This window comes from Actinomycetospora succinea, assembly GCF_004363095.1.
GTDB lineage: Bacteria > Actinomycetota > Actinomycetes > Mycobacteriales > Pseudonocardiaceae > Actinomycetospora > Actinomycetospora succinea.
In genome coordinates this window covers 115,344-227,817 of sequence record NZ_SNYO01000007.1, presented here as the reverse complement: position 1 = coordinate 227,817, position 112,474 = coordinate 115,344, and the positions used below count along the sequence as shown (strand labels likewise).

Here is a 112,474-nt window from a genome sequence, read left to right as displayed (position 1 = left end):
GGCGACGTTCACGATGCTGACGTCGAGCAACGTCATGAACCCGGCGATCAGGCACACCGCGAGGGCGCGCCACCGCCGGGGATCGGGCTCGGGAGAACTCACACGGTCGAGTTTCCCCGAGGTCGGCCGCCGAATCGTGACACGAGACGAAGGGAACGAGCGTGGAGATCCTGTCGAGCCGCATCCTCGTGCGCCCCCGCGACTGGGAGACCTCACGGCGGTTCTACGCCGAGACGCTCGGGCTCGCGGTGGCCCGCGAGTTCCCGGGCGGCGTGGTGTTCTTCCTGGGCACCGGCTACATGGAGCTCTCGAAGGCCGGGGCGGTGGCGATCGGCGAGGACGCCCTGTGGCTGCAGGTGCGGTCGCTGCCGGACACGCTCACGGAGCTGCGGGGGCGCGGCGTGACCGTCACCCGCGAGCCACAGCGCGAACCGTGGGGCCTCGACGAGTGCTGGATCGCCGACCCCGACGGCCGCGCGATCGTCCTCGTCGAGATCCCCCCGGGGCACCCGATCCGCACGGACCTACGTGAGTGAACTTTGGTGCTATAGCACCAAAGTTCGCTCACATACCCAGGGCGCGGGCCAGCTCGCGGAGGTCGTCGCGGGGGTCGGCCATGGGGTTCCCGCGCAGGGCCTGGACGAGGACGTGGTCGGCGCCGGCGTCGAGGTGCGCGGTCACCGACGCGGCGACCGTGTCGATGTCGCCCATCCCGACCAGCGCCTTCTTGAGCCGGTCCGAGCCGCCGCGCGGCATGTCGGACTCCTCGAAGCCCTGGCGCAGCCACGAGTTCCGGTAGTTCGGCAGACCCGAGTAGATCTCGAGGTGGCTGTGCGCCCGGCTCATCGCGTCGTCGGGGTCGTCGCCGACCGCGACCGCCTGCTCGGACACGACCCACTTGTCGGGGCCAAGGGCCTCGCGCGTCACGCGGGTCTGCTCCGGGGTGACGAGGTAGGGGTGCACGCCGTCGGTCTCGGCGCCCGCGAGCTCGATCATCTTGGGGCCGAGCGCCGCGACCAGCCGGGCCGGGCGCCCGACGCCGGGCTCGACCTGCTCGGGGACGGCGGCCATGCGCTGCAGGTAGTCGCGCATCGTGGCCAGCGGCTTCTGGTAGGTGCCGCCGCGCCCGCGCTCGACCAGCGGGGCGTGGCTCACGCCGAGCCCGAGGACGAAGCGGCCCGGGTGCAGCGCGGTGAGCGTGCGCCCGCCGCTCTCGGCGGCGATGGGGTCGCGGGCGTGGATGTTGGCGATGCCGGTGCCGATGACGAGCCGGTCGGTGGCGGCGAGGAACGCGCCCGCCTGGGTCAGCGTCTCCTTGCCGTAGGCCTCGCCGTAGAACAGCGAGCCGTACCCCATCGCCTCGATGTCGCGGGCGGCCTGCTGCGCCTCCTGGATCGGCCAGCTGTCGCTGGTCCACCAGACGCCGATGCGGGACGGGAAGTCGATCCGAGCTGCCATGGCCGCGGACGCTAGCCCGACCCGGTGACGCCCGCCGGGTCGGGCGCGAGGCCGGACCGGCGCGCCGACACCGTCGCCTCGGCCATCCCGCGCAGCGCCGCCATCAGCGCGCCGCCGAGCGCGATCCCCACGACGACCCGCTCGACCGACCGCTCGCGGTCCTCGGTGTCGACGACCGCCGCCACCTCGTGCGCCGCGACACCGTCCATCGCCTCCGCGTAGACGTCGAGCAGCCCGGCGACCCGCTCGCCGCCGAGGCGCTCGAGGGCCGCGAGCACGTCCACGGCCGTCCGGTAGCCGGGGTTCCGCTCGCTCGCGACCCAGCCGCGGCGCTCGACGAGGTCCGCGACGGTCTGCTCGGCGCGCGTGGTGGCCTCGTCCTCGACCGGCTCGGTGCGGGCCATCACCGCCGCCTGCGCCGTGCCGAGCGCGTCGTGCAGGGACACCGCGGGGTCGTCCACGGCCGACAGCACGTCGCGGGTGCCCGCGATCGACAGGCCCCCGACGTCCACGAGCGCGCGGATGAGGCGCAGGCGCCGGGCGTGCGCCGCGTCGTAGCGCGCCTGGTTCGGGCTGGTCCGCTCGCCGGGCGGCAGGAGGCCCTCGCGCAGGTAGTACTTGATCGACGCGACGCTCACGCCCGTCTCGCGGCTCAGATCCCCGATCCGCATCGCTCTCCCCTCTGGACGTCCGACTCGGATAGTTCTACTCTCCAATTATGGACAGCGTCACTATCCGATCAACGGCCCGGGACTCGCGTTCCCTCGCCGTGTTCTGTGTCGCCATGGCCGCCCTCGCGGTCGTGTGCCTCGTCGGGCTCGTGCTCGACCCCCGCCTCCTCGGCGGCCAGCCCATCTGGGCCAAGCCGCTGAAGTTCTCGGTCAGCTTCGTCCTCTACTCCGCCACCCTGATCTGGATGATCTCCCTGGTGTCGGTCCCGCGGACGCGCCGCTGGGCCCGCCGCGCCGGCGTCGTCGTCGCGGCCGCCGGGACCATCGAGATGATCGCCATCGTCGGTCAAGTCGTCCGCGGCCGGGCGAGCCACTTCAACGTCGCGACGACGCTCGACACGGCCGTGTGGAGCGTCATGGGCACGACCATCGTGATCCTCTGGCTCGCCACGGCCGGAGTCGGCGTGATCCTGCTGCGCGAGCGCAGCCTCGCGGTCGACACCGCGTGGGCCGTGCGCCTCGGGCTGTTCGTGACCCTGCTGGGCATGGCCGTCGCGTTCCTCATGACGAGCCCGACCGGCGCCCAGGTCGCGGGGGCGCAGGCGACGGGAGCGATGCCTACCGTCGGCGCCCACGCCGTCGACGTCCCCGACGGCGGGCCCGGCCTGCCGCTGGTCGGGTGGAGCACCACGGGCGGCGACCTGCGCATCGCCCACTTCGTCGGGCTGCACGCGCTGCAGGGACTGCCCCTGCTGGTGATCGGCCTGACCCTGCTCGCCGCGCGCGTGGCGGTGCTGCGCGACGCGCGGGTGCGCGCCCGCCTGGTCGGCGTCGCCGGTGCGGCCTGGACCGGGCTGACGGTGCTGTTGACCGGCCAGGCCCTGCGCGGCCAGCCGCTGATCGCCCCCGACGGCCTCACCCTCGGCGCCGCGGCCGTCCTCGTCGCCGCGACGGGCGTCGCGACCCTGCTCGTCCTGCGCGGCGGCACCCGCCTCCGCGCCACCGCCGATCGCGTCCTGGAGCCCCGATGACCACGCTCACGCCCGCCCGCACCGGCAGCCCCGTCCTCGTCGCCGTCTACGCGGCGCTCTCGGTGATCGGTCTGATCGGGACCTGGTACTTCAACCTGGCGTTCTTCGCGGCCGGCGGCGGCGACTACGTCGGCGGCTGGTTCGCCAACGCCGCGAGCAGCTCGGCCGCCGTCGACATCATCGTCATGGCCGTCGCGGCCTGCATCGTGATGGTCGTCGAGGGCCGCCGGCTGGGCTTCCGCCCGGTCGTGACCGTGCTCCTCGTGGTGCTGAGCTTCGTGCTCGCGGTGGCGTTCACGTTCCCGCTGTTCCTGGCGCTGCGGGAGAGGCGCCTCCGGCGCACGTGAGTGATCTGGGTCGCCAGGACGACCCAGATCACTCACGTGGCGAAGCCATCACATGCCCAGGTGCCGCGCGATGAGGATCTTCTGGACCTCGCTGGTGCCCTCGCCGATCTCCAGGATCTTGGAGTCGCGGTAGTGCCGGGCCACCGGGTACTCGTTCATGAAGCCGTAGCCACCGAAGATCTGGGTGGCGTCGCGGGCGTTGTCCATCGCGGCGTTGGAGCTCACGAGCTTCGCGACCGCCGCCTCCTTCTTGAACGGCTGCCCGGCGGCCATCTTCTCCGCCGCGTCGTGCCAGGCCAGGCGGGCGCAGACGGTGCGCGCCTCCATCTCGGCGATCTTGAACTGGATGCCCTGGTAGCTCCCGATCGCGTGGCCGAACGCCTCGCGCTCGCGGGCGTAGCGCAGGGACTCGTCGACGCAGCCCTGGGCGGCGCCGGTCGAGAGCGCGGCGATGGCGACGCGGCCCTCGTCGAGGATCGAGAGGAACTGGGCGTAGCCGCGGCCCCGCGTCCCGACGAGGTTCTCGGCCGGGACCCGGACGTCGTCGAACGAGAGCTCGTGGGTGTCCGAGGCGTTCCAGCCGACCTTCGAGTAGCTGGGCGCGACGGTGAAGCCCGGGGTCCCGGAGGGGACGAGGATCGCCGAGATCTCCTTCTTGCCGTCGCTCTGCTTGTCCGTCACCGCCGTGACCGTCACCAGCGACGTGATGTCCGTGCCGGAGTTCGTGATGAACGCCTTCGTCCCGTTGATCACCCAGTGGTCGCCGTCGAGCTTCGCGGTGGTGCGCGTGGCGCCGGCGTCGGATCCGCCGCCGGCCTCGGTCAGCCCGAACCCGCCGAGGTGGCGGCCGGTGGCGAGGTCGGGCAGCCAGCGGCCCTTCTGCTCGTCGGAACCGAACCGCAGCAGCGGCATGATCCCCAGGGACACGCCCGCCTCGAGCGTGATCGCCACCGACTGGTCGACGCGCCCGAGCTCCTCGAGGGCGACGCACAGCGCGACGTAGTCGCCGCCCATGCCGTCGTACTCCTCGGGGACCGGCAGGCCGAACAGTCCCATCTCGCCCATCTGCGCGACGAGGTCGTACGGGAACTTCTCCTTGATGTAGTACTCGCCGATGACCGGCGCGACCTCCTTCTGCGCGAACTCCTCGACGGTGGCGCGCAGGGCCTCGTGCTCGTCCGACAGCTGCATGATCATTCTCCTGAGTCGGGCACGACGGTGACCAGGGGCGCGTCGAGGGCGACGGCGGCCCCGGCCTTCGCGGCCAGGTCCTTCACGACGCCGTCGACGGGTGCCGACACCACGTGCTCCATCTTCATGGCCTCGACGACGACGAGTCGCTGGCCTGCGGTGACGTGGTCGCCCTCGGCGACCTCCACGGCGGTGACCGTGCCGGGCATCGGCGCGGTGAGGGGGCCGTCCTGGCCGCCGCCGGCGGCCGTCCGGGCGGCGCGCAGACGCTCCTGCTCGCGCAGCGCCCACACGCCGCCCTCGCGGCCGAGCCAGCGGACGCCGTCGGCGGTCGCCACCCGGAACCTCCGCGTGGCGCCGTCGAGCGTCAGGACGACGTCGGCGCCGTCGCGGCGACCCGACGCCGGGCGCGGGGTCCCCTCGGCGCCGATGGTGACGACGGCGTCCTCCGGGGGCCCGGCCACGGCGACGTCCACCGGGTCGCCCGTCGCGCCGGCCGCGGGCACGACGCGCCAGCGCGCGGGGGCGGGGTCGGCGCCGAGGCGCCAGCCGCCGACACGGTCGAACGGGTCGTCGCCGGACGAGCGCTCGGCCAGGTCCAGCAGGCCCGCCAGCGCCGCCGCGGCGAGGACGTCGTCGGGGAGGTCCTCGGCGGGGACGGGCAGGCGCGCGATCAGCCCGGTGTCGAGCCGCCCGGCGCGCACGTCGTCGTCGGCGAGGAGCGTGCGCAGCCAGGCGAGGTTGGTGCGCACGCCGAGCACGGTGGTGCCCGCGAGCGCGGCGTCGAGGCGGTCGAGCGCGCTCGCCCGGTCGCGACCCCAGGTGATGATCTTCGCGAGCATCGGGTCGTAGCGGGACCCGACCTCGGTGCCCGCCGCGACCCCGGCGTCCACCCTGGCGCCGGTCGGCCAGACCAGGTCGAGGATGCGCCCGCCGGTGGGCAGGAAGCCGCGCGAGGGGTCCTCGGCGTAGAGGCGGACCTCGACGGCGTGGCCCTCGAGCGTCACGTCGCCCTGGTCGTAGCCCAGCTCCTCGCCCGCGGCGACGCGCAGCTGCTCGGCGACGAGGTCGAGCCGCCCGCTGCGCACGCGGACGACCTCCTCGGTCACCGGGTGCTCGACCTGCAGGCGGGTGTTCATCTCGAGGAAGAAGAACTCGCTCGCGTCGGCGTTCGTCACGAACTCGACGGTCCCGGCGCCGACGTAGCCGCAGGCGCGCGCGGCCTCGACCGCGGCCTGCCCCATGGCGTGGCGCTGGGTCGCGTCGAGCACCGCCGACGGCGCCTCCTCGACGACCTTCTGGTGCCGGCGCTGCAGCGAGCACTCGCGCTCGCCGAGGTGCACGACGGTGCCGTGGGCGTCGGCGAGCACCTGGATCTCGACGTGGCGGGGGTCGGTGACGTAGCGCTCGACGAGCAGCGTGTCGTCGCCGAAGCTCCCCCGCGCCTCGCGCCGCGCCGCGCCGATGGCCGCCTCGAGATCCTCGGAACGCTCGACCACGTGCATGCCCTTGCCGCCGCCCCCGGCGCTGGGCTTGAGCAGCACGGGGAAGCCGATGCGCCGGGCCTCCGCCGCCACCTGCTCGTCGGAGAGCCCCGATCCGTCGGACCCCGGCACCAGCGGGACGCCGGCCGGGCCCACGGTGGCCTTGGCGCGGATCTTGTCGCCCATCGCCTCGATGGCCGCGGGCGGCGGGCCGATCCACGTCAGCCCCGCGTCGGTGACCTGCCGGGCGAACGCGGCGTTCTCGGCGAGGAAGCCGTAGCCGGGGTGCACGGCCTGCGCGCCGACCGCGCGGCCGGCCTCGATGATCGCGGCGCCGTCGAGGTAGTCGGGCACGCGGACGGCGACGTCGGCGGCCGCCACGTGCGGGGCGCCGGCGTCGGGGTCGGTGTACACCGCGACGGCCCGCAGGCCCCGCGCGTGCAGGGTCCGGGTGATCCGCACGGCGATCTCGCCGCGGTTGGCGATCAGCACGCTCGAGAACACGGTGACCCTCACATCCGGAAGACGCCGAAGTGCGGCGCGTCGAGGGGGGCGTTGGCACAGGCGGAGAGCGCGAGGCCGAGGACGGTGCGGGTGTCGGCGGGATCGATGACGCCGTCGTCCCACAGGCGCGCGGTGGAGTAGTAGGGGTGGCCCTGGTGCTCGTACTGCTCGCGCACGCCCTCGGCGTCACTGGAACCGACCGTCCCGAGCACCGTCGCGGCCTGCTCGGCGCCCATGACGCTGATGCGCGCGTTCGGCCACATCCACAGGAAGCGCGGCGAGTAGGCCCGCCCGCTCATCGCGTAGTTGCCGGCGCCGTAGGAGCCGCCGATGACGACGGTCAGCTTCGGCACGCGCGTGGTGGCGACGGCGGTGACCATCTTGGCGCCGTCCTTGGCGATGCCGCCCGCCTCGTACTCGCGGCCGACCATGAACCCGGTGATGTTCTGCAGGAACACCAGCGGGATGCCGCGCTGGTCGCAGAGCTCGACGAAGTGCGCGCCCTTGAGCGCCGACTCGCGGAAGAGCACCCCGTTGTTGGCGACGATGCCGACGGGGTGTCCGTGCAGGCGCGCGAAGCCGGTGACGAGCGTCGTGCCGTAGTCGGGCTTGAACGGGGTGAAGGCGCTGCCGTCGACGAGGCGGGTGATCACCTCGTGCACGTCGTAGGCGGTGCGCCCGTCGACGGGGACGACGTCGTAGAGCTCGGTCTGGTCGTGCTCGGGCTCGACCGTCGGCCGGCGCTCCCACGGCGCGGCGGGGCGGGGCCCGAACGTGTCGACGATGTCGCGGACCATCGACAGGGCGTGGGCGTCGTCGTCGGCGAGGTGGTCGACAACCCCGGAGGTGCGTGCGTGCAGGACGCCGCCGCCCAGCTCCTCGGCGGTGACCTCCTCGCCCGTCGCCGCCTTCACCAGCGGCGGGCCGCCGAGGAAGATCGTGCCCTGGTCGCGCACGATGATCGCCTCGTCGCTCATCGCCGGGACGTACGCCCCGCCGGCGGTGCAGGAGCCCAGCACCGCGGCGATCTGCGGGATGCCGAGCCCCGACATCGTCGCCTGGTTGTAGAAGATGCGCCCGAAGTGCTCGCGGTCGGGGAAGACCTGGTCCTGCTCGGGGAGGAACGCGCCGCCGGAGTCGACGAGGTATATGCACGGCAGCTTGTTGTGCAGCGCCACCTCCTGGGCGCGCAGGTGCTTCTTCACCGTCATCGGGTAGTAGGTGCCGCCCTTGACGGTGGCGTCGTTGGCGACGACGACGCACTCGCGCCCGGCGATGCGCCCGATGCCGGTGATGATCCCGGCGCCCGGCGCGGCGTCGCCGTACATGCCGGTGGCGGCCAGCGGCGAGAGCTCGAGGAACGGGCTCGACGGGTCCAGCAGCGCGTCGACGCGGTCGCGCGGGAGCAGCTTGCCGCGCTCGACGTGGCGCTGGCGCGAGCGCTCCGGGCCGCCGAGCCGCGCGGTCGCGAGCCGCTCGCGCAGGTCGGCGACGAGCTCCCGGTGCCCGGTCGCTACATCGGTGGTGGGCGCGGCCACGCTCGACCTCCTTCGGTCACGTTAACGCTCATTCACGTTAGCGACCGTTCACGTCGCCTGGCAAGAGGCGCTAGTGTGCCGAGGGTGCCGGTCACCACGTCCCGCCGCGAGCAGATCCTCACCGAGGCCGCGCGCCTGTTCGCCCGGCACGGGTTCCACGGCGTGTCCATCGACGGGATCGGCGCGGCCGTCGGGGTCAGCGGGCCGGCGCTGTACCGGCACTTCCCGTCCAAGGAGGGGCTGCTCGCCGAGATGCTGGTCGGCATCAGCGAGCACCTGCTGGCCGGCGGGCAGGAGCGCGCGGCCGAGCACACCGACCCGGTCGACCTGCTCGACGCGCTGATCGCTTTCCACACCGACTTCGCGCTGCGCCAGCCCGAGCTGATCACCGTGCAGGACCGCGACCTCGCCAACCTCCCCGACGACGCGCGCCGCCGGGTGCGCGGCCTGCAGCGCGCCTACGTCGAGATCTGGGTCGGCGCGCTCGTCCGGGCCGGGCTCGCCGGCAGTGACGAGGCGGCCCGCGTGGCGGCGCACGCGGCGTTCGGGCTGATGAACTCGACCCCGCGCAGCACCACGCACACCGGCGCGGACGTCGCCGCCGGCATCCTCACCACGATGACCCGGGCGGCACTGCACGCGCACCCTGTCTGACCGGCGACAAGCCCCCGAGAAGTCGCACCGCGCTACGCCGTCCGCCGCTACGCTCCGCGCCTGTGAACCAGCCGCAGCAGCACGGCCAGCACCCGGGGCAGTTCCAGGGCCAGCGCTACCCGATCCTGCTCTCGACCATGAACGACCTCCCCGGCTACGAGGTCGTCCGCGTGTACGGCGAGGTCTTCGGTCTCACCGTCCGTAGCCGGAACATGTTCTCGACCATGGGCGCGGGCTTCAAGGCGATGGCCGGCGGCGAGCTCAAGGGCCTCTCGAAGCTGCTGTCGGACTCGCGGCACGAGGCGCTCGGGCGGCTCTCGGAGGAGGCGATGGCGTTCGGCGCCAACGCGGTCCTCGCGCTGCGCTTCGACTGCAACGAGATCGCCCAGACCGCGAGCGAGATCGCCGCGTACGGCACCGCCGTCTACGTCGTGCCGCACACCCAGCGCTAGCGGGTCGCGACCCCGAGCTGCTCCTCGACGTCGCGCAGCCGGTTGCGCCGCATCTCGGCCTCCTCGAGGCGGGCGCGGACCGCGCGCTGCCGGGAGAGCAGCTCGCGGACGTAGTCGGTCCGCCCCTCCTCGGTGGCGTGGTGGATCTGCTCGCTGAGCTTCGCGTCGAACCGCTCGAACCACTCGACGTGCTGGTCGGCCTCGCGCCGCTTGCGCACGGCCTCGTCGTACTGCGCCCGCGTCACGACCCCGACGGGCGGGCGCGGCGCGGACGCGCCGTAGCCGCCGATGCCGTGCCCGGGCGCGCCCGGCGGCGGGTCGTAGGGGCGCGGCGCACCGACGCCGGTGTAGGCGGGCGGTGCGGTGTCGTCCGCCTGCTGGTCACGGCCACGCCCGAAGAAGCGGCCCAGTCGTGAGGTCGCCATGGCGATCCCTCCTTACGCGCAGTGACACTCCTCACTGTGCACGGCGGGCGTCCGGGACGGAAGCGGACACCGGTCATCCGCGCTCGATCGGTACGGGGTCGATGCCCTCGTCGGCCGGGAGCGCGAACCCGAACATCTCGGCGTAGAACGCGAGCTCGGCGTCGAGGGCGCGGCGGATGTTCTCCGCCTTGCGGAAGCCGTGCTGCTCGCCGGCGAAGAGCAGGTAGGCGACGGGCACGCGCCGGGCACGCAGCGCGTCGACGATCATCTCCGACTGGTTCGGCGGGACGATCGCGTCCTCGTCGCCCTGCAGCACGATCAGCGGCGTCGCGAAGCGCTCGACGTGCGTGATCGGCGAGCGCTCGACGTAGACGTCGCGGGCCTGCGGGTACGGGCCGACGAGCCCGTCGAGGTAGCGCGACTCGAACTTGTGGGTGTCGGCCGCCAGCGCCTCGAGGTCGGCGACACCGAAGTGGTCGGCGCCCGCGGAGAACGGGGTGTCGTCGCGGGCGAGCGCGGCGAGCGTCGTGAACCCGCCCGCCGAGCCGCCCCGGATGGCCAGCCGCTCGGGATCGACGCGGCCGGCGTCGGCGAGCGCGCGGGCCGCGGCCAGGCAGTCGGCGACGTCGACGATCCCCCAGGCGCCCTGCAGCTGCTCGCGGTAGGCGCGGCCGTAGCCGGTGGAGCCGCCGTAGTCGACGTCGACCACCCCGAAGCCCCGGCTCGTCCAGTACTGCAAGCCCAGCGCGAGCACCGGGCTGGCCTGCCCCGTGGGGCCGCCGTGGATGACGACGAGCAGCGGCGGGCGCTCGCCGTCGGGCCCCTCTCCCGCCGGCGGGTAGTACAGCGCGTGCGCGTCACGGGCCCTTCCCTCCCCGTCGACCGAGGCGAACGTCATCGGCTCCGGGACCGAGATCGTCGCCGGGTCGAGACCGAGGTCGCGGGCCTCGCGCAGCGTGGTGACGGTGCCGTCGAGCGTCACGCGGTGCACCCCGGCCTCGGCGGTCGGCGAGCCCGCGACGCAGACGACGGCGTCCCCGTCCGCGCGCACCGACCGGATCGCGGTGAACGGGGTGTCGAGCTCCGTGACCGCGCCGTCGGCGGTGCGGACGGCGAGCGCATCGAAGCCCTGGGAGGAGCGGGCGAACACCACGGAGTCACCGACGGTGGCGTGACGCGCGCCGGCGAGCTGCCAGGCGGGCAGGCCGATCTCGGCGGCCATCACGACGAGCGGCTCGACGGAGCCGTCCCATCGGTAGAGGTTCCACCAGCCCGTGCGGTCGGACAGGAAGTGCAGGGAGCCGTCGGCCTGCCAGACCGGCTCGCCGACCGACTCACCGGGCCCGCCCGCGACGACGGTCTCGGTGCCGGTCGCGAGGTCCCGGACGGTGAGGACGGTGTCGTCCCACGGCATCGACGGGTGGTCCCACGACACCCAGGCCAGCCGGGACGCGTCCGGCGACAGGCGCGGGGCGGCGACGAAGTCCGGGCCGCTCACGAGCACCTCGGGCTCGCCCGGCGCCCGCGCGTCGAGGCGCACGATCTCGTTGACCACCTCGGTGGCCGGCGCGCCCTCGCGCGGGTGGTGCTCGCGGACGCAGACGAGCCAGCTGCCGTCCGGGGCGACGTCGCCGTCGGCGTACCGGTCGCCGCGCGGGGCGGCGGGCTCCGGGGTGAGCACGGTGACCTCGCCGTCGTCGAGACGACGCAGGCGCTGGTCGGCCCAGTCCACGTAGAAGACCACGCCCTGATGGACCCACCACGCGCCGCCGCCGTACTCGTGCACCGCGGTGCGGGCGTTGGCGCCGTCGCCCAGCAGGTCGGTGACCGTGCCCTCGGCGTCCCGGCGGACCAGCTGCGTGCGCCCGCCCTCCGCCGCGCGGCCCTCGCCCCAGACGACGCCGCCGACCCCGTCGGGCCGGACGTCGTCGAGGCGCACCGCGGCGGCGACGACGCGCTCGGACGTGATCGGGGTCGGCCAGGAGCCGTAGGGCAGCGGGGTCACGCCGCCACGGTAGGCGCCGTGATCGTCAGGACTCCGACCGAGACCGCAGCACGTTCTTCTGGATCTTCCCGGTCGAGGTCTTCGGGAGCTCGCCGAAGACGATGCGCTTCGGCGCCTTGAACCGGGCGAGGTGGGCGCGGACGTGCTCCACGAGCTCGTCGGGCTCGACGTCCTGCGAGACCGTCACGAACGCGATCGGGATCTCGCCCCACTGCTCGTCGGGCGCGCCGACGACCGCGGACTCGATCACCGCGGGGTGGCTGTCGAGGACCCGCTCGACCTCGACCGACGCGATGTTCTCGCCGCCGGAGATGATCACGTCTTTGCTCCTGTCGCGGATCTCCACGTAGCCGTCGGGGTGGATGACGCCGAGGTCGCCGGTGCGGAACCACCCGTCGGCGTCCACCTCCGCGGTCGCCTCCGGGTCGCGGTAGTAGCCGAGCATGACGTCGTTGCCGCGCAGCACGAGCTCGCCGAGCGTCTCGCCGTCCCACGGCACGTCGGAACCGTCCTCCTCCGACAGCACCCGCAGGCGCTGCGCGACGACGTTGCCGACGCCCTGGCGCGCCTTGAGCCGGGCCTGCTCGTCGGCGTCGAGGGCGTCCCACTCGGGGTGCCAGTCGTTGACCGCCGCCGGCCCGTAGGTCTCCGTGAGGCCGTACAGGTGCGTGATCGACATCCCGAGGTCGTCCATCCGCGCCAGCAGGGTCGGCGAGGGCGGGGCGCCGCCGGTCGCGACCGTCACCCGCTCCGGCGCCGGCCCCTCCGTGGCCGCCTCGGCGTGGGCGATCATCGTCAGCACCGTCGGCGCCGCGCAGTAGTGCGTGACCCCCTCGGTGCGGATGAGCCGCCAGATCTCCTCGGCGTCGATGGTGCGCAGGCAGACGTGCAGCCCGCCCGCCGCGGTGACGGCCCAGGGGAAGCACCAGCCGTCGCAGTGGAACATCGGCAGGGTCCACAGGTAGCGCGAGGCCGGCTGGAGGCGCATGTGGAACGCCATCGCGAGCGCCTGGAGGTTGGCGCCGCGGTGGTGGTACATCACGCCCTTCGGGCGCCCGGTGGTCCCCGAGGTGTAGTTGATGGCGAGCAGGCCGCGCTCGTCGGCGACGGGGACGACGCGCTCCGGGGAGTCGGCGACGAGGCCCTCGTAGCGCTCGCCCTCCTCGACGAGCTGGACACCGGTCCGCTCCGCCACGGCCCGCGCGTTCGCCACCAGCTCGCGGGTCGCGATCAGCAGCTTCGCCCCGGAGTGCTCGACGATGTGGACGATCTCGTCGACCGAGAGCCGGGTGTTGAGCGGCACGAGCACCGCGCCGGCGTAGGGCACGCCGTGGTGGCACTCGAGCATGACGTGGCTGTTGCTCGCGAGCGCCGCCACGCGGTCGCCGGGCTCGATGCCCAGCTCGTGCAGCGCCCCCGCGAGGCGCCGTGACCGCGCGCCGAACTCGGCGTAGGTGAACCGCGCGTCCCCGTCGACGACCGCGTCGCGGGTCGCGAAGACGTGGGCGGCGCGGTCCAGGAACGCCGTCGGCGTGAGCTCGGCGAAGCTGAAGGGAGCCGGGGTGACGGACATGCCCGGAGGTCTACCCGATGCCGCTACACCACGCCCAGGCTCGTCATCGCCTCCGCGACGCGCAGGAAGCCCGCGGCGTTCGCGCCGTTCTCGAGATCGGCGGGGTCGCCGTGGTAGCGGTCGGCGGCGTCGCGGACCCGGTCGAAGGCGTCGCTCATGATCGTCTGGAGACGCTCGTCGACGTCCTCGCCGCTCCAGCGCTCGCGCCCGGCGTTCTGCTGCATCTCCAGCGCGGACACGGCGACGCCGCCCGAGTTGGCCGCCTTGCCCGGCCCGAACACGACGCCGGCCTCGCGCAGGACCTCGCGCGCCTCCGGGGTGACCGGGCCGTTCGCGCCCTCGGCGACCGCCCAGCACCCGTTCTCGACGAGCGCGCGGGCCTCCTCCGGGCCGATCTCGTTCTGCGTCGCGCAGGGCAGCGCGACGTCGCAGTCCAGGGTGAACGCCGAGCCGTCCGAGGTCGTCGCGGTCGAGCGCTTCTCGGCGTAGTCGGCGACGGAGCCGCGCTGGCCCTTGATCTCGCGCAGGAGGTCGACGTCGATGCCGTCGGGCTCGGAGACCGACCCCTTCGAGTCGGAGCAGCCGACGACCGTGCCGCCCGAGGCGATCACCTTGTCCATCGCGAAGAGGGCGACGTTGCCGCTGCCGGAGACGACGACGCGGGCGCCGTCGAGGTCGCGGCCCTGCTCGGCGAGCATCCGCTGGGTGAAGTAGACGGTGCCGAACCCGGTGGCCTCGGGCCGCAGCGCCGAGCCGCCCAGCACCGCCGGCTTGCCGGTGAACGCGCCGGGCTCGTGGTAGCCGATGAGGCGCTGGTACTGGCCGTAGATCCAGCCGATCTCGCGGGACCCGACGCCCATGTCGCCGGCGGGCACGTCCACGGCCGCGCCGACGTGGCTGGCCAGCTCGGTGGCGAACGACTGGCAGAACCGCATGAGCTCGCCCGTCGAGAGCGTCTTCGGGTCGACGTCCGCGCCGCCCTTGCCGCCGCCGATGTCCTGGCCGGTCAGGGCGTTCTTGAACACCTGCTCGAAACCGAGGAACTTGATGACGTCGAGGTCGACCGTCGGCGCGAACCGCAGGCCGCCCTTGTACGGGCCGAGCGCCGAGTTGAACTGGACGCGGAAGCCGCGGTTGACCCGCACGGTCCCGGCGTCGTCGACCCACGGCACCCGGAAGACGATGACCCGCTCGGGCTCGCAGAGCCGCCCGACGACGTCGGTGTACTCGGGGTGCTCGACCAGCACCGGCCCGATGCTGCGCAGCGCCGCGCGGACGTCGGCGTGGAAGAACTCCTGGTGGGGGTCACGGCGCAGGACGTCGCGCCACACCTCCCGCAGTACCGCGTTCTCGGGCTCGTCGCTGCGTTCGCGCGCCATTCGCCGTCCTCTCCGAAACGTCGTTGTTCCGGTCGGACTGTTACCCGGGGCTGATCGGTCTCAGTCGGTACGTCCTTCGGCGGCCTGCTCCACCGAGCACCACCACGTCGTCCGGCCGCCGACCGTGCCGCGCTCCATCGGCGCCCCGCAGCGCGGGCACGTCTCGTCCTTCGCGCGGTGCGCGATGACCTCGCCGGTGTGCACCCCGCCGCGCTTGATGGCGTCGCGGGTGGCCTTGCGCAGGGTGGTGCGCAGGGCGTCGAGCTCCTTCGTGGACAGCTCACCCGCGGGGCGCGACGGCGAGAGCTTCGCCTCCCACAGCGTCTCGTCGGCGAGCAGGTTGCCGACGCCGGCGAGCACCGACTGGTCGAGCAGCTTCGCCTTGATCGCCACGATCCCCTTCCCGACGCGCGCCCGGAACTCGTCCCTCGTGATCTCGGCGGCGTCCGGGCCGAGCGCGTCGACGTCGGGCTCGAGGTGCACGCGCCCGAGACGGCGCTTGTCGAACAGGCGCAGCTCGCCGCCGTCGTCGAACGTCATGCGGAAGCGGTCCCACTCCGCCTTATTCTTGGGATGCTTGTCGGGCCGCTCGCCGGGCTTCTTCGGCATGCCGCCGACGTGCGGGTCGCCGCCGGCGTAGAGGCTGGAGTCCTCGTCGCCCGTCGGTCCGGTGACGAAGATGCGCCCGCCCATCCCGAGGTGGATGCCCAGGTGCGGGCCGGCGGCTCCGTCGGCGGTGACCGTGTCGCACCACATCGTCTTGCCGCGCCGGTGCGCTGCGGTGAGGCGCCCGCCCTTGAGGGCCCGGTCGATCTCGCCGGGGGCGTGCGGGCGGCACACGTACTCGTCGGTGTCGTCGACGCTCGCGATCACCCGGTCGAGCGCCTTCTCGACGACCTGGCGCGCGTTCTCGACCTCGGGCAGCTCGGGCACGCGATCCATTCTGCGTCGTGGCAGCGTGCGCGGCGTGCTGACTCCCGCCGCCATGCTCGCTGTCGCCCTCGAGGAGGCCCGGACCGGGGCCGCGGCGGGCGGTGTCCCGGTCGGCGCGGCGCTGTTCGGCGCCGACGGAGCGGTCCTCGGACGCGGCCACAACCGCCGCATCCAGGACGGCGACCCCGCCACCCACGGCGAGACCGCCGCGTTCCGCGCCGCCGGGCGCCGGCCCCACTATCGCGAAACGACGATGGTCACGACGCTCTCGCCGTGCTGGTTCTGCGCGGGGCTGATCCGCCAGTTCCGCATCCCGCGCCTGGTCGTCGGCGAGGCGGAGAACTTCGGCGGGCAGCACGCGTGGCTCGCGGACCTGGGCGTCGAGGTCGCGGTGCTCGACGACCCGGACTGCGCGGCGCTCATGCAGCGCTTCGCCGCCGACCACCCCGAGGCCTGGCTGGAAGACATCGGCGGACCCGAGTAGAAGATTTTCCGGGAGCGTGTCGAAAGCGGTGACCGCCGTTCGACCTGGGGGCAGAGAAACCCGCTGACACCCCGCCCCGGAGGTCACCATGTCCGTCATCACCGCCCCCGCCGCCATCGCCACCTCGTCCCGCGCGAAGACCCGCGGCCTCGCCGTCGTCGGGGCCGGCGCGGCGGCGCTCGCCGGCTGGAGCGTCGGCGCGCTGCTCGGCGCCGACTACTGGATCACCGACTCCTTGGGCACCGCCCGCGTCGACATCCCCGCCGCCGTCGGCACCACGATCATCACCGCGCTGCTCGCCTAGGCGCTGCTCGCCGTCCTCGAGCGGGTCGCCACCTGGGGCCGCACCGCGTGGACCTACCTCGCCGTCGGCGTCCTCGCCGTCTCGATGACCCCGATCGGCCTCGTCGAGGCGACCGCGTCGACGCGCATTGGCCTGATGATCGCCCACCTGGCCGTCGCCGCTGTCGTCATCCCCGCGTTCACCCGGGTGCGCTGACGCGCAGGTGAGCAGTGTGGACGGCGATAACCGTCCACACTGCTCACGAGCGCGGAGCGCACACCTCGGCGACGCAGCGGGCCACCGGGCCCTGCGGGTCGGCCGCAACGGCACCCAGGTCGTCGGGCACCCCGAGACCGCGCAGCAGCGTCCGGCAGAACTCGGCGGCGACGTCCTCGGGCGGCATCCGGCCCTGCGGGTCGAACCACGTCCACATCCAGTGCAGCGAGCCGAACATCTGCAGGCTGCGCAGCCGCGCGTCGCCCGGCACGAACACCCCGGCCTCCTCGCCCTCGCGCAGCGCCGCGACGACGAGGTCCCGGTACGCGTCGCGCTGGCCCCGCGCGGTCTCCATCCCCGGCTCGTCGGTGAGGCGCACGACCTCCCGCTGGAACGCGACGGTCGTGGCGGGCTCGAGCGTGGAGTAGCGGACCCCGGCGTGGACGAAGGCGGCGATCCGCTGCTCGGGCGCCGGGAGCCGGGCGAGGAACGCGTGGGCCTCGTCGAGGCGGCGGCCCATGTAGCGCTCCTGGACCTCGGCGAGCATCCGGTCCTTGGTGCCGAAGTGGTGGACGATCGTGCCCTTGCTCATCCCGAGCTCGGCGGCGACGTCGCCGAAGTTGGCGCGGTCGTAGCCGCGCTCGGCGACGTGGCGGGTGAACGTCGCGAGGATCTCGTCGCGCCGACCGCCGCGAGGACGGCCCGGGGCCACCACCGGCTCGGCCATGGCACCCCCTTGAAAACTGACCGCACGTACGGGCAGAGTAGCGCACGTCACGGCGTCGTGGGTCAGGACCGAGAGGAGCCGGCGATGGACGGTGGGATCGCCGACTGGATCGCGCGACGGGCGGAACGCCGCCCGCACGCGACGGCCGTGGTGGACGTCGCCACCGGCGCCCGCCACGACTACGCCGCCCTCGACCGGCGCGTGAGCGCGCGGGCCGCCGCCCTCGCGGGGCTCGGCGTCGGGGCCGGCACGCGCGTCGCCCTGCTCGGCGAGAACTCTGCCGCCTACCTCGAGTGGCTCTTCGGCGCGGCACGGATCGGCGCGGTGGCCGTGCCCGTCAACCACCGCCTCGCGCCGGCCGAGGTCGCGCACGTCCTGCGCGACTCGGGAGCGACGGTGCTCGTGGGTTCGGTGGCCTTCGAGGCCCTCGCGAAGGGCGCGCTGGACGAGCTGGACACACCGCCGGTGCTCGTCGCGCTCGGCGCAGAGCCGGGCGACGGGACCGTCGCGGCGCACCCGGCGGCGGGCGACGACCCCTGCGTGATCATGTACACCTCGGGCACCACGGGCGTCCCCAAGGGCGCGGTGCTCACGCACGACAACATGCTGTGGAACGCGATCAACATGGTCACCGCGGGTGCCGGCGTCAGCGGCACCGACGTGACGATCGCGGCGGCGCCGCTGTTCCACATCGGCGCGCTCGGGCTCTCCGCACTCCCCCTGCTCTACGCCGGCGGCACGGTCGTCGTCGTGCCGTCGTTCGACCCCGCGGCGTTCGCTGACCTGATGGCCGCCGAGGGCGTCACCACCCAGTTCCTCGTGCCCGCGATGTGGGCGGCGCTGACCCGGCTGCCCTCGCTGCCGCCGATGCCCGCGCTGCGCTGGGCGATCTCGGGCGGGGCGCCGTGCCCGGTCACGGTGATCGAGCACTTCACCGGCCTCGGCTGGACGTTCACCGAGGGCTTCGGGATGACCGAGCTCTCGCCCGCCGCGCTCTTCCTCGACGCCGCCGACGTGCTCACCCACGCCGGCTCGGTCGGGCGGCCGTTCCTGCACGTCGACGCGCGGCTGGTCTCCTCGACGGGCGAGGACGTGGCGGTCGGCGAGGTCGGGGAGCTGGTGCTGCGCGGGCCGACGGTCTTCGCGGGCTACTGGAACCGTCCGGAGGCCACCGCCGAGGTGATGCGCGACGGGTGGTTCCACTCCGGCGACCTGGGCGTCCGCGACGCCGAGGGCTTCGTGACGCTCGTCGACCGCAAGAAGGACATGATCATCACGGGCGGCGAGAACGTCTACCCCGTCGAGGTCGAACAGGTCCTGCACCGCCACCCCGCGATCGCCGACGTCGCCGTCGTCGGGATCGGCGACGCGCAGTGGGGCGAGACGGTGCTGGCGGTGGTCGTGGCCTCGGATGACATCGACCCCGACGAGGTGATCGCCTTCGCCCGCGAGCGGATCGCGCACTTCAAGGCCCCGCGACGCGTCGAGGTCGTCGGGGAGCTGCCGCGCAACGCGACCGGGAAGCTGCTCAAGCGGGTCCTGCGCGAGCAGTTCGCCGGGCAGGCCGAGGCGGTCCGCCGGTGACGGGCGCGCCTGTTCCGAGCGAAGGGCACCTTCGCTCGGATAGATCGAGCGAAGGTGCCCTTCGCTCGGCATCCGGCAGCGCGCACGACGCGTGGTCGACGCCGGAGCGGCGGGCGCTGCGCGAGCTGGTCGCCGACTTCACCGCGCGCGAGATCGTCCCGAATCTCGCGCAGTGGGAGGACGACGGCGCCCTGCCGCGCGCGCTGCACGAGCGGGCCGGGGCGCTCGGCCTGCTCGAGCTCGGCTTCCCCGAGGCCGCGGGCGGGGTCGGCGAGCACCTCGACGCCTGCCTCGTCGCCGAGCAGCTGATCCTCTCCGGCGGGTCGAGCGGGGTCTGCGCGGGCCTGTTCACCCACGGCATCGGGGTCCCGCACATCGCGAACGCCGGCGACCCCGACCAGATCGCGCGCTTCGTCAAGCCCGCCCTCGCCGGGCAGATGATCACCTCGCTCGGCATCACCGAGCCGGAGGCCGGCTCCGACGTCGCGGCGCTGACGACCCGCGCCCGCCGGGACGGCGACGCCTTCGTCGTCGACGGCGCGAAGACGTTCATCACCTCGGGGACGCGGGCGGACATCGTCACCACGGCCGTGCGCACGGGCGGCGAGGGACACCGCGGCATCTCGCTGCTGGTGATCGAGACCGACCGGCCCGGGGTGTCGCGCTCGCGGCTGCGCAAGATGGGCTGGCACTGCAGCGACACCGCGGAGCTGCGCTTCGACGGGGTGCGGGTGCCGGCTGCGAACCTCGTCGGCGCCGAGGGCACGGGCTTCCGCCAGATCATGGTCAACTTCGCGGCCGAGCGGCTCTCGATGGCCGTCCAGGCGTACGCGACCGCGCAGCGCTGCGTCGACCTGACGATCGACTGGGCCCGCGCGCGCCGGACGTTCGGCGCGCCGCTCGCGCAGCGCCAGGTGGTGCGCCACCAGATCGCGGAGATGGCGCGCGAGGCGACGGTCGCGCGGACCTACGTGCGGGACGTCCTCGCCCGCTGGCAGGCCGGCGAGGACGTCGTCACCGAGCTCGCCATGGCCAAGAACACCGCGGTCGCGGCGTGCGACGCCGTCGTCGACCGCGCGGTCCAGCTGCACGGAGGGATGGGCTACATGCACGGCGTGGAGGTCGAGCGCCACTACCGCGACGCGCGGATCCTCGGGATCGGCGGCGGCGCCAACGACATCATGAACGAGGTCGTGGCGGGCCGGCTGGGGCTCGACGGATGAGCCCGTCGGTCGACGAGCTGCTGGCGGACCTCGACGCCGAGCGGGCGGCGGTGATGTCTCTCGTCCGCGAGCTGCCGCGGGCGTCGTGGACGCTGCCGACCCGCGCCGAGCCCTGGACGGTCCGCGACCAGATCGCCCACCTCGGCTGGTTCGACGGCGCGTTCGCGCGAGCGATCTCGACGCCGGCGGCGTTCGAGGCCGAGCGTGACGCGATCACCGACGTCGCGACCTACGTCGACCGGACCCTCGCCGACGTCCCGGAGGTCGGGCCCGCCGCGCTCGCGTACTGGCAGGACGCGGCGCGGGCGTTCGACGACGCCGCGCGCGCCTGCGACCCCTCGGCGCGTCTGCCCTGGTACGGGCCGTCGATGTCGGTGCGCTCGGCGATCACCAGCCGGATCATGGAGACCTGGGCGCACGGCAGCGACGTGGCCGACGCCCTCGGGTCCCGGCTCGCCCCGACCGACCGGCTGCGCCACGTCGCCGACCTCGCGGTCCGCGCGCGGGCGCAGGGCTACCGGGTCCGCTCGCTGGACGTGCCCGAGGTGCCCGTGTGCGTCGAGCTCACCGGCCCGTCGGGCGAGGTGTGGCGATGGGGCGAGCCCCACGTGAGCGATGTGGGTCGCCAGGACGACCCGGATCACTCACGTGGCGAAGCCATCACCGGCGACGTCGAGGAGTTCTGCCTGGTGCTGATCCGGCGGGTGCACGTCGACGACACCTCCCTCCACGTCACCGGCGACGCCGCGCGCGAGTGGATGACCATCGGCCAGGCGTTCGCGGGGACGCCGGGGAAGGACCCGGTGCGGGCATGAGCCTTGTTCCCGACATCAGTCCCGCCGCTGTCCTGGCGTCGCGGCTCGACCCGTCGTCCCCGGAGTACGCCGCCGACCGCGCCGCGATGCTCGACGCCCTCGCCGGCGTCGACGAGGTCGCCGCGACGGTGCTCGCCGCCGGCGGCGCGAAGTACGTCGACCGGCACCACGACCGCGGCCGCCTGACCGCCCGCGAGCGCGTCGACCTGCTGCTCGACCCCGACGCGGCGTTCCTCGAGATCGGCGCGCTGGCCGGGGCGCACGAGCCGGACCTGACGACGCCGGGCGCGGGCCTGGTGGTGGGGATCGGCGCGGTCAGCGGCGTCGAGTGCATGGTGATCGCGAACGAGCCGACGGTGAAGGGCGGCTCGATCACCCCGATCGGCGTCACCAAGCAGCTGCGCGCCCTGGAGATCGCCGAGCGCAACCGGCTCCCGGTCGTCGCGCTCGTCGAGTCCGGGGGTGCCGACCTCCCGCGCCAGGCCGACCTGTTCGTGCCCGGCGGGCGGACGTTCCGCGAGATGACGCGGCTCTCGGCGGCGGGGATCCCGACGATCGCCGTGGTCTTCGGTTCGTCGACCGCGGGCGGCGCGTACATGCCCGGCATGAGCGAGTACACGGTCTTCGTGCGCGGGCAGGCGACCGTCTACCTGGGCGGGCCGCCGCTGGTGAAGATGGCGATCAACGAGGACGTCGACGACGAGACCCTCGGCGGCGCGGAGATGCACGCGCGCGAGTCGGGCCTCGCCGACCACCTCGCCGCCGACGAGCGCGACGCCCTGCGGATCGGGCGGCGGATCGTCGCCGACCTGGGGTGGCGGAAGGCGGGGCCGGGGCCGTCCTTGCCGGCGGACCCACCGCTCCGCCCGGCCGAGGAGCTGCTGGCCTGCGCGGCGTCCGACGCGAAGCGGAGCGTCGAGGTGCGCGACGTGCTGGCCCGCGTGCTCGACGGCTCGCGGTTCGACGAGCACAAGCCGCTCTACGGCACGACGCTCGTGTGCGGCTGGGGCTCGATCGGCGGCTTCCCGGTCGGCGTGCTCGCGAACAACGGGATCTTGTTCTCGGAGGAGTCGCAGAAGGGCGCGCAGTTCGTCCAGCTCGCCAACGCCCGGTCGATCCCGCTGCTGTTCGTCCAGAACATCACGGGGTTCATGGTCGGTTCCGCCTACGAGCGCGGTGGGATCATCAAGGACGGCGCGAAGCTGATCAACGCGGTGTCGAACTCCGAGGTCCCGCACCTGACCCTCATGGTCGGCGCGTCCTACGGCGCCGGGAACTACGGCATGTCCGGGCGCGCCTACGACCCGCGCTTCGTCTTCACCTGGCCCAACCACCGCATCGCGGTCATGGGCGGCACCCAGCTCGCCGGCGTCATGTCGATGGTGCAGCGCCGCTCGGCGGAACGGGCGGGCCGGGAGTACGACGAGGCGACCGACCGCGTGACGCGCAAGGCGATCGAGGACGGCGTCGAGGCGCAGTCCAACGCCGTCTACGCGTCGGGGCGGATGTGGGACGACGGCGTCATCGACCCCCGCGACACCCGCACGGTCCTCGGCCTCGCCCTCTCCGCCGTCCACTCGGCCCCGATCGCCGGCGCGACCCGCTTCGCGCCGTTCCGGATGTGAGGCACGGGTGTCCCAGCCTGGCGGCAGGCGGCACGGAGCGCAGCGGAGCTGCCGCGCCGGAGGCATCAACACTGCTGACGTTCAACGTCAGGAAATCCCCCATCTCGAGGTGAGCCGGTGATCAGCACGCTGCTCGTGGCCAACCGCGGGGAGATCGCGCGGCGGGTGATCCGCGGCGCGCGGACCCTCGGCATCCGCACGGTCGCGATCTACTCCGCACCCGACGCCGACGCCCCGCACGTCGCCGAGGCCGACCGGGCCGTCGCGCTGCGCGGGTCGACGAGCGCCGAGACCTACCTCGACGCCGAGCAGGTCCTCGCCGCGGCGCGGGCCACCGGCGCCGACGCCGTGCACCCCGGCTACGGCTTCCTCTCGGAGAACGCCGCGTTCGCGCGCCGGGTCGCCGACGCCGGCCTGACGTGGGTCGGCCCGGACCCCGCGTCGATCGAGGCGATGGGTGTCAAGCACACCGCCAAGGCCCTGGCCCGCGAGGCCGGCGTCCCGACGCTGCCGGACGCGCTGCTCGAGACGGACGACGCCGCCGATTGGGCCCGCGCGGCCGAGGGCGTCGGCTTCCCCCTGCTCGTCAAGGCCAGCGCGGGTGGCGGCGGCAGCGGGATGCGCGAGGTCCGGTCGCCCGACGCGCTCGCCGACGCCGTCCGCTCCGCCCGCGCCGAGGCCGCCCGCAGCTTCGGCGACGACACCGTCTTCCTCGAACGCCTCCTCGACGCGCCGCGCCACATCGAGATCCAGGTCCTCGGCGACGCGCACGGGCACGTCGTGCACCTCGGCGAGCGCGAGTGCTCGATCCAGCGGCGGCACCAGAAGGTCGTCGAGGAGGCGCCGTCGCCGGCGGTGTCGCCGGAGCTGCGCGAGCGCATGGGAGCCACGGCCGTCGCGCTGGCCGAGAAGCTCGGCTACGTCGGCGCCGGGACGGTGGAGTTCCTGCTCGAGGATGCGGATTTCCTGACGTGTGACGTCAGCAGTGTCGACGCCTCCGTCGCGGCAGCTCCGCTGCGCTCCGTGCCGCCCGCCGCCACGCTGACACAGGCGAGCTTCTACTTCCTCGAGATGAACACCCGGCTGCAGGTCGAGCACCCCGTCACCGAGGAGGTCTACGGCGTCGACCTCGTCGCGCTCCAGCTGGCGATCGCCGACGGTGAGGAGGTGCCGTTCACCCAGGCCGGCGTCGTCCCACGCGGGCACGCGATCGAGGTGCGCCTCTACGCCGAGGACCCCAGCGCCGGCGACCGCCCCAGCCCCGGGACGCTGCACCGCTACCGCCACGACACCACGCTGCGCTGGGAGGACGCGCTCGGCGCCTCGGGCGAGATCAGCGCGTTCTACGACCCCATGATCGCCAAGGTCATCGCCCACGCCCCGACCCGCGCGGCGGCCGCCCGGCGGCTCTCCGCGGGCCTGGCGCAGGCCGAGATCCATGGCCCCGCCACCAACCGCGACCTGCTCGTCGCCGTCCTGCGCGACGCCGACTTCCTCGCCGGCGAGACCCGCACCGACTTCCTCGAGCAGCACGCCGCGCTGCGCACCCCCGAGCCCGCCACCCCGCGCGTCGTGCACCTCGCGGCGGCCGTCGCCTGCACGAGCGCGGCGCGGCGAGCCAACGACCCCCTGAAGGACCTCGCCCCGCCCGGCTGGCGCCTCCTCCGGGGCACGCCGAGGCCGGCGATCGCCTGGGAGGGCCCGGACGGCGAGGTCGTCCCGACCAACGACGGGATCACCCTCCGCGACCCCACCCCCGACGGTGTGCGCGTCACCCTCGACGGCGTCGAGTACCGCTGCCGCGTCGCCCACCACGACGGCACCGCCCACGTCGACGACGGCGAGGGCCACAGCGCCTGGCGCGAGGTCCCGCGCCTGCCCGCCCCCGACGCCGCGGCGGGCGGGGCGGGGCCGGTCAGCGAGGTCCCGGGCACCGTGGTCGAGGTCCTCGTGGCCGAGGGCGAGCACGTCGTCGCCGGGCAGAAGCTCGTCGTGCTCGAGGCGATGAAGATGGAGCACCCGGCCCTCGCCGCCGCCGACGGCGTCGTGGAGACCGTGCACGTCGCGGTCGGCCAGTACGTCGAGGCGCACGCCACGCTCGTCACCCTGGGGACGCCCGGATGATCGCCATCGCCAACGTGTCCGGCTTCTACGGCGACCGGCTCTCCGCCGCGCGCGAGATCGTCGACGCGCACCTCGAGGGCCGCGTCCACGTCGACGTCCTCACCGGCGACTGGCTCGCCGAGCTGACGATGGGCCTGCTCGCGAAGCAGCGCGAGCGCGGCAAGGGCGGCTGGGCGTCGACGTTCGTGCGCCAGATGCAGGACGTGCTCGCCGACTGCCTCGACGCCGGCATCCTCGTCGTCGCCAACGCCGGCGGGCTCGACCCCGCCGACTGCGCGGCCGAGATCGCCGCGATCGACGACCGCGCCCGCGTCGCCTGGGTCGGCGGGGACGACGTCACCGACGCCGTGGTCGCGCTGCCGCCGGAGCAGACCGCGCACCTCGAGACCGGCGAGCCGATCCCGGAGAAGCCGCTGGTCGCCAACGCCTACCTCGGGTGCCGCGGGATCGTGTCGGCGCTCGAGGCCGGCGCGAACGTCGTCGTCACGGGGCGGGTCACCGACGCCGCGGTGGTCGTCGGGCCCGCGGCGTGGCGTCACGGGTGGGGTCCCGACGACGTCGACGCCCTCGCCGGCGCCGTCGTCGCCGGGCACGTCATCGAGTGCGGCGCCCAGGCCACCGGCGGCAACTTCTCCTTCGCCGGCGAGCTGACCGGCACCGAGCACGTCGGCCTGCCGGTCGCCGAGATCGCGGCCGACGGCTCCGCGGTGATCACCAAGGCGGCGGGGACGGGCGGGGCGGTCACCGTGGAGACGGTCACCGCGCAGCTGCTCTACGAGGTCGACGGGCCCCGCTACCTCACGCCCGACGTCGTCGCGCGCCTCGACACCGTGACGCTGACCCAGGACGCCCCGGACCGCGTCCGGATCACCGGGACCCGCGGCGAGGCGCCGACCGACACCGTCAAGGTCGGCGCGATCGTGCCCGCCGGCTGGCACAACGAGATGACCTTCGTGCTCACCGGCCTCGACGTCGAGGCCAAGGCGGAGCACGCGCTCGCCGCGCTGTGGGCCGGCGTCCCGGGCGGGCGCGACGCCTTCGACCGCGTCGAGACCCGGGTGCTGAGAGCCGATGCTCCCGATCCCCAGCGCATGATTGACGCCGTCTCCCTGCTCACCGTGGCCGTCGCGGGCCGCAAGGACGCCTGCGCGCGGCTCTCCCGCGCGGCCGTCGAGACGGCGCTGAGCGGCTACGCCGGCTTCTTCGCCACCACCCCGCCGGGCCCGGGCAGCGCCGCGAGCGTGTTCTGGCCGATCCTGCTGCCCGCCGCCGACCTGCCCCAGCTCGTCGGCCTCGCCGACCGGACGTGGACGGTGCCGCCGCCCGCTGCCGACCGGAGCAGCGCCGACGACCGTCCGCGCGCCGCCCCGGGAAACGAACGGCGAGCTCGTTGCGTCGGAAGCAGCGAGAGCGCCGTTCGTTCGCAACCCCTGGGCCGCCTCGCCGGCGCGCGCTCCGGGGACAAGGGCGGCAACGCGACGCTGGGGCTCTGGGCGCGCGACGACGCCGCCCACGCGTGGCTCGCCGGCTGGTGGGACGACGAGCACGTCGCGTGGCTGCTCGGCGAGGACGCGGCGGGCTGCGGGCGACGGCTCTGGGCGCTCCCGAACCTGCGCGCCGTCGGCGTCACCGTGGTCGGATTCCTGGGACGCGGGGTGGCCGACAACCTCGCGCTCGACCCGCAGGCCAAGGGGCTCGGCGAGTTCGTCCGGGCCCGACACGTGGACATCCCCGAGGAGCTGCTGCGATGAAGGTCGACGCCACCGTGGTCACCGGTGGGCTCAGCGCGTTCGCCGACGACGCGGTCACCGCCGAGAAGGCGGGCTACGACGCCGTCTGGGCGTCCGAGACCCAGCACGACCCGGCCGTGATGATCACGCTCGCGGCCACCCGCACCGAGCGCATCACCCTCGGCACCGCGATCACCGTCGCGTTCGCCCGCACGCCGATGACGACGGCGATGACCGCCAACGACCTGCACGAGGTCACCGGCGGGCGCTACATCCTCGGGCTCGGCACGCAGATCAAGCCGCACGTCACCAAGCGCTTCTCGATGCCCTGGTCGCGGCCCGCCGACCGGATGCACGAGTACATCCGGGCCGTCCGCGCCATCTGGGACGCCTGGGCGACCGGCGAGCGCCTCGACTTCCGCGGCGAGTTCTACACGCACACGCTGATGACGCCGTTCTTCTCGCCCGCCCCGAACCCGTACGGCACCCCGCCGATCCACCTCGCCGGCGTCGGCCCGCGGATGACGGCGGTGGCGGGCGAGGTCGCCGACGGGTTCATGGCCCACGCCTTCTCCACCGAGCGCTACCTGCACGAGGTCACGCTGCCGTCGCTGCGCGAGGGCTTCGAGCGGGGCGGCAAGGACGGCACGGGGTTCGAGTTCTCGGCGACCGCGCTCATCGCCACGGGCAACACCGAGGAGGAGTTCGCCGCGTCGATCAAGGACGTGCGCCGGCAGGTCGCGTTCTACGGGTCGACGCCCGCCTACCACCCGGTGCTCGAGCTGCACGGCTGGGGCGATCTCGCCCGCGAGCTCAACACGCTCTCCAAGAGTGGCGAGTGGGACGCGATGGGCGAGGCCGTCGACGACGAGGTCCTGCACACCATCGCGATCGTCGCCGAGCCCGACCAGGTCGGCCCGGCGCTCGAGGCCCGCTTCGGCGGCATCGCCCAGCGCATCCCGCTCTACGCGCCGTCCGGATCGCAGACCGACCGCTGGGGCCCGGCCCTGGCGCACCTGCAGGGAGTGAAGTAAGTGGTCGCGTTCACCGAGGAGCACCAGGCGTTCCGCAAGACCGTGCGGACGTTCGTCGAGCGGGAGATCGACCCGTACGTCGACCAGTGGGAGCGCGACGAGCGGATGCCCACCCACGAGCTGTTCGGCAAGCTCGGCGAGCTGGGCTTCCTGGGGCTCGAGTACGACCCCGCGTACGGGGGCGGCGGCGCCGACCACCTGTTCTCGGTGGTGCTCGCCGAGGAGATCGGTCGCGCCGACGCCGCCGGGGTCGGCATGGCGATCGCCGTGCAGACCGACATGGCGACGCCGTCGCTGGCCCGCTTCGGCTCAGAGGAGCTCAAGCAGCAGTACCTGGCCCCGGCGATCCGCGGCGAGCACGTCACCGCGATCGCGGTCAGTGAGCCCGACGCCGGCTCCGACGTCGCCGGGCTGCGCACCCGGGCCGTCCGCGACGGCGACCACTGGGTGATCCACGGCTCGAAGCTCTACATCACCAACGGGGTGCAGGCGGACTGGCTGTGCCTCCTCGCGCGCACGTCGGACGAGGGCGGCGCCCGCGGGATGTCGCAGATCGTCGTGCCGACGGACACCCCCGGAGTGTCGGTGTCGCGGACGCTCGACAAGCTCGGCAACCGCTGCTCGGACACCGCCGAGCTGTCGTTCGACGGCGCGAAGGTGCCGGTCGCGAACACCATCGGGCGCGAGGGCCGCGGCTTCCAGCAGCAGATGGCGCAGTTCCAGAACGAGCGGATGGTGGCCTGCTACGGACGCGTCGGCGCCTGCGAGCGTGCCCTCGACCGCACCGCCGCCTACCTGCGCACCCGCCACGCCTTCGGCGGCCCGCTGATCACCAACCAGTACCTGAGCTACCAGCTCGCCGAGCTCTACGCCCGCGTCGACATGTGCCGGCACTACAACTACGCGTGCGCCGAGGCGTACATGCGCGGCGAGGACACGTCGCGGTTCGCGACGATCGCCAAGCTCGCGATCGGGCGGCTCTGCGAGGACGTCGCCCGCACCTGCCTGCAGTACCACGGCGGTCTCGGCTACATCGAGGAGACGTGGACCGCGCGGTTCCTGCGCGACATGCGGATCACCTCGATCGGCGGCGGCGCCGACGAGGTGATGCTCCAGGTGATCGCCAAGATGCACGGCATGTAGGGCCGTTCGGCGTATGTGAGCGATTTTCCGTGCCATAGCCCGGAAAATCGCTCACATGGGAGTCGAGGTACGGCCGCTGCCGCCGGAGCAGGCGGTCACGCTGATGACCGAGCCGGAGGCGTTCACCGAGCGCTTCGGGCTCACGCTCGTCGAGGGCTACCTCGCCTTCCCCGACGCGCTCGAGCCCACCGTCACCGCGCTCGAGGGCGGGGTCGACCCGGCGTGGTTCGCGCACCTCATCGTCGAGGGCACCGACGTCGTCGGGCTCGGCGGGTTCACCGGCCCGCCGACCGACGGCGAGGTCGAGATCGGCTACTCGGTCGCCCCGTCGCGCCAGGGCTGCGGGGTGGCGACGGCGGCGGTCGGGCTGTGGCTGGAGCGCGCCACGCGGGGCGGGGTCCGGCGGGTCCGCGCGCACACCCGCCCCGAGGAGAACGCCTCGGGGAGCGTGCTGCGCCGCCACGGGTTCGTCCGCGACGGCGAGGTCACCGACCCGGACGAGGGCACCGTGTGGCGCTGGGTCCGCGACCTGGGTTGATCTACGGTGACGCCGTGCCCACGCCGACGTCCCCGCCGACCTCCGTCCACCGCTCCTTCCAGCTCTGGATCGCCGCGGTCGTCGTCGGCGTGCTCGGCAGCGTGTTCTCGCTCGCGACGTCGGCGACCGTGCCCAACGGCTACCTCGCCGCCGGCGGCATCGTCGGCGTCATCATCGGCCTGCTCTTCCTCGCCGCGCTGGTCTACCTCGCGCTGCGCATGCGCCAGGGCGAGAACTGGGCGCGGATGGCGCTCGCGATCCTCGGCGGGATCTCGGCGGTGTTCACCGTCGTCGGCGTGCTGCTCACGGCCGGCCTGGGCGTGAGCCCCGGCGGCATCTCGACGATCGTCAGCCTGCTCCAGGCCGCGCTGATCATCGCGGCGATCATCTTCGCGTTCCAGGCGCCCGCGAACGCGTACTTCCGCTGAGGCCCGTCAGGCGTGGTCCACCGTCGACGCGCCCGCGCAGTGGGCGCAGCAGTAGAAGCGCCCGTCGACCTGGTGGCCGTGACCGACGATCATCACGCCGCAGTGCTCGCACCGCGGGGCCATCGCGTGCATCGCGCACTCGAAGCTGTCGAAGGTGTGGGTCGCACCCTGCGCGCGGATCTCGAACGCCATCTCGTAGTCGTTCCCGCAGGTCTCGCAGACGGCCATGTGGTGCCTCCCTCGTCGGATGCGGATCGCGGGAGGCCTTCCCACCCATGCACCACCGGCAATCCCTCACGACCGGCGCGGTTGCGGTAGAACGGCGGAGTGGCAGGAGAAGACCGTCCCTGGGGTTTCCGCACGCGCGCCGTGCACGCCGGCGCCGTGCCCGACGCCGCCACCGGGGCCCGCGCCGTGCCGATCTACCAGTCGACGAGCTTCGTCTTCGAGGACACCGCCGACGCCGCGAACCTCTTCGCGCTCCAGAAGTACGGCAACATCTACAGCCGGATCGCGAACCCGACCGTCGCGGCCGTCGAGGAGCGCCTCGCGAGCCTCGAGGGCGCGCTGGGCGCCGTCGCCACCGCGTCGGGCCAGGCCGCCGAGTTCCTGACCTTCGCGACGCTGGCCGGCGCCGGCGACCACATCGTCGCGTCGTCGGCCCTCTACGGCGGCACGGTGACCCAGCTCGACGTCACCCTGCGCCGCTTCGGGGTCGACACCACGTTCGTGTCCGGCGACGACCCCGCCGACTTCCGCGCCGCGATCACCGACCGCACGCGGTTCGTGTTCGCCGAGATCGTCGCGAACCCGTCGGGGGCGGTCACCGACGTCGCCGCGCTCGCCGAGGTCGCCCACGAGCGCGGCCTGCCGCTGATCATCGACGCGACGATGGCCACGCCCTACCTGTGCCGCCCCATGGAGCACGGCGCCGACATCGTCATCCACTCGGCGACCAAGTTCCTCGGCGGCCACGGCACCACCATCGGCGGCGTGATCCTCGAGTCGGGCCGCTTCGACTGGGGCAACGGCAACTTCCCGCAGATGACCGAGCCCATCCCGTCGTACGGCGGGCTCACGTGGTGGGGGAACTTCCAGGAGTACGGCTTCCTCACCAAGATCCGCTCCGAGCAGCTCCGCGACATCGGCGCGACCCTGAGCGCCCACTCGGCGTTCCTGCTCCTGCAGGGCATCGAGACGCTCCCCCAGCGCATGGACGACCACGTCGCCAACGCGCAGCGCGTCGCGGAGTGGCTCGAGGCCGACGAGCGGGTCGCGTGGGTGAGCTACGCCGGGCTGCCCGGCCACCCCCACCACGAGCGGGCGCAGCGCTACCTCCCGAAGGGCCCCGGGGCGGTGTTCAGTTTCGGGGTGCGGGGCGCGACCGACGACGAGGACGCCGCGCGCGCCGCGGGCCGCCGCTTCATCGAGGCGGTCCAGCTGTGCAGCCACCTCGCCAACATCGGCGACGCCCGGACGCTCGTGCTGCACCCAGCCTCGACCACCCACCAGCAGCTCACCGCCGACCAGCTGCGCGAGGGCGGCGTGCGCCCCGACCTCATCCGCATCAGCGTCGGCATCGAGGACCCCGAGGACATCCTCTGGGATCTGGATCAGGCCCTCACCGCAGCGACCAAGGAAGTGGCGACGTGACCTGGACCCCGCCGTCGGCGCAGGAGCGCCAGGCGATCCTGCGCAAGACGAAGACCGTCGCGATGGTCGGCGCCTCGCCCAACCCCGCGCGGGCGTCGAACTTCGTCGCGACCTACCTGCTCTCCACCGACCTCGAGCTGTACTTCGTCAACCCGAACGCGAGCGAGATCCTCGGGCACCCGGTGTACCCGTCGCTCGACGCGCTGCCGGTGACCCCCGACCTCGTCGACGTCTTCCGCCGCCCCGAGGACCTGCCCGAGGTGCTCGACGCGACGATCGCCAGCGGGGCGTCGACGTTCTGGCTCCAGTTCGGCCTCTACGACGAGGCCCTCGCCGAGCGCGCGGAGGCGGCCGGGCTCACCGTCGTCATGGACCGCTGCCTCAAGGTCGAGCACGCCCGCTTCCACGGCGGGCTGCACCTGGCGGGCTTCGACACCGGAGTGATCAGCTCGCGCCGCCGCTAGGTGCGACGCCGCCGCACCTCGGTGGCCAGCACCGCGGCCTGCACCCGCCGCTCCAGGCCGAGCTTGGCCAGCAGCCGGGTGATGTGGTTCTTGACGGTCTTCTCGGCGAGGAAGAGCCGCTCGCCGATCTGCCGGTTGGTGAGCCCCTCGCCGATGAGCTCGAGCACCGCGTGCTCCTGCGGGGTCAGCTCGGCGGTGGGGTCCGGCGCCTCGGCCGGGGTGCGGAGCTTGGCCATGAGCACGGCCGCCGCACGGTGGTCGAGCAGCGAGCGCCCCGACCCGACGTCGCGGACCGCCGCGGCGATGTCGCTGCCCCGCACGTCCTTGATGACGTAGCCCGCCGCGCCGGCGAGCACCGCGTCGAGGATCGCCTGCTCGTCGGTGAACGACGTGAGCATGAGGCACGCCAGCTCCGGCTGGCGCGAGCGCAGCTCGCGGCAGAGCTCGACCCCGTTGCCGTCGGGCAGGCGCACGTCGAGCACCGCGACGTCGGGGCGGACGGCCTCGACGCGCGCGACGGCCTCGGCGACCGTGCCCGCCTCCCCGACGACCTCGAGGTCGGGCTCGTCGGAGAGCAGGCCCGCCACGCCCCGGCGGACCACCTCGTGGTCGTCGACGAGGAAGACACGGATCACGGGGTCGAGCCTAGGCGCCGACCCCGGGCAGGAACCCCAGGAGCGGGACCACGACCGCCGTGACCACCGCCATGGCGACGGTGTTGCCGATGAACGGGTGGAAGTCGGCCGGGAGGCGCCGCGAGACGGGCCGGGCGACGAGCGGGCAGAGCAGCGCGCCGACGACGGCCCCGACGACGCCCGCGACGAGGCTCCCGTCGTAGGTGATCACCGCGGCGGGCGCGACCGAGACCAGCGAGACGTAGGTCGGCGCCCAGCCGCCGTCGCGGTAGAGCCGCCGCCACACGACCACGCCCACGGCCGAGGTCAGGGCCTGCGCGAACAGGATCGCCGGGATCACCCCGCCGCCGTAGGCGGGCAGGGTCGGGTCGACGAGCACGGCGACGACGACCCCGACGAGGACACCGACGCTCGCCAGCTCGTTGGCGTAGAACTGCGTCTCGGTGAAGTCGGTGAGGACGCGACGGGCGGTCCAGATCGCGTCGGAGAGCACCGTCGGCGCGCGGAGCGGCGCGGGTTCGGTGGCGGGGGCCGGTGACTCCACCGGTGCGGGCACCGGGCCCGGCATCCACGGCAGCACCCGGCAGACCAGGAACGACACGGCCGTCCCGATCGACATCGCGGCCGTGTTCGCGACGACGTACGGCAGCCCGAGCGGGTCGGTGACCGTGGCGATGAGCAGCATCGCCACCGGGGTCGTCGTGACCGCGCCGAGCACGGCACCGGTGAGCAGCACCCGCCAGCCCGCGCCCTGGACGAGGACGAGGGCGGCCGCCACGCACACGAACGGCACGAACGTCGGCTGCCAGCCCTCGCCGAGCCGCCACCCGAAAGCGAGGTTGGACAGGACCAGGCTCAGCGTCGCCGCGCCGAACACCCACGGCCACCGGCCGGTGCCGTACGCGATCGCGCGCCCGGCCCAGCGGGCGCCGCGGCGCCCGGCCCACCACGCGAGCGCTGCGCCGAGCAGCAGCCCCACCGACGCGACGGGCGCCTTGTAGAACTGGGGCTCGGTCATGTCGCCGAGCGTCCACGTCGCGCGGGCGAGCGGGTCGCCGGGCAGCTCGGCGGTCCACCGCGTGTAGGAGTCCCCGACCGCGCCCCGGGTCGCGGCCCACAGCCCCAGGGCGAGCGCTCCGGCCACGATCACCGACGCCGCCGCGCCGAGCAGCGTGCCGGGCAGCGTCAGCTCGGGCCGGGAGCGGCGCCCGGTGTCCGACGGCGCGCTCATCGCGGGAGCGGGGTGCCGCCGGTGTAGCCGAGCAGCGGGTCGTAGAGGTCGACGCGGCGGTCGCGGGGCAGGTCGTTCAGCGAGTTCCACACCGGCGCCGAGCGGGACTCGGCGAGGTCGAGGTCCGCGTAGAGGATCGTCGGCTTCTCGGCGTCGGCGATGCCCCCGATCGGCCAGCCGTTCACGCCGGTGATCAGCGAGCAGCCGAGGAACTTCCCGCCGCGCTCCTCGCCGACCCGGTCGGCGGCGACGATCGGGACGTTGTTGACGTGGGACGCCCCCATCGTCAGGTAGCTCGCCATGCAGTTGCCGGCGTCGTCGAAGAGCGGCGGCGGGGTCCAGACCCAGTTGTTGACACTGCAGATCACGTCGGCGCCCTGGGTGGTCAGGATGCGCGCCACCTCGGGGAACCAGATGTCCCAGCAGACGAGCAGCCCGATGCGCCCGATGCGGGTGTCGAACACCGGGAAGTCCGAGCCCGGCGTGAAGATCAGCTTCTCGCGGTTCCAGAGGTGGTCTTGCGGTAGCGGCCGATGAACCCGTCGGGACCGATGAGGACCGCGGTGTCGTGGAGCGCCACGGGACCGTCGGCCTCGGCGAGGCCCGCGACGAGGTAGACGTCGTGGTCGCGCGCGGCGTCGATCCACGCCCGGCACGTCGGGCCGTCCGGCACGGGCTCGGCGTGGGCGTAGGCCTCGTCGCGGGTCTCGAAGGCGTACCCGGTGCTCGCGAGCTCGGGCAGGACGATCAACCGGGCACCCTCGGCCGCGGCCTCCGCGATGCGCGCGAGGGTCTCGGCGAGGTTCGCGTCCTTGTTCTCGAGGCCCACCCGCGGGTCGGTCTGCACGGCGGCGGCGCGCACCGGGCTCACGGGAGGCGGGGTCGGTGTCGTCATGGGTGACTCCAAACGTTTGGCCCAAACGTTTGCGCAACGTAGCGTGGCTCACCGACAGCAGGCAAGGGACGAGGAGGGCGCCGCGGTGACGCTGCCGCACCTGGACGGGTCGGGACGGCCGACGCTGCGGACGATCGCCGCGCTCGCGGGGGTCCACGTGTCGACCGCGTCGCGAGCCCTCTCGAAGTCCGAGGCCGCCGGCGCGCGGGCCGGGTCGCGGACGACGGTGGCGCGCATCCACGAGATCGCCGACGAGATCGGGTTCGAACGCAACCCGTACGCCGCCGGCCTGCGCACGCGCCGCAGCCAGCTGGTCGGCGTCCTCGTCCCCCGGCTCACCGACGTCGTCCTCGCCACGATCTACGAGGGCATCGACGAGCGCGCCCGCGAGCTGACCTACCAGGCGTTCGTGGTGAACGGCCGCGACCGCCCCGACGAGCGCCGGGCCGCGCTGGAGATGCTGCTCGCGCGCCGGGTCGACGGCGTCGTCATCGGGGACGCCCGGCGCGACGGCGACGACCTCCTCGACACCCTCGCCGCGCGCGACGTCCCGTTCGTGCTGACCAACCGCCGCTCCGGCGAGCACCCCTCGGTGACCTGCGACGACCACGCCGGCGGCGTCCTCGCCGCCGAGCACCTCCTCGCGCTCGGGCACACCGACGTCGCCGTGGTCGCGGGCGAGCCCTACGCCAGCACCGGCCACGAGCGCACCGCCGGGTTCGCCGCGACCTACGCGGCCGCCGGGCACCCGCTCCCCGCGCACCGGATCGTGCCCTCCGCCTTCGACGTCGGCGGCGGGCACCGGGCCACGGCATCCCTGCTCGCCGGGGACCCGCCGAGCGCCGTGTTCGTCGTCAACGACTTCGCCGCCATCGGGGCGATGGGCGCGGTCACCGCGGCGGGGCTGCGGGTCGGCGCGGACGTCGCCGTCGTCGGCTACAACGACATCCCGGTCGCGGCCGAGCTGCCCGTCGCCCTCACCTCGGTCTCGTCACCGATGCGCCGGATGGGCGCGCGGGCCGCGGAGCTGCTCATCGACCGGATCGAGGGCCGGCCCGTCGCCGCCGAGCTCCTGGCGCCGACGCTGCACGTGCGCGCGAGTACCGCCGACCGCTAGGCAGGGACCAGGGTCCCGCCCAGCGGGGACCTCGGGGACCTGCCCCCGATCCCTGCGCGCGCCGAGTCTGGACGCCGTCATCACCACCACGAGGCGAGCGAGGCGACGGTGTCGGCACTGGATGCGGCGCGATGGCAGTTCGGGATCACGACGGTCTACCACTTCTTCTTCGTGCCGCTGACGATCGGCCTGTCGCTGCTCGTGGCGATCATGCAGACCGTGTGGCACCGCACCGGCTCCGAGCACTGGCTGCGGGCGACGAAGTTCTTCGGGAAGCTCTTCCTGATCAACTTCGCGATGGGCGTCGTCACCGGGCTCGTCCAGGAGTTCCAGTTCGGCATGAACTGGAGCGACTACAGCCGCTTCGTCGGTGACGTCTTCGGCGCGCCGCTGGCGATCGAGGGCCTCGTCGCGTTCTTCCTCGAGTCGACGTTCCTCGGCCTCTGGATCTTCGGGTGGGACCGGCTGTCGCGCCGCGTGCACCTGACCTGCATCTGGCTCGCCGCGATCGGCACCGTGCTCTCCGCGTACTTCATCCTCGCCGCGAACTCGTGGATGCAGCACCCGACCGGCTTCCGGTTCAACCCCGAGACCGGGCGCGCCGAGCTGAACGACTTCACCGCGGTGCTCACGCAGAACACGGCCATCGTCACCTTCGCCCACACGATCTCGGCCTGCCTGCTCACCGGGGGCGCCGCGGTGCTGGGCATCAGCGTCTGGTTCCTCGCCCGCCGCTCCGAGACGTCGATCTTCCGGCCGACGCTGAAGCTCGGCGCCTGGGCCGTGATCGTGGCGACGGTCGCCGTGATGATCAGCGGGGACACGCAGGCCAAGGTCATGACCCAGCAGCAGCCGATGAAGATCGCCGCCGCGGAGGCGCTCTACACGACGAGCTCGCCGGCGCCCTTCTCGCTGTTCACGATCGGCACGCTGAACGGCCAGGAGCCGATCTACAGCCTGGACGTGCCCGGCCTGCTGAGCTTCCTCGCCACCGGCTCGTTCGACGGCACGGTCCAGGGCGTCAACGAGCTGCAGGCGCAGGAGAGCGCGCAGTTCGGGCCGGGGAACTACCGGCCCTACATCCCGGTGACGTACTGGGCGTTCCGGTTCATGATCGGGTTCGGGATCCTCGCGTTCCTGGTCGCCGTGGCCTCGTTGTGGTTCACGCGGGGCGAGCGGGTGCCGAACAAGTGGCTCGCGCGGATCGCCCTGCTCTCGATGGCGTTCCCGCTGCTCGGGAACTCCTTCGGCTGGATCTTCACGGAGATGGGCCGCCAGCCCTGGGTCGTCTACGGGCAGCTGAAGACCGAGAACGGGGTCTCGCCGTCCGTCGGTCTCGGCACCGTGCTCACCTCGTTGATCGTCTTCACGCTGCTCTACGGCGGCCTCGCGGTGATCGAGGGCTGGCTGCTGGTGCGCACGGTCAAGGCCGGCCCGGCGCCGGCGCCACCTCCGGAAGCCGTGGGTCCTCGTGACGAGGACGCCGACCGGCCCTTCGCCGTCGCGTACTGAGAGGAGCACCGCCATGGCACTCACCGACGTCTGGTTCCTGCTCATCGCGATCCTGTGGACGGGCTACTTCGTCCTCGAGGGGTTCGACTTCGGCGTGGGCGCGCTGCTGCGCATCCTCGGCCGCGACGACACCGACCGCCGTGTCATGATCAACACGATCGGCCCGGTCTGGGACGGCAACGAGGTCTGGCTGATCGTCGCCGGCGGCGCCACGTTCGCGGCGTTCCCCGAGTGGTACGCGACGCTGTTCTCCGGGTTCTACCTGGCGCTGCTGCTCATCCTCGTCGCGCTGATCGGCCGCGGCGTCGCGTTCGAGTACCGCGGCAAGGTCGACACCGCGCAGTGGCGCGCCCGGTGGGACTGGGTGATCGTCGTCTGCTCGGTCGTGCCGGCGCTGCTGTGGGGCGTGGCGTTCGGCAACATCGTCGGCGGGGTCCCGCTCGACGCCGACCACGAGTTCGTCGGCGGCCTCGTCACGCTGCTGACCCCGTACGCGCTGCTCGGCGGCGTGACCACCCTGCTGCTGTTCGTCCTGCACGGCGCGGTCTTCCTGTCGCTGAAGACCGACGGCGACATCCGGGCGCGGGCGCGCGGGCTGGCCGTGCGGATCGGGGCCGGCGCGGTGCCGGTCGCGGCGGCGTTCCTGCTCTGGACCTGGCTCGACCACGGCGCCGACCTCGTCACGGCGGTGCTCGCGCTGGTCGCGGCGGCCGCGCTGGTGGGCGGCATCCTCGCCACCCGCGCCGGGCGCGAGGGCTGGGGCTTCACGCTGACCGCCGGGACGATCGTCGCGGCGACCGCGTTCCTGTTCACCGCGCTCTACCCGGACGTCATGCCCTCGACGATCGACCCCGCGTTCAGCCTGACGACGACCAACGCGGCGTCCACGCCCTACACGCTGACGATCATGACCTGGGTCGCCGCGATCATGACCCCGATCGTCCTCTGCTACCAGGCCTGGACCTACTGGGTGTTCCGCCGGCGGATCTCCCGCACCCACATCCCCGCGGCGCCCGTCCCGGCCGAGGAGCACGCGTGAAGCCCCTCGACCCGCGCCTGCTGCGCCACGTCGCGCCGGTGCGCCGGCACGTGGTGCTCTGCGCCGGCGTCGGGATCGCCACGGCGGGCCTGGTCGTCGTGCAGGCCGACCTCGTCGCGACGGCGGTGACGCGCGGGTTCCTGGGCGGCGAGACCCTGGCCGCGCTCGGCGGGGTGCTCGCGGCGCTGCTCGCCGTGGTCGCCGGGCGGGCGCTGCTCGCCGGCGCCGGGGAGGTCGCGGGCGCGCGGGCCGCGGCGTCGGTCGTCGCCGGCCTGCGCGGGCGGCTCGTCGCGAAGGCCCTCGAGCTCGGGCCCGACGACCCGCGCCTGCCCGCCCCGAGCCGGCTGGCGACGCTCGCGACCCAGGGCGTCGACGGCCTCGACGGCTACGTGCGCCGGTACCTGCCGACCCTGCTCGTCGCCGCGGTCGTCCCGCTGGCGGTCGGGGCGCGCATCCTCGGCGCCGACTGGTTGTCCGCGGTGATCATCACCGCCACGGTCCCGCTGATCCCGATCTTCATGATCCTCATCGGGACGTACACACAGCACGCCGTCGCGCGCCGGTGGCGCACGCTCGCCGTGCTCGGGCACCACTTCCTCGACCTCGTCGCCGGCCTCGACGTCCTCGTCGCCTTCGGCCGCGCGCGGCGCCAGACCGGGCGGATGCGCGAGATCGCCGAGCGCCACCGCACGGCGACCATGGCGACGCTGCGGGTGGCGTTCCTGTCGGCGCTCGCGCTCGAGCTGCTGGCGACGCTGTCGGTCGCGCTGGTCGCGGTCGCCGTCGGCCTGCGGCTGGTGCACGGGGACCTCGACCTGCACACCGCACTGCTCGTGATCATCCTGGCGCCCGAGGTGTACCTGCCACTGCGCGCGGTCGGCGCCCGCTTCCACGACAGCCTCGACGGGCTGACGGCCGCGCAGGAGGCGTTCGCGGTCCTCGAGCTCGCACCCCTCGCGGCCGGCGAGCGCCGGCCCGCCCCCGACCCGCGCCGCGTCCCGCTGCGCGTCCGGGAGGTCGGGGTCGCCGGGCGCGGCGGCGATCCCGTCCTCGCCGGGTTCTCGCTGACGGTCGCGCCGGGCGAGGTGGTGGGGATCGCCGGGCCGAGCGGGGCCGGCAAGACCACCCTGCTCGACCTGCTGCGCGGTGCCCGCCGGCCGGAGGAGGGTTCCGTCGAGGTCGGCGGCGTCGACCTCGCCGCGATCGACCCGGCGTCGTGGCGCGAGCGCGTGGCCTGGGTGCCGCAGCGTCCCGTGCTGCTCGCGGGGACGGTGGCGTCCAATCTGCGGCTGGGGGCGCCTTCCGCCGCCGACGAGGCCGTGGCGGCCGCGGCGAGTGCCGCAGCCCTCGACGTCCCGCTCGACACGCCGGTCGGCGACGGCGGCGCGGGCCTGTCCACCGGGCAGCGCCGCCGCGTGGCCCTCGCCCGCGCGCTGCTCGCCGACCGCCCGCTCCTGCTGCTCGACGAGCCGACCGAGGGCGTCGACGCCGACACCGAGCGCGCGGTCCTCGACGCCCTGCCCGGTGTGCTGGCCGGGCGCAGCGCCGTGGTCGTGAGCCACCGCGCGGCGGTGCTGGAGCTCTGCGACCGCGTGGTGACGGTGCCGTACCGGGCGTCGAGCGCGCCGGCGGTCGAGCCCGGTGCCCGGACGGGCGACGTCCGTCGCTCGCCCGTCCCGACGCCCACGGTCGCCGACCTCGCCACGCCCGCGCCGTCGGTCGGCACCGCCCGCTGGCTCGCCCGCCTGCTGCGCCCGCGCGCCGGCCGCTGGGCCCTCGCGGTGCTGCTCGGGGCGGCGGCGATCGCGTCCGGGGTCGCGCTGACCGGGACGTCGGCCTGGCTGATCTCCACCGCCGCGCTGCACCCGCCGGTGCTGACGCTGATGGTCGCGATCGTCGCGGTGCGCGCGTTCGGGCTGGCCCGCGGCGTCCTGCGCTACGCCGAGCAGCTCGTCGCCCACGACGCGGCGCTGCGCCTCGGCGTCGACCTGCGCGTGCGGCTGTGGACCGCGCTGGTCCGCCTCGGCCCGGCCGCCACGGCCCGGCGCCGGCGCGGCGACCTGCTCGCGCGGCTCGTCGGCGACGTCGACGCGGCCGAGGACGTCGTGGTGCGCGTCGCGCTGCCCGCGACCCGCGCGGCGCTGGTGGGCGTCGCCGCCGTCGTGGCGCTCGCGCTCGTGCTGCCCGCCGCCGGGATCGCGCTGGCCGTGGGGCTGCTCGTCGCCGGCGTCGTCGCACCGGCGCTCGCGCTGTGGGCCGTCCGCCGGGCCGCGGCGCGCACCGCCGGACTCCGCGGCGAGGTCCTCGCGACGACGACCGAGACCCTCGAGGCCGCCGGCGAGATCCTCGCCTTCGGGGCGGGCGAGGACCGGCGCCGCGCGCTCGCCGCCGTCGACGACCGGCTGACCGCGGTGTCCCGGCGCGCCGCGTTCTCGGCCGGCCTGGGCTCCGGGCTCGGGGTGCTCGCGCTGGGCGCCACGGCCGTGGCCACGACGGCGCTGGGGCTGGTCGCCCTGGCGGACGGCCGGCTCGCCGGCACCGCGCTCGCGGTCCTCGCGCTCGTGCCGCTGGCGTGCTCGGACGTCGTCGCCGGCCTGCCCGAGGCCGCGACCCGCCTGGCCACCGCCGGGCCCGCGATGCGCCGCCTGGTCGAGCTGGAGACGGCGCCGGCCCCGGTGGTGGAGCCGTCCGTGCCCGCGGCGCTGGGGGCCGGCGATCACCTCGGCGCCGACGACCTCGCCGTCCGCTGGCCGGGTGCGACCAGCGACGTCTTGCACGGCGTCGACCTCGACCTCGCGCCGGGCGGGGCGCTCGTCGTCGCCGGGCCGTCCGGGGCCGGCAAGAGCACGCTGCTGGCGGCACTCGCCCGGACCCTGCCCGCGCGGGCGGGGCGGGCGAGCGTCGACGGGGTGGACGTCGCGCGCTGCGACGGCGACGACGTGCGCTCCCGGCAGGCGTGGTGCGGGCCGGCGAGCCACCTGTTCGACTCCACGCTGCGCGAGAACCTGCTGCTCGCGCGGCCCGACGCGAGCGACGACGACCTGGTCGCCGTGCTGGGGAAGGCGCGCCTCGGCGTCTGGTTCGCCGAGCTGCCCGAGGGGCTCGACACCCCGCTCGGTGAGCATGGCGGCGCCGTGTCCGGCGGGGAGCGCCAGCGGCTCGGGGTCGCCCGGGTGCTGCTCGCCGACCGGCCGGTGCTCGTGCTCGACGAGCCGGCCGCGCACCTGGACCCGGACACCGCCGACGCGCTGTGCGCCGACCTCCTCGCCGCGGGCGCCGGCCGCACGGTGCTCGTGGTCAGCCACCGCCCCGACGAGTTCCCGGGGCTCCCGGTGCTGCGGCTCGGGGCTCGCGAGCGGGCGGTCACATGATCACCGCGCTGACCCCGCAGGCCGTGCACGACGTGCTCGCGGCCGGGTCGCGGGCGCCGTCGGGGCACAACACCCAGCCCTGGGTGCTGCGCGCCGACGGGCCCGACGGGTTCGAGGTGCGCGGCGACCCGGCCCGCGCGCTGCCCGTCGCCGACCCCGACCACCGCGCGCTGCGCCTCGCGTGCGGGGCCGCGCTGGCCGGGATGCGCCTGGCCGTGCGGGCCCAGGAGCGGCGCACGCACGTGCGGCTGCTGCCCGACCCCGACGACCCCTGGTCGTTCGCCCGGCTCCGGGTCGGCAGCCCGCTGCCGTGCAGTCCCGCCGAGCGGGCGCTCGCCGCCGCGATCGGGCACCGCCACACCCACCGGCGCGCGTTCGGGGAGGGCGCGGTCCGGCCCGCGCTGCGCGCCGAGCTCCGGCGCGCGGCCGAGGCGGAGCGCAGCTGGCTGTACTGGATCGAGACGCCCGCGGAGCGCGACACCGTCGCCGGCCTCGTCGCCGACGCCGTACGGATCGAGGACGCCGACCCGGCCTGGCGCGCCGAGCGGGAGGCCTGGACCGGGCGGGGCGCGGACGTCCTCGACGGCGTCCCCGCCGCGGTCGCCGGCCCGCGGCCCCCACGCGACGACCCCTGGCGCGTCCGCGACCTCAGCGGCGGCGCCGGGACCCCCGACCGGCCCGATCGCCACGCGATGATCGGCGTGCTGGCCACCGCCCACGACCTGCCGCTGGCGCACCTGCAGGCCGGGCAGGCGCTGCAGCGGGTCCTGCTCACCGCGACCGTGCACGGGCTCGGCGCGTCGTTCGTCGCGCCGCCGGTGGAGGTCGCGTCGACCCGCGAGGCGCTCCGGACGCTGCTCGGCGGCGCCCTGTGGCCCCAGGCGGTCCTGCGCCTGGGCCCGAAAGCCGGCGACGACCTCCCGAGCCCGCGACTCATGTGAGCACTTTCCGGCTCTATAGGGCCGGAAAGTGCTCACGTAGGCCGGTCAGGACGGGAGGGGAACGCGCCAGACGAGGCGGGTGCCGGGGCCGGGGTCGCGGGGGGCGACGGTGAGGTCGCCGCCGTGCGAGCGGGCGCGCCGCTCCAGGTTCAGCAGCCCCGACAGCGCCGCCGCCTCCGGCATCCCGCGCCCGTCGTCGCTGACGTCGACCACCAGGTCGTCGCCCACCGACACCGTCACCACGACCCCGCCCGCGCCGGCGTGGCGCACCGCGTTGCTGACGCCCTCGCGCACCACGGCCTCGACGTGGTCGGCGAGGTCGTCGGGCACGACGTCGACCGGGCCCGCGACGCGCACGGTCGGCGCCACGGTGCCGTGGGCGGTCAGCTCGGTCACCGCGGCCCGGATGCGCCCGCCGAGCCCGGGGCGACCCGCGGGGTCGGCGTGCAGGTCGAAGATGCTGGTGCGGATCTCGCGCACGACCTGGTCGAGCTGGTCGACGGCGTCGGCGATCCGCTCGGCGACGTCGGTCCGCGCGGCGCGGCGCTGGGCGCTCTGCAGGCCCAGGCCGACCGCGAACAGGCGCTGGATGACGTGGTCGTGCAGGTCGGCGGCGATGCGGTCGCGGTCGGCGAGGACGTCGAGCTCGCGCTCGGCGCGCCGGCTCGCGGCCAGGGCGAGCGCCAGGGCGGCCTGGTCGGCGAAGGCGGCGACGACGGGGAGCTGCTCGGCGTCGAACTCGGCGGCCCCCGGACGGCGCCCGGCGACCAGGACGCCGGACACGTCGTCCCCCGCGCGGAGCGGCACGACCAGCGACGGGCCCAGGGCGGCGTCCGGGAACGCCAGCGCCGTCTCGCGCCGCGGCGCGCGGGAGGCCGCGACCACCCCGAGCGGGGTGTCGGCGGTGGCGAGGCGCAGGCCGGGCGGGAACGTGTCCTCGCGGCCCACCGAGGCCGTCACCGTCATGGTCGCGTCGTCGACGGGCTCGACGATCAGCGCGCACTCGGCGTCGGTCAGCTCGGCGGCGCGCTGGGCGACGAGCGCGAGCGCCTCGGCCGCGTCGGTGCCGCGCAGCAGCTCGGTGGTGATCTCCCCGGTGGCCTCGAGCCACCGTTCCCGGCGCTGCGCCTCGTGCATCAGGGTCGCGGTGCGGCCGTAGAGCCGGGCGTTGTCGACGGCGACGCCGGCCGCCGTGGCCAGCGCGGTCACGACGGCCTCGTCGTCCTCGGTGAACGTGCCGCCGCGCTTCTCGGTGAGGTAGAGGTTGCCGAACACCTCGCCGCGCACCCGGACCGGGACGCCGAGGAACGAGCCCATCGGCGGGTGGTGCGCCGGGAAGCCGACGGAGGCGGGGTGCGCCGCGAGGTCGTCGAGGCGCAGCGGGCGGGGGTCCTCGATCAGGCGGCCCAGCAGGCCCTCGCCGTGGGGCAGGCGGCCGATCCGCTCGCGGGCCGCGTCGTCGATGCCGACGTGGACGAACCGCGCGAGCGAGCGGCGGTCGGCGGCGAGCACCCCGAGCGCGCCGTAGCGGGCGTCGACGAGGTCCAGCGCCGCCTCCACCACCCGGCGCAGCGTCGCGTCGAGATCGAGGCCCGAGGCGACGGCGAGCACCGCGTCGAGCAGGCCCTCGGTGCGGTCGCGCGTGCGCCCGAGTGCCTCGACGCGGGTGGACACCTCGTCGAGCAGCTCGCGCAGCGCGAGCCGTGACGGGTCGGTGCGCGCGGCCGCCTCGGCCGTCGGGTCCCACGCGCCGGTCATGCCGCCATCGTGACGCAGCGGCGTCAGGAGGACGCGGCCGGCGCGGTCTCGCGGACGACGAGCACGGGGCACGGCGCGTGCACGACGACCCCGAGGCCGACCGAGCCGATCAGCCGCGACGCGAGCGCACCCCGGCCACGGTGGCCCACCACGAGCAGCTCGGCGTCCCGGGCGACGCGGCACAGCACGTCGGCCGGCGACCCGGCCCCGACCACGAGCTTCACCACCGGCACGTCGACACCGTCGGCCGCGGCGGCGGCGACCGCGTCGTCGATGGTCTGCTGCAGCGCCGCGCGGACCTCGCGGTCGATCTCGGCGACGTCGGGGGCGAGCGCGCCCAGCTCCACCGCCCAGAGGTCCGGCGGGGTCGTCGCGGTCACCGCGGTGACGCCGACCCCGCGCGCGGCCGCCTCGCGCAGGGCGCGGTCGAGCGCCACCCGCGCGTGCGCCGAACCGTCCACTCCGACGACGACGGCTCCCGCACCGGCGGCGGCGTCGTTGACCAGGCTCATCCGAGTCCCTCTCCTCCGGCGGCACTCCCGGCCGCTCGGGTCCCAGCCTCCGCGCGCGGGAGGCCGGGCAGGAGGGACCTGCGGGTCAGGGCGTGCGGGACGAGGGTCCCCGGAAGGTCCTCAGCGGGCGGACGGGGTGAACGACCAGGCCGCGACGACGACGGCGCCGATCGTCAGGACCATGGCGCCGGGCACGTGGATCGCGAGGGTCGCCCCGCTGCCGAAGTACGCCTGGACGAAGCTCAGCACGAAGACCACGGCGGCGACGACCGCCGGCCAGAGCGGCGCGCCGGCCCGCCACACGAGGGCGGCGACGATCATCGTCAGCCCCGAGACGACGTGCAGGACGATCGCGCCGGTGGCGTGCAGGGACTCGGCGCCCTCGGCCTCGCCCGGGCCGACGATCGAGCCCGCCGTGACGAACTGCCAGGCCAGGACGACGACGGTCAGCACCGCGAGCACGCGCAGCGCCGTGACGGTGGACGCGGCGGTCGCTCGGCCGGTCGCGGTGTGGGTCATGCGGGCCCTCCGTGGTGGTGGTGGAGCCATGGTCATACCCGCCACCGGGGCGATCGGCTCACCACGCGGTGAGGCGCTCCGTCACACCGTCGAGGCGCGTGAGGGCCTGGCCGAGCGCGCCCAGCTCCGCGCGGCCCTCCCGCAGGACCTGGAGCGCGACCTCGGGCGGCAGCCCGGGGAACGGCGTGTGCCGGGTGCCGATCGCCGTGCCCACGCCCTCGACGGCCGCCACCAGCGGGCGCCGCAGGGCCTCGGCGGTGTCGCCCGCGTGCAGCGTCGGGGACACCGCGCCGACGAGGTCGGTGACCCCGGCCGCCTCGGCGATGGCGGCGATCTCGCGCGCGATCAGGGCGGCCGCCTCGGCGTCGGCCTGCGGAGGATCGGGCGCGTGGTGCCGCCCCGCCCGGACCGTCACGTCCTCCCGCGGGGTGCGCCGCACCGTCTCGGTCGCACCGTCGGGCACCACGGGAGCCGCGAACCCGGCGGGCGTCAGCGGCGGGGTCGGGCCCGCCGGGGGACGCCGTCCCGGGTCCTGCGGCCGCGGAGGGAGGCGGACGTGCTGGGTGGCGCTCACCGAGCCCGGGACCGTCGACAGCGCCCCGAGCACGACGACGGCCTTCGGGTCGTCGCGCATCCCGGGCACGTGACCGAGCAGGTCGGCGAGCAGCGCGCTGATCCGCGGCGTCCGGCTGGTGCTGCCGGTGAGGAAGACGTCGACGAGCCCGTCGGGCGTGGTGCCGGCGCGCGCGACGGTGTCCTGCAGCTCGGCGACGCTGCGCGCGAGGAGCGGCTCGACCGCCTTCTCGTACTCGCGGCGCGTCACGCGGATCTCGTCGTCGTAGCCCGCCACCCAGAGGTTGACCGCGGGCAGGCGGGACAGCGCCTCCTTGGCCTGGGTGATGTCGCGGCGCAACAGGGTGCGGTGGCGCTCGGCGACGCGGCCCTCGGCCTCCCACAGCGCGTTCCAGGTGTCGGGGTCGAGCGCCTCGGCGTGCTCGGCGAGGATCTCCATGAAGGCGGCGTCGAGGTCCTCGCCGCCGAGGGCGGCGTCGCCGCCGGGTGAGCCGGCGAGCTCGAACCCGTCGCGGCGGCGCCGCAGGACGGCGGTGTCGAAGGTGCCGCCGCCGAAGTCGTAGACGCCGATCATGCCGCCGTCGGGCACGGCGTCGCCGGTGCGCACGTAGTGGTGGGCGGCGGCGACCGGCTCCGCGACGAGGTCGGGCTCGCCCAGCCCGGCGCGCTCGGCGGCCTCGGTGAGCCGGCGCAGCTCGGCGCCGCCGGCCTGCCAGCGGGCGGGGTGCGTCAGGACGACGCGCGACGGGCGTCCCGAGAGCCGCCGCGTGGCCTCGCCGGCGACCCGGGCGAGCACCGCGGCGACGAGGTCGACGGTCGTCACCGTGCGCGTGCCCAGCAGGACCTGCTCCGAGGCCACGAGGGCGCGCTTCGGGACGCGCTCGGTGCGGTCCGGGGCCATCGCCGCCTCGTTGACCGCGTCGCGGCCGGTGAGGATCGTGCCGTCGTCGTCGACGCAGACGAGCGAGGGCACGTACTTCGACCCGTCGATCTCCAGGACCTCGGCGCGCCCGTGGGCGAGCGTGGCGGTCGTCGTGAACGAGGTGCCGAAGTCGATCGCGAGGTCCCAGCCGGTCACACGACGCCGCCGTCCCAGTCGTGCCCGTCGTGGCCCGCGTCGTGGATCCCGTCGTCGTGCCCGCCCGGGTCGTCGTGGGCCTGGTCGTGCGCGGGGTCCTCGCCCCAGCCCGCGTCGTCGGCCGGGTCGAGGGCCGGGTCGTCGACGCCGCCGTCCGTACCGGGCTCATCGGCGTCCTCGGCCGGGTCCTCGCCGGTGACGACGGCGAGCATGTGCTCCCAGACGCTGTCGGGCAGGCCCGAGTCGTCGACGGCGAGCGCCGAGGTCAGCAGGTCCTGGTCGCCGGGCGAGAGCACGGTGTCGGGATCGGTGTCGGGGTACCGGGACATGTCGAGCCAGGGTCCCCCGGCCTCCTCGGGCGCGGTCACGACGACTCCTCTCGGTGCGGTCGATGGGTGGTGGGCAGCCTGGCGGCCAGCTTCTCGGCGGCCTCCCGCAGCTCGTTGCGCTTCTTCAGCCCGGCGTCGACCTCGACCTTGCGGCGCTGCAGGGACGACTTCTCGGCGGCGAGGTTCTTCTCGTGCTCGGCGAGGCTCGCGGTGAGGCGGTCCTTCTCCTCGGTGAGCGCCGTGGTGATCTGGCGGCCCAGCACCTCGCGGGCACCGGCGACGGCCTGCGAGACCACCGGCGGGATCTCGTTGTTCAGCCGGGTGGCGACCTCCCCGAGGTAGCGGCGGGCGTCCTCGCGGCTGCGGGCACCCCGCTCCTTGCTCCAGCGCCGCCACGAGAAGAACCCGACGGCGCCGATGCCGGCGAGGATGCCGATCGGCGGGGCGACCACCATCGCCACGAGGTGCCCGAGCCCCATGCCGAGGCCCGCGGCCATGATCCCCTGCTCGGCGAAGCTCGTGCTGCCCTGGCCGCGCGCGGCCTCGGGGAGCTGCGCGAGGCGCTCCGGGGCGTCCGGGACGACCCCGGCGAGGTCGACCTCGACGCCCTCGAGGTCGGCCAGCAGCGCCTCGCCGAGCGCGGTGAGCTCGCGGCGCAGCAGCGTGTCGAGCTCGATCCACAGCGCCTGGGCGCGGGGCGGCAGGTCGGTGGCGACGGCGTCGAAGACCTTGCCGGAGCCGGTGGCGATCTGGTCGCCGACCTCCTTGCGCAGGTCCTCGAGACGGCGGGCGAGCTCGGTGCGCATGCGCTGCTCGAGGCGGGCGGAGCGCTCGCCGAGCGTCTGGCGCCACGTCGCGTTCTGGCTCTGCAGCGCGGTGAGCGCGTCCTTCTCGCGCTTCACCGAGGCCGCGAACTCCGGGCTCAGCGACAGCGACAGCGCGCGACGCACCTGCAGGGCGGACAGGCGCTTGGCCAGCGCGGACGTCTGGTGGAGCAGGTTCGACAGCCGCAACCCGTCGGCGTCCTCGGCGAGGCCGGCGAGGTGCTCGGACAGCGGCCCGATCCCGCTCGCGGCGCGCTCCTCGGCGGCCTCCTCGGGCTCGCCGTCGGCCTCCGCGGCAACCGCGTCGGCGGCCGCGCGGCTCGACACCCCGAACCAGGGCGCCGCGGCGTAGCGCGGGGCGTGCCGGGCGATCAGCTCGACGTTGCGCGCCCGCACCTCCTCCCACGCGGGGAACAGGTCGATCTTGGTGAGTACGAAGGCGACGGTGGTGATGCGCTCGGTGGCCTTCTCGAGGAACGCCAGCTCCGAGGCGGTGATCTCGCTCGACCCGTCGAGGACGAACACCAGGGCGTCGGCGCGGTCGAGCGTCGCGAGCGTCAGCGCGGCGTGGCCGGCGACGAGACCGCCGACGCCGGGGGTGTCGATCAGCTCGAGGCCGCCGGCGAGCAGCGGCGCGGGCACGCGGACCTGGACCTGGCTGACGTCCTCGTGCTCGGGGGCGCGGGCCCCGGGGTCGAGCGCGGCGTACTCGGCGAGCGCGTCGAGCGGCACCTCGCGACCGGCCGCCCCGCCGCCCTCGACGACGGTCACGCCGTCCGGGCCGTGGGAGACGATCACGTGCACGCAGGTGGCGACGTCGGCGTCGACGGGCAGCAGGCCCGGACGCCCGATCAGCGCGTTGATCAGCGAGCTCTTCCCGCGCTTCTTCTCCCCGACGACCACCACGGCCGCGGTGCTGCGGGCCACGCGGGCGACGTCGCCGTCGAGGGCCTCCGCGGCGCCCTTCTCGTCGTCCTCGACCGCGGCCGCGCGCACCTGCGACACCAGCGCCAGGACCTCGTCGGTCAGCGGGTGGGTGCTCATCGGTCCTCCTCGGTCGCCGTCTCCAGGGCGTACACCACGACCTCGGGGCGGCGCAGGACGTGCCCGTGGTCGAGGTAGCCGGTGCGTTCGGTGCTCGCGACCGTGCGGTCGCGGGCGGGGTCGGTGGTCGGCTCGCAGTCGACGGCGTCGTGGTGGGCGCCGTCGAAGGGCAGGCCGTCCGGCTCGACCGGGACCACCCCGACGTCGGCGAGGCCGCGGTGCAGCCGGGCCCGGAGTCCGGGCCCGGTGGTGCGCAGCCGGTCGGCGAGGTCGATGCAGAGCTCGACCAGCGCCGCCCGCTCGGCGGTCGGGGCGATCATCGAGATCAGAAGCCGGCGGGGTCGTGGCTGGTGGTGTCGGCCTGCCCGTCGCGGTCGGTGTCGACCGCCGCGGTGTCGAAGTCGCCGTCCCCGTCGGTGTCGGTGACCATCGTGTCGTAGTAGCCGTCGCCGTCGGTGTCGACGATCCCGGTCTCGAACGAACCGTTGTGGTCGGTGTCGGCCACCGAGGTGTCGAGGACGCCGTCCCCGTCGGTGTCGGTGGTGACCAGGTCGACGTTGCCGGCGCCGTCGGTCTCGTAGGTGCCGATCATGGTGCCGGACGCGTCGTACACGCCGCCGTCGGCGCTGAAGTACATGTCACCGGCGGTGTCGGTCGTGCCGCTCATCGCGCGCTCCCCACGGGCGGGGCCCGCCGCCGTCGGCGGGCCGTTCGCGACTGTGACGACGCGGGAGGGCACGGATGTTCCGGCGGATCCCCGATTTCTTTCAGCCGAGCGCGGCGCGGGCGGCCGCCGCGAGCGTGCCGACGGTCGCGGTGCGCTCGGCGGGGGTCTTCGCCAGCGCCCCGGCGATCACGGCGTCGAACGCGGCCGGCACGCCGGGGCGCGCCTCGGACGGCCGCGGGATCGGGCTCTCGAGGTGCCCGCGCATCCGCTCGGGGAGGCTGCGGCCCGGGTAGGGCCGGGCGCCGGTGAGGCAGGTGTAGAGCACGCAGCCGAGCGCGTAGACGTCCTCGCGGTGGTCGGTCGCGCCGCCGCGGAAGCGCTCGGGCGCGGTGTGGTCGAGCGAGAGCCCGTTGCGGGAGACGAGCCCGAAGTCGCCGACGCGCACCTCGGTAGCGGACGGGTCGGCGAAGAGCAGGTTGGCCGGCTTGACGTTGCGGTGCGCGAGCCCGCGGGCGTGCGCGGCGGCCAGGCCGCGCGCCGCCTGCTCGACGACGGCCACCGCGCGCGCCGGGTCGAGGACCTCGTCGCGGTGCAGCACGGTGCCGAGGTCCGGGCCCGCGAGCAGGGGCGTCGCGACGAACAGGCGCCCGCCGGTCTCGCCGAAGTCGAGCACCGGCAGGACGTGGGGCTCGCGCAGCGTGCGGGCGACGCCGCACGAGCGGTCGAAGCGGGCGCGGTACTCGCGGTCGGCGGTGTCGGGGGCGAGCAGCTTGAGGGCGACGACCCGGTCGTGGGCGGTGTCGTGGGCGCGCACGACCTCGCCCGAGCGCCCGCGGTGGACGACGTCCTGCACCACGTAGGGCCCGAGGACGGCCCTCGGCGGGCCGGCGCGGGGCGGCACCCCCACCGCGGCCTCCCCTCTCGTGATGGTCATCAGCCCGTCATCGGCTCGGTGTCCGAGCCTGCCAGCTCGGGGACGTCGGCGCCGAGGCGTTGAACAAGATGTGCTCGCAGAGCTCGCGCGCGGTGCGGACGTGGCGCTGCAGCACCCGCGACGGGCGGGCCTCGAGCCGGCGCCACGCCGGGATCTGCGCGGTCGCCGCGGCGGCGACGGCCGCGGCGTCCGCGCCGGCGTCCAGACCCAGCCGGCGGGCGTCGTCGACGCCGGTCGCGAGGTCGCGCAGGCGCGCCACGTCGTCGTCGCCGAGGCGCATCCGCCCGTTCTCGAGGTCGACGAGCGCGGCGGCGAGCTCCACCTGGCGCAGCGCGGGCTCGAGGCGCAGCCGGTCGAGCTCGGACTGCAGCGCGAGCAGGGCGCGCCGGTCGACCTCGTCGGCGGCGTCCCAGCCGAGGTGCTCCAGCGCGGCGATGCCGGCGCTCGCGCGCAGCCGGTCCGCGCCGGCGACGAACACCGTCTCGATGCGCTCCAGCACGGCCTCGACCCCGGAGCGCAGCGCGAAGCCCTCGAGCAGCGCGGGCGTCGAGCGCCGGCCCTCGTCGAGCAGTTCGAGCCCGACGCGGATGCCGTGCAGCCCGAGCAGGTCGAGCAGCCGCTCGCGCTCGTCCGCCGCGAGCGGGCACTCCTCCCAGGCGCGGAAGCGCTGCACGGTGCGCAGCTTGCGCAGCACCGCGGAGCGGTCGGCCTCGGCGAGCGTGCGCAGCGCGCGGGCGTCGGTCTCGGAGAAGTCGGGGCCCCGCGCGGTCTCGGCGAGCAGCCCGGCCACGGGGACGACGTCGGAGAGCACCGCGCGCAGCTCCCCGGCGTAGCGGTCGGCGACGCGGCGGGCGGTCGGCCAGGGGTCGTCCTCGCCGGAGAGGGTGTCGATGCGCGACAGGACCCCGAGCATGTTCGCGGCGCCGAGGCGCAGCCCGCCGGCCCAGCCGCGGACGGCGTCGATGGCCTCGACGTCGCGCTCGCCGGGGTGGGGCATGAGGTAGACGACGGCGTCGGCGTCGCCGAGGGCCGCGAGCGAGTCGGGGTCGAGCTTGGAGAGCGAGTCCATGCCCGGGGTGTCGATCAGCGTGTACCGGGTGAGCGCGTCGTTGGGCGTCTCGACGGTGAGGTGGGAGATGTCCTCGCCGGGCTCGCCGATCGTGGCGCCGATGCCGTCGCCGAGGGGCACGAGGCGGTCGGTGCCGTCGCGGTGGTGCACGCGGACGCGGGCCTGGTGGCCGTGGCGGAACCAGGTGACCAGCCGCGTGGTCTCGGTGGCACCGGTGGCCGCGAGCCGTTCCTGGAGCAGGGCGTTGGCCAGCGTCGACTTGCCGGCGTTCATCCGGCCGCCGACCGCGACGCGGATGCGGGGCTCGGACAGGCGGGTCACCAGCGCGTCGAGGCGCTCGCGCAGCTCGGGGGTGCGCAGGCGGTCGCGGGTCGTCGCGACGAGGGCGACGAGTCGGGAGGTGACGGGGCCTACCGGCGAGCTCATACCGTCTGCGGGGCGGAGAGCAGCTCGACCAGCGCCTGGCGCCCGCGGGAGAGCTGGGACTTGACGGTCTGGACGGGGATGTCGCGCAGCTCGGCGATCTCGGTGTACGACAGATCGCAGATCTCCCGCAGCACCACGACCGCCCGGTACTGCGGGGGCAGCTGGGCCAGGGCGCGGTCGACGTCCATCTTCGCGACGACGCCGCCGTCGGCGCCGCGCACGGGCGTCGGCTCCGGGACGGCCTCGGCGGGCTCGGGGGTGCGCTTGCGGCGCCGGACCTCGTCGATCGCGGCGTTGGTGGCCACGCGGTAGAGCCAGGTGCCGACCGCCGAGCGGCCGTCGAACTCACCGAGGCGCTTCCAGGCGATGATCATCGTCTCCTGGAGGGCCTCCTGGGCGTCCTGGTCGTGCGTGGTGATCCGCCGGCAGACCGCGTAGAGGCGGGGACGGTGGCGGGTCATGAGCTCCGCGAACGCGGCCTGGTCACCGCCGGCGGCGAGCACCGCCAGCTCGGTGTCCCCTCGTGCGTCCGCCGTCACGACCCCTCCCCTCGTCCGCCCGAAGTGTCACCCCGGGTGACCAGGGAGCCTGACTGCGGGTCCAGACGTTACGTTCCGTCGACGATGATGGCGACTGCTGTCGCTCGAACAGCCTAATTCTGGTTTCGCTGCGTGACCAGACTGGTCGGGAACAGCCCAGGTCGCGCGTGCGCTGACAATGGTGAACGGGAAGTCCGTGGACCCGGTAGTGAGCATGGTCCTGTCCCGTGTCCCGTCGTCCCGGGACACCACGTCCTGCGAGGAGGAACCCGCACGGTGCCCGCTGCCACCCACGCGACGTCCGTCGTCGACGGGGACATCGACGCGCGCGTGGACGCGCTCGGCCCCGCGGACGCGGGACGCCTGCGCCGCCGCATCGCCGGCGCGCGGCGCATCGACGACGCCGACAAGCGCGCCGGCACGCTCGACAGGATCGCGGGCGACGTCACCGCGGCCGAGGAGCGCCTGGCGCGTCGCCGCGCGTCGGTGCCGGCCGTCTCCTACCCCGAGGCGCTGCCGATCACCGAGCGCGTCGGCGACATCCGTGCGGCGCTCGAGTCCCACCAGGTGGTCGTCGTCGCGGGGGAGACCGGCTCGGGCAAGACCACGCAGCTGCCGAAGATCGCGCTCGAGCTGGGCCGCGGCGTCCTCGGCACGATCGGGCACACGCAGCCCCGCCGCATCGCCGCGCGCACGGTCGCCGAGCGCGTCGCCGAGGAGCTGGGCACCACCGGCACCGACACCGTCGGCTACCAGGTGCGGTTCACGAGCCGGGCGAGCGAGGACACGCTGGTCAAGTTGATGACCGACGGCATCCTGCTCGCCGAGATCCAGCAGGACCGGCTCCTGCGCCGCTACGACACCCTCATCATCGACGAGGCGCACGAGCGCAGCCTCAACATCGACTTCCTGCTCGGCTACCTCGCCCAGCTCCTGCCGCGCCGCCCCGACCTCAAGGTGGTCATCACCTCGGCGACGATCGACCCGGAGCGCTTCAGCCGGCACTTCGGCGACGCGCCGATCATCGAGGTCAGCGGCCGCACCTATCCCGTCGAGGTCCGCTACCGGCCGCTCGTGGACGAGGAAGGCGACCAGCGCGACCAGGTCGAGGGCATCCTCGACGCCGTCGACGAGCTGCGCCGCGAGGGTCCGGACGGCGACGTCCTGGTGTTCCTCTCCGGCGAACGGGAGATCCGCGACGCCGCGGACGCGCTCAACGAGCACGCCGAGGACCTCGACGTCCTGCCCCTCTACGCGCGCCTGTCCGCGGCCGAGCAGCACCGGGTCTTCGAACCGTCGCAAGGTGGGCGACGCCGCGTCGTGCTCGCGACCAACGTCGCCGAGACCTCGCTGACCGTGCCGGGCATCCGCTACGTCGTCGACCCCGGGCTCGCGCGCATCTCCCGCTACTCGCGGCGCACCAAGGTCCAGCGGCTGCCGATCGAGCCGATCTCGCAGGCGTCGGCCACCCAGCGCGCCGGGCGCTGCGGGCGCGTCGCCGACGGCATCTGCATCCGGCTCTACGCCGAGGACGACTTCGACGCGCGCCCCGAGTTCACCGACCCCGAGATCCAGCGCACCAACCTCGCCTCGGTGATCCTGCAGATGGCGGGCGCCAAGCTCGGGCCGGTCGAGGAGTTCCCGTTCGTCGACCCGCCCGACCGGCTCGCGGTCCGCGACGGCGTCCGCCTGCTCACCGAGCTCGGCGCGCTGGTGGGCGGCGACGCCACGCGGCTCTCCGACACCGGTCGGCAGCTCGCGCGCCTGCCCGTCGACCCCCGCATCGCGCGCATGGTGCTCGCCGCCGACGAGCTGGGCTGCCTGCACGAGGTCACCGTCATCGCCGCCGGGCTCTCCGCGCAGGACCCGCGCGAGCGTCCGGCGGAGAAGACGGCCGAGGCGGACGCGGCGCACGCGCGGTTCACGGACCCGCGCTCGGACTTCCTGTCCTGGGTGCACCTGTGGGAGCACATCCGCGCGGGCCGGCGTGAACTGAGCTCGAACCAGTTCCGCAAGCGCTGCCAGGCCGAGTTCCTCAACCACCTGCGCATCCGCGAGTGGCAGGACCTGGCCGCGCAGCTGCGCCAGCTCGGCGACGAGCTCGGGCTGACCCGCAACGAGCCGGCGCAGGAGATGACCAAGGAGCTGGGCCGGCGCATCCACCAGGCGATGCTCACCGGCCTGCTCTCGCAGATCGGGCTGGCGCAGGAGCCGCCGAAGGACCCGAAGACCGGGAAGCCGAGGAAGCGCGCGCTCGTCGAGTACGAGGGCTCGCGCGGCGCCCGGTTCGCGATCTGGCCCGGGTCCACGCTGGCCAAGCGCCCGCCGACGATGGTGATGGCCGCCGAGCTCGTGGAGACCTCACGACTCTGGGCCCGGACCGTCGCGGGCGTCGACCCGGCGTGGGTCGAGGAGGCCGCGGGCGAGCTCGTCACCCGCACCCACTCCGAGCCGCGCTGGTCGAAGCGCCGCGGCACGGCCGTGGCCACCGAGCGGGTGTCGCTGTTCGGGGTGCCGCTCGCGATGGACCGCACCGTCGACTACGGCAAGATCGACCGCGAGGTGGCGCGCGACCTCTTCGTCCGCCACGCCCTGGTGCTGAACGAGTGGAACACCCGCCACGCGTTCGTCACCCGCAACCGCGAACGGCTCGAGCAGGTCGCCGAGATGGAGCGCCGGGCGCGCCGCGAGCTCGTCGTCGACGAGGACACGATCCTCGCCTTCTACGACGCGCGCGTGCCCGCCGACGTCGTCTCGGTGCGTCACTTCGACCGCTGGTGGCAGAAGGCCTCGCGGCGCGACCCGCACCTGCTCGACCTCGACCCCGAGGCGCTGCTCGCCGGTGAGGCCCCGACCGCCGAGCAGTACCCCGACTCGTGGACCTCGGGCGGCCTGACGCTCCCGCTGTCGTACGCCTTCGAGCCGGGCGCCGAGAGCGACGGCGTGACGGTCAGCGTGCCGCTGGCGGTGCTCGGGCAGGTGCGCGCCGAGGACCTCGCGTGGCAGGTGCCCGGGCTGCGCGAGGAGATGCTCACCGCGCTCGTGCGCTCGCTGCCCAAGAACCTGCGCCGCTCGCTGGTGCCCGCACCGGACTCCGCGCGAGCCCTGCTGGCGCGCCTCGCGCACGACGGGCGGCCGAAGGCCGACGAACCGCTGCTCCCCGCCCTGTCCGACGCGGTCCGGCGGCTCTCGGGGCTGTCCGTACCGACCGAGGCGTGGAACGTCGCCGGCCTCCCCTCGCACCTCCGGCTGACGTTCCGGGTGACCGACGACGACGGCGGAACCGTCGCGGAGGGCCCGGACCTCGGGGCGCTGCGCCGCCGGCACGCCGCGGCGACGCGGGCGGCCGTGGCCGCGGTCGCCGACGGGGCGGAACGGCGCGGGCTGACGTCGTTCGCCGAGGTGGGCGAGCTGCCCCGCACCCGCGAGCAGCGGCGCTCCGGCGGCACGGTGACCGCGCACCTGGCGCTCGTCGACACGGGCCACGCCGTCGACATCCGCGTGTTCGACTCGGCGTTCGAGGCCCGCGACGCCATGCGCGCGGGCACCCGGCGCCTGCTGCGGCTCGCGATCGCCTCCCCGGCGCGCTCGCTGGTGCGCTCGCTCGACAACCGCGCGGTGCTGCGCCTGCGCGGGGCGATGACCGCCGGCGGGTACTCCGACGTCGCCGCGCTCGCCGAGGACTGCGTGGACGCCGCGATCGACGCCCTCGTCGCCACGGGCGGTGGCCCGGCGTGGGACCCGGCGGCGTTCGAGAAGCTGCGCGCCCACGTGGCCGCGCGCCTGCCCGCCGCGGCGGCCGAGGTGCTCTCGCGCGCCGAGACCGTGCTGGGCGAGGCGGGGCAGGTGGAGCTGGCGGTCAGCGAGCTCGCGCGGCGACCCGGCGGCCTGCTCACCGACGCGCTCGACGACGTCCGCGGGCAGCTGCGGGTCCTGGTCGGCGACCGCTTCGTCGCCCGCACCCCGGTGGCGCGCCTGCCCGACGTCGCCCGCTACCTGCGGGCGGTGCGCAAGCGCCTCGAGAAGCTGCCGACCGGGCCGGTGCGCGACGCCGAGGCGACCGCGGCCGCGCACCGCGTCGAGGCGGAGTACCGCGCCCAGCGCACCCGCGCGGCCGCCGAGCCGCGCAGCTTCGACCGCGACGGCTACGACGCGGTGGCGTGGATGCTCCAGGAGCTGCGCGTGAGCCTCTACGCCCAGGAGATCGGCACCCCGGGCCCCGTCTCCGAGCAGCGGATCACGAAGGCGCTGGCGAAGCTCATGTGAGCGGTTTCTGCCCCTATAGGGACGGAAACCGCTCACATACGGCTCGGTGGGTCGCCCTGGTGCATGGCCCAGGCGATGAGGGCCACGGGGACGACGAGGAGCACGGCCGTCGCGACGGCGGCGAGGACGAAGACGCCCGGCACGACGAGCAGGGTCACGCCCACCACCGCGAGGACGCCGACCAGGAGCCACGCGAGCCCGGCCCGTCGTGGACGTCGCCCTGGCAGGTCCCGCAGCCGGCGGGCGAACGCCGGGTCGACGACCTCCTCGCGCGCCGCGAGCGCAGCCAGCAGCTCCTGTTCCCGGCGGGTGAGCGGGCGTTCCATGGCAGACCTCGAGGGTGCGCGCCGGCGTCGTCGCCGGACCCCGATGAGCATGCCGTGGATCCGCGGGCGGCGCACCCACCGCGGTGGTACAGAAGAGGCGGGAGAGAGGATGCGCCCCGTGGTGAGCGATGCCGAGGAGGCGCTGGTCCAGGAGCAGCTCGAGCAGCTGCACGACCACCACGCCGACGAGCACGAGGAAGACATCGTCTCGATCGCGCTCCCGGCCGCCGAGGGCGAGGAGGACGTCTTCGGGCTCGCCGGGACGTCGGTCGACGGGACCCAGTGGACGGTCGGCGACTGCGAGTTCCGCTTCCCGCTGCAGTCGATCTCCAAGGTCGTCACCTATGCCCTCGCGCTCGAGGACAACGGCCGCGAGACGACGCTGCGCCACGTCGGCGTCGAGCCCTCCGGCGACCCGTTCCACTCGATCACCTTCGACGACGAGCACCAGCGCCCGCACAACCCGATGGTCAACGCGGGCGCGCTCGTCGCCGCCTACCTGGTGCACGGCGACACCGCGGACGAGAAGGTCGCGCGGATCCTGGAGCGGATGCGGGCGTTCTGCGGCGTGGGCGACCTCGAGGTCGACCAGGAGCTGCTCGCCGACCAGCTCGCGTCGGCCGACCGCAACCTCGCGATCAGCTACCTCATGCGCTCGCTGGGCATGCTCACCGGCGACATCGAGGAGAACCTGCGCGTCTACCTGTCGATGTGCTCGGTCCGCGTCACCACCTGCGAGCTCTCGACCCTCGGCGCGACCCTCGCCAACGGCGGCCTGAACCCGCTGACCGGGCAGCGGGCCCTCAGCGCGGCGCACGTCCGCGACGTCGTCAGCGTGATGATGACCTGCGGCATGTACGACGCGGTCGGCGAGTGGGCCACCGACGTCGGCATCCCGGCGAAGAGCGGGGTCTCGGGCGGCATCGTCGCGGTGATGCCGGGCCGCCTCGGGCTGGCGACGTTCTCGCCCGGGCTCGACGAGCACGGCAACTCGGTGCGCGGGCAGGCGGTGTTCCGCGAGCTCTCGCTGCGCTACGGGCTGCACATGTTCGCCTCGCCCGACCAGACCCGCTTCGGGCGGCTGTACCGGACCGGAGGACCGCGGCTGACGCGGGCGTCGCCCGCCGTCTGATCACGGGCAGAATGTCGGACGTGGTCGCCGTGGGAGAACAGGAACTCGTCCGCAAGCAGCTCGACGAGCTCCACGCCAGGTTCGGGAGCTTCGGTGAGGACCAGGTCGTCAGCTACTACCCGGAGGACGCGCCGGACGACCAGCGCCACTTCTTCGGGCTCGCCGGCACCAACATCGACGGCACGCAGTGGCAGGCCGGCGACTGCTCGGTGCCCTTCCCGCTGCACTCGGTCTCCAAGGTCTTCACCTACGGCCTGGCCCTCGAGGACAACGGCGCCGAAGCGACCCTCGCCCGCGTCGGCGTCGAGCCCTCGGGCGACCCGTTCAACTCGATCACCTTCGACGAGGTCCACCACCGGCCCTACAACCCGATGATCAACGCGGGCGCGCTGGTCGCGGCGAACCTCGTGGCCGGCCGGGACGTCGACGAGAAGGTCGACCGGATCCTCGAGCGCTACCGCGCCTACTCCGGCAACCCGAACCTCGCCGTCGACCAGCGCATCCTGCGCCAGCAGCTGCGCAGCAACGACCGCAACCTCGGGCTCTGCTACGTCATGCGCTCGCTCGGGATGATCACCGGGGACATCGACGAGGTCGTCGAGACCTACCTCTCGGCCTGTTCCATCACGGTGACCGCGGCCGACCTCAGCGTCATGGGCGCCACGCTCGCCAACGGTGGCCGGAACCCGCTCACCGGCGAGCGCGCGGTCGCCCGGGAGTACGTCCGCGACATCGTCAGCGTGATGATGACCTGCGGCATGTACGACGCCGCGGGCCAGTGGGCCAACGAGGTCGGCATCCCCGCCAAGAGCGGGGTCTCCGGCGACATCGTCTGCGTGCTGCCCCGCTACTTCGGTTTCGGCGTCTACTCGCCGGGCCTCGACGTGCACGGCAACTCGGTGCGCGGCGTCGCCCTGTGCCGCGAGCTCTCCGAGACGTTCGGTCTGCACGTGTTCGCCGACCCCGCCGACTCGCGCTTCGGGCGGGTCGCGCAGCCGACGCTGCCCGGAGACGGCGGGGGATGATGGCGGACGTGCCAGACGTCCGGGCGTCCGACGCCGAACGCGAGATCGTGGTGGAGCGTCTCCAGCGCGCGATGGGCAACGGCCGGCTGACCGTTGCGGAGTTCGACGAACGGGTGGCGGCGGCCTACGCCGCCACCACCCGCGGTCAGCTCGCCGAGCTCACGAAGGACCTGCCCGGCCATCTCTGGTGACGGCCTCCGCCGCGTCGTCCGCGTCGTCCCCCTCGTCCGCGAGCGGGTCCCCCACCGCCGTCTCGGCCGCGGCGTCGATCGCCCGGCGGATGGCCTCCGGCGCCGCCGCGCCCTGCGCGAGCGAGGCGTTCTCGAAGAACCGCAGCAGCTCCACCGGCATCGGCATGACCAGCGTGGAGTTCTTGTCCGCGGCCACCTCGGTGACGGTCTGGAGCAGGCGCAGCTGCAGCGCGCCGGGTGTCGCGCTCATGCGCTGCGAGGCCTGGGTGAGCTTCTCGGACGCCTCGAGCTCGGCCTGCGCGGCGATGACGCGGGCGCGGCGGTCGCGCTCGGCCTCGGCCTGCCGCGACATCGAGCGGCGCATGCCCTCGGGGAGCGCGATGTCCTTGATCTCGACGCGGTCGATGCTCACGCCCCAGTCCTCGGTGGGCGCGTCGATGACCGCCTTGAGCTCGCTGTTGATCGCGTCCCGGTCCGAGAGCAGCGTGTCCAGATCGGCCCGCCCGATCACCGAGCGCATCGAGGTCTGGGCGACCTGCGAGGTGGCCCGCAGGTAGTCGTCGACGTTGATCACCGCGCGGACGGGGTCGGCGACGCGGAAGTACACGACCGCGTCCACGCCGATGGTGACGTTGTCCCGGGTGATCGCGTTCTGGGACGGCACGTCGAGCACCGTCGTCTGCACCGGCACCTTCCGCATGCGGTCGACGAACGGGACGATCACCCGCAGTCCGGGCTCGCGCACGGCCGGCAGCAGCCGGCCGAAGCGCAGCACGACACCGCGTTGGTACTGCTGCACGGCCTGCACGGCCGCACCACCGGTGATCAGCGCCAGCAGCACGACCACGACGGCGACGATCAGGAGCGCATCCATGCGCGCCTCCTCCCGACGGGTCCCTCCCAGCCTCCTCCTCGGAGCTGATCATCGGCTGGCGGTGCGCTGAGCGGCGCCTGAGCACTACCGCTTCGGCATGATCACCCACAGCGCGAGGTAGATCACGAACTGCGGCCCGGGCAGCAGGCAGGACAGCACGAACAGCAGCCGCACCACGCCGGCGGACATGCCGAAGCGCTCGGCGAGCCCGGCGCACACCCCGGCGATGACCTTGTTGTACTGAGGTCTGGTCAAGGTGGCCATGACGTCTCCGTTCCCTCGGTGGTGGTCTGTCCCCTCCGACTCTCCGTCAACGTGCACCTCGCGACATGGGTGCCCGACCCCGGACTTTTCCAGGGCCGGATCCAGGGCTCCGTGACGCCGCTCACCGAGGTCTGTCGACCGCTCGTCGTGGATCCGCGGTTTCGAGCACGAGAAGCGGGTGGTACGTCCGGCGGGGTCCACACCGGGCTGAGTACTTCTGATGGGTCGAGGAGGACCAACGTGGCGGAGAACGCTCGCACGGGAGTGGCGATCGTCGGGCTCGGTGGGGCAGTGGCCACCACCGCGGTCGCCGGCGTCGAGATGATGAAGCTGGGCGCCGCGGGCACCGAGGGCCTCCCGCTCGCCGACGCCGAGGGCCTGGTGCCCTACACCTCGCTGGTGTTCGCCGGCTGGGACGTGGAGGGCGACGACCTGGCCAAGGCCGCGCAGGTCCACCGCGTGCTCGACGACCGGCAGATCGAGGCCGCGGGCCCGGCGCTGACCGGCATCGCGCCGTGGCCGGCCGTCGCCGACCCCGAGTACTGCCGCAACGCCCGCGGCACCAACCTGGTCGCCGTCGCGGGCCTGCGCGACCGCGTGGCGCACATCGCCGCGGACCTGCGCCGCTTCCGCGAGGAGCAGGGGCTCGACGACCTCGTCGTCGTCAACCTCGCGTCCACCGAGCGCTGGCCGGACCTGACCCTGCCCGCGCTGGCGACCGCCGACGGCTTCGAGAAGGCCCTCGACGTCGACGACGCCGCGATCACCCCGGGCATGCTCTACGCCTACGCCGCGATCACCGAGGGCAGCCCGTACGTCAACTTCACGCCGAGCGCGGCCGCCGACGTCCCCGCCCTGCTCGAGCTCGCCGAGCAGCGCGGGGTGCCCGTCGCCGGCAAGGACGGCAAGACCGGCCAGACGATGATGAAGACGGTGCTCGCGCCGGCGTTCCGCTCGCGCGCCCTGACCGTCGACGGCTGGTACTCGACGAACATCCTCGGCAACCGCGACGGCGAGATCCTCGACGACCCCGACTCGCTGTCCAGCAAGGTCGCGACGAAGGGCTCGGTGCTCGACGACATCCTCGGCTACGAGGTCGGCGACCACGTCGTGCGCATCGACTACTACCGCCCGCGCGGTGACGAGAAGGAGGCCTGGGACAACATCGACCTGGTCGGCTTCCTCGGCCAGCGGATGCAGATCAAGGTCGACTTCATGGCCCGCGACTCCGTGCTCGCGGCGCCGCTGGTGCTCGAGCTCGTGCGGCTCGTCGTCGAGGCCCAGCGCCGCGGCGAGGGTGGCGCGCAGGAGCAGCTCGGCTACTTCTTCAAGGCGCCGACCACCCGCGACGGCTCGCGTCCCGAGCACGCCCTGTACCGCCAGGAGCAGGTGCTGCGCGAGTGGATCGCCGCGGGCGCCGCGTGACGACGGCCCTGGTGGCGCCCTCCGCCCGGTACGCCGCGGTCCCCGGACTGTTCCGCGAGGTCGGCGACCTCAAGCGCGTCCGCACCGCGGACGCCGAGGGGTCGATGGCGTCGCGCGCGTTCGCCCGGGCGTGGTCGGCGCTCGTCGGCGGCGCCGACCCGACGGCCGTGGCGGACCGGGAGACCGCGGCGGCCGTGGCGGGCGCCCGCCTCGCCGGGATCGACGCCGCCGTCCTCGCCGAGGCCGGTCTCGACGGGGACGCCGCGGGAGTGGTCCTGCGGCGCGCGGTGGACGAGGTCGCCGCCGGGGTCGTGCACCCCGCCACGCTGGACCGGCTGCGCGCGGCGCCACCGCCGGCGGGCGCCGCCGTGGCGCTCCCGGCGTTCATCGACGCGCTGCGCCGCCAGCCCCGGGCCGGGGCGACGGCGCCGGGCCGGGCGCGCCTGATCGCCGAACCGCCGGAGGACCACGGCGAGCACTGCTGGGCGGTGGCCGTGTACGGCGCCCTGCTCGCCGAGGACCACGGCGCCGACCGCGGCGACGCCTTCCTGCTCGGGCTCGCCCACCACCTGCACAACGCCGTGCTGCCCGACGCCGGGTTCGCCGGCGAGACCCTGCTCGGCGAGCACCTCGACGCCGTGGTCGACCGGCTCACCGCGCGGGCGCTCGGCGAGCTGCCCGGCGAGCTCGCCGACCGCGTCCGTCCCCTGCTCGCCGCCCGCGCCGACGCCGAGACCCCGCTCGGCGCGACGTTCCACGCCGCCGACGTCCTCGACCGCGTGCTGCAGGTGCACCACCACGCGCGGGCGGCGTCGTTCACGGTCCGCGAGGCGCTCGACGACCTCGAGCTCGTGCACGCCTCGCCGGTCCAGGAGCACCAGAACGCGGTGCTCGCGGCGGCGGGGCTGCTGCCGTGAGCGTCTCGACCGCGTCGGCGCTGGTCAGCCCCGTGACCGGCGCCGCGCTGCACGCCGACGCGCCGCACAGCCTCACCGACGGGGCGACGCGGTGGCCGGTGCTCGACGGCGTCCCGTACCTGCGCGCCGGGCGCGAGGAGGTCCGCGGCCGCGCGCTCGCCGCCCTCGACGACGGCCGCCCGGACGACGCCGCGGCCGTGCTGCTGGCCGACAACGACGACTGGTGGGACCAGCCCCCGCCGCCCGCCGAGCAGCTCCGGGCGACCCGGCACGCCACCTCGCTGCGCGAGGCCGTCACGGGCCTCGGGCTCGGGCGGGTCGGCGACTACTTCCTGCACCGCGACCACGACCCCTCGGGGCTCGCCGTCCTCGCCCTGACCGCGGCGCACCCGCCGGCCGGGCGTCCCGTGCTCGACCTCGCCTGTGGCGCCGGGCACCTCCTGCGCCGCCTCGCGCAGCACGGCGAGCGGGACCTGACCGGCGTCGACGTCGTCTTCGCCAAGCTCTGGCTCGCCCGCCGCTTCGTGGTGCCCGCGCACGTCGACCTCGTCTGCGCCGACCTCGCGCACCCCTGGCCGGTGCCGCCCGCCGAGGGCGCGTACGTCGCCGCGCACGACGTCCTCTACTTCCTCGACGACCCGGCGGCGGTGCTCGCGACGGCCGCCGGGCACGCCGGACCCGGCGGGGCCGTGGTCGCCGCGCACTGCCACAACGTCGGCCAGCCCGGGCACCCGCGCCCGCCCGAGTCCTGGGCCGCGCTCCTGCCCGAGGCGTCCTGCTACGGCGAGGAAGAGCTGACCGCGGCGACGCTCGAGCGACGCCTCCCGCGGCCGGCGCCGGCCGAGGACCTCGCCGACACCGAGGCCGTCGCGCTGGCCCGCGACCTCACCGGCTTCGCGGGTGAGCCCGCACTGCTGGACCCGGCGACCGACGCCGACCTGCGCCCGAACCCCCTCTACGCCGACGGCGTGCGCCGGTGGCCGAACGACGTCTGGGCCGCCGAGTACGGCCCGCGCGCCGCGACCTACCTGCCCGAGCGATGGCCCGACCCGCTGCCCGACGATGCCGTGGCGCGCCGGCTGCTGGTCGATCTGCCGGAGAGTTGGTGACGGGCTGGGGCGTGGTCGGCGCCGGGTGGGTGGCCCGCGACCACGTGCTCCCCGCCGTCGCCGCCGACCCCGCCGCGCACCTCGTCGGCGTGCACGACCGGGACCCGGCGGCGCTCGACGGGCTCGCGCCGGTCTACGCCGACCTCGACGACCTGCTCGCCGCCCCGGGCCTCGACGCCGTCTACGTCGCCACCCCGAACCACGCGCACGCGCCGGTCGTGGAGCGGGTCGCGGCCGCCGGCCTCCCGGTGCTGTGCGAGAAGCCGCTCGCCCACGACGTGCCGACGGCGAAGGAGATGGTCGCCGCGACCGAGGGCCTGCTCGCCGGCACCGCGTTCGACCAGCGCTTCCACCCCGCGCACGAGGTGATCGCGCAGCGGGTCGCGGCCGGCGACCTGGGCGTCGTCACCACCGTGCGGATCGTCTACGGCTGCTGGCTGCCGCCGGACTGGCGCACGCCGGTGGGCGGCCGGGACAACTGGCGGGTGGACCCCGCGCGGGCGGGCGGCGGCGCGATGATCGACCTCGCCCCGCACGGCCTCGACCTCACCGGGTGCGTGCTCGGCGAGGACGTCGTCGACCTCGTCGCGCTGACCGCGACGCGGGTCCACGCCTACGCGCCGGGCGTCGACGACACCGCGGTCCTCGCCGGCCGCACCGCGAGCGGCACGCTGCTGTCACACCATGTCAGCTTCTCCACCGCCGACCCGCTGCCGCGCCGGCGGCTCGAGGTCGTCGGCACCCGGGCCCAGCTCGTCGCCGAGGACACCCTCGGCCAGGACCCCGGCGGCACGCTCACCCGCATCGACGCGACGACCGGCGCCGCCGCACCCGTCGCGTTCGACACCGGGACCGGCCCGTTCACGCGGCAGCTGGCGGCGTTCGGCGCCGCCGTCCGCGGCGAGGCGCCGTGGCCGTACCCGCTGCACCGCGACCTCGCGCTGCACACCCTGCTGATGGAGGCGGCATGCCCCTGAGCCCCTGGACCTGCACCAACTGCGGCCACTGGCAGCGCTGGTTCGACGTCCCGCCGCAGTGCCCGGTCTGCGTCGACGTCCGCAACGCCCTGCCCGAGGACGGCTGGGAGTTCCACGCGTTCGACGACCTCGCCGCCGGCCGCGAGGCGCGGTGGGAGGAGGTCACGCCGGGCGTCACCGCCTTCTGGTGCGAGCCGCAGGTCGGGCTCGGCACCTGCGGCTGGGTGATCGAGACCGACAACGGCCTCGTCGGCTTCGAGGGCGCCGGCTTCTACCCCGACGCGGCGATCGCCGAGCTGCGCCGCCGCGGCGGGCTCGTCGCGCTCGGCGCCAGCCACGTCCACGGCTACGGCGCGCTCTTCCAGCTCCAGGACGAGCTCGCCCCGCCGGTGCTCGGCATCGGCGTGCGGGACCTGGAGTGGACCAAGGCGTTCCGCGTGACCTGGCCCCTCGACGACCGCCACGCGTTCGCGCCCGGCCTCGTCGCCCACCGCACCGGCGGGCACTTCGACGGCCACAACGTCCTGCACGACGAGCGCCGGGGCATCCTCTTCTGCGGCGACATGCTCAAGCCGAGCTTCGACGCCGACGGCGCCACGGTCGGGCTGTCGGCCCACAAGGCCTACCACGCGCAGATCCCGCTCTCCCATCAGGAGATCCGCGACGCCTACGCCGTCATCGAGGCGCTCGACTTCGAGGCGGTCGCGACGCCGTTCGAGTACGCGCCGCACATCTCGACCAAGACGGTCCTCGCGCTCTACGACCGGCTGCTGTCCGCGCAGCCGGTGGCCGGGCCGATCCCGCTGGAGGAGCTCGGGTGACGGCCTCCCTGGACGACGTGACCGCGGGCCTCGACGCCGCGCTGCCACCCGGCGACGTCGGCGACACCGAGCTCTCCGCCGCCGACCGAACGGGGGTCGCCGTGGTCTCCGCCGACCACGCCGACCCCGCGGGCGAGTGGCCGCGCAGCGGCGCCTTCGGCTACGGCCTGTCGACCGAGCGCGCCCGGGTGGCGGCGCACGCCGAGCTCGCCGAGGAGATGCTGCTGTCGCGGCGGCTGCGCGAGCTCGCGCCGGTGCGCGACTCCTACACCGCGCTGCGAGCGGTGCGCGGCGGCGACCGCGTCGTCGACCCGGTCTCCCTCGTCCTGCCCGCGGGCACCGCGTACGACCCGGACCGGCCCCGCTGGTGGCTGCCGACGACGCGGTGGCGCACCGGCGAGGAGGTGCTCGTCCCCGCGGAGTTCGCCGCGGCCTACCCGGTCGACCTCGACTGGCAGCCCGCCGACGAGCGGCTCGTCACCGTGATCACCAACGGCTGCGGCGCCGGGGACACCGTCGAGCGGGCCGTCGGTCACGCGCTCGGCGAGCTGCTCCAGCGCGACGGGAACGCCACGGCCTTCCGCGCGCTCGACCGCGGGATCGTCATCGACACCGGGGGCGTGACCGACCCGGACACCCGGCGCCTGCTCGACCACCTCGCCGCCGTCGGCATCACCGTGGTCCCGAAGCTCGCCTCGACGGCCTTCGGGGTGACCGACCTGCACGTCGTCGGCCACGACACCGACCCCGCCGACGCGCCGCACCCGATCTCGGTGACCGCCTGCGGGGAGGCCGCGCACCCCGACCGCGAGGTCGCCCTGCAGAAGGCGCTGCTCGAGTTCTGCTCCGCGCGCGTGCGCAAGCTGGTCGCGCACGCCGACCTGGACACCGTGCGCCCGCTGTTCGACGCCCGGTACTGGGAGCGCGAGCTGGCCCACCCGGTGCCGCCGCAGGAGCGGCGGGCGTTCGAGGCGATGGCGGACTGGACCGCGTGCGGGCCCGCCGCCCTGCGCGACCTGCTGGCGCCCACGGTCCTCGCGCAGCGGGAGACGGTGGCGTTCACCGACCTCCCGCACACCCCCGGGCTCGACGAGCCCCGCGCGCTGCTCGACGACCTCCTCGCGCGCCTCGACGGCTTCGACGTGCTGACCGTGGTCGCCGACGCGGGGTCGGCGGTGACCGCGAAGGTCATCGTGCCGGGGCTCGAGGTCGAGACGATGTCCTACGGGCGGATCGGGGCCCGGGGCGTCGAACGTCTGCTCGACACCGGTCTCGCGGGGCTGGGCGACCCGCCCCACGCGGGCGCGCAGCCTGTGGCCCTGACGTCCGAGGGGCGCGCCCGGCTGGGCGGTCCGGCCTGGCTGGACCGCGCCGCGGTCGACCGCACGGTGGGCGAGCTCTACCCCCTCTACCGCGAGCCGACGCGCCACGCGCTGGCCCGCGCGGGGGCCGGGGAGCCCGTCGACCTGCGATGATGCATCTATCCGGGCGGTCCCGGCGGTCCGAAGATCGCCTCCGGACGCCCGGTCGTCGCGCCGTCTCACACTGAGACAGGCGTCACCTCGGGATGGTCCTACCGTCGGGGACGTGGACGACGACGTGGTGCCCGCAGGCGGTGGTTCGCGGTCGCTGAAGACCGCGGCGACGGTCCTGCGCGCGCTGCGCCTGCTCGGGGACCACCCGGACGGCCTGTCCGCCAGCGACCTCGCCGAGGAGCTCGGCAAGAGCGCCGCGACCGCCCGCTACATGATCAACACCTTGTGCGAGGCCGGCTACGCCGAGCGCGAGGGCTCCGGGCGCTGCCGCCTGTCCGACGCGCCGCCGTGGGGCCACTGGGGCACGGTCCCCGCCGCGAGCCCCGTGCCCGGCGACCCGGACCCCGGCGCCGTGCTGGCCGAGGCCACCACCGAGCTCTACCGCCGTACCCGCCAGCGCTCGTACCTCGTGCGCCGCACGGGCACCGTGGTCGCGACCGTCACCGACTCGCGCGGTCACCAGGGCCTCGCGAAGCACCCGGGGCTCGGCACCCACGTGCCGCCGATCCACGCGCACGCCCTCGCCATGACGAAGGTCCTGCTCGCGACCTCGGCGGAGTACCGCGAGGCGGTCGACGAGGAGGGCGACGCGCTCACCGCCCTGACCCCGGCGACGGTCACCGACCTCAGCACGCTGCAGGCCGAGCTCGAGGACGTCCGCCGCGACGGCGTCGCCCTGGACCGCGAGGAGTTCGCGGGCGGCTTCGCCTCGATCGCCGCCCCGGTCGTCTCGCCGTCCGGCGCCGCCACGGTCGCCCTGGGCCTCTCCTGCTCGGCGCGCCGGCTGGCGCTCGACGAGGACGAGCTCGTCGAGGCCGTCCGCGCGGTGGCCGCGCGGGCGAGCGCGCAGTGGGCCGGGGAGATCGGCGCGCGTCAGGTCGGCATGCCGCCCGCGCGCCCGAACGAGACGGTGGAGCGCGACGCCCCGCTGGACCGCGAGTTCGGGTTCACCGGCCCACGTCGGTGATGCCGAAGGCCCGCAGGCGCCGGTAGAGCGTCGCGCGGCCGATCCCCAGCGCGCTCGCCGCCTGCGAGCGGTTGCCGTTCGCCTCGACCAGCGCGGACACGATGAGGTCGCGCTCGGCGGTCTCCAGCGGCGTGAGACGCCGGCGGGTGCCGCTGACCGCGAACTCGGCGGGCAGGTCGGCCGCCTCGACGTCGCCGGCGGGCCGCGCGGCGAGCGCGCGGCGCAGCACCCCGGCGAGCTGGGTGACGTTGCCGGGCCAGCGGGCCCCGGTGAGCAGGGCCGCGGTCTCGGGCGTGCACCGCGCGCGCCGCGACGGCGCGAGCCGCGCGATGAGGGCCGCGGCGATGAGCGGGATGTCGTCGGGCCGGCGGCGCAGGGGCTCGACCAGCACGGACGTGGCGAACCCGGCGAGCATCCCGCCGAGCGGCCCATCGTCGGGCGGCCGCTCCGCGGTGAGCAGGCCGACCACCCACCACGACGACGGGACCTCGGCGAGCAGGGAGGTCAGCGCGCCCACCCCGGCCGCGTCGAGGGCCTCGGTGTGCCGCACGACCACGGTGACCGCGCCCGCACCGGACGTGGACGCCTCCGCGGCGTAGCCGGCGAGCGTCACGGCCGCCTCCGGGTCGGACCCGTCGACGGCGACCCAGCGCGCCCCGGGCCGGACCTCGGAGTGGGCGGCGCGGACGGCGGCTGCCTTGCCGGTGCCCGGCTCGCCGAGCACCACGGTGCTCCGGGCCGCGCCGGCGGCGGCACGCAGCGCCCCCGCGACGGTGCGCCACGGCCGCGAGTCGCCGGCGAGCCCGGGCAGCGGGCGCTCCACGGACGAGGGAGACGGCGGGAACCAGGCCGACGAGGACCCGGCGGGCGAGGGCGGGGCGGGCAGCTCGGCGGTGCGGGGGGAGGTCCGGCTCGCGTCGTCGCCGCCCGCGAGCCGCAGACTGCTGCGGCTGGGCACGACCTCCACGACCACGCCCACCGGCCGCTCGGCCGGCACCGGGGTGATCATCAGACGGGCGGGGCCGTCGGTGAGCAGCACACGGTCCTGGTGGGGACGCCCGCCGACGCCCAGCTCCATCGCCCGCACCGTGACCCGCTCCTGGTCGAGCGCGGAGAGGCCGCGGGCCGCGCGGTTGACCATCACGAGCTCGTCGGTGAGCGCGAGGACCGGCCCGCGCGTGCGCGCGCATGTCGCGCGGAACGCGGCCATGACCCGGCGGATGCCGACGCCGCCGCGCTCGCGCAGGACGTCCTCGATGTCGGTGGCGGCCTGCTGGGCGAGGAAGCGCATGAGGTCGTTGGCCTCGGAGCGCAGGCAGGTGACGTCGAGGATGCCGGCCAGCGCGCCGTCCGGGCCCCGCACCGGGGCGCCCGCGCACGCGAACGCCTGCAGGCGCTCGCTGAAGTGCTCGGCCCCGACGACCAGCGCCGGGATCGCCCCCTCGAGCGAGGTGCCCACCCCGTTGGTGCCGGCGAACTCCTCGGCGTAGCTGAACCCGGGCGCGAGCGAGATGGCGTCCAGGCGGCGCTGCAGCTCGCCCTCGCCGACCCGCCGCTCGAGCACCCGGCCGTCGGCGTCGGTGAGCACCACGGCCACGGACATGCCCGAGAGCCGCTCGGCGAGGTCGTCGAGCACCGGGCGGGCGCAGTTGGACAGGCTGCCGTCGAAGTCGAGGTCGGGCTCGTAGGGCAGGTCGAGCTGGCTCGCGTCGACCCCGGCGTTCCGCGAACGCTCCCAGGAGTCGACGATCTCGGGACGGACGATGCCGGAGGCGCTCACGCTGCCCCGGTCCACGAAGAACTCTCGCGCGCGACCGAGGGCGCTCTGGGCGCGTCCGTCCATGGGCCACCTCGCCATCGGCCACCACGGTCGACGTGATGGCTAACACGGCATCCTACGGGCCGGACGCGCCCCGCAGGACCCCTTCGCTGTCTCGGATCGAGACGGCCGCGTACCGCGACGCCGCAGGTCAGGACGGTCTCAGCCGGGGTCGGCCCCCGACGGGCGGCCCTCGCCGGCGTCCGGCGGGCGGGCGAAGTCCTGCGGGGTGGCCTGCTCGAGGAACGCCCGCATCTCCTCGACCTGCTCGGCGGCCTGGCGCGCGGGCTCCTGCCGGTCGCCCCCCAGCTCGCTGTAGGACTGGCCGACCGCGTCGACCACGGAGTCGGCGACCTCGAGGGGCAGGGCCTCCCGCACGGTCACCGCGAGCACGTCGCTCGGGCGCCCGGGCAGGCGCGTGCCGTCGTCGAGCACCAGCTCCGCGCGGAAGCGGTCGTCGACGAGGTCGACGATCTCGCCGCGCTCCAGGCGCCGGCCGAGGCGCACGGCGAGCTCGCCGATGAGGTCCTGGGTGAGGCGGTCGTCGTCGTCCGGCGCCGCGGCCCGCGGACCCCGGTCGATGATCTCGGCCTGGGGCCCGCGCACCGACACGACCACGCACCGGTCGGCGTTCTCCTCCACGAGCAGCGCGAGCGGCTCGCGGGTCATCCTGTGCACCACGAGCCGCGCGAAGCGCATCGCGACCACGGCTACTCCCGGGAGTCGGTGGAGTCGACCGGGTCGAACGCCGCCCGCAGCGCCGCGAGGTCCTCCCGCACGCGCTCGGCGTCCTGCCCCTCCCCCCACGAGGGGTCGCCCGGGGTGATGCCCAGCGAGCTCAGCAGCTCGGCCGCCGCGGCCGAGGGGTCGCCGTTCTCCCCCAGGACCGGGTGCAGGCCCTGGTCGGCGAGGTGCTCGAAGACGAGGTTGACGACGGTCCAGGGGTTGTACTTCTCGATCACTCGTCGCCCTCCGGGGTGTCGGTGAGCTCGACCTCGTCCAGCGTCTCGAGCTCGGTCGGGCTCAGGGCGCGGGCGCCCTCGAGGACCGTCCCCTGGTGCTCGGCGATGCGCTGGTCCACGCGCTGGCTGAGCTGGTAGGCGATCGCGCCGGTCTGGTGCACCGAGATCGTGTCCGGCAGGGCCTGGCGCGTGGACGTGATCGCCACGCCCTGGGGCACGCCGTCGGCGACGGCCACGCCGACCTCGAAGGTCTCGCGGGGGTTCTTCGCGGGGTCGGCGTAGTGCTTCTTGAGCTGGCGCAGCATCTTGTGCCAGCCGAGCACCTCGCCCTCGAGCTCGAGGGAGGTGACGTCGTCCTCGGTGAGGTTCATGCCGCGCTCGCCGGGAGCGAAGCAGCGCGAGTACGACAGCAGGGCCGTGGTCCACAGCGACTCGACGACCACCGGGTCGGGCTCGGGGACGCTCAGCTGCGTGACGAGGCGCTCGCAGGACAGCAGCACCGTCTGCAGGTCGTCGAAGATCGCGGCGAGGTCGGCGAGCGCCACCGCGGCCGGCGATCCGATGCGCCGGACGGTGCGCGGGGTCTCGCTGGGGGCGCTCATGCGACGAGCTCCTTCCTGGTGTGCTGTCGGGGGATGGCGTCCACCGCGGGTCGGTCGTCGGGGGCCTCGTCGAGGACCGCGTCGAGGACACTGTCGAGCAGCGCGACGAGGACGATGTCGCGCTCGGGCGAGCCCGGCGGCCCGGCCACGGCGACGAGGCCGTGGAGCGCGGCGACGAGCTCGTCGAGGGCGGCGAGCCCGCAGCTCACGAGGGCCCAGCGCGGCAGCCGGCGGGCGAGCGGACCCGGCAGGGCCGTGCCCCACAGGCGCCGCGAGCGCCGGGCCCGCGCGAGCCGCCGGGTCGCGCCGCGGTCGTACGGGCGGGTGACGAGCGTGGCCTCGGCCGTCAGGGCCACGAGCCGCCAGGTCAGCGCCGGGTCGTCGCTGTCGGCACGGGCGAGCGCCTCGGCCCGCCCGAGCAGCGCGGCCCGCCCCTCCGGCGAGCACCGGTCGTTGACCTGGGTGGCCAGCGCCGCGACGGCGGGGTGGGTGCACCGGGGCCACGCCCGGAAGGGCTCCCCCGCCAGTACCGAGACGTGCTCCATGAGACAACGGCCGGCCCCGGGGTCGTCGTGGTTGCCGGGATCGAGCCGGACCGGCTCGCCGTCCGGAAGACGCGGCATGGCGGGAGCACTCCTCTCGAGGGGACCGGGCCTGCTCTAGAGCCCGTAGCGGACCGCGAGCTGGCCCTTGCAGATGCTGGTGTTCGCGTCGACGCCGACCTGGTACGACCGCGCCTTGCGCAGGTGCAGCGGCAGGGCCTCGAGCCCGACCGTGCGCCCCACCGGGTCGACGACCAGGGGCGCGTCGTCGTCGGCGGGGATCCCGAGCTCGCGCCGGCGTGCCCGCAGGCGACGCAGGTCGTCCGAGTCCGGGGCGTCCGCGAGGGTCATCCCGGCGACCTGCTCCGGCGTCGCACCGGCCCGCATCATCGGGCGGACGACGAGGTCGGTGCCGGCCATCATCGCCCGCTCGGTGAACGATCGCCGCAGGTCGTGCAGCTCCTCGACGGCCTCGCCGACCTCGGTGCCGGCCATCGAGCTGACGAAGCCGGCCCGCGCCGCGACGCCCGCGTTGATGGCGTCGGAGGCGAAGTGGTCGATGAGGGTGACGTCGACGTCCGACAGTCCCTCCACCTGCGACAGGGCGTCCCAGGCGTCGGCGACCATGAGGAACGCGAAGTTGGGCGCGCAGAAGTAGGTGGGCAGGCGCAGGCGCACGTGCGCGACCCCGTCCTCCGTGACCGAGCACTCGGCCACGAAGTCCAGGCTGACGACGTCGGCGTCGAGCTCCGGGTCGCGCACGGTGCGCAGCGCCTCCCACGCCCCCGCCACCAGGGCGGCGGGGGCGTCGGAGGTCACGGTCATGCCTGGGCCACCTCGCGCTCGTCGACGAGCTGGGCGCCCTCACCCTCGACGATCCGGCAGTCGGCCGGCACGTCGATGTCGTACAGCTTCGCCGCGTTCAGGCCGAGGATCTTCTTCTTGCCGTTGGTGTCCAGTCGCGGGTAGTCCGCGAACTGGTCGTCGTCGGGCATCGTCCAGTCGACGAGGCCCTCGATCTGCCACTTCGGCGTCCAGATGTTGTAGTCCGAGCCGAAGGTCATCTTGTCCTCGCCGACCCAGAACAGCAGCTCGCCCATGACCTTCGCGAAGAACTTGGGACGGGCGTGCATGAGGCCGCCGATGACCACCGAGAGCCCGGCGTACACGTTGGGCTCCTGCGTCGCCATGAAGCAGAAGTCCTCGATGCGCGGCAGGCCCACGTGCTCGACGATGAAGTTCAGACCCTGGAAGTCCGTCGCCGCGTGGTCGACGTCCGAGACGTCGAACGCGTCCTTGTCCAGGGGCCAGATCGTCGGGCCCTTGTGGACGTGGATGTTCTTGACGCCCAGTTCCTCGGCCCGCTGCAGGAAGCGGTACGCCTCCGGGTCGGTCAGCTTGTAGCCGCGGGAGTCACCGTTCCACTCCGCGGTGTAGAGCTTCGCGCCCTTGGCGTTGTACTTCCGGACGTTCTCCTCGAACTCGCGCATGCCGGCGTCGCCGTCGCGCGGGTCGAAGCGGGTGTTGACGATGAACTTGTCCGGGTACTTCTCGGCGAGGTACCCGTTCTGCTCCGTCGTGTTGAAGCCGTTCGAGTACCACTCCTTGAGGTACGTCGACTGGAAGATCGCGACGTCGACGTGCCCCTCCTCGAACTCCTCGCGCATCAGCTGCTCTTCGGAGACGTGCTGGAACTCCTCGAGCGGCTGGTGCGTGTCGGCGGGGCCGAGTCCCTGGTAGGCGTGGAAGCACTCGATCCAGCCCTTGGCGTACTGCTCGGCACCCGGCACCCAGTTCTGCGGCGACGCGTCCCAGAAGTGCATGTGGGAGTCGACGATGAAGTACTTCTCGCCGTCCTTCTCGTACATGTGGTGGTGTCCTTCCTGTACTGCTCCAGAATCTGGGGCCGTCTACGGGACGAGGATCGCCCGGCCGCGGACCTTCCCCGCGTCCAGGTCGTGCAGGGCGTCCAGCGCCTGGTCGAGCCGGTACTGCACGGTGTGCAGCGTGACCTTGCCCGCCTGGGCGAGGACCATCAGTTCGGCGAGGTCGTTGTACGTCCCGACGATGTTGCCGATGATGTTCTTCTCGCCGGCGACGAAATCGAGGGTCGGGGCCCGGAACTCGCCGCCGTAGCCGAGGTTGAACTGGTAGCCGGCCGGCCCGGTCATCTGCCAGGCGTCGAGCTCCGCGCCCTGCTCGGCGACGTAGTCGAAGACGACGGTGGCGCCGCCCCCGGTCAGGTCCTGCACCGCGGCGACCTGGTTGCCGTCGGCGACCACCGTCTCGTCCGCGCCGATCTGCTTGGCCAGCTCCAGGGCGGCGGGGTTCTTGTCGACGACGATGATCTTGGTGGCGGTCAGGGCCGCGAGGGCCTGGATGCCGATGTGGCCGAGCCCGCCCGCGCCCTGCACGACGGCGGTGGTGCCGGGGTACAGGTACGGGACCGCCTTGCGCACGGCGTGGTACGCCGTGAGCCCCGCGTCGGCCAGTGCGGCGACGTCGGCAGGCTTGGTGTCGGGGTTCAGCTTCACGCACGCCCGGGCGGTGGTGCGCATGTACTCGGCCATGCCGCCGTCGTTGTTCGACAGGCCCGGGAAGAACGCGTCCCCCGTGCACTGCATGTCGCGACCGGCGCGGCAGGCCAGGCACTGCCCGCAGGAGGGCTGCGGGTGCAGGATCACCGTGTCGCCGACCTTGACGTTGGTGACCGCGTCGCCGACCTCGTGCACCCAGCCCGCGTTCTCGTGCCCGATGACGTAGGGCAGGTCGGGGTTCTGGATGTCCGCCCAGTCGCCGTCGACGATGTGGAGGTCGGTACGGCACACCCCCGCGGCACCGATCTTGACGATGACGTCGAGCGGCCCCTGGAGCTTGGGCTCCGGGATGTCGTCGATGCTCGGATCCTGCTTGTACCCGTGGACGCGGACGGCCTTCACGACGAGCTCCTCCCAATGATCACAGTGGTCACAGCGGTCACCCCATGGACGGGCCGAGGCCCATCGACTGGGGCGTGCTCGAGTCGGGCGCCGGCTGCGGCAGGCCCTCGTCGAGCTGGCCGAACTCTGTCATGAGGGACTTGTTCCAGGGGGTCTGTTCCTCGGCGACGAGCGAGTTCGTCGTGAGGATCAGGCCGGCCACCGAGGCGCCGTTCTGGAGCGCGGAGCGCACGACCCGCAGCGGGTCGATGATGCCGAGCTCGACCATGTTGCCGAACCGGCCCTCGAGGGCGTCGAAGCCTTCGTCGACGCCCAGGTCGCGGGTCTGCTTGACGACGTCGGCGCCCTCGTAGCCCGCGTTCGACGCGATGAGGTTCGCCGGCTCCGACAGCGCCGCCCGCACGATCTCGGCGCCGATGCGCCCGTCGCCGGACAGGCCGTCGAGGTCGCCCAGCGCCGCCTCGGCGTGCAGCAGGGCCGCGCCGCCGCCGGCGACGATGCCCTCGGCCATGGCCGCGCGGGTCGCCTGCAGCGAGTCGTCGACGCGGTGGCGGACCTCCTTGAGCTCCGCGTTGGTCGGCGCGCCGACCTGCAGGATCGCCGCCTTGCCGGACAGCCGCGCGATGCGCTCGGAGAACCAGTCCTCGTCGGTGCCGATCGTGGCCCGGTCCATCTCCGCCCGCAGCTGCGCCAGGCGGGTCTCGCGGACGGTCGGGTCGCCGAGGCCGCCGATGATCGCGGTGTTCTCGCTGGTCGCGCGGACCTGCGTCGCGCGGCCCAGGTGCTCGGCGCCCATCTGCTCGAGCGCGAACGCCGAGGCCTTCGAGTACACCTTGCCGCCGCACAGGGCGGCCATGTCCTCGAGGAGGTGCACCCGCTTCTCGCCGAAGCCCGGGGCCTGGATCGCGGTGACCTTGAGGTGCCCGTTGACGTGGTTGTGCACCAGCATCTGGAGGGCGGAGCCCTCGACCTTCTCGGCCACGATCACGAGCGGCCGCGGGTCGCGCATGATCCGCTCGAGCACCGGCATGAGGGAGCGCACGTCGGTGATCTTCTCGGCGGAGAAGAGGATGTACGGGTCGTCGAGGACGGCCAGCATGGAGCCGGGGTCGGTGACGAGGTACGGCGAGACGTAGCCGTTGTCGAACTCGAAGTCCTCGACGAAGTTCACGTGCAGACCCAGCATCGGGCCGTCGTCGACGGTGATGACACCGTCGTCGCCCACGGTGTGCAGGGTCTCGGCGACGACGCGGCCGATCGCGTCGTCGTCGTTGGCGGAGATCGCGGCGACCCTCGCGAGCGCCTCGACGTCGTCGACGGGGTGCGCCACCGACGCGAGGTGGGTGACGATCCGCGCGACCGCGGCGTCGATCCCGCGCTTGACGAGCACCGGGTTGCCGCCCTGGCCGATGGCCTTGAGGCCCTCGCGGACGATCGCCTGGGCGAGCACGGTCGACGTGGTGGTGCCGTCACCGACCACGTCGTTGGTCTTGACGGCGGCCTCCTTGAGGACCTGCGCGCCCATGTTCTCGAACTGGTCCCGCAGGTAGATCTCCCGCGCGATCGTCACGCCGTCGTTCGTGACCTCCGGCGTACCGGTGATCTTCTCGAGGATGACGTTGCGTCCCTTGGGCCCCAGCGTCGATTTCACCGCTTCCGCGAGCTGGTCGACTCCAGCCTGGAGAGCCCTGCGCGCGTCGGCGCCGAATCGCAGTTCCTTGGCCATGTCCTCACTTCTCCGGTGCTCTGGGGCGCGAACGGGGCGTCAACGGTTCATCGTGCAACGGACTCGGGTCGCCGCACACCCACCCCGCGCGCGGATGTGCGACGACCCGAGAACCGGCGTCCTACTTGTTCACCACCGGAGGCAACATGTCGCCGATGAACTCGGCGGCCTCCTCGAGGTTGCCGAACATGATCGTCCGGTCATCCATGTGGATCATCTTCCCGTAGTGGGTCGACATGTTCTCCTCGAACTCGGCGGCGTTGTAGAAGTCGGGCTCCTCGCCGAGCGCCTCGGAGATGTCCGCGTACACGAAGTCCATGCGGCCCTGGCAGTCCACGCGGATCATCGAGGGGAGGTGCTTGACCGTCACGTTGGGCTGACGGTCCATCACCTCGGCGACGACGACCCCGACCTGGTTGTTCATCAGGGTCACGCCGGCCATGCCGGACTCGGTGTTGTCCTGCTTGAACGGGCTCTCGGCCGTCTTGAAGGACTTGGTCACTGGTTCAGCTCCTTCGGGGCTTCGAGTCCGAGATCGGTGAGGATCCCGGCGAAACGGTTCTTGGCGCGGTCGAGGCTGTCCTCGAAGCGCGGCGGCTTGGCGTCGGGCTGGGACCACAGCGGCTGCATCGTGCGGGCCGCCTCGAGGCACTGGGGGACCCACTTGGCGAGCCAGCTGTTGAACAGGTCCTTGTTGTGCTGCGCGAACTCGCGGTCCTGCGTCAGCGGGGCGAAGGCGGCCACGGTCCAGCGCAGGTCGCGCTGGGCGTAGTCGTACTCGCCGGCGCCCACGACGGTCGGCGTCACGTAGTCACCGTTGCCCGCCGCGGACTGCATGACCAGGCCGGACCGGAAGAGCTCGCCGAGCAGGGGCTCGAAGACGATGTTCGTGGCGAAGATCGACTCGCCCCAGTCGTCCTCGATCGCCGTGATCGCCTCGGCGACCTTGCGGACGCCCTGCCACTCGGCGTCGTTGTTCCACGCGTCGAGGTGCGCGGTGCCGTCGAAGCCCTCGATCTCCTCGGTGAGGGTGAGGTTGTAGAGGGCCAGGTCCTGGGCGAAGCGAATCTTGTGCTCGCTGTTCACGGCCATCGCCGTGTTGTGCATGTTCGTCGGGCCGGAGCGGTTGCAGCCGGCGAAGACGTACAGGCCGAAGATGTGCTCGATGTGCATCCAGGCGCCGACGTTGCGCTCGACGAAGCGCACCCAGTTCGGGGTCCACTGGTCGAACGCCTTCGCGTTGCGGGCGTTCTCGACGTTCTGGTTGATCTGCCGGACAACGTTGGCGTTGTACCGGTACATCGTGAGTTCCCACTCCTCGTTGGGATCACGGAACTCGTGCCAGCCGTGGGCGGGCCAGTCCTCGACGTGCTTGCCGCCGGAACCGGGGCCGCGCTCGGGCTCGGGGTTGTCGACGCCCCACGCCTTGAGCTTGGTCCAGGTCAGCGGGTAGCCGCGGGACCCGTCGGCGAAGCCGTAGATCCAGCCCTGGGAGAGGTAGTGGCGGGGGTCCGGCTGGACCTCGACCGTCACGTCCTCGTAGTGGGTCTGCTTGCGCTTCGCCGGCTTGAAGTAGTTGTAGCGCCGGGCCGAGGCCCCGGAATCCGGGAACTCCTTGGCGCCCGCCTCCGCGTCGGTGAAGACGGGCTTCGGAACGCTCCGCTCGGGACGTTCTTCGGTGCTTGTCATGGTCAGCCCTCGTCCTCCGGCTCTCCGGTGGTGGTGAACTTGTCGTAGTAGATGTGCCGCTCGTCCATTCCGCGCTGGGTCAGCAGGGCGATTGCCGCATCCACCATCGGCGGCGGCCCGCACACATAGGCATCCATCCCTTCGAGCGCCGGCTCGTTCGCCCGGACGACCTCGGTGATGAGGCCCGTCTCGCCGTCCCAGTCGTCGCCGTCGTGGTCCGAGAGCGCAGGGATGTAGCGGAATCCGGGGATCTTCTCCTCGAGGGCGTGGAGCTCGTCCTCGAAGCACAGGTCCGCCCGGGTGCGGGCGCCGTAGTAGAGACGGGCCTTGCGCTCGCTGCCGTCCTTCTCGGAGAGCGCGCGCAGCAGGCCGAGCAACGGGGCCATGCCGGCGCCGCCGCCGATGAAGACGATGTCCGACGTCCGGTTCTCGCGCAGGGTGCAGGTGCCGAACGGCGCCTCCACCTCGATGCGGTCGCCGACCGCCACCTTGTTCTCCAGGAACTGGGAGAACACGCCGTCGGGGTAGATCTTGATGACGAACTCGAACACGCCCTCGCGGTTCGGGAGGTTCGCCATGGAGAACGACCGGACCTCGCCGGTGTCGGGCACCGTCAGGTCCATGTACTGGCCCGGGAAGAACTTGATGTCCTCGCCGGCGATCTGCTTGACCACGAGGTGCCGCATGTCGTGGGTGACGGGGTCGTTCGCGAGCACCTCCACGGTGCCCTTCCGGAGCGGGAGACCGCTGCGGATGATCTCTTCGTCGTAGTTGAGGAGCTCGATGACCAGGTCGTCGTAGGCGTGGGCCCGGCAGAGGAGCGTCTGCCCCTCCTCGCGCTCCATGTCGGGGAGCGCGAACGTCGAGTACTTGTCGAGCTCGATCTCGTCCATGTCGCCCTCGAGGACGAAGGACTTGCAGGCCGCGCACTGACCTTCCTTGCAGCCGTGCATCAGCTGCAGTCCCTGCTCCGAGGCGGCACGCAGGATCGTCTTGTCCTCGTCGACATCGATCTCGATGCCCACCGGTTCGAACCGGACCCGGTGCTTCTCACCCATCGATGGCTTCTCCGTTCGGGAGGGAAATGGCCGAAGTCCGGACGAATCTCCTCTGATGCGGGCCGGACATGGGCGTGAGGGATCGAGGGAGGGCCGGGTGGACCCGGCCCTCCCTCTCACCTCACCGCAGTGCGACGACCGGTACTAGCTGGTCGCGTTGGCCGGACGGCCGGCCGGGCCCTGCTGGTTGTAGTCCGCCACGAACGCCTCGCGGTCCGCGTCGCTCATCTCGTTGAGGATGACGTTGGGGCTGGCCACGTGCGGCATGCGCCGCAGGTGGTCGAGCGTCCACATCTTCTTCGGGTCGAGATCGAGGTGCGGCTGCGCCGTCATGGTCTTGCCGTCGTCGCGGACGAAGCCCATGTCGGAGACGACGTCGGCCCAGTTCCAGCCGTGGTACAGCGTCTCCCACTCGCGGTGACCCACGAGCTTGCCCATGTTCGGGGTCTCGCGACCCTGGTACGTGGGCCGGAAGGCCTCGGCGTCGGTCCAGCGGCAGGCCTCGTGGCAGTACGTGCGCCACTGGCCGTCCACCTTGTCGACGACCATGTCCTCGCGCACCAGGCACGGGACCATGCAGGTCCAGCAGCGGTGCGGGTACACGTAGTCGACGTCCTCGGCGACGATCGGGTGGTGACCGTTCGGCTTCGCCAGACGGTTGTAGTTCTCCCACCACTTGCCGTACTTGTCGTACCAGCCCGGGTACTTGTACTCGAACCACTCGAAGTCTTCGTCGGTCATGCCGTCGATGCGCCAGTAGTTCGCGAGCCACCCGGTGGCGAAGAACTGCGCGACCTCGTGGACGTAGCCCTTGTTCCAGATCTGGTTCCAGGACTCCTCGACCAGGTCGTGCGGGATCACGAGGCCGTACTTCTCGAGCGGCAGCAGGTACGCACGGTAGTAGTCGTCGTAGATCCAGCGGCGCCACATCTCGGCGTAGGACTCGCGGTCCTTGCGCCGGTCCTTGGTGCCGTACTCGATGAACGTGCCGATGGCGGCGTCCACCACGCGGTGGTTGTTCCACCACGCGTAGCGCAGGTCGCGCTCGAGCAGCTGGCGGTTGTCCTCGTCCGACAGCGCCATGAGCAGCGTGGCGTAGCCGTTGGAGATGTGCCGCGACTCGTCGGACTGCACCGAGTGGAACACCGTCGGCAGCAGGTAGTCACCGTTGGCCGCGGCCTCGGCCGGCATGGCCACGAACAGGGTGTTCGTGAACGCCGTCTCGGCGACGATCGTCAGGTAGATGCTGGCCGCGGTGATCGCGTCACCGGTGATGAAGCCCTCGGCGAACTGACGGCCGATGGTGCCGCAGTAGTCCGAGTGGAAGTTCCGGAGGGTGTTGTTGAAGCCCGCCGGGTCGATGTAGTTGTTCATGTACAGCCGCTTGAGGTTCTGCTGGATCGTGCTGTGCCGAACCTCGTCGATCATCTGGATCGCCTGGCCGTTGTGCAGCTCCGGGTTCGGAACCGCCTGGAACAGCATCGGCATCGACCGTGCGGCCGAGATCTCCGGCAGCGGGATGATCGACAGGAACAGCTTCTGCCACTCCAGCCAACGCTCCTGGACCTGGCGGAACATGTTCCCGCGGATCGCACCGTCGGACGCGCCGTAGACGCGGTTGTCCTTCTCCTCCTGCATGGGGAAGTAGGACCGGAGGACCTGCTTGAGCGGGTCCTTCTTGGCCGCCTTACGGAACGTGTAGTCCGTCCCGTACTTCATGTACGGCTCGTGGTACTGCGGCTCCCAGGAAAGTTCCTGGATCTTCTGGTGAGCCTTCGCCAAACTCTGACGGCTCATCTTCTTCTCCTTGTGGAGTTCCAGCTCGGCATACGGGGTTCCGCAGCCGTGGTCCGTGGTGGTGGCCGCCTGGCGTCGGTGTGGCCCATCTCGTTCGACGCTGTGGATGGCGGCACGGCCGGTGTCGGCTCAGTACCCGGGGGGTACGGGGTCGGCCGGCTGCGGCGGTGGGAGTCCCGTGTCGGACTCCGACCAGCCGCGCGTGGCGGTCGCAGCGACGTCGCGAACGGCGCCGGTGAGCTCTTCGGCGTGCGTGGCGAAGCGCCGCGCAGGCGTGGAGATCGCGATGCCGGCGGCGACCCGCCCGTCGGGGGCGAAGATCGGCGCGCCGATGCAACAGAAGCCCTCGGCGTACTCCTCGCGGTCCACGGCGTAGCCACGCCTGCGGACCCGCGCGAGCTCGAGCTCGATCGCCGGGGCGCTCGTGATGGTGGTGCCGGTGAAGGCCGACAGCTCGGAGCGCTCGCGCAGGGCGACCGCGCGCGACCCGGCGGAGGCGATCAGCGCCTTCGTCACCGCGAGGGCGTGGGCCGAGGCGAGCGGGATGCGCTCGGTGAGGTCGGGGACGCGGGGCAGGCCCTGGTGGCCGCGGGCGTCGACGATGACCGTGCTGTCGTCGCCGTCCTCCCACCGCGCGAGGTAGGTGCGCTGCCGGGTGCGCCAGTACAGGTCGGTGACCGCGTCCGAGAGCCGGTCGGGCAGCTCGTGGCGCGTCAGGTCGTGGGGCGCGTCGGTGTCACCCCACGCGTCACCCCACGGCGGGCTCTCCTGGAGCCGGAAGGTGCCGCTGCGGCCGTCGCGGACCGCGAAGCCCTCCTGGCACAGGGTGTTGAGCAGGTAGCGGGCGGTGGCCGTGCTCTTGCCGAGCTCGGCGGCCAGCGCCTCGGCGGTGATGCCGTCCTCGGCGGCCCCGAGGAAGCGCAGCGCCGCCAGCGCCTCGGCAGCGGTCTTCAGGGAGCGACCCCCGCCGACGCCGCGGCCGTGGCGCGATTCCGTCATGGGTGCCCTCCCCTCCGCCGTCGGGTGCTCGTCCTGCTCCGAACGGCCCCTCGCTCGCCGTCGTGCGAAGGTCACTGAACGCGTCGGCGACCCTTGTGGTCAACATCACTGTTTCCGCGTGCAGATGCTGCACCAACCGCAGGCCGCAGCGGGCCGACCGCTGACCTGCGGCGATCTTGGAGATGCCCGCGACGAGTGGCGGGACGAGTGGTCGGGGCCCTCGGTCGCGGGTGACCGGTCGCGAACGACCGGATCCGCCGCACGACGGTTCCGGCGGGTGCTCGCGGTGGTACCTCCGCCGGGATGTCCGAGTCCGCGCACGAGCACCGCCTGCGCTACGCCTACAACACCAACGGCCTCACCTCGCACCGCCTCGACGACGCGCTCGCGCTGCTCGCCGACTGCGGCTACGACGGGGTGGCCCTGACCCTCGACGTCGCCCACCACGATCCGTTCGCCCCCGAGCTGGGCCGGCGCACCGCGGCGCTGGCCGACCGGCTGCGCGGCCTCGGGCTGGGCAGCGTCGTCGAGACCGGCGCGCGCTTCCTGCTCGACCCGCGCCGCAAGCACCAGCCGACGCTGATCGCCGGTGACGCCGACGGGCGGGCGCGGCGCGTGGAGTTCCTGCGCACCTGCGTCGACGTCGCCGCCGACCTCGGCAGCGAGGCGGTGTCGTTCTGGGCCGGCGTGCCCGCCGGCGACCAGGACCGCGACGAGGCGTGGCGGTGGCTCGCCGACGGGGTGGGCGAGGTCGTCGCGCACGCCCGGGAGCGCGGCGTCGTCTGCGCCGTGGAGCCGGAGCCGGGGATGCTCGTCGAGGACTGCGACGACTGGATGCGCCTGGCGCTCGACGTCCCCGAGATCACGCTCGCCCTCGACACCGGGCACTGCATCGTCTCGGGGCGCTGGAGCCCCGAGGGCGCCGTGCGCGAGTTCGCGCCGCTGCTCGGGGCCGTCGCGGTCGAGGACATGCCGCGCGGGGTGCACGAGCACCGCGCGCCCGGCGAGGGGGACATGGACCTGCCCGCGGTGCTCGGGGCGCTGCGCGAGGTGCGCCACCCGGGGCTCGTGTCGTTCGAGCTGTCCCGGGACTCGCACCGCGCCGACACGCTCGTCCCGGGCGCCCTGGAGACGATCCGGAGAATGGAGATCAGCGCGTGAGGATCTGCTTCGTCTCCCGCCGCTACTGGCCGGCGGTCTCCGGCATGAGCGCCTACGCGGAGAACCTGCTGCGCCACCTCGTGCGCGAGGGCCACGACGTCACGCTGGTCTCGCAGTACCGCGGCGACCCCGTCGGGCGCGGTGTCTACGGCGGCGGCCCGCCGCCGCCCGAGCGGGTGCCCGACGGCGTGCACGTCGTCGCGCTCGAGGCGCACGGCGAGCAGGAGGTCGTCGAGGGCCGCCCGGCGGACTTCGAGGCCGACGTCGCCACGATGCGCGACACGATCGCCGCCGAGCACGCGAAGGCACCGTTCGACCTGCTCCACGCCCAGTACGCCTACCCCAACGGGCTGGCGGTGCTGCGGGCCGCGCACGACCTCGGGCTGCCCGCCGTCGTCAGCGTGCAGGGCGGCGACGGCCACTGGGTGGGCACCTGCTGCGCGACCCACGAGACGCTCGTGCGCGCGGTGTTCGCCCACGCGCCGGCGCTGGTCATCGGGTCGTCGTCGTTCGCCGCGGAGGTCTCGGAGCGCCACGGCGTCGCCCCCGACCGCTGGACGGTGGTCTCCGGGGCCACCGACACCGAGCGGTTCACCCCGGCGCGCGAGCCCGGGGCGCTGTCCGACCCGCCCGTGCTGCTCTACCACGGTCGCGTCGACGCCAGGAAGGGCGTGCTCGACCTGCTCGACGCCGTCGCCGACCTGCTCGACCGCGGTCGCCGCCTGCACCTCGTCGTTTCCGGCATCGGGCCCGACACCGACACCGTGGCCGACCGCGTCACCGAGCTCGGGCTCGACGAGCACGTCACCCAGCTCGGCTACACGGCCTACGAGGACGCGCACGAGGTCTACCGGCGCGGGGACGTCTTCGTCAGCCCGACCTACGCGGAGGGATTCTCGAACACGGTGCTCGAGGCGATGGCGAGCGGCCTGCCGGTGGTGTCGACCGACGTCGTCGGCGTCCGCGACTGCGTCCGCGACGGCGACAACGGGCTGCTCGTGCCGCCGAAGGACCCGACCGCCCTCGCTGACGGGATCGCCCGCGTGCTCGACGACGCCGACCTGCGCGCCGGTCTCGCCCGCCGGGCCCTCGACGAGGTCCGGGCCCGCTGGTCGTGGCCGGTCGTCGCGCACCGGCTCACCGACGTCTACGACGCGGTGCGCGACGTGCCGGTGCCCGCGATCCCCGACGTCCCCGTCGACCCCGACTGCCGCTTCCGCGCGGCGCCGCACCTGCTGTGAGCCGCATCGTCGCGGTCAGCCCGCACCTCGACGACGCCGTGTTCTCCGCCGGCGGCACCCTCGCGCGCCTCGCCGCGGCCGGGCACGACGTCCTCGTGCTCACGGTGTTCACGGGCTCGGTGGACGCGCCGACCGGGTTCGCGCTCGCGTGCCAGACCGACAAGGGCCTCGCCCCCGACGTCGACTACATGGCCCTGCGCCGCGACGAGGACGCCGCCGCCCTGGCCCGGCTCGGCGTGCGCGGCGAGCACCGCGGGCTGCTCGAGGCGCCCCACCGGGGCTACGACTCCCCGGCCGCGCTGTTCGCGGGGCGCCGCGAGGACGACGACGTGGCCGACGCGGTCACCGAGGCGGTCCGGGGGCGGGTCGAGGGCGCCGACCTCGTCCTCGCCCCGCAGGCCGTCGGCGACCACGTGGACCACCAGGTCGTCACGGCCGTCGTCGCCGGGCTCGCGGATCCCGACCGCACGGCGTGGTGGCGTGACACGCCCTACGCCGTGCGGCATCCGGACGCCCTCGGCGCACCGGGCGTCGCCGGCACCGACGTCGCCGTCGACGTCACCGCCGTGCTCGACACCAAGGCCGCCGCGGCGCGGGCGTACGCCACGCAGGTCGGCTTCCAGTTCGGCGGCCCGGAGCACGTGGCGCCGGTGCTGGCGGAGCTGGCGCGCGCGGAGGGCGCGGGCCGTCCCGTGGAGGTGCTGCGGGCCGGCGCGACGGCGCGGGCGATGATCGGCACCCTGGAGCCGTGAGCCTGCTCGAGGTCGCGACGATCCACGCCGAACCGGCGTCGCTCGCCTCCCTGCGCGGGCAGGAGGTCCTCGCCCGGTTCCCCGACGCCGAGGTCGTCGAGATCGCCTCGCACTGGGCGATCCCCGACCTGCACGGCGACGAGGAGAACGTCGCCCGGTGGGTGCGGGTGAAGGCGGAGCACCTCGTGCTCGGCGAGAAGAAGTCGCTCACGGTCCGCCCGAACGGGCGCTCGGCGGACTTCATCGCGCCGTCGACCGCCAACGGGTGCGCCATGGCCTGCGCGTACTGCTACGTGCCGCGCCGCAAGGGCTACGCCAACCCGATCACCGTGTTCACCAACATCGACGCGATCCAGCGCACCATCGCGCGGCACCTGGGCCGGCAGGGGCGCAAGCCCGAGGCGAACCAGTGCGACCCCGTCGACTGGGTCTACGACCTCGGCGAGAACTCCGACTGCTCGGTGGACGCCCGCGTCAGCGACAACGTCGCCGACCTCGTCGCCCAGTTCGCCCGCCTCGACGGGGCGAAGGCGTCGTTCGCGACGAAGCACGTCAACCGCGACCTGCTCGCCCTCGACCCGCGCGGCGGCACCCGCGTGCGCTTCTCGCTGATGCCGCGCCGCGACGCCAAGCTGCTCGACATCCGCACGAGCTCGATCGACGAGCGCATCGCCGCGGTCGACGACTTCGTCGCCGCGGGCTACGAGGTGCACCTCAACTTCTCGCCCGTGGTGCTGCGCGAGCGGTGGCAGTCCGAGTGGGCGCTGCTGCTCGACGAGCTCGGCGACCGGCTCTCGGAGCGCGCGAAGGCCCAGGCCGCCTGCGAGGTGATCCTGCTGACCCACCACGAGGGGCTGCACGAGGTGAACCTCGGCTGGCACCCGCAGGCCGAGGACGTGCTCTGGCGCCCCGAGGCCCAGGAGGCCAAGCGCACGGAGCACGGCGGCGCCGTCGTCCGCTACCGCGTCGACGTGAAGCGGCGCGCGGTCGCGCGGTTCCGCGAGCTGGTGGCCCGGCACGCGCCGTGGCTGACGATCCGCTACGCGTTCTGACGATCTCGATGGGTCGAGCTCCCCTATCGGCGTGCTCCGTCGTCAGCGCTGCGTCTCCCGCCGAGACGATTACGCTCGGTCCGCGTGAGCACCCGGCTGGCGTTGAGCCGCGCCTACCCCTACGGCGTCCCCGCCTTCGCCGCCGCGCTCGCCGACCCCGAGTTCCACCGCGTCAAGCTCGACGCCGACGGGTCCGGGCGGATCGAGGTGCTCGCCTTCGAGCGCACCGGGCCGCCCGACGGGGCCGAGCGCGTGCGCGTCGTGCTGCGCCAGCCCATCCCGCCCGGCCAGATCCCGGCGATGGTCGAGCAGCTCCTGTCCGGGGTGCTCGTCATCGAGCGCACCGAGGAGTGGACGCTGACGCCGGCGCGGTGCGCGGGGCGGGCGCGGGTGGCGGTGCCCGGCACGCCGATCAGCGCCGACGGCACCATGAGCGTCGTCGGCGAGGACGCCGGCAGCCGCCTGTCGGTGGACCTCGACATCACCGCCGCCGTCCCGCTGCTGGGCGGCGGGATCGAGCGCGCGGTCGTCACCGGCATCCGCGGGCTCACCGGGCGCGAGCACGACCGCATCTCGCGCTGGCTCGACGACGAGGAGCGGGCGGGCTGATGTCGGCACGACGCAAGCGGCGGCCCGGGTCCGACCGGCTCTACGTGTCCTCGTCCGACGGCCTGCCGCTCGGGCACCTCGACCTGGTCACCCGGGTCGCGCACGACGTCCCCGCGGGCTTCCGGGAGCAGTTCACCCAGGAGGCCAACGCCTGGCTGTGGGACAACCACCTGCCACCGATGTCGAGCCCGGCCGAGGCCGCCGAGCCCGCCGCGATCGGCGCGGGCGCCGAGCCCCCGGAGGGCGGCTGGGGTTCCGGCTTCGAGGACCTGGCCCTGCGTCGGCCGGGGCACGGGCTGCTCGAGGAGGCCGCGAGCGCCCGCGCCGAGCAGGGCCCGGACGCCGACCGGCCCTACCGCCTGCGCGCCGACGGGCAGCACGCGGTGGCCGAGACCCTGAGCAAGCTCACCCGCCCGCCGACGCTGCGCCGCGGGCGCGGGGCGCGCTGGCGCATCCTGCACAGCGTCCCGATGGCGTTCGTCGAGGGTGACGTCGTCCTGGACCACCTCGTGATCGGTCCGCCGGGGCTGTTCGTCATCGAGGTCGTCAACGTGCCCGGCGGGCGGGCCGTCGTCGAGGACCACTCCCTGGAGGTCGGCGGGTCGAGCGTGGACCTCGACCGGCTGCGGCGGATCGGGCTCGAGGTCGGCGACCGGGTGTCGATCGCGCTGGCGCACGCGGCCGGGGCCGCCGAGACCCTGGACCCGCCGGCCGTGCACCCCGTCGTCGCCGTGGTCGGCGCGATCCTGTCCGGCCACGGGCGCCCGCGCGGCGTCGCCGTCACGCGGCTCGGACCGCTGCCGCGCCTGCTGTCCGCGTTCGGCACGCCGCTGTCGGACCTGGCCGTGGACCAGACCCACGAGGTCGCCCGCCGCTCGGTGACGTGGCGCCCGTGACCCCACCCGCGCTGCGGCGGGCCCGCGTCGCGGTCGTCGGGATGTTCGTCGTCAACGGCGCGACCTACAACAGCATCGTCCCGCGGTTCCCGACCCTGCGCGACGAGCTCGGGCTGTCGAACGCCGAGCTCGGCACGGCGATCGCGGCGTTCCCCGCCGCCGCGCTGATCTTCGGGGTGCTGGCCGGCCCGCTGATCGCCCGCGTGGGCAGCGGGAACGCGGGGGCCGGGGTGGGGCTGGCCGGGGCGATCCTGCTGCCGACCGTGGCGCTCGCCCCCTCGTGGCTCGCGCTGGCCGCCGCGCTGTTCCTCCTGGGGCTCACGGACGCCTGGGCCGACGCCGCCATGAACGCCCACGGGCTGCGCGTGCAGACCGGGTACGGGCGCTCGATCGTCAACGGGCTGCACGCGGTGTGGAGCATGGCCGCGGTCGGCGCGGGGCTGCTCGGCGCGGCGGCGTCCGGGTTCGGGGTGCCGCTGCTCGTGCACCTCGGCGTCGTCGCGGCGGTCCTCGTCGTGGTCTCGGTGCTGGCGTGGCGCTGGTGCCTGCCCGGGCCGGAGCCGGAGGCGGAGCACGGGTCCGACGGCGACGCCGGGCACGCCCCGTGGCGCGCCGTCCTCGTCGCCGCCGGGCCGCTGCTCGCGCTCTCCGCGCTGCTCGTGTCGTCGGGCGGCATCGAGGACTCGGCGGCGTCGTGGGGCGCGATCTACGTGCGCGACGACCTCGGCGGCGGCGCGTTCGTCGCCGGCCTGCCGTTCGTGGCGTTCCAGGCGGCGATGACGCTCGGGCGCCTCGCCGGCGACCGGGCCGTCGACCGCTTCGGCGCCGTCGTCGTGGCGCGCTCGGGCGCGGCGCTGGCGACGGTGTCGATGGCCGGGGCGCTGCTGATCGCCCACCCGGTGGCGGCGGTCGTGGGCTACGCGCTGACCGGGCTCGGCGTGGCGACGCTCTTCCCGCTCGGCTTCGCCGCTGCCGGCCGGGTGCGGGGCGTGCGGCCCGGCGACGGGATCGCGGTCGTCGGGTGGCTCGCGCGGCTCGGGTTCCTCGCGTTCCCGCCGATCATCGGGGCCGTCGCCGACGGCGTGTCCGTGGGCGCCGGGCTCGCGCTCGTGCCGCTCGCCGGGGTGGCGGCGTTCGTGCTGGCGGGGTCGCTGCGCCCGCCGGGCTCGGCGCGGACACTGCGGGCGTGACTCCCGCCGTCGTCGCCGCCCTGTCGGAGCCGCTCGTCCCCCTCGACAAGGCGGTGGCCGCGCTCGGGCGCGACGCGGGCCTGGTGGCGTGGTGGGGCTCCGAGGTGCCGGTCGACGGGCCGGCGCACCCGACCGACGCGGGATGGGTGCTGCTCGACGTCGGCGACGCGACGATGCTGCGCAACCGCGTGACGCGCCAGGACCTGTACCGCACCGGGGTCTCGCCGCTGCGCCGCGCGCTGGCCGGGCTGCTGCTCGACGAGCTCGCCCTCGCCCCGACCTGGGCCGCCGACGTCGTCCTCACCCGCGCCGACGAGGACCGGCTGACCGCGTGGATGCGTGCCCACCTGCGTCTGACGAGCGTGCTGCACCCGGACCGCAAGGTGCTGCTGGGCCCGGTCCGCGACGCGATGGACCCGGGGCTGCGTGAGGACGGCGACGTGGCCCGTGCCGCCCGCGAGCGCTTCACCGCCGCCGGCGGCACCCGCCCCGTCCGCGACCCGTCCGTCCCGTTCCGCCGCCCCTAGCCATGTGAGCGAACTTCGGGGCTATGGCACCAAAGTTCGCTCACATACTCCGTTCAGGCGCACGTGACACAGGTGCGCGCGGCCGGGCGGGCCTCGAGGCGCTCGGCGGCGATCGGGCGGCCGCAGCGCTCGCACACCCCGTACGTCCCGGCGTCCACGCGCGCCCGCGCGGCGTCGATCTCGGCGACGTCGTGGCGGGCGGCCGCGAGTAGCGCCGCGACCTGGGCGCGGTCGTAGGCGATCGTCTGGCCCTCGGGGTCGTGCTCGTCGTCGCCCGAGCTCGCCGACGCCGTCTCGACGATGTTCGCCAGCTGCGCCTCCAGCGACGCGACCCGGGCCTCGGCGTCGCCGCGGGCCTCGTCCAGCGGCCCGCTCACACCACCGTCGCCAGCGCCTGCGGGGCGATCCGCACGGTGACCGCGCGGTCGGCGGGCAGGTCGAGCACCTCGCCGTCGAGCTGCACCGGGATCGGGGAGAGCGTGGTGAACGCGAAGCGGGCGGTGCGCGGCTGCGGCCCGAGGCCCTTCACGGCGGCGCGCACGGCGTAGGCGAGGAGCCGCAGCTTCGAGCGGTGCGGCAGCGTGACGACCTCGAACAGCCCGTCGGCCGGGTCGCCGTCGGAGAGCGTCACGTACTTCGCCATCTCGGTGGTGTTGGCGAGCACGAGGCTGTCGAAGCGCTTCCGGCCCTCCCCCTCGACGTCCACCTCGAACGGGTGGAACGCGGAGAACGCCCGGACCGTGGTGACGATCTCGCGGATCGAGCCCTTGCCGCCGCGCTCCAGTTCGAGCGCCACGGTCGGCGTGATGCCGAGCCCGAGGTAGGAGTGCGCCCAGCGCGGCCCGCCCTCGCCGGCGATCTCCACGCGCAGCAGGTCGAGACGGGTCACGTGCGACGCGGCGATGGCGTCGACCAGCGGGCGCTCGCGGGTGGCGCGCCGGTGGTCGTTGGCGTTGCCGGCGGGCAGCACCGCCGCGACGGCCCCGGAGCGCGTGCCGTCGCCCGCGGCCATGACACCCTGCACGACCTCGTTGTAGCCGCCGTCGCCGCTGACCGAGACGACGAGCACCCGCCCGGCGCGCGCCTCCTCCTCGGCGATGACGCGGGCGTGCCCGGCGTACTCCGTCGCCTTGAGCGCCACCGCCATCTGGGGCGCCTGCTCGGCGAGCGTCGCCCGCGCCTGCTCGGCGCGCTGCTCGCCGTCGCCGCTGCTCTGGGGGTTGTAGACGAGCACGACGCGGTCGTAGGCGGGCATCGAGGACGGTTCGGACGGCACGGCCACGAGGAGAAGGTTACGACGACGAGGGCGCGGAGCGGCGCAACGCGAGCACGTGCTCCACCGCCTCGGGCAGCGTCGGTACCGCCGGGGCGACGGCACCCAGGTCCTCCGCGTGGTGGGTGGAGTGCTCGGCCACCAGGACGCAGGTGCTGCCGACCGCGGCCGTCGCGGCGGCGTCGTCGAGGGTGTCGCCGACCAGCACCACCCGCGCGGGGTCGAGCCCGAGGACGTCGAGGTGCGCGGCCAGTGCGGCCTCCTTGCCGCGGCCGTCGCGGTGGTGGTCGCCGTCGACCCGCACGAACCAGTCGTGCAGCCCGCGCCGGCCCAGCGTCGCGTGCAGCTCGTCGTGCCCGAGCATGCTCACCACCGACTGGCCGAGCCCGGCGCCCGCGAAGCGCTCGAGGGCGTCGAGCGCACCGTCGGCGAGCGCCAGGCCGGGCTCGAGGCCCCGGTAGTGCTCGCCGAACACGGCGTTCATCCGCGCCCACTCCTCGTCGCCGACCTCGCGGCCGACCAGCGCGGTGTAGAAGTCGCGCAGCGGCCGCCGGAACGTCGAGCGGTAGCGCGCGAGGTCGAGGCCCCCGGGGACGCCGACCGCCGCCAGCCCGGCCGCGGAGGCGTCGACGACGGCGTGCACGTCGGCGAGCAACGTGCCGTTCCAGTCCCAGACGACGTGGTCCACCACGCCGTCCATGGTCCGCTATGCGCCCAGGTGGTTCAGCAGCGCCTGCAGCGACCGGACGCGCGTGTGGCGCAGAACGTCCTGCGGGTCGCCGGAGTCGGTCTGCTCCATCCACGCCTCGGTCTGGCCCCGGTCGGTGACGGCGAACCAGACGGTGCCCGGCGGCTGGTCGTCCTGCGGCTCGGGGCCGCCGGCACCGCTGACCGCGAGGGTCAGGTCGGCGCCCAGCAGCTCCGCGGCCTTCTCGGCCATCGTGCGCACCGCGGGCTCCGACACGACCGGGCCGTCCGGCACCCCGAGGGCGCCGTGCTTGGTCGTGCGGTCGTAGGCGACGACGCCACCCCGGAACCACTCGCTCGATCCCGGCGACGCGGCCAGGTCACTGCACACGAGCCCACCGGTCAACGACTCGACGATCGCCAGCCGGCGTCCGTCGCGCGAGGCGACCTCCGATACCGACTTCGCCAGTTCCTCAGGGTCCTCCGACACGTCCCGGGGCCTTGCCGATCCCGCGCGCCGGGAAACGCCACCGGGAACGCTCAGGGCCTGAAGCGCCGCAGGCGCAGGCTGTTGCCGACGACGAAGACGCTGGACAGCGCCATCGTCACGCCCGCGATCATCGGGTTGAGCAGCCCGGCGACGGCCAGCGGGAGCGCGGCGACGTTGTAGGCGAACGCCCAGAACAGGTTGCCGCGGATCGTGCCGAGCGTGCGGCGGGCCAGGCGCAGCGCGTCGGGAACCGCGCGCAGGTCGTCGCGCACGAGCGTGACGTCGCCGGCCTCGATGGCCATCGCCGTCCCGGTGCCCATGGCGACACCGAGGTCGGCCTGGGCGAGCGCAGCCGCGTCGTTGACGCCGTCGCCGACCATCGCGACGACCGCGCCCTGCTCCTGGAGCTTGCGGACCTCGTCGGCCTTCTCGATCGGCAGCACCTCGGCGACGACGTCCTCCGCCGCGATGCCCACCTCGGCGGCGACGGCCCGCGCGGCCGCCGGGTTGTCGCCGGTCAGCAGCACAGGACGCAGCCCGCGGTGCTTCATCTCGGCGACGGCCTCGGCGGAGCCCTCGCGGACCCCGTCGGCCACCTCGAGCACCGCGCGGGTCCGCAGCACGCCGGACCCGTCGTCCCAGGCCGCGAGCACGGTCGTGGCGCCGTGCGCGGCGGCCTGGTCGAGCGCGTGCGCCAGCTCGGTGGGAACGGCGACGCCCCGGTCGTCGAACAGCCGCCGGCGCCCGGCGAGCACGCCGACGCCGTCGACGGTGCCCTCGACGCCGAGCCCGTCCAGCGCGCGGACGTCGGTGGCCTCGCAAACGCGGTCCGGGAGCTCCTCGCGCGCCGCGGCGGCGATCGCCCGGGCGACGGGGTGCTCGAGCTTCGCCTCCAGGGCGCCGATCCGCGCGAGCACCTCGTCGCGCCCGGTGTCCGGCGTGGTGTGCACGGCGCGCAGCGTCATGCGCCCGGTGGTCACGGTGCCGGTCTTGTCGAGGACGATCGTGTCGACGCGGCGGCTCGACTCGAGCACCTCGGGCCCGCGCAGCAGGATGCCGAGCTGGGCGCCGCGGCCCGTCGCGACCGCGAGCGCGGTCGGCGTGGCGAGGCCGAGCGCGCAGGGGCAGGCGACGACGAGCACGGCCATGCCGGCGGCGATCGCGAAGCCCCAGCCGGCGCCGGAGATGCCCCAGAACAGCAGGGTGTTGACGGCCACGATGATCACGACCGGCACGAACCACGCCGAGATGCGGTCGGCGAGGCGCTGGATCGCGGTCTTGCCTGCCTGCGCCTCCTCGACCCGCCGGGCCATGCGGGCCCACTGGGTGTCCCCGGAGGCGCGGGTGGTCTCGACGACGACGCGGGCGGTCTCGTTGCGGGTCCCGGCGAGGACCTCGGTGCCGGGCTCGACGTCCACGGGGGCGGACTCGCCGGTCATCGCGCCGGCGTCGACGGTGGAGCGTCCCTCGACGATCCGGCCGTCGAGCGGGAACGGCTCACCGGGCGCCACGGCGATGCGGTCGCCGGGCTGCACGCCGCCGACCGGGACCGGCAGCTCGCGGTCGCCGACGACGACCCGGGCCTCCGCGGCCGGGGGCGCCATGAGGGCCGCCGACACGCCCAGCGCGCGCCGGCGCCCGCGGCGCTCGATCCACCGCCCGAGCAGGGCCGCGGTCGTGATCGCGGCGGCCGCCTCGAGGTAGATCGTGCGGGAGCCGTCGAACTGGTCGGGCCGGGGCAGCAGGTAGAGGGCGTGGCGCATGCCGCCGAGGCCGGCGCCGCCCTGGAACAGCGCCCACAGCGACCAGCCGAACGCGGCCAGCGTGCCGACCGAGACCAGCGTGTCCATCGTCGCCGAGAAGTGGCGCAGATGGCGCACCGCCGCCTTGTGGAACCGGTACCCGCCCCAGATCACGACCGGCGCGGTGAGCACGAGCGAGAACCACTGCCAGTACCGGAACTGCCAGTCGGGGTTCATGGCGACCGCGATCACCGGGATCGTCAGCGCGAGGCAGACGAGCGCGCGGTGGCGCAGCTCGGCGAGCTCGGGGTCGGCCGCGTCCTCGGCGGGGGCCGGTGTCGCTGCCTCGTGGCCGGGCTGTTCCGGAGCCGTCCGCGGGGCGGGGATCCGCGGCGTCACCGGCTCGGCGCCGAACCCGAGGCCGGTCACCGCCGTGACGAGCTCCGCCGGGTCCTGTTCCGGGGGGTGGGTGACCCGGGCGCGGCCGCTGGCGTAGTTGACGCTCGCCTCGACCCCGGGCAGACGCCCGAGCTTGCGCTGGATGCGGGCCGCGCACGTCCCGCAGGTCATCCCGGTGACGGCCAGCTCGGTGGTGACCCGGGGCTCCGCGACGGTGCCCGCCGGTCCCGCACTCTCCGCGACGTCGGTCGCCACGCCGATACCTCCCAGACGTTGTGGATCGACGGCGCGACGCTAGGGGGCCTCCGCGCGCGCACGCCCGGAGCTGAGAACCCCTGGACGCCCGTCCGACGACCGTCCGGTCCGGGCACGACGAGCGGTTGACCCAGATGCCCGGACGGGGGCTTCGTGTCCTCCGAACGGGGTAGCGACCGTCTCAGGAGGCGGCGCGTGTGCGGCGTCCTGATGATCGGGTAGGCCCCCGTCGACCGAGGACACCACTCGACGACGGGAGACGACCATGAGTGAGAACACGTCGGCCGAGGACCTGAAGGGGCGCGCCAAGGAGGCCGTCGGGGCCATCACCGGCCAGGACGACGTCGCCCGCGAGGGCAAGGAGCAGCAGAAAAAGGCCGACGCCGAGGACACCGCCCGCCAGAAGGAGGCCGAGGCCCAGAAGGCCCGCGCCGAGGCGGACAAGAAGGACGCCGACCAGAAGAAGCACCAGTAGGCGGCTCCCCGCCCCCCGACGACGGCCCCGAATCCTGGCGATCCGGGGCCGTCGTCGCGCGCGGTAACGATCTCCGTCACGGCACCGATGCAGCGTGCATCACAGGGTCGTGGGGAGGCAGTGGTGACGGTCGTCGTCGTGCTGGGTGCGGTGCTCGCGGGGCTCGCGCTGGTGTGGGAGCTGCGCTTCGTCGCCCTCTGGATGCTCGTCCGGGTCCTCGACGCCTACGAGGTCGCCGACGCCCCGGGTCGCCGCAGCTACGCCGACTTCCGCCGTGTCGTCGCCGCGCAGGGCTTCGCCGGCGTCGACCTCGCCTGGCGCACCGGACCCGACCCGGAGGACCTCTCCGACCGCGCCGACTGGCAGCTGCGCAGCGCCTGAGGACGCCGCCGCGTCGACCTGATCGTCAGTGTCGGTCTGTTCGTTCCGTGGTAATCCTGCTCGCATGGCGTCCACGACGGAGCGCGAGGGCCACGCCGACGGCCGGCCCGACGAGGAGGAGCGCGACGGCGCGATGCTGGCGCGCATCCTCGACGAGTCCGCGCGCGGCCTCGTCGACCGCCCGGCCCAGGAGAGCGTCGAGCACACGGTCGGCCTCATCGTGCGGGGCGCGATCCACACGATCCCGCACGTCGAGCAGGCCGGGGTCTCGCTCGTCGAGCGGGGCGGGACGGTCGACGCGTACGCCCCCAGCAACGACGCCGTCCGCGAGCTCGACGAGCTGCAGACCGAGATCCGCGAGGGCCCCTGCCTCGAGTCGATCTGGTCCGAGCAGCGCAGCGTCGTCGACGACATGGAGATCGCCCGGGAGCGCTGGCCGCGCTACGCCGACGCCGCCCTGGCGCGGGGCTTCCGGTCGTTGATGGCGTTCCAGCTGTTCGCCGACCGCGGCAGCGCCGGCGCCCTCAACCTGTACGCCGCGTCGCCCCACGCGTTCGACGAGTCGTCCGCCGATGCCGGCGCGCTCTTCGCCGCGCAGGCCGCGCTGGCGCTGCACGGGGCCAAGCGCGTGGCCGGGCTGACGGTCGCGCTGGACAGCCGCGACGTCATCGGGCAGGCCAAGGGCATCCTCATGGAGCGCTTCGGCGTCGGGCCCGAGCAGGCGTTCTCGATGCTCGTCGAGTCGTCCCAGCAGACGAACATGAAGCTCGTCGGGGTCGCGACCTGGCTCGTCGACGAGGTGCGCAAGCGCAACGGACGCGATCACCTGCCGGAGGGTCCGGCCGGACGTTAGGCCCGATCGCCCTGGCGGGTATCGCCAGCGCCAGGTCGACCGGATGTCCGCGGACGAACGTTGACCCAGGTTCCGCCGGTTCGACCTCGTGAGCCGGCGGGACCGCCTCTTCCCGGGAGGCGCGCGCGGGATTGTCGCCGCGGCCCGGGAGGTCGACCATCGTCGCCATGGCGGACGAGGGAACCCATGTCATCGTCGGTGCGGGTCTGGCCGGGGCGAAGGCCGCGGAGACCCTGCGCGAGGACGGCTTTGCGGGACGGGTCGTGCTGATCGGCGAGGAGCAGGAGCGGCCCTACGACCGCCCGCCGCTGTCGAAGGAGTACCTGCAGGGCAACGCGGACCGCGACGCCGTCTACCTGCACACCGCCGACTGGTACGCCGAGCACGGCGTCGAGCTGCGCTCGGGGACGCGGGCCGCGGCGATCGACCGCGACGCCCACGAGGTCGTCCTCGCCGACGGTGAGCGGGTCGGCTACCGCAAGCTGCTCCTCGCCACCGGATCGTCGCCGCGGCGGCTGCCCGTCGCCGGCGCCGACCTCGACGGCGTCCACTACCTGCGCACCCTCGGCGACAGCGACACGATCGCCGCCACGATCCGGTCCTCGTCGCGGATCGTCGTGGTCGGGGGCGGGTGGATCGGCCTCGAGGTCACCGCCGCCGCACGGATCGCCGACGTCGCGGTCACCGTCGTCGAGTCAGCGCCGCTGCCGCTGCTGCGCGTCCTCGGCCCCGAGATCGCCGAGGTCTTCGCGACCCTGCACCGCGAGCACGGCGTCGACCTGCGCGTCGACACCGACCTCGCCGAGATCACCGGGCGCGACGGGCGGGTCACCGGCGTCCGGCTGGCCGACGGCACCGAGATCGACGCCGACGCGGTCGTCGTGGGCGTCGGGATCACCCCGAACACCGACCTCGCCGAGGCGGCCGGGCTCGAGGTCTCGAACGGCGTGGTGGTCGACACCCGCCACCGCACCTCCGACCCGGACGTGCACGCCGCCGGCGACGTCGCCAACCTCTGGTACCCGGCGTTCGAACGGCACCTGCGCGTCGAGCACTGGGACAATGCGCGCAACGGCGGCCCCGCCGCGGCGCGCGCGATGCTCGGCGACGAGACCGCCTACGACCACCTGCCCTACTTCTTCACCGACCAGTACGACCTCGGCATGGAGTACACCGGCTACGTCGCGCCCGGCGAGTACGACGAGGTCGTGGTGCGCGGGGAGCTCTCCTCACGCGAGTTCGTGGCGTTCTGGCTCGCGGGTGGGCGGGTGCTGGCGGGGATGAACGTCAACATCTGGGACGTCACCGACCCGATCGCCCGGCTCGTGCGGCTGGAGGAGACCTTCGACCGCGGCCGTCACGCCGACCCGGCGGTGCCGCTGGCGTAGAGCACACCGTCACCGACGCCGCACCGGCGCCGCGCTCCCCTGCAGGCGGCGACGGTGTGCCACGTCCCGGTGGACGGGCCGCCGGGGGGCGGCGGCCCGTGGCCGGGTGCGGCGGCGGCATCGGTGACGGCGCGTTCGGCCCCGGCGCTGTGCGGTCAACCCCCGAGGCCTCACCGAGGAGGCCGAGCAAGGACCCGCCAAGGCTGGACAGACTGTGCGCTTCCTGTCCCATCGGACGCAACCGATCGTCCGATTGCGAACGACGAGCGGGCACTCCGGCGAGATGTGAGGTGACCCTGTCCGGTCCTGCCACCCCGCCGTCTCCCCGGGGCCGGCCAGGGCGTCCCGGGAAGCCTCCGGGCCGACGGGTAGGCCGTCGGCGCGGGACGCGGCACCATCTCGATCCATGAACGCTCCCGACGGACCGTCGCTGCTCCGCTCGCCCGGCCCGGTCGAGGGCACCGGGCTCGGCGCCTACCGCGAGTACCTCGCGTCGACGCACGGGCTGGAGTTCGACGACTACGGGAGCCTGTGGCGCTGGTCGGTGGCCGAGCCGGAGGCGTTCTGGGGCTCGATCTGGGACCACTACGGGGTGCCGGGGACCTACGAGCGGGTGCTCGGGTCGTCGGAGATGCCGGGCGCGCAGTGGTTCCCGGGGGCGCGGGTGAACTACGCCGCGCACATGCTCGGCACCGACGAGGACACCGACCGGACGGCGATCATCGCCCGCTCCCAGACCCGGGAGCCGCAGGAGCTGACGTACGGCGAGCTGCGCGACCAGGTCGGGCGCGCCCGCGCCGGGCTGCAGCGGCTCGGCGTGCAGGAGGGCGACCGGGTCGTCGGGTACCTGCCGCACGTCCCGGAGACGATCGTCGTGTTCCTGGCCGCGGCGAGCCTGGGGGCGATCTGGGCGGCGTGCGCGCCGGAGTTCGGCGCCCGCAGCGTCGTCGACCGGCTCGGCCAGCTCGAGCCGACGGTGCTGCTCGCCGTGGCGTCGTACACCTACGGCGCCAAGGAGATCGACCAGCGCGAGGAGCTGGCGACGATCCGCGCGGGCCTCCCGAGCGTGCGCCACGTCGTCGGCCTGGACTACGGGCCGCACCCGGTGCCGGACGCGATGACGTGGAACGAGCTGCTCGCCGAGCCGGGCCCGCTGGAGTTCGCCGACCTCCCGTTCGACCACCCGCTCTACGTGCTGTTCTCGTCGGGCACCACGGGGCTGCCGAAGGCCATCGTCCACGGGCACGGCGGCATCCTGCTCGAGCACCTGCGACTGTTCGGCCTGCACTTCGACATCCACCCCGGCGACCGGACGCTGTGGTTCACCACCACCGCCTGGGCGATGTGGAACATCACGATCTCGGTGCTGCTGCACCGCGGCGCCGTCGTGCTGCTCGACGGGAACCCGCTGTGGCCGGACCTCGGGGCGCAGTGGCGGCTCGCGGCCGAGACCGGGGTCGCGCTGCTGGGCGCGAGCCCGGGGTACCTGACGTCCTGCCGCAAGGAGGGCATCGTCCCGCCGCGCTGGCCCGAGCTGCGCCAGCTGGGGACGACCGGGGCGCCGCTGCCGCCCGAGGCGTTCGACTACGTCTACTCCCACCTCGGCCCCGACCTCATCCTCAATCCGTTCAGCGGCGGGACCGACGTGTGCAGCGGGTTCGTCGGCGGCGGGCCCTGGCAGCCGGTGTACCGCGGCGAGATGGCCGGGCCCGGGCTCGGCCACGACGTCGCCGCGTTCGACGAGGACGGCCACCCCGTCGTCGAGCAGCTCGGGGAGCTCGTCGTGCGGGCGCCGATGCCGTCGATGCCGGTCGGCTTCTGGAACGACCCGGACGGCGATCGCTACCGCGAGGCCTACTTCGACACGTTCCCCGGCGTCTGGCGGCACGGGGACTGGGTGCGGTTCACCGACCGCGGCAGCTGCGTGATCACCGGGCGCTCCGACGCGACGCTCAACCGGGGCGGCGTGCGGCTGGGCACCGCCGAGTTCTACGACGTCGTCGAGGACATGCCCGAGGTCGCCGACTCGCTGGTCGTGCACCTCGAGGACGACGAGGGCGGCTCGGGCGAGCTGCTGCTGTTCGTCGAGCTCACCGACGGCGCCGAGCTGGACGACGACCTGCGCGCCCGGATCGCCGGCGGGCTGCGCCGCAACCTCTCACCGCGGCACGTGCCCGACCTCGTCGCGGCCGTCCCGGCCGTGCCGCGCACGCTGACCGGCAAGAAGCTCGAACGCCCGGTCAAGCAGGTGCTGCGCGGCCGCGCGGTCGACGAGGTGATCAGCCCGGACGCGGTGCGCGGGGCGGACGCCGTGCCGGCGTTCGTGGACGCCTACCGAACCCGCCCCTAGTCCGCGGCCACCGGGAACTCCTCGAGCCCGAGGACGCGCAGGAGGTCGAGGCGCTCGCGGGTCTCGGCGTCCGCCGGGGTGAGCACGACCATCTGCTGGCGCTGGTCGGGGGTGACGAGCGTTTCGCAGTCCATCACCAGCGCGCCCACCCGCGGGTGCGCGAGCGTCTTGCGGTCCGCACGCCGTACGGCGACCTCGTGCTCGGACCAGCGCCGGCGGAACTCGGCGCTCGCGGCCTGCAGGCGCGCGACGAGCCCGGTCACGACCGGGTCGCCGGAGCGCCGGCCGGCGGTGGCGCGCAGGTCGGCGACGAGCTCCCGCGAGTGCCGCTCGACCTCCTCGGGCGCATGGGACGCGCGGGCGGACGGCTCGGTGAACCAGCGGTACGCGAGGTAGCGCCGGTCGCCGGAAGCGCCCGTGTGGTCGCCGGCCACGAGGACCGAGGAGCGGTTCTGGGCGAGGACCTCGCCCAGGTCCGACAGGACCATCGCCGGGGTGTCGAGCAGGTCGAGCAGGCGCACCAGGCCGGCCCGGGCGAGGCGGGCGGTGCCCTCGGCGGGCGGCGCGGGGTGGCCCGCGAGGTGGAACAGGTGGGCGCGCTCGTCCTCGGAGAGGCGCAGCGCGCGGGCGAGCGCGGCGAGCAGCTGGGTCGACGGCTGGCTGCCGCGGCCCTGCTCGAGGCGGACGACGTAGTCGGTCGACATGCCGGCGAGCATCGCCACCTCCTCGCGGCGCAGGCCGGCGGTGCGCCGCCGCGGCCCGTCGGCGAGACCGACCTCGGCCGGGCGGATGCCCTGCCGGCGCCGACGCAGGAAGTCGGCCAGCTCGTCGCGCTGCATGACCCGACGATCCCCCCGGCGCGGCGGGCGATCCAGGGAGAGCCTCTCCCACGATGAACGCTCCTCTCCCGGGCCGGTCGGCGTGGGCGCACGGTGGGTCCCAGTGATCACCGAGCATGAGGAGGACGCCATGCGGACGCGACGACTGGGCAGCACCGGGCCGACCGTCTCCGCGCTGGGCCTGGGCGCGATGGGCATGTCGGGCGGGGCCTACGGCGAGCCCGACCGCGCGGAGGCGATCGCGACGGTGCACGCCGCGCTGGACGCCGGGGTCACGCTGATCGACACCGGCGACTTCTACGCCATGGGCCACAACGAGATGCTGCTCGGCGAGGCCCTGCGCGGCCGGGACCGCGACAGCTACACCCTGAGCGTCAAGTTCGGGGCGTTGCGGGGTCCGGGCCATGTCTTCAGCGGCCAGGACAACCGCCCGGAGGCGGTCAAGAACTTCCTCGCCTACTCGCTGACGCGGCTCGGCACCGACCACGTCGACGTCTACCGCCCCGCCCGGCTCGACCCCGCGGTGCCGATCGAGGACACCGTCGGCGCGATCGCCGAGATGATCGACGCCGGCCACGTGCGGCACGTCGGTCTCTCCGAGGTCGACGCGGCCACCATCCGCCGCGCCCACGCCGTGCACCCGATCAGCGACCTGCAGATCGAGTACTCGTTGCTGTCCCGCGCGGTGGAGGCCGACGTCCTGCCGACCCTGCGCGAGCTGGGCATCGGGCTCACCGCGTACGGCGTCCTGGGGCGCGGCCTCATCTCGGGCCACTGGACCGCCGGGCACACCGCGCCGGGCGACGTCCGCAGCGCCACGCCGCGCTTCGCGGCCGGCAACGTCGAGCACAACCTCGCCCTCGTCGAGGCGCTGCGCGAGGTCGCGGCCGCGCGGAGCTGCACCGTCGCCCAGCTCGCGCTCGCCTGGGTGGCCGCCCGGGGCGACGACATCGTGCCGCTCGTGGGCGCCCGCACGCGGGCCCGCCTGGACGAGGCGCTGCCGGCGGCGGACCTGACGCTCGGCGCGGACGACCTCGCCCGGATCGAGCAGGCCGTCCCGGCGGGCTCGGCACGCGGCGACCGCTATCCGGCGGCGTTCATGGCGAGCCTCGGCGTCGGCAACTGACCGGCGATGGTTCGATTGACATACTCGTCAGTCCTCTTCCAGGATCGCAGGCGTGACCTCGACCTCCCCCGCCGACCTGGCGGTCGCCACCGTCGTCCCGGTGTCGGACATGGCCCGCTCCCGGGCGTTCTACGAGGAGACCCTCGGCCTCGCCGGCGAGCCGGTGCCGGGCGGCGGCACCGTCCTGCGGGCCGGGGGCGGCACGCTCCTCTACCTGATGAGCGACGCCGGCTATGCCGGGCAGGCGGGGTGGCCCCTGGCGTCGTTCCGGACGCACGACCTCCCCGGGACCGTCGCCGACCTGCGGGAGCGCGGCGTCGTCCTGGAGTCCATGGACGGCGAGCCGCCGTGGCGGACCGACGAGCGGGGCATCGCCGACTTCGGGGACGTGCTCATCGCCTGGTTCCGCGACCCGGACGGCCAGGTGATCTCCGTGGTCCAGCCCACGCCCTAGCTCCTGGCTACGGGCATTACCCTCCTTTCCCATGTCGGCTGGCGCTGGCCGAGATGGCCGATCTCGGCGCGGCGGCCCTGGCCGGACGGGCCGGCCGGGACGCCCTCGTGGCGTTGGGTGACGTCTACCGGGAGTACGCCCGCGACCACCCCGGCCGCTACGCCGCCGGCGAGTACCGGCTCGACCCGGCCGACGCCGCCGCGAGCGCCGGGCCCCGGCACACCCGCATGATCCGGGCGGTGCTGCGCGGCTACGGCCTGCCCGAGCCCGACGAGGCCCACGCGGTGCGCCTGCTGGGCAGCACCTTCCGGGGCTTCGTGAACCTCGAGCTCGCCGGCGGGTTCAGCCACAGCGAGCCCGGATCCGAGCAGAGCTGGACCTGGGTGCTCGACGCCCTCGACACCGTCCTGGAGGGGACGCCGCCGTGCCTGACCTGACCGCCGTGCCGATCACCGCCGAGCTCGTGCGCGGCGCGGTCGAGCTGGAGGCCACCGATCGCGGGGTCCGACCGCACCGCCTGCCCGCGGCGGCACGGGCGCGCGCGGAGGCGCAGGTCCTCGGCGCCGAGTCGTGCCCGGCGGGGGTCCGGCTGGTGCTGCGGACGACGGCCACCGTCGTCGAGATCGACGCCCACCGCACCACCACGTCGTTCCGGGGCATGCCGCCGCGTCCCGACGGGCGCTTCGACCTGCTCGTCGACGGCGTCCCCACCGACCAGCAGCACTCGAGCGGCGGCCGCGCCGTCGTCCTCGACCTCGCCACGGGCGAGGCCGAGACCCACGACGGGCCGGTCGCCACGATCCGGTTCGCGGGGCTGCCGCCGCGGGAGAAGCGGCTCGAGGTCTGGCTGCCCCACCAGGAGCCGACCGAGCTCGTCGCGCTGCGTGCCGACGCCCCGGTGAGCCCCGAACCGTCGGGCGACCGGCCGGTGTGGGTGCACCACGGCAGCTCGATCAGCCAGGGGTCCAACGCCGCGGGTCCGACCGGGACGTGGCCCTCGCTCGTGGCCACGAGCTGCGGCCTCGAGCTGGTCAACCTCGGGTTCAGCGGCGGCATGATGCTCGACCCGTTCGTCGCGCGCGCCATCGCCGCGATGCCCGCGGACCTCCTCAGCATCAAGATCGGGATCAACATCGTGAACGGCGACCTCATGCGCCGGCGGGCGTTCGCCCCCGCCGTGCACGGCTTCCTCGACACGGTCCGCGACGGGCACCCGACCACGCCGCTGCTGGTCGTCGGGCCGATCCTCTGCCCGATCCACGAGACGACCCCCGGCCCGGGCGCGCCCGACTTCGCGGACGGCACGGTCCGGTTCCGGGCCACCGGCGACCCGGCCGACGTGAACGCCGGACCCACCGGGAAGCTCTCGCTGCGGGTGGTCCGCGACGAGCTCGCCCGCGTCGTCGCCCAGCGCGCCGACGACGCGAACCTGCACCTGCTCGACGGGCTCGATCTCTACGGCGAGGGCGACGCCGCCGCGCTGCCCCTGCCCGACCGCCTGCACCCCGATCCGGCCACCCACCGCCTGATCGCCGAGCGCTTCGCCGCGCACGCCTTCGGGCCGGGCGGGCCGTTCGCGTGACCGAGCCGCTGCACCCGCTGTCATGGGCGCGCAGACCAGTACGTAGTTGCCGTCATGTCCGCGCTGTGTGACGCGGTAGATGCTGGCTCTGTGACGACCACGCAGAGCACCAACGTTGCCACCGTCCAGGGCGCGTACGGCGCCTTCAACAGCGGCGACGTGCCGGGTGTGCTCGCGGTGATGCAGCCCGACATCGAGTGCATCGAGGGGGCCGGGCCCTATCAGGGCCGCTACGTCGGACCCCAGGCGATCGTGGACAACGTGTTCGCCCCGATCCCCGAGGACTGGAGCGAGTTCACGGTGACCCCCGACGAGTTCCTCGAGGCCGGGGACGTGATCGTCGTGCTCGGCTGGTTCGCCGGGACCGCTCGGGAGAGCGGGACGTCGTTCCGATCCCGGTTCGCGCACGTGGTCCGCATGCGTGACGGACTGGAAGCCTCCTTCGAGGACATCTCCGACGCGCACGCTTTCCACGTGGCGCTCGGCCGCTGACGAGTAGGTGCGTTCGCACCGAGGCGCGAAACCCGAGGAGGTCGGCGATGCCGTTGTACATGTACGAGGCCGCCTATACGGCCGAGTCGCTGGCGGCCCAGATCCGCGAGCCCCAGGATCGCCTGGAGGCCACCAGAGGCCTCTACGACGCTGCCGGCGTCACGGTCGTGGTCGCCGGTCACCCCCTCGGCGAGCGCGACATCGTGATCGTCTTCGACGCGCCCGACGACACGGCGGCGGCCAGCGTGGCGCTCACCATCGGCGCGGGAGGGGCGGCCCGGTCGGGTCGGACGACACGCCTGTTGAGCACGCAGCAGTGGAAGGAGTCGCTGGAGCGCGCGCAGGGCGTGGCGGCCCAGTACCGGCCGGCCCGGTGATCGGGCGCTGGGCAGAGTGGTGGGCCCCGTGGGACTCGAACCCACAACCAACGGAGTCGTAGTCCGGGCTTGGTGACGTTCGCGGTCGATGGTGAGCACCCGCGCTGAGCTGCGCTGACGCTCTCGCGAGGTTCCGGCCGTCTCCCGGCCCTGCTGGTCGTTAGCGGCCGGTAGAGGGCAGTAAGCGGTGCCGGTGATCTTGTCCCGGCGTCAGGCCGAGATGAGCGGCTTGTAGCCGAGGACGGACGCCGCACCGTCGAGGTAGGCACGTCGGTGCGCCCTCGGGACCCACTCCTCGACCGGTCGGACCGTGAGCATCCCGCCGCCGGCTATCTGCCAGTAGTCCTCCTCGGCGAGCGCGATCGAGGCATCCTGCTCACCCTGGGCCTGGACCTGCTCCTGCTCGGTCATGTCCGGCACGCTGCCCGAGCTCGTCGACGTAGTCCAGACATGACGGGCCTGTGCGGTCTCCCCGTCGGCCAGGTCCTCCCGGAGCGCGCCAGGGCCAGGGGGCCAGGTGGAGCACCCGACGCGCTGAACGACCTGGCCCCCTGGCCCTGGGGTGCTACGCCCTCGCGGTGGCCGGCGGGGAGACCTGCCCTACCCCCTCCCCGGAGGTCGCCTGGGGTGCGGGGGCGGCGAGCGCCCCGCCGACGGCACTCCTAGAGTCCGATCCAAGATACGAGGGCATCAAGGATCTTGCTGCCTGCCTCGGTGGCTAGCCCGGAGAGCAGAAGCCCTCCAGCTACGTAGAGGGCGCGGCGCAATCGCGCACGCGCGCGCCCGCGTGCACCTGACGACGTAGCAGTAGACTGCTCGCGAGGGTCCGCACGACGAGGAACTCGACGCTCTTCGCCTTTATCGGCGTCGAATTGCCGAGATAGAGAATGGCAACGGTTTGGGCTAAGGCCCCCGTGGTCGTGGTCTTCGTTCATAGGGACCTTCATAGCGGTGAGCAGAACGTCCTCGCCACTTTGCCAATGTCAGGTCCTCTGACATTTGGTGAGACTGCGAGACGGGTGGGGGAACCACAAATCTGACAACTGTTTTGGATCTTCAAGCAAGATTACCCGTTTAGCCTAGTGTCGTGTCGGAAGTCGACCCATAGCTACAGGTAGAGCGCACTTCGACCCGGCGAGCGAGGACTACCCCTACCCCGCCCTCAGCTCGCGGAGCTAGCTTAGCCGCTAGAACCTCGATAATCTCTCGCAATGAAGAGACGCCCGGTCGAGAACATCGGAGCCGAGTTCGGCTCACCGCTCTTTGAGATCGCCGCCTACCGAGTAACTCCCAAACGATGGGATAAGGAACGCGAGGAGCTGCGCGAAACCGCTAGGAGCATGATGTTGCCATCCGTGGTCGAAGTTGCCTCGCCTGAGCAGATACAGCGCGTTGAGGACAGACTGATGGACTCGCTCGTCCATGACCGAGGCGGATTCCCGTACGCTCAGGTGATCGGCTGGCTCAGGCTCATACATGACGGTCCGGGACCGTGCGTCAAAGCGTATACGTACAAACTGCCGCAGAAGCGGTTTCAACGACGTTTTCGTCAGGAACGCTATGAGTGGCAGGGCAAGGAGTTCGAGCTCGATTTCGACTATTCGGAACTATCGAATCTTGACATCGCTGACGAAATCCGGAGCGAGATCGTGCGCACGACCGCGAAGGGTGGCAGCCTGCAAGGAAGGTGGCTCGACCTGGCCTGCTTCGATTACATGACCGTGGTGATCGACTGGCGCAGCCGCTTAGGGCTTCCTCGTCTATAGCGGAACGGGGGGGGCCTCGGCGGGCGTGGCCGCGCGGCACGCCGGGTCGAAGACAGGAGGCGGGGCCGCAGCGAGCCCGCCCGTCCGGCCCGTCAGGGCCGGCTTGAAGACGTAGAGAAAATCCTCACCACTAGCCGTCCTGCCCGAAGAGGTCCCGATCGAACACAAGGGTGAAGCTCCAGCCATCCGGCTCTCGGTGGCCGGAAGCAATCATCATGCCGTACGAGTCGGCGACCAATTCCATCGGACTGAACGGTGCACGCGTCGTCATTCGAATGGCCTGGAATCCGTCAACAGCACCTCGGCGAAACTCGATCTTGGGCATAGCACGCTGACGAAAGTCGAGCTCCGCCCGGATATGCAAGAGTAGCTCGTCTCGAAGAAGGGTCAGCGACTTAGCCGTCTCCTCTTCATCTCGTTCGGCGGCATCACGGTCAAAGTCCGGGTTGTCCTTATCTGAGTTCACGACCAGAGCAGATCGGTTCCACGACCAACCCGCGAGAGTGAACTTCCAAAAAGAAAAGAGGGAAGCGACATTCTTCGAAGCATAGATGCTTACCCGAGAGCCCAGACGCTTCCATTCCTCGCTGTCGACGTCGACGGGAATGAGAGCGGAGTCACCAGCTCGCGCTCTCTCGCAGAAATCTTCGACTGAGCCCATCTTTCGGATGTCACTCTCGTTCACGTACAACATGAGGTCCTGGTAGACCTCCGTCCTCTTGTCCCACAGCTTGACGCCGAGATCCTTCTTGATTGTGTCGGAGGCACTCCGCCGAGTGTAGACAATCGCTCCGATAGCGACAGCCGCGGTAAGAATCGGCGAGATCGCGGATAGCACGGCTAAGAACGTTGGCACTCATCCTCCTACTGTCGAGTCATTATTTTCGGCGATCCAGGAGTCTTTGTTGGTGCATCCAAGGAGTTGTTGTGTCATACTGAATGCATGGTCGGCGAGTCTATAGGCAAGCGAATCGCTACCTATCGTCGCCGTCGCGGCATCAGTCAGGCCGCCCTAGCAGGCTTGCTGGGACGTTCTGAGTCCTGGCTTTCGCAGGTCGAGCGTGGCGTTCGATCTGTCGACCGCATGTCCGTTCTCCTTGACCTCTCGCGGCTGCTCGACGTTGAGGTGCAAGCGCTCACAGGCACTCCGTGGCAGCTTGCACCGAACGGCGGCCCTCGGGCCGAGGGACTCGGCGAGATTCGCTCGGTACTCACTCGATACGCGAACCTCGTGGAGGACGACGTACCGGCGCCGACGGCGACGTCGCTTCGCGCCGTGGCCTCGGACCTCCACCAGGAGTATCAGGCGGCCAAGTACGCGAGCGTCATCCGCGAGCTGCCGTTGCTGATCGGACAGGCAGACTCGGCGCTTCTGGGCGCGGCCGGTGATGACCGCGAGGCGGCACTGTCCTATGTCGAGGCATACGTCGTCGCCTCGAAGCTGCTGACGAAGCTCGGCGTCGGCGACCTCGGCGCTGTGACAGCGGATCGCGCGGCGATGGCAGCAGGCCGCACCGACTCGAACGTCGTGCAGGGCATGGCGATCTATCAGGTCGTGACTGCGCTCCTGCGGTCGGATCAGGTCGACCAGGCCGAGCAGCTCGCGACGCGGATGGCTGAGCAGCTCGTGCCGCGCGTGCGGTCGGACGACCCGGCGCTGGTTTCCGTAGCCGGCGCACTCTGGCTGATATCCAGCGTGATCGCCGCCCGTCGCGCTGAGAAGTGGGAGGCGGAGCGCCGGCTCGATCGCGCTCAGATGCTCGCAGAGATGCTCGGGCACGACGCGAATTACGCCTGGACCGCCTTCGGCCCGACGAACGTTGCGATCCACCGGGTCTCGGTGGCAGCCGAGCTCGGCGACCCGGCAGCGGCGCTCGACGCAGCGGCCGCGGTCGACCTCGACCGGCTGCCCGAGGGTCTCGCGAGCCGTCGCGCTCAGGTGAATCTCGATCTGGCGTGGGCCCAGGCGCAGCGCAAGCGCGACGCGGAGGCGACGCTGAACCTCCTCGAGGCGGAGAGCGCCGCATCCGAAGCGGTCGCGCACAACGTGATGGCCCGAGAGGTCATTCGCGAGATGCTCGCGCGGTCCAAGCGCGGCCACGGCTCGGCGCTGCAAGCTCTCGCGACCCGCGCGGGTGTGCTGCACTGACGTCATGTCGTCGCCTCTTGGCCTGGTCGTCTGCGGTGCTCCGCTGGCAGCCCGAGCTGACGAGGTGGCGCGCGCGCTGGTCGGCGCCGGCTGGTCGGTGTCGGCCGGCGTGACCGAGTCCGGGAGTGAATGGATCGACGCCGACACGTTGTCCAAGGCGTCGGAAGCACCTGCGTCCACACGCCGTCGCCAGCCCGACGAGCAACGACGAGAGAGCCGCCCCGATCACGTCGTGGCGTTCCCGCTGACCTTTAACACGGCCAACAAGATCGCCCGCGGCGTCATGGACAACCACGTGACCGGGACTCTGTGCGATGCACTCGGCACCGGAGCGACCATCGTGTCGGTGCTGTTCGTCAACGACCGGCTGTGGGCTCACCCGGCATGGGCGTCGACCCTTGACACGCTCACGTCGGCCGGTGTGATGTTCCTCGACCCACACTCCGGTCGTCTGGGACCGCCTGTTCCCGTTCGTTCCGGTACAGGTGGGGATGTCGTCGCCGGCTTCGACCCCGAATGGGTCGTCCGCGCGCTGGAATCGCGCCGAGCAGCGACCGCCTGATCGCACTTCACACGACCCGCACATCTGTGCGGGTCGCACTCTTGTGCGGGTCGAGTCGCTGACCTGCGGTTTTCCTGGTGTTGCGCCCCGAACAGATCGGGAATCGCGCGACGAGTCCCTGGAGGACCGCAGGCATGGCAGCGATCAAAGTGGACACCTCGGCGTCCCGCTAGAGCGTGGGCGTGGTCCCGAAGCCGAAGAACGACATGGAGGGTCGCCAGCGCACGGACCGCATCACCGGTACCCCGCTGTTCGTCACGCAGCTGATCAAGCTCGACGACGACGGTGCGGAGATCATCCCCGTGACCACTCCGGGGGCACCTGACGTCGGTCAGGGCGCGGAGGTCCGGCCGGTGAACCTCGTCGCGATCCCCTGGCAGCAGGCGCAGCGCTCCGGGGTCGCGTTCAGGGCGGACGCCATCGAGCACACGCCCGCGTCGGCGCCCACGCCGAAGGGCTCGGGCTCGTGACCGCCGCAGCCCGCGGCGAGGCGCTCTGGCATGGACTCAACTCCACTCAGGCCGACGGCACGGAGTGCGTCATGTGCGAGCGCTCGTTCACCTGGCCCGAGCTTCCTGACGCCTACCGGCCCGCCCCGGTACCCGGCACTCGCTCTGGGCCCGCCGGCATCGCGGCCGTGCCGGTCGGCCGCTCCGAGACCGGCTCGCAGGTCTTCGCGTGTGCGGGCATCTGCGCGGCCCTGGCCTGGCCCGACTGATCGGGCCGTCCGCTCCCACGGGGGTCGGGGCTGACTTCCCCGCAGCCCCGACCTCCCTCCCTCGTCTCATCTTCCGGCCGGCGCGGTCCGGCCTCGGCTCTCCACGGAGTGATCGTCATGGCCCGTTCCGCCTCGTTTTCCGCCCGATCCCGTCCATTCCTCCGCGCCTCTCGTACCGACGGGTTCGAGATCATCACCGCCCCGACCACGCACCCCGCCGCACGTGTCGCGGGCCTGGCAATCCGGCTCCGCGCCGAGATCATGGCGGGCCTCGCCGTGGTCGCCGGCTGGCTGCTGCTCACGACCTGGATGCCCTGGGGCGCCGCGCTCGCTCTCGTCGCCGTCGTGATCGCCGTCCTGGCGGCGGTTCCCGCCCTGCGCAGGTGCGTGAGCCGACGAGCAATGGCGACGATGACCCGCCACCGGCTGCGTCAGGTCCTCGTCGAGCGTCGCTGCCTGAACTTCTCCCGCGCCGCTCCGCTGTTCCTGTGGTCGCACCCGACCGAGGTCGGCGAGACCGTGTGGCTGCTGCTGCGCGCCGGGATCAGCCCGTCGGAAGTCGAGGGCGAGGTCGAGTGGATCGCCTCGGGGTGCTTCGCCCGCGACGCCCGCGTCACCCCGACCCGTCGGATGACCGCCCTGGTGAAGGTGGATGTGATCCGCCGCGACCCGCTGGCCTGCGAGCTGATCGCCTCCGAGCTGGACGACTGGACCGCCACCACCGGCGAGGCGCCCCCGCGCGGCACCGGATCGTTCCGCCGACGCCGGCCAACCGGCACTGGTCGGGCACTGGGAACCGAGCCGGTACGTCGGTCCCCGCTCCGCGCGCGACGCTCGACGAGCACGACGACGTCCCGCTGGTCATCGACCACACCGAGCGGGCGAAGGAGGACCGGACCGCGGTGCCGGACCGTGGCGGGGACTGGTCGGACTATGTCTGAGCCGACCCGCCTCCGCGCCCTGCTCCGCGACTGGGTCACCGCCGTTCGCACCCCGGCCGTCTGCAACGAGGCGCCCGCGCCGTCCGTCCTGTCGATCTGGGACCCGATCCACCTCGGGGTCGACGAGTACGGCCGTGCGGTCCGCGTGACCCTCGCCTACCGCAACGCTCTGCTCGCCGGGGAGCCCGGCGCCGGCAAGTCGGTCGGGCTGAACTGCATCGTCGGCCACGCCGCCCTGGCTACCGACTGCGGGCTCTGGCTCTTCGACGGCAAGCTCGTCGAACTCGGCCTCTGGCGCACCTGCGCGGAGCGGTTCGTCGGCCCGGACCTCGACGATGCCATCGACGCCCTCGGCGCGCTGCAGGGCGAGATGGACCGCCGCTACGAGCTGCTCGACACCGAACGCCGCCGCAAGATCACCCCCGACGACGCCGTGCACGGCATCGAGCCCGTAGTCGTGGTGCTCGACGAGGTCGCCTACTACTCGGCCACCGTTGGCACGAAGACCCAGCGCGAAGCCTTCTCCGTCGGCGTGCGCGACCTCGTCGCCCGGGGACGGGCCGCCGGGATCATCGTCGTCGCCGCCACCCAGCGCCCCAGCTCGGACATCATCCCCACGTCACTGCGTGACCTATTCGGCTACCGGTGGGCGTTCCGCTGCACCACCGATAGCAGCTCGGACATCGTGCTCGGTGCCGGCTGGGCGACCCGAGGCCACACCGCCGCCGACATCGCGCCCGAAGACAAGGGCGTGGGACTCCTGCTGGCCGAGGGCGGCGAACCACGCCGGATCAAGTCCGCGTACCTGTCCGACGAGCAGGTCTACGCCCTGGCCGACCACGCCACCGGCCTACGCGCCCGGGACGCGGCATGACCACCGCGACCGACGCTCGTGCGACTGTCGAGTCCCTCGGGGCCCGGCGACGAGCTCGCGACGCCAAGACCGCCTCCCTGGCCGAGCTCGCGACCGCGGTGCGCGCGGATCACAACCGGTGGATGAGCCACGTGGCCAACGCCGCCGGCTGCTCGCACCCGATCCGCCTGGTCGGCACCGTG

Annotated in this window: 112 protein-coding genes and 2 pseudogenes (2 of these 114 only partly in view); 62 read left to right on the top strand and 52 right to left on the bottom strand. The window is 73.8% G+C overall.

Features of this window, described 5'->3' with window-relative positions:
- A protein-coding gene (locus tag EV188_RS22650) for a DHA2 family efflux MFS transporter permease subunit (protein WP_208114341.1) crosses the window boundary here: on the bottom strand, positions 1 to 102 show its 5' portion. The gene continues 1,632 nt to the left of window position 1, outside the view; 102 of the gene's 1,734 nt are visible here — the first part of the coding sequence; the start codon lies at positions 100 to 102; its stop codon lies beyond the left edge, outside the window.
- A 59-nt stretch (positions 103 to 161) separates the two neighbouring features.
- Between EV188_RS22650 and EV188_RS22645 the strand changes: the two genes are divergently transcribed.
- The gene (locus tag EV188_RS22645) at positions 162 to 536 is read left to right on the top strand and encodes a VOC family protein (RefSeq protein WP_133828562.1); all 375 of its coding nucleotides are present in this window, start codon (positions 162 to 164) and stop codon (positions 534 to 536) included.
- Positions 537 to 564: 28 nt separating this feature from the next.
- On the opposite strand, the gene EV188_RS22640 is transcribed toward EV188_RS22645, so the two are convergent.
- Complete coding sequence (locus tag EV188_RS22640) at positions 565 to 1,458, bottom strand: LLM class F420-dependent oxidoreductase (protein ID WP_133828561.1); 894 nt, start codon at positions 1,456 to 1,458, stop codon at positions 565 to 567.
- An 11-nt stretch (positions 1,459 to 1,469) separates the two neighbouring features.
- Positions 1,470 to 2,129, bottom strand: coding sequence for a MerR family transcriptional regulator (locus EV188_RS22635; protein ID WP_133828560.1), 660 nt, complete (start codon positions 2,127 to 2,129; stop codon positions 1,470 to 1,472).
- Positions 2,130 to 2,242: 113 nt separating this feature from the next.
- Here EV188_RS22635 and EV188_RS22630 point away from each other — a divergent pair, with 113 nt between their 5' ends.
- Together EV188_RS22630 and EV188_RS22625 are read left to right on the top strand one after the other, a co-directional pair.
- A complete protein-coding gene (locus EV188_RS22630) occupies positions 2,243 to 3,160 on the top strand; it encodes a hypothetical protein (RefSeq protein ID WP_208114340.1) in 918 nt (305 codons plus the stop codon).
- Positions 3,157 to 3,507 (top strand): DUF2834 domain-containing protein, encoded by a 351-nt coding sequence (locus EV188_RS22625; RefSeq protein WP_133828559.1) that lies wholly within the window; start codon positions 3,157 to 3,159, stop codon positions 3,505 to 3,507. Before EV188_RS22630 ends, EV188_RS22625 begins: the two co-directional genes overlap by 4 nt.
- 48 nt (positions 3,508 to 3,555) lie before the next feature.
- Here EV188_RS22625 and EV188_RS22620 read toward each other — a convergent pair whose 3' ends face one another.
- From EV188_RS22620 to EV188_RS22610, 3 genes are read right to left on the bottom strand one after another with little or no spacing between them, the layout of a single operon-like run.
- Complete coding sequence (locus EV188_RS22620; protein ID WP_133828558.1) at positions 3,556 to 4,704, bottom strand: acyl-CoA dehydrogenase family protein; 1,149 nt, start codon at positions 4,702 to 4,704, stop codon at positions 3,556 to 3,558.
- Positions 4,701 to 6,686 carry an ATP-binding protein gene (locus EV188_RS22615; protein WP_133828557.1) on the bottom strand — a complete coding sequence of 662 codons (1,986 nt, stop codon included), beginning with the start codon at positions 6,684 to 6,686 and terminating at the stop codon, positions 4,701 to 4,703. The genes EV188_RS22620 and EV188_RS22615 overlap by 4 nt, the downstream gene beginning before the upstream one ends.
- A gap of 8 nt (positions 6,687 to 6,694) precedes the next feature.
- Complete coding sequence (locus EV188_RS22610; RefSeq protein WP_133828556.1) at positions 6,695 to 8,224, bottom strand: carboxyl transferase domain-containing protein; 1,530 nt, start codon at positions 8,222 to 8,224, stop codon at positions 6,695 to 6,697.
- Positions 8,225 to 8,308: 84 nt separating this feature from the next.
- Here EV188_RS22610 and EV188_RS22605 point away from each other — a divergent pair, with 84 nt between their 5' ends.
- Both EV188_RS22605 and EV188_RS22600 read left to right on the top strand, forming a co-directional pair.
- The gene (locus EV188_RS22605) at positions 8,309 to 8,878 is read left to right on the top strand and encodes an SACE_7040 family transcriptional regulator (protein WP_243741916.1); all 570 of its coding nucleotides are present in this window, start codon (positions 8,309 to 8,311) and stop codon (positions 8,876 to 8,878) included.
- A gap of 62 nt (positions 8,879 to 8,940) precedes the next feature.
- Positions 8,941 to 9,330 (top strand): YbjQ family protein, encoded by a 390-nt coding sequence (locus EV188_RS22600; RefSeq protein WP_243741915.1) that lies wholly within the window; start codon positions 8,941 to 8,943, stop codon positions 9,328 to 9,330.
- Here the strand turns inward: EV188_RS22600 and EV188_RS22595 are convergent.
- From EV188_RS22595 to EV188_RS22575, 5 genes are all read right to left on the bottom strand, one after another.
- Entirely contained in the window at positions 9,327 to 9,755 is a 429-nt protein-coding gene (locus EV188_RS22595; protein WP_133828555.1) for a hypothetical protein, read from the bottom strand. The two genes, EV188_RS22600 and EV188_RS22595, sit on opposite strands and share 4 nt — an antisense overlap.
- Before the next feature lie 73 nt (positions 9,756 to 9,828).
- Positions 9,829 to 11,760, bottom strand: a complete 1,932-nt coding sequence (locus EV188_RS22590; RefSeq protein ID WP_133828554.1) for a S9 family peptidase — start codon at positions 11,758 to 11,760, stop codon at positions 9,829 to 9,831.
- Positions 11,761 to 11,785: 25 nt separating this feature from the next.
- Positions 11,786 to 13,333: an acyl--CoA ligase family protein gene (locus EV188_RS22585; protein WP_133828553.1), complete on the bottom strand. Its 1,548-nt coding sequence runs from the start codon at positions 13,331 to 13,333 to the stop codon at positions 11,786 to 11,788.
- 23 nt (positions 13,334 to 13,356) lie between these two features.
- Positions 13,357 to 14,712: an NADP-specific glutamate dehydrogenase gene (gene gdhA, locus EV188_RS22580; protein ID WP_133828552.1), complete on the bottom strand. Its 1,356-nt coding sequence runs from the start codon at positions 14,710 to 14,712 to the stop codon at positions 13,357 to 13,359.
- A 60-nt stretch (positions 14,713 to 14,772) separates the two neighbouring features.
- A complete protein-coding gene (locus EV188_RS22575; RefSeq protein WP_133828551.1) occupies positions 14,773 to 15,645 on the bottom strand; it encodes an Fpg/Nei family DNA glycosylase in 873 nt (290 codons plus the stop codon).
- A gap of 52 nt (positions 15,646 to 15,697) precedes the next feature.
- On the opposite strand from EV188_RS22575, the gene EV188_RS22570 reads away from it, so the two are divergent.
- The 3 genes from EV188_RS22570 (at position 15,698) to EV188_RS32750 (ending at position 16,628) form a co-directional block, all read left to right on the top strand.
- Entirely contained in the window at positions 15,698 to 16,129 is a 432-nt protein-coding gene (locus EV188_RS22570; RefSeq protein WP_133828623.1) for a nucleoside deaminase, read from the top strand.
- Positions 16,130 to 16,217: 88 nt separating this feature from the next.
- Positions 16,218 to 16,433, top strand: a complete 216-nt coding sequence (locus tag EV188_RS22565; RefSeq protein ID WP_133828550.1) for a hypothetical protein — start codon at positions 16,218 to 16,220, stop codon at positions 16,431 to 16,433.
- A gap of 3 nt (positions 16,434 to 16,436) precedes the next feature.
- A complete protein-coding gene (locus EV188_RS32750; protein ID WP_243741927.1) occupies positions 16,437 to 16,628 on the top strand; it encodes a DUF6069 family protein in 192 nt (63 codons plus the stop codon).
- 43 nt (positions 16,629 to 16,671) lie between these two features.
- Here EV188_RS32750 and EV188_RS22560 read toward each other — a convergent pair whose 3' ends face one another.
- Positions 16,672 to 17,355, bottom strand: coding sequence for a TetR/AcrR family transcriptional regulator (locus EV188_RS22560; protein ID WP_133828549.1), 684 nt, complete (start codon positions 17,353 to 17,355; stop codon positions 16,672 to 16,674).
- Between the two features lie 84 nt (positions 17,356 to 17,439).
- On the opposite strand from EV188_RS22560, the gene EV188_RS22555 reads away from it, so the two are divergent.
- The 10 genes from EV188_RS22555 to EV188_RS22510 all read left to right on the top strand — a co-directional run bounded on the left by EV188_RS22555 (position 17,440) and on the right by EV188_RS22510 (position 29,599).
- Entirely contained in the window at positions 17,440 to 18,939 is a 1,500-nt protein-coding gene (locus tag EV188_RS22555) for an acyl-CoA synthetase (protein WP_133828548.1), read from the top strand.
- Complete coding sequence (locus tag EV188_RS22550) at positions 18,936 to 20,162, top strand: acyl-CoA dehydrogenase family protein (RefSeq protein WP_133828547.1); 1,227 nt, start codon at positions 18,936 to 18,938, stop codon at positions 20,160 to 20,162. Before EV188_RS22555 ends, EV188_RS22550 begins: the two co-directional genes overlap by 4 nt.
- Complete coding sequence (locus EV188_RS22545) at positions 20,159 to 20,977, top strand: TIGR03084 family metal-binding protein (protein ID WP_133828546.1); 819 nt, start codon at positions 20,159 to 20,161, stop codon at positions 20,975 to 20,977. Before EV188_RS22550 ends, EV188_RS22545 begins: the two co-directional genes overlap by 4 nt.
- Positions 20,974 to 22,602, top strand: a complete 1,629-nt coding sequence (locus EV188_RS22540) for an acyl-CoA carboxylase subunit beta (protein ID WP_133828545.1) — start codon at positions 20,974 to 20,976, stop codon at positions 22,600 to 22,602. The genes EV188_RS22545 and EV188_RS22540 overlap by 4 nt, the downstream gene beginning before the upstream one ends.
- Before the next feature lie 117 nt (positions 22,603 to 22,719).
- The gene (locus EV188_RS22535; protein WP_133828544.1) at positions 22,720 to 24,726 is read left to right on the top strand and encodes an ATP-binding protein; all 2,007 of its coding nucleotides are present in this window, start codon (positions 22,720 to 22,722) and stop codon (positions 24,724 to 24,726) included.
- Positions 24,723 to 26,477, top strand: coding sequence for an acyclic terpene utilization AtuA family protein (locus tag EV188_RS22530; protein WP_133828543.1), 1,755 nt, complete (start codon positions 24,723 to 24,725; stop codon positions 26,475 to 26,477). The genes EV188_RS22535 and EV188_RS22530 overlap by 4 nt, the downstream gene beginning before the upstream one ends.
- A complete protein-coding gene (locus EV188_RS22525) occupies positions 26,474 to 27,490 on the top strand; it encodes a TIGR03617 family F420-dependent LLM class oxidoreductase (protein ID WP_133828542.1) in 1,017 nt (338 codons plus the stop codon). Before EV188_RS22530 ends, EV188_RS22525 begins: the two co-directional genes overlap by 4 nt.
- Positions 27,491 to 28,633: an acyl-CoA dehydrogenase family protein gene (locus tag EV188_RS22520; protein WP_133828541.1), complete on the top strand. Its 1,143-nt coding sequence runs from the start codon at positions 27,491 to 27,493 to the stop codon at positions 28,631 to 28,633.
- A 55-nt stretch (positions 28,634 to 28,688) separates the two neighbouring features.
- Positions 28,689 to 29,171, top strand: coding sequence for a GNAT family N-acetyltransferase (locus EV188_RS22515; protein WP_133828540.1), 483 nt, complete (start codon positions 28,689 to 28,691; stop codon positions 29,169 to 29,171).
- A 14-nt stretch (positions 29,172 to 29,185) separates the two neighbouring features.
- Positions 29,186 to 29,599, top strand: a complete 414-nt coding sequence (locus tag EV188_RS22510) for a hypothetical protein (protein WP_133828539.1) — start codon at positions 29,186 to 29,188, stop codon at positions 29,597 to 29,599.
- A gap of 6 nt (positions 29,600 to 29,605) precedes the next feature.
- On the opposite strand, the gene EV188_RS22505 is transcribed toward EV188_RS22510, so the two are convergent.
- Positions 29,606 to 29,827: a hypothetical protein gene (locus tag EV188_RS22505; protein WP_133828538.1), complete on the bottom strand. Its 222-nt coding sequence runs from the start codon at positions 29,825 to 29,827 to the stop codon at positions 29,606 to 29,608.
- Between the two features lie 99 nt (positions 29,828 to 29,926).
- Between EV188_RS22505 and EV188_RS22500 the strand changes: the two genes are divergently transcribed.
- Together EV188_RS22500 and EV188_RS22495 are read left to right on the top strand one after the other, a co-directional pair.
- A complete protein-coding gene (locus EV188_RS22500; RefSeq protein ID WP_133828537.1) occupies positions 29,927 to 31,252 on the top strand; it encodes an O-acetylhomoserine aminocarboxypropyltransferase/cysteine synthase family protein in 1,326 nt (441 codons plus the stop codon).
- The gene (locus EV188_RS22495) at positions 31,249 to 31,716 is read left to right on the top strand and encodes a CoA-binding protein (protein ID WP_133828536.1); all 468 of its coding nucleotides are present in this window, start codon (positions 31,249 to 31,251) and stop codon (positions 31,714 to 31,716) included. Before EV188_RS22500 ends, EV188_RS22495 begins: the two co-directional genes overlap by 4 nt.
- Here EV188_RS22495 and EV188_RS22490 read toward each other — a convergent pair.
- The 3 genes and pseudogenes from EV188_RS22490 to EV188_RS22480 all read right to left on the bottom strand — a co-directional run bounded on the left by EV188_RS22490 (position 31,713) and on the right by EV188_RS22480 (position 34,477).
- The gene (locus tag EV188_RS22490) at positions 31,713 to 32,351 is read right to left on the bottom strand and encodes a response regulator (protein ID WP_133828535.1); all 639 of its coding nucleotides are present in this window, start codon (positions 32,349 to 32,351) and stop codon (positions 31,713 to 31,715) included. The genes EV188_RS22495 and EV188_RS22490 overlap by 4 nt on opposite strands.
- A gap of 10 nt (positions 32,352 to 32,361) precedes the next feature.
- Positions 32,362 to 33,582: a hypothetical protein gene (locus EV188_RS22485; RefSeq protein ID WP_133828534.1), complete on the bottom strand. Its 1,221-nt coding sequence runs from the start codon at positions 33,580 to 33,582 to the stop codon at positions 32,362 to 32,364.
- A pseudogene (locus EV188_RS22480) lies at positions 33,579 to 34,477 on the bottom strand (nitrilase family protein). Before EV188_RS22480 ends, EV188_RS22485 begins: the two are co-directional and overlap by 4 nt.
- A gap of 85 nt (positions 34,478 to 34,562) precedes the next feature.
- Here EV188_RS22480 and EV188_RS22475 point away from each other — a divergent pair.
- The 5 genes from EV188_RS22475 (at position 34,563) to EV188_RS22455 (ending at position 42,457) form a co-directional block, all read left to right on the top strand.
- Complete coding sequence (locus EV188_RS22475; protein ID WP_243741913.1) at positions 34,563 to 35,594, top strand: LacI family DNA-binding transcriptional regulator; 1,032 nt, start codon at positions 34,563 to 34,565, stop codon at positions 35,592 to 35,594.
- 108 nt (positions 35,595 to 35,702) lie between these two features.
- Positions 35,703 to 37,106: a cytochrome ubiquinol oxidase subunit I gene (locus EV188_RS22470; RefSeq protein WP_133828532.1), complete on the top strand. Its 1,404-nt coding sequence runs from the start codon at positions 35,703 to 35,705 to the stop codon at positions 37,104 to 37,106.
- A 13-nt stretch (positions 37,107 to 37,119) separates the two neighbouring features.
- Positions 37,120 to 38,145, top strand: coding sequence for a cytochrome d ubiquinol oxidase subunit II (cydB, locus tag EV188_RS22465; protein WP_133828531.1), 1,026 nt, complete (start codon positions 37,120 to 37,122; stop codon positions 38,143 to 38,145).
- Positions 38,142 to 41,516, top strand: a complete 3,375-nt coding sequence (gene cydD / locus EV188_RS22460) for a thiol reductant ABC exporter subunit CydD (protein WP_133828530.1) — start codon at positions 38,142 to 38,144, stop codon at positions 41,514 to 41,516. The genes cydB and cydD overlap by 4 nt, the downstream gene beginning before the upstream one ends.
- A complete protein-coding gene (locus EV188_RS22455) occupies positions 41,513 to 42,457 on the top strand; it encodes an Acg family FMN-binding oxidoreductase (protein ID WP_133828529.1) in 945 nt (314 codons plus the stop codon). The genes cydD and EV188_RS22455 overlap by 4 nt, the downstream gene beginning before the upstream one ends.
- Positions 42,458 to 42,502: 45 nt before the next feature.
- Here the strand turns inward: EV188_RS22455 and EV188_RS22450 are convergent, their stop codons facing one another.
- From EV188_RS22450 to EV188_RS22400, 11 genes are all read right to left on the bottom strand, one after another.
- A complete protein-coding gene (locus EV188_RS22450; protein WP_166660020.1) occupies positions 42,503 to 44,215 on the bottom strand; it encodes a GAF domain-containing sensor histidine kinase in 1,713 nt (570 codons plus the stop codon).
- 23 nt (positions 44,216 to 44,238) lie between these two features.
- Positions 44,239 to 44,727: a universal stress protein gene (locus tag EV188_RS22445; protein ID WP_133828528.1), complete on the bottom strand. Its 489-nt coding sequence runs from the start codon at positions 44,725 to 44,727 to the stop codon at positions 44,239 to 44,241.
- A 120-nt stretch (positions 44,728 to 44,847) separates the two neighbouring features.
- Positions 44,848 to 45,246: a hypothetical protein gene (locus EV188_RS22440; protein WP_133828527.1), complete on the bottom strand. Its 399-nt coding sequence runs from the start codon at positions 45,244 to 45,246 to the stop codon at positions 44,848 to 44,850.
- Positions 45,247 to 45,304: 58 nt separating this feature from the next.
- On the bottom strand, positions 45,305 to 46,897 hold the full coding sequence (locus EV188_RS22435) for an Hsp70 family protein (RefSeq protein WP_133828526.1): 1,593 nt from the start codon (positions 46,895 to 46,897) through the stop codon (positions 45,305 to 45,307).
- Complete coding sequence (locus EV188_RS22430; protein WP_133828525.1) at positions 46,894 to 47,265, bottom strand: hypothetical protein; 372 nt, start codon at positions 47,263 to 47,265, stop codon at positions 46,894 to 46,896. The genes EV188_RS22435 and EV188_RS22430 overlap by 4 nt, the downstream gene beginning before the upstream one ends.
- A complete protein-coding gene (locus tag EV188_RS22425; RefSeq protein WP_133828524.1) occupies positions 47,262 to 49,094 on the bottom strand; it encodes a dynamin family protein in 1,833 nt (610 codons plus the stop codon). Before EV188_RS22425 ends, EV188_RS22430 begins: the two co-directional genes overlap by 4 nt.
- Complete coding sequence (grpE, locus tag EV188_RS22420; protein WP_133828523.1) at positions 49,091 to 49,414, bottom strand: nucleotide exchange factor GrpE; 324 nt, start codon at positions 49,412 to 49,414, stop codon at positions 49,091 to 49,093. The genes EV188_RS22425 and grpE overlap by 4 nt, the downstream gene beginning before the upstream one ends.
- A gap of 5 nt (positions 49,415 to 49,419) precedes the next feature.
- A complete protein-coding gene (locus EV188_RS22415) occupies positions 49,420 to 49,761 on the bottom strand; it encodes a hypothetical protein (protein ID WP_133828522.1) in 342 nt (113 codons plus the stop codon).
- A gap of 100 nt (positions 49,762 to 49,861) precedes the next feature.
- Positions 49,862 to 50,695 carry a serine/threonine-protein kinase gene (locus EV188_RS22410; RefSeq protein ID WP_133828521.1) on the bottom strand — a complete coding sequence of 278 codons (834 nt, stop codon included), beginning with the start codon at positions 50,693 to 50,695 and terminating at the stop codon, positions 49,862 to 49,864.
- Between the two features lie 7 nt (positions 50,696 to 50,702).
- On the bottom strand, positions 50,703 to 52,190 hold the full coding sequence (locus tag EV188_RS22405) for a dynamin family protein (RefSeq protein ID WP_133828520.1): 1,488 nt from the start codon (positions 52,188 to 52,190) through the stop codon (positions 50,703 to 50,705).
- Positions 52,187 to 52,729: an RNA polymerase sigma factor gene (locus EV188_RS22400; protein ID WP_208114338.1), complete on the bottom strand. Its 543-nt coding sequence runs from the start codon at positions 52,727 to 52,729 to the stop codon at positions 52,187 to 52,189. The genes EV188_RS22405 and EV188_RS22400 overlap by 4 nt, the downstream gene beginning before the upstream one ends.
- A gap of 276 nt (positions 52,730 to 53,005) precedes the next feature.
- Here EV188_RS22400 and hrpA point away from each other — a divergent pair, with 276 nt between their 5' ends.
- Complete coding sequence (gene hrpA / locus EV188_RS22395; RefSeq protein WP_133828519.1) at positions 53,006 to 56,995, top strand: ATP-dependent RNA helicase HrpA; 3,990 nt, start codon at positions 53,006 to 53,008, stop codon at positions 56,993 to 56,995.
- Between the two features lie 32 nt (positions 56,996 to 57,027).
- On the opposite strand, the gene EV188_RS31860 is transcribed toward hrpA, so the two are convergent.
- Positions 57,028 to 57,321 carry a DUF3040 domain-containing protein gene (locus tag EV188_RS31860; RefSeq protein ID WP_166660019.1) on the bottom strand — a complete coding sequence of 98 codons (294 nt, stop codon included), beginning with the start codon at positions 57,319 to 57,321 and terminating at the stop codon, positions 57,028 to 57,030.
- A 121-nt stretch (positions 57,322 to 57,442) separates the two neighbouring features.
- Between EV188_RS31860 and glsA (EV188_RS22385) the strand changes: the two genes are divergently transcribed.
- The 3 genes from glsA (EV188_RS22385) to EV188_RS22375 are packed head-to-tail and all read left to right on the top strand — an operon-like array spanning position 57,443 to position 59,669.
- The gene (glsA, locus tag EV188_RS22385; protein ID WP_243741912.1) at positions 57,443 to 58,453 is read left to right on the top strand and encodes a glutaminase A; all 1,011 of its coding nucleotides are present in this window, start codon (positions 57,443 to 57,445) and stop codon (positions 58,451 to 58,453) included.
- Positions 58,454 to 58,473: 20 nt separating this feature from the next.
- The gene (gene glsA / locus EV188_RS22380; RefSeq protein ID WP_243741911.1) at positions 58,474 to 59,478 is read left to right on the top strand and encodes a glutaminase A; all 1,005 of its coding nucleotides are present in this window, start codon (positions 58,474 to 58,476) and stop codon (positions 59,476 to 59,478) included.
- Positions 59,479 to 59,486: 8 nt separating this feature from the next.
- The gene (locus EV188_RS22375; RefSeq protein WP_243741910.1) at positions 59,487 to 59,669 is read left to right on the top strand and encodes a DUF1707 SHOCT-like domain-containing protein; all 183 of its coding nucleotides are present in this window, start codon (positions 59,487 to 59,489) and stop codon (positions 59,667 to 59,669) included.
- Here EV188_RS22375 and EV188_RS22370 read toward each other — a convergent pair.
- Both EV188_RS22370 and EV188_RS22365 read right to left on the bottom strand, forming a co-directional pair.
- Positions 59,638 to 60,543 carry a slipin family protein gene (locus EV188_RS22370; RefSeq protein ID WP_133828515.1) on the bottom strand — a complete coding sequence of 302 codons (906 nt, stop codon included), beginning with the start codon at positions 60,541 to 60,543 and terminating at the stop codon, positions 59,638 to 59,640. The two genes, EV188_RS22375 and EV188_RS22370, sit on opposite strands and share 32 nt — an antisense overlap.
- A gap of 84 nt (positions 60,544 to 60,627) precedes the next feature.
- On the bottom strand, positions 60,628 to 60,807 hold the full coding sequence (locus tag EV188_RS22365) for a PspC domain-containing protein (RefSeq protein WP_133828514.1): 180 nt from the start codon (positions 60,805 to 60,807) through the stop codon (positions 60,628 to 60,630).
- A 240-nt stretch (positions 60,808 to 61,047) separates the two neighbouring features.
- Between EV188_RS22365 and EV188_RS22360 the strand changes: the two genes are divergently transcribed.
- The 7 genes from EV188_RS22360 to EV188_RS22330 all read left to right on the top strand — a co-directional run bounded on the left by EV188_RS22360 (position 61,048) and on the right by EV188_RS22330 (position 68,558).
- Positions 61,048 to 62,232, top strand: coding sequence for an inositol-3-phosphate synthase (locus EV188_RS22360; RefSeq protein ID WP_243741909.1), 1,185 nt, complete (start codon positions 61,048 to 61,050; stop codon positions 62,230 to 62,232).
- Positions 62,208 to 63,149, top strand: a complete 942-nt coding sequence (locus EV188_RS22355; RefSeq protein WP_243741908.1) for an HD domain-containing protein — start codon at positions 62,208 to 62,210, stop codon at positions 63,147 to 63,149. The genes EV188_RS22360 and EV188_RS22355 overlap by 25 nt, the downstream gene beginning before the upstream one ends.
- Positions 63,146 to 64,258 (top strand): class I SAM-dependent methyltransferase, encoded by a 1,113-nt coding sequence (locus EV188_RS22350; RefSeq protein ID WP_208114337.1) that lies wholly within the window; start codon positions 63,146 to 63,148, stop codon positions 64,256 to 64,258. Before EV188_RS22355 ends, EV188_RS22350 begins: the two co-directional genes overlap by 4 nt.
- The gene (locus tag EV188_RS22345; protein WP_243741907.1) at positions 64,255 to 65,235 is read left to right on the top strand and encodes a Gfo/Idh/MocA family protein; all 981 of its coding nucleotides are present in this window, start codon (positions 64,255 to 64,257) and stop codon (positions 65,233 to 65,235) included. Before EV188_RS22350 ends, EV188_RS22345 begins: the two co-directional genes overlap by 4 nt.
- Complete coding sequence (locus tag EV188_RS22340) at positions 65,226 to 66,056, top strand: MBL fold metallo-hydrolase (RefSeq protein ID WP_133828512.1); 831 nt, start codon at positions 65,226 to 65,228, stop codon at positions 66,054 to 66,056. The genes EV188_RS22345 and EV188_RS22340 overlap by 10 nt, the downstream gene beginning before the upstream one ends.
- A complete protein-coding gene (locus EV188_RS22335) occupies positions 66,053 to 67,531 on the top strand; it encodes a YcaO-like family protein (protein ID WP_133828511.1) in 1,479 nt (492 codons plus the stop codon). The genes EV188_RS22340 and EV188_RS22335 overlap by 4 nt, the downstream gene beginning before the upstream one ends.
- 112 nt (positions 67,532 to 67,643) lie before the next feature.
- Positions 67,644 to 68,558, top strand: a complete 915-nt coding sequence (locus tag EV188_RS22330) for an IclR family transcriptional regulator (RefSeq protein WP_133828510.1) — start codon at positions 67,644 to 67,646, stop codon at positions 68,556 to 68,558.
- Here the strand turns inward: EV188_RS22330 and EV188_RS22325 are convergent.
- The 14 genes from EV188_RS22325 to EV188_RS22260 form a co-directional block, all read right to left on the bottom strand.
- The gene (locus EV188_RS22325; protein WP_133828509.1) at positions 68,539 to 70,401 is read right to left on the bottom strand and encodes a sigma-54-dependent Fis family transcriptional regulator; all 1,863 of its coding nucleotides are present in this window, start codon (positions 70,399 to 70,401) and stop codon (positions 68,539 to 68,541) included. The genes EV188_RS22330 and EV188_RS22325 overlap by 20 nt on opposite strands.
- A gap of 138 nt (positions 70,402 to 70,539) precedes the next feature.
- Positions 70,540 to 71,046, bottom strand: coding sequence for a bifunctional nuclease family protein (locus EV188_RS22320; protein WP_166660018.1), 507 nt, complete (start codon positions 71,044 to 71,046; stop codon positions 70,540 to 70,542).
- 41 nt (positions 71,047 to 71,087) lie between these two features.
- Entirely contained in the window at positions 71,088 to 71,339 is a 252-nt protein-coding gene (locus EV188_RS22315; protein WP_133828507.1) for a hypothetical protein, read from the bottom strand.
- Positions 71,336 to 71,941: a hypothetical protein gene (locus EV188_RS22310; protein ID WP_133828506.1), complete on the bottom strand. Its 606-nt coding sequence runs from the start codon at positions 71,939 to 71,941 to the stop codon at positions 71,336 to 71,338. The genes EV188_RS22315 and EV188_RS22310 overlap by 4 nt, the downstream gene beginning before the upstream one ends.
- Positions 71,938 to 72,564, bottom strand: a complete 627-nt coding sequence (locus tag EV188_RS22305) for a hypothetical protein (RefSeq protein WP_133828505.1) — start codon at positions 72,562 to 72,564, stop codon at positions 71,938 to 71,940. Before EV188_RS22305 ends, EV188_RS22310 begins: the two co-directional genes overlap by 4 nt.
- A gap of 36 nt (positions 72,565 to 72,600) precedes the next feature.
- Positions 72,601 to 73,308, bottom strand: a complete 708-nt coding sequence (locus EV188_RS22300) for a metal-sulfur cluster assembly factor (protein WP_133828504.1) — start codon at positions 73,306 to 73,308, stop codon at positions 72,601 to 72,603.
- Positions 73,305 to 74,351, bottom strand: a complete 1,047-nt coding sequence (locus tag EV188_RS22295; RefSeq protein ID WP_133828503.1) for an amidohydrolase family protein — start codon at positions 74,349 to 74,351, stop codon at positions 73,305 to 73,307. The genes EV188_RS22300 and EV188_RS22295 overlap by 4 nt, the downstream gene beginning before the upstream one ends.
- 42 nt (positions 74,352 to 74,393) lie before the next feature.
- Positions 74,394 to 75,422 carry an NAD(P)-dependent alcohol dehydrogenase gene (locus EV188_RS22290; RefSeq protein WP_133828502.1) on the bottom strand — a complete coding sequence of 343 codons (1,029 nt, stop codon included), beginning with the start codon at positions 75,420 to 75,422 and terminating at the stop codon, positions 74,394 to 74,396.
- Positions 75,423 to 75,459: 37 nt separating this feature from the next.
- On the bottom strand, positions 75,460 to 77,148 hold the full coding sequence (gene groL / locus EV188_RS22285; protein ID WP_133828501.1) for a chaperonin GroEL: 1,689 nt from the start codon (positions 77,146 to 77,148) through the stop codon (positions 75,460 to 75,462).
- Positions 77,149 to 77,269: 121 nt separating this feature from the next.
- Entirely contained in the window at positions 77,270 to 77,590 is a 321-nt protein-coding gene (locus tag EV188_RS22280) for an MmoB/DmpM family protein (RefSeq protein ID WP_133828616.1), read from the bottom strand.
- A 56-nt stretch (positions 77,591 to 77,646) separates the two neighbouring features.
- Positions 77,647 to 78,837 carry a ferritin family protein gene (locus EV188_RS22275; protein ID WP_133828500.1) on the bottom strand — a complete coding sequence of 397 codons (1,191 nt, stop codon included), beginning with the start codon at positions 78,835 to 78,837 and terminating at the stop codon, positions 77,647 to 77,649.
- 2 nt (positions 78,838 to 78,839) lie between these two features.
- Positions 78,840 to 79,895 (bottom strand): FAD-binding oxidoreductase, encoded by a 1,056-nt coding sequence (locus EV188_RS22270; RefSeq protein WP_133828499.1) that lies wholly within the window; start codon positions 79,893 to 79,895, stop codon positions 78,840 to 78,842.
- A 144-nt stretch (positions 79,896 to 80,039) separates the two neighbouring features.
- On the bottom strand, positions 80,040 to 81,692 hold the full coding sequence (locus tag EV188_RS22265; protein WP_133828498.1) for a ferritin family protein: 1,653 nt from the start codon (positions 81,690 to 81,692) through the stop codon (positions 80,040 to 80,042).
- 129 nt (positions 81,693 to 81,821) lie between these two features.
- Positions 81,822 to 82,691 (bottom strand): IclR family transcriptional regulator, encoded by an 870-nt coding sequence (locus EV188_RS22260; RefSeq protein WP_133828497.1) that lies wholly within the window; start codon positions 82,689 to 82,691, stop codon positions 81,822 to 81,824.
- 303 nt (positions 82,692 to 82,994) lie between these two features.
- On the opposite strand from EV188_RS22260, the gene EV188_RS22255 reads away from it, so the two are divergent.
- From EV188_RS22255 to EV188_RS22220, 8 genes are all read left to right on the top strand, one after another.
- Positions 82,995 to 83,852: a sugar phosphate isomerase/epimerase family protein gene (locus EV188_RS22255; protein WP_133828496.1), complete on the top strand. Its 858-nt coding sequence runs from the start codon at positions 82,995 to 82,997 to the stop codon at positions 83,850 to 83,852.
- Positions 83,849 to 85,093 carry a glycosyltransferase family 4 protein gene (locus tag EV188_RS22250; protein ID WP_133828495.1) on the top strand — a complete coding sequence of 415 codons (1,245 nt, stop codon included), beginning with the start codon at positions 83,849 to 83,851 and terminating at the stop codon, positions 85,091 to 85,093. Before EV188_RS22255 ends, EV188_RS22250 begins: the two co-directional genes overlap by 4 nt.
- Complete coding sequence (locus tag EV188_RS22245; RefSeq protein ID WP_133828494.1) at positions 85,090 to 85,845, top strand: PIG-L deacetylase family protein; 756 nt, start codon at positions 85,090 to 85,092, stop codon at positions 85,843 to 85,845. Before EV188_RS22250 ends, EV188_RS22245 begins: the two co-directional genes overlap by 4 nt.
- Entirely contained in the window at positions 85,842 to 86,897 is a 1,056-nt protein-coding gene (locus EV188_RS22240; protein ID WP_133828493.1) for a spore photoproduct lyase family protein, read from the top strand. Before EV188_RS22245 ends, EV188_RS22240 begins: the two co-directional genes overlap by 4 nt.
- A gap of 84 nt (positions 86,898 to 86,981) precedes the next feature.
- Complete coding sequence (locus EV188_RS22235) at positions 86,982 to 87,506, top strand: DUF2505 domain-containing protein (RefSeq protein WP_166660017.1); 525 nt, start codon at positions 86,982 to 86,984, stop codon at positions 87,504 to 87,506.
- Complete coding sequence (locus EV188_RS22230) at positions 87,506 to 88,402, top strand: nuclease-related domain-containing protein (RefSeq protein ID WP_133828491.1); 897 nt, start codon at positions 87,506 to 87,508, stop codon at positions 88,400 to 88,402. The genes EV188_RS22235 and EV188_RS22230 overlap by 1 nt, the downstream gene beginning before the upstream one ends.
- Positions 88,399 to 89,592 carry an MFS transporter gene (locus EV188_RS22225; RefSeq protein ID WP_243741906.1) on the top strand — a complete coding sequence of 398 codons (1,194 nt, stop codon included), beginning with the start codon at positions 88,399 to 88,401 and terminating at the stop codon, positions 89,590 to 89,592. The genes EV188_RS22230 and EV188_RS22225 overlap by 4 nt, the downstream gene beginning before the upstream one ends.
- Positions 89,589 to 90,119, top strand: a complete 531-nt coding sequence (locus EV188_RS22220) for a GIY-YIG nuclease family protein (RefSeq protein ID WP_133828490.1) — start codon at positions 89,589 to 89,591, stop codon at positions 90,117 to 90,119. Before EV188_RS22225 ends, EV188_RS22220 begins: the two co-directional genes overlap by 4 nt.
- A 53-nt stretch (positions 90,120 to 90,172) precedes the next feature.
- On the opposite strand, the gene EV188_RS22215 is transcribed toward EV188_RS22220, so the two are convergent.
- The 5 genes from EV188_RS22215 to EV188_RS22195 are packed head-to-tail and all read right to left on the bottom strand — an operon-like array spanning position 90,173 to position 94,965.
- Entirely contained in the window at positions 90,173 to 90,496 is a 324-nt protein-coding gene (locus EV188_RS22215) for a TraR/DksA family transcriptional regulator (protein WP_133828489.1), read from the bottom strand.
- A complete protein-coding gene (locus tag EV188_RS22210; RefSeq protein ID WP_243741905.1) occupies positions 90,493 to 91,401 on the bottom strand; it encodes a diacylglycerol/lipid kinase family protein in 909 nt (302 codons plus the stop codon). Before EV188_RS22210 ends, EV188_RS22215 begins: the two co-directional genes overlap by 4 nt.
- Before the next feature lie 10 nt (positions 91,402 to 91,411).
- A complete protein-coding gene (locus tag EV188_RS22205) occupies positions 91,412 to 92,083 on the bottom strand; it encodes an HAD family hydrolase (protein WP_166660016.1) in 672 nt (223 codons plus the stop codon).
- A gap of 15 nt (positions 92,084 to 92,098) precedes the next feature.
- Entirely contained in the window at positions 92,099 to 92,569 is a 471-nt protein-coding gene (locus EV188_RS22200; protein WP_133828487.1) for a CinA family protein, read from the bottom strand.
- Between the two features lie 50 nt (positions 92,570 to 92,619).
- Positions 92,620 to 94,965, bottom strand: a complete 2,346-nt coding sequence (locus EV188_RS22195) for a heavy metal translocating P-type ATPase (protein ID WP_279536763.1) — start codon at positions 94,963 to 94,965, stop codon at positions 92,620 to 92,622.
- Positions 94,966 to 95,230: 265 nt separating this feature from the next.
- On the opposite strand from EV188_RS22195, the gene EV188_RS22190 reads away from it, so the two are divergent.
- The 5 genes from EV188_RS22190 to EV188_RS22170 all read left to right on the top strand — a co-directional run bounded on the left by EV188_RS22190 (position 95,231) and on the right by EV188_RS22170 (position 100,412).
- Positions 95,231 to 95,440 (top strand): CsbD family protein, encoded by a 210-nt coding sequence (locus tag EV188_RS22190; protein ID WP_133828486.1) that lies wholly within the window; start codon positions 95,231 to 95,233, stop codon positions 95,438 to 95,440.
- A 123-nt stretch (positions 95,441 to 95,563) separates the two neighbouring features.
- Positions 95,564 to 95,821 carry a hypothetical protein gene (locus EV188_RS22185; protein ID WP_133828485.1) on the top strand — a complete coding sequence of 86 codons (258 nt, stop codon included), beginning with the start codon at positions 95,564 to 95,566 and terminating at the stop codon, positions 95,819 to 95,821.
- Between the two features lie 64 nt (positions 95,822 to 95,885).
- Positions 95,886 to 96,674 (top strand): ANTAR domain-containing protein, encoded by a 789-nt coding sequence (locus EV188_RS22180; protein WP_243741904.1) that lies wholly within the window; start codon positions 95,886 to 95,888, stop codon positions 96,672 to 96,674.
- A 167-nt stretch (positions 96,675 to 96,841) separates the two neighbouring features.
- Positions 96,842 to 98,062, top strand: coding sequence for an NAD(P)/FAD-dependent oxidoreductase (locus tag EV188_RS22175; protein WP_133828484.1), 1,221 nt, complete (start codon positions 96,842 to 96,844; stop codon positions 98,060 to 98,062).
- A gap of 406 nt (positions 98,063 to 98,468) precedes the next feature.
- Complete coding sequence (locus EV188_RS22170) at positions 98,469 to 100,412, top strand: acetoacetate--CoA ligase (protein ID WP_133828483.1); 1,944 nt, start codon at positions 98,469 to 98,471, stop codon at positions 100,410 to 100,412.
- Here EV188_RS22170 and EV188_RS22165 read toward each other — a convergent pair.
- A complete protein-coding gene (locus EV188_RS22165) occupies positions 100,409 to 101,251 on the bottom strand; it encodes a helix-turn-helix transcriptional regulator (RefSeq protein WP_133828482.1) in 843 nt (280 codons plus the stop codon). The two genes, EV188_RS22170 and EV188_RS22165, sit on opposite strands and share 4 nt — an antisense overlap.
- 130 nt (positions 101,252 to 101,381) lie before the next feature.
- On the opposite strand from EV188_RS22165, the gene EV188_RS22160 reads away from it, so the two are divergent.
- The 6 genes and pseudogenes from EV188_RS22160 to EV188_RS22135 all read left to right on the top strand — a co-directional run bounded on the left by EV188_RS22160 (position 101,382) and on the right by EV188_RS22135 (position 105,282).
- Positions 101,382 to 102,377, top strand: a complete 996-nt coding sequence (locus EV188_RS22160; protein ID WP_133828481.1) for an aldo/keto reductase — start codon at positions 101,382 to 101,384, stop codon at positions 102,375 to 102,377.
- A gap of 52 nt (positions 102,378 to 102,429) precedes the next feature.
- Complete coding sequence (locus EV188_RS22155) at positions 102,430 to 102,831, top strand: VOC family protein (RefSeq protein ID WP_133828480.1); 402 nt, start codon at positions 102,430 to 102,432, stop codon at positions 102,829 to 102,831.
- A 38-nt stretch (positions 102,832 to 102,869) separates the two neighbouring features.
- Positions 102,870 to 103,268: pseudogene (locus EV188_RS22150) on the top strand (TetR-like C-terminal domain-containing protein); the annotation flags it as partial.
- A complete protein-coding gene (locus EV188_RS22145) occupies positions 103,265 to 104,413 on the top strand; it encodes a GDSL-type esterase/lipase family protein (protein WP_133828611.1) in 1,149 nt (382 codons plus the stop codon). The pseudogene EV188_RS22150 and the gene EV188_RS22145, both read left to right, overlap by 4 nt.
- Positions 104,414 to 104,503: 90 nt before the next feature.
- The gene (locus EV188_RS22140; protein WP_166660014.1) at positions 104,504 to 104,905 is read left to right on the top strand and encodes a nuclear transport factor 2 family protein; all 402 of its coding nucleotides are present in this window, start codon (positions 104,504 to 104,506) and stop codon (positions 104,903 to 104,905) included.
- A 47-nt stretch (positions 104,906 to 104,952) separates the two neighbouring features.
- Positions 104,953 to 105,282: a GYD domain-containing protein gene (locus EV188_RS22135; protein ID WP_133828478.1), complete on the top strand. Its 330-nt coding sequence runs from the start codon at positions 104,953 to 104,955 to the stop codon at positions 105,280 to 105,282.
- Between the two features lie 210 nt (positions 105,283 to 105,492).
- Here EV188_RS22135 and EV188_RS22130 read toward each other — a convergent pair whose 3' ends face one another.
- Entirely contained in the window at positions 105,493 to 105,693 is a 201-nt protein-coding gene (locus EV188_RS22130) for a hypothetical protein (RefSeq protein WP_133828477.1), read from the bottom strand.
- Between the two features lie 800 nt (positions 105,694 to 106,493).
- Between EV188_RS22130 and EV188_RS22125 the strand changes: the two genes are divergently transcribed.
- A complete protein-coding gene (locus EV188_RS22125; protein WP_133828476.1) occupies positions 106,494 to 107,048 on the top strand; it encodes a hypothetical protein in 555 nt (184 codons plus the stop codon).
- A gap of 130 nt (positions 107,049 to 107,178) precedes the next feature.
- Here the strand turns inward: EV188_RS22125 and EV188_RS22120 are convergent, their stop codons facing one another.
- Entirely contained in the window at positions 107,179 to 107,886 is a 708-nt protein-coding gene (locus EV188_RS22120) for a hypothetical protein (RefSeq protein ID WP_133828475.1), read from the bottom strand.
- Positions 107,887 to 107,991: 105 nt separating this feature from the next.
- On the opposite strand from EV188_RS22120, the gene EV188_RS22115 reads away from it, so the two are divergent.
- The 6 genes from EV188_RS22115 to EV188_RS22090 form a co-directional block, all read left to right on the top strand.
- Positions 107,992 to 109,197: a helix-turn-helix domain-containing protein gene (locus EV188_RS22115; protein ID WP_133828474.1), complete on the top strand. Its 1,206-nt coding sequence runs from the start codon at positions 107,992 to 107,994 to the stop codon at positions 109,195 to 109,197.
- A 4-nt stretch (positions 109,198 to 109,201) separates the two neighbouring features.
- Positions 109,202 to 109,759, top strand: coding sequence for a flavoprotein (locus EV188_RS22110; protein WP_133828473.1), 558 nt, complete (start codon positions 109,202 to 109,204; stop codon positions 109,757 to 109,759).
- Positions 109,760 to 109,941: 182 nt separating this feature from the next.
- Positions 109,942 to 110,229, top strand: coding sequence for a hypothetical protein (locus tag EV188_RS22105; RefSeq protein WP_243741902.1), 288 nt, complete (start codon positions 109,942 to 109,944; stop codon positions 110,227 to 110,229).
- A 71-nt stretch (positions 110,230 to 110,300) separates the two neighbouring features.
- Entirely contained in the window at positions 110,301 to 110,477 is a 177-nt protein-coding gene (locus EV188_RS22100; protein WP_243741901.1) for a hypothetical protein, read from the top strand.
- Between the two features lie 261 nt (positions 110,478 to 110,738).
- Positions 110,739 to 112,292: an FtsK/SpoIIIE domain-containing protein gene (locus EV188_RS32745; RefSeq protein ID WP_243741900.1), complete on the top strand. Its 1,554-nt coding sequence runs from the start codon at positions 110,739 to 110,741 to the stop codon at positions 112,290 to 112,292.
- Positions 112,289 to 112,474: the beginning of a replication initiator gene (locus EV188_RS22090; RefSeq protein WP_133828471.1), read on the top strand. The gene runs 1,323 nt beyond the window's last position; the window shows 186 of its 1,509 coding nt (coding positions 1-186); it begins with the start codon at positions 112,289 to 112,291; the stop codon falls past the right edge of the window. Before EV188_RS32745 ends, EV188_RS22090 begins: the two co-directional genes overlap by 4 nt.

Excerpts from the sequence above, each read along its gene's own strand:
- EV188_RS22640 (WP_133828561.1), bottom strand. The coding sequence starts at position 1,458 with ATGGCAGCTCGGATCGACTTCCCGTCCCGCATCGGCGTCTGGTGGACC.
- EV188_RS22635 (WP_133828560.1), bottom strand. The coding sequence starts at position 2,129 with ATGCGGATCGGGGATCTGAGCCGCGAGACGGGCGTGAGCGTCGCGTCG.
- EV188_RS22630 (WP_208114340.1), top strand. The coding sequence starts at position 2,243 with ATGGCCGCCCTCGCGGTCGTGTGCCTCGTCGGGCTCGTGCTCGACCCC.
- EV188_RS22625 (WP_133828559.1), top strand. The coding sequence starts at position 3,157 with ATGACCACGCTCACGCCCGCCCGCACCGGCAGCCCCGTCCTCGTCGCC.
- EV188_RS22620 (WP_133828558.1), bottom strand. The coding sequence starts at position 4,704 with ATGATCATGCAGCTGTCGGACGAGCACGAGGCCCTGCGCGCCACCGTC.
- EV188_RS22595 (WP_133828555.1), bottom strand. The coding sequence starts at position 9,755 with ATGGCGACCTCACGACTGGGCCGCTTCTTCGGGCGTGGCCGTGACCAG.
- EV188_RS22585 (WP_133828553.1), bottom strand. The coding sequence starts at position 13,333 with ATGTCCGTCACCCCGGCTCCCTTCAGCTTCGCCGAGCTCACGCCGACG.
- gdhA (WP_133828552.1), bottom strand. The coding sequence starts at position 14,712 with ATGGCGCGCGAACGCAGCGACGAGCCCGAGAACGCGGTACTGCGGGAG.
- EV188_RS22570 (WP_133828623.1), top strand. The coding sequence starts at position 15,698 with ATGCTCGCTGTCGCCCTCGAGGAGGCCCGGACCGGGGCCGCGGCGGGC.
- EV188_RS22565 (WP_133828550.1), top strand. The coding sequence starts at position 16,218 with ATGTCCGTCATCACCGCCCCCGCCGCCATCGCCACCTCGTCCCGCGCG.
- EV188_RS22560 (WP_133828549.1), bottom strand. The coding sequence starts at position 17,355 with ATGGCCGAGCCGGTGGTGGCCCCGGGCCGTCCTCGCGGCGGTCGGCGC.
- EV188_RS22555 (WP_133828548.1), top strand. The coding sequence starts at position 17,440 with ATGGACGGTGGGATCGCCGACTGGATCGCGCGACGGGCGGAACGCCGC.
- EV188_RS22545 (WP_133828546.1), top strand. The coding sequence starts at position 20,159 with ATGAGCCCGTCGGTCGACGAGCTGCTGGCGGACCTCGACGCCGAGCGG.
- EV188_RS22540 (WP_133828545.1), top strand. The coding sequence starts at position 20,974 with ATGAGCCTTGTTCCCGACATCAGTCCCGCCGCTGTCCTGGCGTCGCGG.
- EV188_RS22530 (WP_133828543.1), top strand. The coding sequence starts at position 24,723 with ATGATCGCCATCGCCAACGTGTCCGGCTTCTACGGCGACCGGCTCTCC.
- EV188_RS22525 (WP_133828542.1), top strand. The coding sequence starts at position 26,474 with ATGAAGGTCGACGCCACCGTGGTCACCGGTGGGCTCAGCGCGTTCGCC.
- EV188_RS22515 (WP_133828540.1), top strand. The coding sequence starts at position 28,689 with ATGGGAGTCGAGGTACGGCCGCTGCCGCCGGAGCAGGCGGTCACGCTG.
- EV188_RS22505 (WP_133828538.1), bottom strand. The coding sequence starts at position 29,827 with ATGGCCGTCTGCGAGACCTGCGGGAACGACTACGAGATGGCGTTCGAG.
- EV188_RS22485 (WP_133828534.1), bottom strand. The coding sequence starts at position 33,582 with ATGAGCGCGCCGTCGGACACCGGGCGCCGCTCCCGGCCCGAGCTGACG.
- cydB (WP_133828531.1), top strand. The coding sequence starts at position 37,120 with ATGGCACTCACCGACGTCTGGTTCCTGCTCATCGCGATCCTGTGGACG.
- EV188_RS22455 (WP_133828529.1), top strand. The coding sequence starts at position 41,513 with ATGATCACCGCGCTGACCCCGCAGGCCGTGCACGACGTGCTCGCGGCC.
- EV188_RS22450 (WP_166660020.1), bottom strand. The coding sequence starts at position 44,215 with ATGACCGGCGCGTGGGACCCGACGGCCGAGGCGGCCGCGCGCACCGAC.
- EV188_RS22445 (WP_133828528.1), bottom strand. The coding sequence starts at position 44,727 with ATGAGCCTGGTCAACGACGCCGCCGCCGGTGCGGGAGCCGTCGTCGTC.
- EV188_RS22440 (WP_133828527.1), bottom strand. The coding sequence starts at position 45,246 with ATGACCCACACCGCGACCGGCCGAGCGACCGCCGCGTCCACCGTCACG.
- EV188_RS22425 (WP_133828524.1), bottom strand. The coding sequence starts at position 49,094 with ATGAGCACCCACCCGCTGACCGACGAGGTCCTGGCGCTGGTGTCGCAG.
- grpE (WP_133828523.1), bottom strand. The coding sequence starts at position 49,414 with ATGATCGCCCCGACCGCCGAGCGGGCGGCGCTGGTCGAGCTCTGCATC.
- EV188_RS22415 (WP_133828522.1), bottom strand. The coding sequence starts at position 49,761 with ATGAGCGGCACGACCGACACCGCCGGTGACATGTACTTCAGCGCCGAC.
- EV188_RS22410 (WP_133828521.1), bottom strand. The coding sequence starts at position 50,695 with ATGACCATCACGAGAGGGGAGGCCGCGGTGGGGGTGCCGCCCCGCGCC.
- EV188_RS22405 (WP_133828520.1), bottom strand. The coding sequence starts at position 52,190 with ATGAGCTCGCCGGTAGGCCCCGTCACCTCCCGACTCGTCGCCCTCGTC.
- EV188_RS31860 (WP_166660019.1), bottom strand. The coding sequence starts at position 57,321 with ATGGAACGCCCGCTCACCCGCCGGGAACAGGAGCTGCTGGCTGCGCTC.
- EV188_RS22370 (WP_133828515.1), bottom strand. The coding sequence starts at position 60,543 with ATGGATGCGCTCCTGATCGTCGCCGTCGTGGTCGTGCTGCTGGCGCTG.
- EV188_RS22365 (WP_133828514.1), bottom strand. The coding sequence starts at position 60,807 with ATGGCCACCTTGACCAGACCTCAGTACAACAAGGTCATCGCCGGGGTG.
- EV188_RS22340 (WP_133828512.1), top strand. The coding sequence starts at position 65,226 with ATGCCCCTGAGCCCCTGGACCTGCACCAACTGCGGCCACTGGCAGCGC.
- EV188_RS22325 (WP_133828509.1), bottom strand. The coding sequence starts at position 70,401 with ATGGACGGACGCGCCCAGAGCGCCCTCGGTCGCGCGCGAGAGTTCTTC.
- EV188_RS22320 (WP_166660018.1), bottom strand. The coding sequence starts at position 71,046 with ATGACCCGCGAGCCGCTCGCGCTGCTCGTGGAGGAGAACGCCGACCGG.
- EV188_RS22310 (WP_133828506.1), bottom strand. The coding sequence starts at position 71,941 with ATGAGCGCCCCCAGCGAGACCCCGCGCACCGTCCGGCGCATCGGATCG.
- EV188_RS22305 (WP_133828505.1), bottom strand. The coding sequence starts at position 72,564 with ATGCCGCGTCTTCCGGACGGCGAGCCGGTCCGGCTCGATCCCGGCAAC.
- EV188_RS22300 (WP_133828504.1), bottom strand. The coding sequence starts at position 73,308 with ATGACCGTGACCTCCGACGCCCCCGCCGCCCTGGTGGCGGGGGCGTGG.
- EV188_RS22295 (WP_133828503.1), bottom strand. The coding sequence starts at position 74,351 with ATGTACGAGAAGGACGGCGAGAAGTACTTCATCGTCGACTCCCACATG.
- groL (WP_133828501.1), bottom strand. The coding sequence starts at position 77,148 with ATGGCCAAGGAACTGCGATTCGGCGCCGACGCGCGCAGGGCTCTCCAG.
- EV188_RS22280 (WP_133828616.1), bottom strand. The coding sequence starts at position 77,590 with ATGGCCGGCGTGACCCTGATGAACAACCAGGTCGGGGTCGTCGTCGCC.
- EV188_RS22275 (WP_133828500.1), bottom strand. The coding sequence starts at position 78,837 with ATGACAAGCACCGAAGAACGTCCCGAGCGGAGCGTTCCGAAGCCCGTC.
- EV188_RS22270 (WP_133828499.1), bottom strand. The coding sequence starts at position 79,895 with ATGGGTGAGAAGCACCGGGTCCGGTTCGAACCGGTGGGCATCGAGATC.
- EV188_RS22265 (WP_133828498.1), bottom strand. The coding sequence starts at position 81,692 with ATGAGCCGTCAGAGTTTGGCGAAGGCTCACCAGAAGATCCAGGAACTT.
- EV188_RS22260 (WP_133828497.1), bottom strand. The coding sequence starts at position 82,691 with ATGACGGAATCGCGCCACGGCCGCGGCGTCGGCGGGGGTCGCTCCCTG.
- EV188_RS22255 (WP_133828496.1), top strand. The coding sequence starts at position 82,995 with ATGTCCGAGTCCGCGCACGAGCACCGCCTGCGCTACGCCTACAACACC.
- EV188_RS22230 (WP_133828491.1), top strand. The coding sequence starts at position 87,506 with ATGTCGGCACGACGCAAGCGGCGGCCCGGGTCCGACCGGCTCTACGTG.
- EV188_RS22190 (WP_133828486.1), top strand. The coding sequence starts at position 95,231 with ATGAGTGAGAACACGTCGGCCGAGGACCTGAAGGGGCGCGCCAAGGAG.
- EV188_RS22180 (WP_243741904.1), top strand. The coding sequence starts at position 95,886 with ATGGCGTCCACGACGGAGCGCGAGGGCCACGCCGACGGCCGGCCCGAC.
- EV188_RS22175 (WP_133828484.1), top strand. The coding sequence starts at position 96,842 with ATGGCGGACGAGGGAACCCATGTCATCGTCGGTGCGGGTCTGGCCGGG.
- EV188_RS22170 (WP_133828483.1), top strand. The coding sequence starts at position 98,469 with ATGAACGCTCCCGACGGACCGTCGCTGCTCCGCTCGCCCGGCCCGGTC.
- EV188_RS22165 (WP_133828482.1), bottom strand. The coding sequence starts at position 101,251 with ATGCAGCGCGACGAGCTGGCCGACTTCCTGCGTCGGCGCCGGCAGGGC.
- EV188_RS22160 (WP_133828481.1), top strand. The coding sequence starts at position 101,382 with ATGCGGACGCGACGACTGGGCAGCACCGGGCCGACCGTCTCCGCGCTG.
- EV188_RS22135 (WP_133828478.1), top strand. The coding sequence starts at position 104,953 with ATGCCGTTGTACATGTACGAGGCCGCCTATACGGCCGAGTCGCTGGCG.
- EV188_RS22130 (WP_133828477.1), bottom strand. The coding sequence starts at position 105,693 with ATGACCGAGCAGGAGCAGGTCCAGGCCCAGGGTGAGCAGGATGCCTCG.
- EV188_RS22125 (WP_133828476.1), top strand. The coding sequence starts at position 106,494 with ATGAAGAGACGCCCGGTCGAGAACATCGGAGCCGAGTTCGGCTCACCG.
- EV188_RS22115 (WP_133828474.1), top strand. The coding sequence starts at position 107,992 with ATGGTCGGCGAGTCTATAGGCAAGCGAATCGCTACCTATCGTCGCCGT.
- EV188_RS22110 (WP_133828473.1), top strand. The coding sequence starts at position 109,202 with ATGTCGTCGCCTCTTGGCCTGGTCGTCTGCGGTGCTCCGCTGGCAGCC.
- EV188_RS22100 (WP_243741901.1), top strand. The coding sequence starts at position 110,301 with ATGTGCGAGCGCTCGTTCACCTGGCCCGAGCTTCCTGACGCCTACCGG.
- EV188_RS32745 (WP_243741900.1), top strand. The coding sequence starts at position 110,739 with ATGGCGGGCCTCGCCGTGGTCGCCGGCTGGCTGCTGCTCACGACCTGG.